The organism is Nonomuraea sp. NPDC050227 (assembly GCF_044459705.1).
Classification (GTDB): domain Bacteria; phylum Actinomycetota; class Actinomycetes; order Streptosporangiales; family Streptosporangiaceae; genus Nonomuraea.
The window spans coordinates 112,142-225,037 of record NZ_JBITJF010000006.1; the positions used below are offsets into that span (position 1 = coordinate 112,142).

Consider the following 112,896-nt stretch of genomic DNA (forward strand, 5'->3'; position numbering starts at 1 on the left):
CGTCGCGGTAGCCGCGCTGGTGTCCGGCCTGGCCGTGGCGGGGGTGGCGGTCGTGGGGCCATCCACGGCGTCGGTGTTGTCGGCCGGGGCGATCTCGGCCCTGGCCATCGCGGCGGTCGCGCTGGGCCGGTTCAGCCCCCGCCTCGGCCAGGCGAAACATTGAGGCCGGGGTAATGGGTCAGCCGTTATGCCGTCGCCGCCGCCACCACACGGGCGCGCGCGGGTAACCACCGTCGTCCAGGTCGGCCAGCCGCTCGAACACGTTGTACGACGCCTGATGCCCGCACACGACCACCGACACGAGCATGGCCAGCAGGTAGAGCGGGAGCATCGGCAGTCCGGCGCAGCAGGCCCACTGGGTGGCGTGCCGTGCTTCGTGCCGGATGAGCCGGTCGTCCAGCTCGTCCTGCCTGGTCAGGACGACGTTCCCCACCGTGAACGCGCCCGCGACGGGAAAGCGGTAGCGGTAGCCGAAGGCGAGGATGAGCCCGTCGGGGCCGGGCCGGCGGGCCGCGCCGCCGACGATCGAGATGAGGAGGCCGAGCGGGGTGGCGAGGTTCACATAGTTCACCGCCCGCCGGAACCGATAGCGCCTGTTCATGCGTCTCAGTCTTGACCAATCTTGACAAGTCGGAATAATGATCTGCGTCCTGAAATCTCCCACAAGAGCAGGATTATGAGATTCTCCATCCTGGGCGCGCTGCTCGGCGCTGTTGCACTGGCCGGAGCCGGCGGAGTCGCGATCACCCAGACATCAGCCACCGATCCCCTACGTTCCACCGATTCTCCTTCCGGCGCGCAGGTGGCGTTACCCGTCGCCGCGACCCCGACGGCGACGCCCACGGCGACGCCCTCGGTCGGGGATTACACCGCCACGACGAAGGTGGTCAAGAAGAAGGGCGTCTCGTACTTGAATGTGTCCGTCAAGTACGACGGAGCGGCCCGCTTCACCGTGAAGCAGAAGGTGTGCAGGAGCCAGTCCTGCAGGAGCGCCACCGCCCAGTTCCCCGTCACCACCGGGGCCGGGCAGACCACGAAGAAGCTGGGCAAGGGCACGTACAAGGCGAGGGGCAAGCCGGCCGTCAAGGTCAAGCCGCTCCCCTGGCCGACCCGCACCGTGACGGTCTCGCCGACCGCCACGCCGACCGCCACGGCCGCGCCGAGCGCGACGGCGACCGTGACGTCCACGGTGACCGAGCAGGCCACGGTGACCGCCACGGTGACCCAGCCGGGCCCGACCGTGACCGTGCCCGGTCCGACGGTGACCGTGCCGGGGCCGACGGAGACGGTGACGTACACCTGTCAGCCCGCCCCGCCGACGACCCCGCTTCCGCCGTCCGAACCGCCGACCGCCACGCCGTCGCCCTCGGTCTCGGAATCCCCGGAAGTCCCGGACGCCCCGGCCCAGGCCCCCGCCCCACCGGCGAGCGACACCCCGACCCCCACCCCGACTCCGACTCCGACTCCGACCGCGACGGACATCCCGACCGACACCCCCACCGGCGCCCCGACCGACGTCCCCACGGACGTCCCGACGGACATCCCGACGTGCGCGCCGCCCACGGATCTCCCCTCCGAGACCCCGACCCCGACCCCGACCCCGACCGCGACCTCCACGGACACCGGCACCCCCACCGGCACCCCCACCCCGCCGGAGCCCCCCACCCAGTAACCCCCGACCGACACAACGCATGATTCAGGCCAGGCCCCAGCGCCTGGCCTGAATCATGTCCTTCTGCCCCACAACCCACCGCAACGGCCCTCTCACATCCGGGACGCCGCACCACCGCTGAACCAGCCCGCCAACCCCGTAGGGACGCCGCGCCACCGCTCCCATCCCTCCGGCTCGTGACCGGGTACGCCCCGGGTCGGTCAGTGCGGGGCGTTTGTGGGGTGGGGTGGTGGGGTGGGGGTCAGCAGGCGGGTGAGGGTTTCGGTCAGCCAGCGTTCGTAGGCGTCGGCGTCCCAGCTCAGCATCTCCCGCCCCAGCAGGTACGTCTCCGCGTGCACCAGGACGGCGGTGGTGTCGGTCAGCCAGTCGAGATCGTGCCCGCCCGCCAGAAGCCCGTCGGCGGCCATCTTGTCCCAGAAGGCGCGCATGTTCGCGCGGGTGGCCTCGCGCCCGGCCCGGGTGGCGGCGGCCAGGTCCGGCTCGGTGGGAGCGGCCTGCAGGGCGACGGCCAGCAGGTCGCCGGCGCGTTCGGCCATCTGGCGGCTGCCCCCGGCCAGGGCGGCGATGCGCTCCTCGGCGGTGGGGGCGGTGCCGGCGCGGACGTACCAGTCGCGGCCGGTGATGTCGACGGCGGCCCCGTCACCGGCGAAGGCGACGTCGACGCAGCGTTTGAGCAGCGCGGCCTTGGTGCCGAAGCGCAGGTAGACGGTACGGTCCCCGACCTGGGCGGACTGGGCGACGGCGGTCAGGGTGGTGGCCGCGTAACCGTTGCGGAGGAACAGCTCGGTGGCGGCGGTCAGGATCTTCTCCTCGGTGGCGGCGATGCGGGCGGCGCGCAGATCACGCTTGACGGGCTCCGACATAAAATGCAGTATAACTGCATCGATGCAGTGCAACTGCAAGGAGGGGATTGCCGTGTCGCACCTCCCGCGCCTGGACGGCGTGCACCACCTCAAGCTCCCGGTCACCGACCTGGACCGTTCCCTGGCCTGGTACCGCTCCCGGTTCGGGTACGAGATCGACATCGAGTTCGTCGAGGAGGGCGTGCCGATGGGCTACGCGCTCGCCCATCCGGCCGGCGGTCCCGTACTGGCGCTGCGGCTGGACCCGGACCGGGCCAGGGCCGCCGCGGGCTTCGACTACTTCGCCATCGGCGTCCCGGACAAGCAGGCCATCGAGGAACTGGCCGCTCACCTGACCACGCTCGGCGACAGCCACGCCGGCGTGCACGAGGCGACCATCGGCTGGATCCTGCCCGGCCTGCACGACCCGGACGGCCACGAGATCCGCTTCTACACCACGCAGCCGCTTCCGCCGCGCGAGCGGGCCGTCCCCACCGCCGCCGACGCGGACGAGGAGCGTCGCAGCAGCGGCACCCGTCCGGCCGAGACCTCCTGAGGAGCGCGCCATGACCGTGGTCCGCAACCAGGACGGCCGGCTGGAGGTCTTCGCCCGCGGCCAGGACACCCGCCTGTGGCACAGCTGGCAGCGGCACGAGGGCGGCTGGTCGCAGTGGGAACCGCTCGCGGACGGAGGGCTGGAGAACGACTGGCACCGCCCGCTGGGCACCTTCCCCACCGTCGGGCAGAACCACGACGGCAGGCTGGAGACGATCGTGATCGCCTCGGACGGCCGCAGCCCCGTGCACTCCTGGCAGCACGAGCCCAACGGCGACTGGGCCAAGTGGCAGAGCCTCGAAGGCTGGTCGGTACGCGCCCTGGGCCCGGGCTTCCGCGAGTTCTGAACCCGGCCGGTCACCTCACAGAGCGGGACCGAGCGGCGCTGCGGGCGGAACGCCGCCCGGCCCTTCCTTGAGCTCGACGAAGATCGCATGCGACTCGGTGTCGCCGATGTTCCGCCCCGCGTGCTCCTGCGCGCCGACCCACCGCGCCTGCCCCGCCTCCAGGTCCAGCTCGACCTCTCGCGCGCCCGAGGTGAGGCGGCGGCTGAAGGACGACAACGTGACCATCACGCTGTCGGGATGGCCGTGCGGGCTGGTCGAGTCGCCGGGCCGGTCGCGGTAGCGCAGCACCCTGACCCGTTCGTTCTCGAAGATCACCGTGTACAGACCGGGGTTCGTGACCACTGGATCGGCGCTCATGGACTGGTCGAGGCCGCCCGCCGCCTGCTGACCGCCGCGCACCCGCGGATCGAGCAGACCTCCCTGCTCCCCCCGGACCCGCCCGCCGACCCCGTGGCGCGCCTGGACCTGGTGATGACCGCCTTCACCCGGCTCACCCTCGACTGGGAACCACAGCTGCGCGCCTCGCTGCGCCTGTCCCTGCGACCGGGCGCCGAACAGCCGCACCTGCGCGGCGGCCGGGCCATCGGCTGGATCGAGGACGCCCTCGCCCCGCTCCGCGACACCCACCCCGGCCTGGACCTCCACCACCTGGCGGTGGCCATCCGCGCTGCGACCGGCATCGAGTCGCTGGTCTGGCTCACCGACATCGCCGGATACCCCCGGCAACAGGCGGTCGAGACCATGTGCTCGTCGGCGCGGGCGCTCCTGGTCGCCGCCCTCGACCGGCACGACCGCCGCACCGGGCAGGCGTAGCCGCGGCGTCAGAGGTTCTTGTAGCGGCCGTCGTGGTAAAGCAGCGGCGAGCCGTCCGCGGGGGTGCCGAGGGCCGTCACCCGGCCGAGCACGATGGAGTGGTCGCCGCCGTCGTACACCGCGGTCGTGGCGACCTCGACCGTGGCCAGGGCGCCGGTGAACAGGGCCACTCCCGACTCCCCGCGATGGTGCTCCCACCGGGCCAGTTGCCCGTTCAGCGGACGGCCGCGGTGGGCAAAGAAGCGGGAGGCGTCCTCCATCGAGGCGTGCAGCACCGACACGCCCCACACCCCGGCCTCGATCACGGCGTCGTGGAAACGGGCCACCTTCTCGGCGCAGAAGAGCACGAGCAGGGGGTCGAGCGACACCGACGTGAAGGAGTTGACGGTCATCGCGTGGTCCACACCGCCGAGCCGGGTCGTGACGATCGCGACTCCCGTGGCGAAGCGGCCGACGACCTTACGGTAGTTTCCCGGGTCCACATGCCGCTCTATGGAATGCACGACGTTACTTTATGCCTCTACGTCGGATTCTTTGGAGGTGGGTATCCCCGCAACAACCACGAACCCCCACCGGATGAGGGCGAGCACAGGAACGCCACCACGAGAGCCAGCAATCCGCCATACAGGTAGACGTACCCCGCCGCACCCTGAGAGATCACCAGATCTCCGGCACTGAGTTCGAGCGTGAACGGCATCGTCACCAGCAGCCAGCCGAGCCCGACCGCGAACGCGGCGAGCTTCGTCCGCATGAGCCTGGCCGCCCCCAGCGGAAGGAGGAACAGCGCGAGCACCCACCCGATCGCCACCCACGGAACGGCGCCCAGCTGGTCGAGCGCGTGCGTGAACCCGCCGACGACGCCGAGCACGACACCCAGCACGAACAGCATGCCGTACGCCGCCCCGCCCAGCGCCGACTCCGCCTGGCTGCGATGTTCCATGGGGAACGAGGTTAGTGGATGCCCGCGAAGAGATCGTTCTCGCGGTTGTGCGGCTCGCCGAGCCCACCGGCGTCGACCGGCGGCCCGGGCACCGGCCGGCCGGGCACGCCGATGGCCAGGACGAAGTGCTCCACGCCGAGCACCTCCTGCCCGATGTTGTTGGACAGGGCGTACCAGGGGCCGTCGACGGTGATCTGGGTGGCGTGGGCGCGCATGGCCTCCCGCTTGTTGCCGACCCAGGGGCGGGCGTCGATCTCGGTGGTGATGTCCTCGTCGGGGCTGCCGAAGGGGATGTCGTCGACGTCCTCGACGAGGAAGCCGGTGCCGGAGCCGGGCAGCGCCTCGGCCGTGCGCCGCATGACGGACCTGGGCACGGCCGTGTGGTAGAACTTCGCGATCTGCCACGGCTCGTCCTGGCGCGGGGCGGGCCGGCCGCCCGGGACGTAGTCGGGCTTGGCGGCCAGCTCGAAGGCGCGGCGGGCCACCCGGTGGGCCTGGATGTGGTCGGGATGGCCGTAGAAGCCGTTGGCGTCGTAGGTCACCAGGACCTGCGGGCGCACCTCGCGGATGACCTTGACCAGCTCGCCGGCCGCCTCGTCGAGGTCGGCCTGCCAGAAGGCGTTGGGACGGTCGTTGGTCGCGACGCCCATCATGCCGGAGTCGCGCCAGCGTCCGGGCGAGCCGAGGAAGCGGTGGTCCTCGACGCCGAGCGCCTGGCAGGCCGCCGCCAGCTCCCCGATCCGGTACGGCCCGAGCAGGTCGTCGCGGTCGGCCGCCAGGTGGGCGAGGTCGGCGGGGATGACCTCCCCCTCCTCCCCCAGCGTGCAGGTCACCAGCGTGACGTGGGCGCCTTCCGCGACGTATTTGGCCATGGTCGCGCCGGTGCCGATCGACTCGTCGTCCGGATGGGCGTGCACGAGCAGGAGGCGGCGATCAGTCATAGTCATGAGCGTAACAATGGCTGGATACTGGCAGGATTGAGCCCATGAGTGAGAGCTTCCCGCGACTGTCGGCACGGACCCGCCGGTTCACCCTGGGAGTGCCCAGGGGGTTCACGATCTCCCCCGACGGCGGACGAGTGGTCTTCCTGCGGACGAGATCCGGCACCGACCCGGTCACCTGCCTGTGGGAGCTCGACACCGAAACCCACGTCGAACGCCTGGTGGTCGATCCCCGCACCCTCCACGCCGACGACGAGAACCTGCCGCCGGAGGAGCGTGCGCGGCGCGAGCGCAGCCGTGAGGCGGCCGGCGGCGTGGTGGCCTACGGCGCCGACGCCGCGCTGACCAGGGCGGCCTTCGCCCTGTCCGGCGCGCTCTACGTCGTCGAGCTGGCGAGCGGCGAGACCCGCAGGCTGGAGACGCCGGGCGCGGTCATCGACCCCCGGCTGTCCCCCGACGGGCGGCAGGTCGCCTACGTCACCGGCGGCGCCCTGCACGTCCAGGACCTCGACTCGGGGCGCGGCGAGGTGCTCGCCACGCCGGAGTCACCGACCGTCACCTACGGCCTGGCCGAGTTCATCGCCGCCGAGGAGATGGACCGGATGCGCGGCTACTGGTGGTCGCCGTCGGGCGACGCGCTGCTGGTCGAGCGGGCCGACGAGGAGCCGGTCGACACCTGGTACATCGCCGACCCGGCCAACCCGTCCCGCCCGGCCGTCGCCCAGCGTTACCCTGCGGCCGGCACGCCCAACGCCCGCACCGAGCTGTTCGTGCTCGGGCTCGACGGCTCGCGGGTGGCGGTGCCGTTCGAGGAGGAGTACCTCACGACGGCCGCCTGGGACGACCACGCGCTGTCGATCGTGACGATGACGCGCGACCAGAAGACGCTGCGGCTGTTCTCCGTCGACCCGGCGACCGGCGTGTCCACGCTGGTCCGCGAGGACACCGACCCGGCCTGGGTGGACATCGTGACCGGCGTGCCGGCGCACCTCGACGACGGCTCGCTGGTGTGGGTGGCCACGTCGGAGGGCGGCCACCGGCTGTTCGTCGGCGACCGCGCGGTCACGCCGCCCACCCTCCAGGTCCGGTCGGTGCTCGACGTCGACCACGACAGCGTGTTGTTCAGCGCCAGCGGCGGCGACCCGACCGACATCCACCTGTGGACCTGGGACGGCCACTCGCTGCTGCCGGTCTCGACCCGTTCCGGGGTGTTCTCGGGGCGGATGTCCGGCGGCGTCGGCGTGTTGTCGGAGCAGAGCCTCGACGCCGAGGGCGTCTCGACCACGGTGGTGCGGCGCGACGGCATGGCGGTCCCGATCCCGTCGTACGCCGAGCGTCCGGGGCTCGACCTGCGGGTGTCGCTGGGGCGTTCGGGCCGCCGGGAGCTGGCCACGGCCGTGGTGCTGCCGTCCTGGTACGAGCAGGGCTCGGGCCGGCTGCCGGTCCTGATGGACCCGTACGGCGGCCCGCACGCCCAGCGGGTGCTCAACCGGCGCGGCGCGTTCCTGGAGAGCCAGTGGTTCGCCGAGCAGGGCTTCGCCGTGATCGTGGCCGACGGCCGCGGCACGCCGGGCCGCGGTCCGGCGTTCGAGCGGGCGGTGCTGGGCGACCTGGCGACCCCGGCGCTGGAGGACCAGATCGACGCCCTGCAGGGCGTGGCCGAGCAGTACCCCGACGACCTCGACCTGTCGAGGGTGGCCATCCGCGGCTGGTCGTTCGGCGGCTTCCTGGCCGCGCTCGCCGTGCTGCGGCGTCCCGACGTCTTCCACGCGGCGGTGGCCGGCGCGCCGGTGACCGACTGGCGGCTGTACGACACCTGCTACACCGAGCGCTACCTGGGCCACCCCGACGAGCAGCCCGAGGTCTACGACAACTCCTCGCTGTTCGCCGACGCGCCCAAGCTCGAACGCCCGCTGCTCCTCGTCCACGGCCTGGCCGACGACAACGTGGTGGCCGCCCACACGCTGCGCCTGTCCTCGGCGCTGCTGGCGGCCGGCCGCCAGCACAGCGTGCTGCCGCTGTCGGGCGTGACGCACATGACGCCCCAGGAGGTCGTGGCCGAGAACCTGCTCCTGCTCCAGGTCGACTTCCTGAAGAAGTCGCTGGGCTAGGTGGTCCGCAGGGCGTCGAGCAGTCTCGACGCCCCCAGGCCGATCAGCACGACCAGCCCCATGACCAGCAGGAACACCCACAGAGGGGCGCCGAGGTAGGCGAGCAGGCCCTGCGCCACGGCCAGGATCAGCACGCCGAGCACGGTGCCCGTCACGCCGGCGCGCTCGCCGTACGGGCTGGTGCCGCCCAGCAGGACGGCGGCGAGCGCGAACACGGTGCTGTAGAGCCCCTGGTCGCCCGGGGGCGCCGCCCCGAGGCGCAGGAGCAGCGCGATGCCGCCCGCGGCGGCGAGCATGCTCGACCCGGCGAGGCCGAGCACCGCGCCGGGCCATCCGGCGCCGAGTTCCTTGCGCACCTCCTGCCGGTTCCACAGCAGGCCGCCGGCGATCGAGACGACCGCGAACACGGCGAACCCGAGCGGGCCGGGATAGAGCGCGGCGGTCTCCAGCGGGATCGTCCCGTCGCCGAGCAGCGCGACGGCCACGGCCTCGCACACGACGGCGGCCCCGAGCGTGACGGCCCAGGCCGGGGCCGTCAGCAGCATCGTGAACGCGCTCATGGCGGCCCCCAGGAGCCCGGCGAGCACGAGCGCGAGCAGCATCGCCAGCGGCAGCGGCACCCCGGCGCCCGCCGTGGACGCCACGAAGGCGGCGCTCGCGGCCGCCACCGCGCCCACGGCGAGATTGGGCGTGCCGGTGCGCAGCGACAGGCCGAACCCCATGACGATCAGGCCGAGCTGCCCGGCGTGGGCGAGGATGTCGAGCAGGCGGTCACTGACCGTAGTGATCAGGACGAGTGCCAGGCCCAGCAGGGCGAGGAGTCCGAGCACGCCTTCCCAGGCGCGCTGCCAGGTGCTCACTCCGACGATGCTGACAGCGCCGGACGATCATCGCAACCCCGGCAGGCGCTACCGCGGCGCCGCCCGCTCCAGCAGCTCCTGCAGCACGGACTGCTCGTCGGGCGTGAGCGCGGCCAGCGGCGAGCCCTCGGTCAGCAGGCCCAGCAGGCGCTCCCGCAGGCCGGCGCCCTCCTGGGTGAGCACCAGCAGCTTGGCCCGGCGGTCGCTGGGATGGGGGCGGCGCTCCACCACCCCCTGCTGCTCCAGCCGGTCGATGACGAACGTGGCGTTGGAGGGCTCGCACCCCATGCGCCCCGCCAGGTCGCTCATGGTCATCGGGCCGGTCAGCTCGCGCAGCGCCACCGCCTGGGCGGTGGTGAGGTCGAGCGCGGCCGCGCGTTCCCTGACGTGCCCCTCGATCTGCCTGGCGAGCGCGCCCACCAGGCCGCAGAGGTTCCGCTCGGCCGCGGCCCGCGCTTCGGCTTCGGACGTTGTCATACCGCAAAACTACCTCAAGCTTGGATGTTTGCAACTTGAAAGGTTCTAGCTATAAGTTTCTGCCATGAGCACTTCTGAGAGCCTTCGTCTGCGCCGCCCGTCCACCCTCCGGTCGTTGCGGGTCGGCGATCTCAAGGTCACGTTCGTGCCCGACGGGAGCGTGCGGCTCAAGCCGTACGGCTGGCTGCCGGGCACGACCGAGCGCGACTGGGCCGAGAACGCCGACCACCTGGACGAGACCGGCAACCTCGTGGCCGGCATCGGCGGCCTGCTGGTGGAGGCGGGCGAGCGGGCCCTGCTGATCGACGCGGGCGTGGGCCCGGTGCACCAGCCGGACGACCCGGCCGACCCGCTGATCGGCGAGCTGCGCGGCGGCGACCTGCTGGACAACCTCGCCCGGCTGGGCCGCCGTCCCGAGGACGTCGAGGCGGTGGCCTTCACCCACCTGCACATCGACCACATCGGCTGGGCCTGGCACCCGGCCGCCGGCGGGCCCGCGTTCCCGGCCGCCGAGTACCTGTTCGCCGAGCCCGAATGGACCGAGCGCCACCGGACGCTCGACTTCGGCACGCCGGCGGAGGCCCTGACGACCATGGCCCCCCGGGTCAGGACGTTCGGCGACGGCGAGGAGATCTTCCCCGGCGTGCGGGCCACGTTCGCGCCCGGCCACACCGCCGGGCACACCGCCTACACGATCACCTCGGGCGGACAGCGGCTGCTGGCCTTCGGCGACGCCCTGCACTCCCCCGTGCAGGTGCGCCGTCCCGAGTGGCCGGCCGGCTCCGACCTGGACCGCGTGGAGTCGACCGTGCACCGGCGGCGGCTGGTCGAGGAGCTGCTGCGGCCGGACACGATCGGCTTCGGCATCCACTTCGCCGACGTGGTCTTCGGCCGCGCGCGGGACACGGCCGAAGGGCCGGTCTGGGAGCCCGTGGCCTAGGGGGTGGCGGCGGGGGTGCCGTGCCAGCTCGCCCACAGGGCCGCGTACGAGCCGCCCTCGGCGACCAGCTCCTCGTGCGGGCCCAGCTCGGTGATCCGGCCGTCCTCCACGACGGCCACCCGGTCGGCGTCGTGCGCGGTGTAGAGCCGGTGGGCGATGGCGATCACCGTACGGCCCTCCAGGACGGCGGCCAGCGAGCGTTCCAGGTGGCGCGCGGCCCGCGGGTCGATCAGCGAGGTGGCCTCGTCGAGCACCAGCGTGTGCGGGTCGGCCAGGACCAGCCGGGCCAGCGCGAGCTGCTGGGCCTGCGCGGGCGGCACGGCGGCGCCGCCGGACCCGACCTCGGTCTCCAGCCCCTCGGGCAGCGTCCGCACCCAGTCGAGCGCGTCGACGGCGGCCAGCGCCGCGCGCACCGCCGCGTCGTCCGCGCCGGGGCGGGCGATCAGCAGGTTGTCGCGGACGGTGCCCTTGAAGACGTGGTGCTCCTGGGTGACCAGCGCGACGTGCCCGCGCAGGTCGTCGAGCGGCAGGTCGACCAGCGGCACGCCGCCCACGCTCACCTCGCCGGTGCGCGGCCCGTGGATGCCGGCCAGCAGCCGCCCGAGCGTGGACTTGCCGGCCCCCGACGGGCCGACCATGGCCAGCCGCTCGCCCGGTTCGACGGTCAGCGACACGCCGTGCAGCACGTCGCGGCCCTCGCGGTAGGCGTACCTGACGTCGTCGGCCCGCAGCAGCTCGCCGGCCGGGCGGGCCGCGGACGGCTCGCGGTCGTCGGGTACGTTGGCCACGCCGAGCAGCCGGGCCATGGCGGCGCCGCCCACCTGGAGCTCGTCGATCCACATGAGGAACCGGTCGAGCGGGTCGATGAGCTGCTGGGCGTAGACCAGGGCGGCGGTGACCTGCTGGACCGTCACCCAGTCGTTGGTGTAGAACAGGCCGCCGACCAGGAGCGTGGAGACCACCGGGATCACGTAGCCGAGCTCGACCGCGGGGAACCAGAGGGTCCGCAGGCCCAGGGTGTAGCGCTCGGCGGCGTAGGAGCGGCTGATGTCGCCGTCGGTGCGCGCGCGCCGGCGTTCCTGGAGACCGAGCGCCTCCACGGCCCTTGCGCCCTCGACCGTCTCGGCCAGGCCCTCGGTCATGTCGGCGTACGCGGCGTTCTCGCGCAGGTAGCCGTCGCGCGCCCGCTTGAGGTACCAGCGGGTGGCGAACCAGATCAGCGGGCCGGCGACCAGCATCGGCAGCATGAGCTGCGGGCTGACCAGCACCAGCGCGCCCATGGTGATCACGAACGTGACCAGCGCGATGAGCGTCTCCGGCACGGCGTGCCGGACGGTCCTGGACAACGAGTCGACGTCGCGGGAGGTACGGGTGATCAGGTCGCCGGCGCCTGCCCGCTCGACCGTGGACAGCGGCAGGCCGAGCACCCGGTCGACGAACTCCTCCCGCAGCTCGGCCAGCACCTTCTCGCCCAGCCTGGCCGAGGCGAGCACGGCGAAGCGGACCAGCAGGCCCTGGAGGAACAGGAACGCGCCGATGACGACGGCCACGAGCAGCCCGTCGACCTCGCCGCCGTCCTGGACGGTCTGGACCAGGCTGCCGAGCTGCCACGGCACGACGAGCCCGGCGACGGCGGCCAGGCCGTGCAGGGCCAGGGCGACGGTGAGCTGCCGCGGGTACTTCAGCGTCAGCCTGCGCGCGTAGGCGCGCACCTGTTTCCGGTCGGCGACCGGCAGGATCTCGCGGGCCACGGTCAGCCCTCCCCTCGGGTCACGGTCGCGGCGTACTCGGGGGACGCGTCCAGCAGGTGCCGGTGTGTCCCCTCGGCCAGCACCCGGCCGCCGGCCACGTAGACCACGTGGTCGGCCCGGTCGAGCACCAGCGGGCTGGTCGTGCAGATCATGGTGGTGCGGCCGGCGCGCGCCTTGGCCAGCCGCTCGGCGATGCGGGCCTCGCTGTGGGCGTCGACGGCGCTGGTGGGCTCGACCAGGATGAGCACCTCGGGGTCGGCGACCAGGGCCCGCGCCAGGCGCAGCCGCTGCTGCTGGCCGCCGGAGAACTCGCGCCCGGCCTCGGACACCTGGGCGTCGAGGCCGTCGGGCAGCGCCTCGACGATGTCCTCGGCGCAGGCGGCGTGCAGGGCGGCGCGCACGTCTTCGTCGGTGGCCGCGTCGCGGACGTCGAGCTCGTTCCTGAGCCTGCCGGTGAACAGGCGGGCGTCGTTGCCGGCGACCAGGATGCGCGCGCGGATCTCGGCCATGGGCAGCGAGGCCAGCTCGACGGCGCCGAAGGTGACGTCGCCGGGCGCGTACCGGCCGAGGCGGTCGGCGATGGCGGCGGCCTCCTCGGGCGCGTCGGCCGCGACGGCGGTGAGCATGCCGGGCTGGAGGGTGACGCCGCTGTAGCAGTCGCGCAGCACGCCGCCGCCGCTGGTCTCGGTGCCGCCGGCGACCTCGGGCTCGATGGCCAGGATGCGGATGACGCGGCGGGCCGCGACGTGGCCCTTGGTGAGCTTGTCAGCGGCCTCGGTCAAGGTGCGCAGCGGGCCGATGAGGAAGGCGGCGTAGCCGTAGAGCGCGACGAGGTCGCCGGTGCTGATCTCGCCGCCGACCGCGAACGTGGCGCCGATGCCGGTGACGACCGCGATGAGCAGGCCGGGCAGCAGGATCTGGGCGCCTTCGAGCAGCGACTCGACCCGGGCCACGCCCACCCCGGCGTGCCGCACGCGCTGGGACTCCTCGCCGTAGCGGCCGGCGAACACCTGCTCGCCGCCGATGCCGCGGAGCACCCGCAGGCCGGCCACGATGTCGGCGGCCCTGGTGGACAGGTCGCCGGTCAGCTCGCGCTGCCGCTTCTGCCGCCGGTGCAGCGGCTTGAGCAGCGGCGAGACGGCGAGCGCCATGAGCGGCACGCCGAACAGCACGAGCAGCCCGAGCGGGACCGAGGTCGTCAGCAGGATCACGGTGACCGCGACGATGGCCACCACGGACCCGGTGCCGCGCAGCAGGATGTCCATGGAGCTGCCGATGTGGGCGATGTCGGAGTTGCCGACGCTGACGACCTCGCCGGTCGAGACCTTCTTGGGCAGCGTCGCCCCGAGCCTGGCGGCCTGCCGCGCGGTCAGCTGGACGGTGCGGTAGGCGGCCGACAACCAGTTGAACACCGCCATCCGGTGCCGCATGATCCCGGTGAACGCCTGCAGCAGCCCCAGCCCGAGCAGGATCGACGCCCAGGTCAGCAGCGCCCGGGTGTCCTTGGCGGTGACCGCGTCGATGCCCTTGCCGAGCACCGCGGGCACGAGCGCCTGCACCAGCCACCACAGGGTGGCGAAGCCGATGCCGGCGAGCAGGGCACGCGCCTGACGCCGCGCGTTCCACCACAGGTAGCGGAGCGGGCTGCGGATGTCGGGCAGGCCGGGATCGGCCTCAGGAAGGGAGCGCATGGTCTGACAAGGTTGACAAGCCGGCGCCCGGCCCGGCAAACGGTTTTTCGCCTGGCTAACGATCGGGCACGTGCCGGAACGTGCGCACGGTGTAGATCAACGTGACCAGGGCGGTCAGCGCGAGCAGCAGGTAGCCCACGGTGTACGACCCGGACGCGCCGTAGACGGCCCCCATCACCAGCGGCGGGAAGTACCCGCCGAGCCCGCCGGCCGCGCCCACGAGCCCCGTCACCGTCCCCACCTTCGACGCCTCGACGAGCTCGGCGACCAGGGCGAAGACACCGCCCGTGCCGAGCCCGAGGAAGAAGGCGATGAGCACGAAGCAGGCTCCGGCGGGCACCTCGGCGGGCGGCCGGAACGACAGCGCGACCGCCATCACGACCGTCCCGGCCAGCGAGATGAGCAGCACCCTGACCGGCCCGATCCGGTCGGACAACGTGCCGCCGATCGGCCGGGCGGCGACGGCGGCGATCGAGAACCCGGCCGTCCGCAGCCCGGCGCCCGTCTGGGCGAAGTGGTAGACGTTCTGGAGCAGGGTAGGCAGGTACGTCGAGAACGCCACGAAGCCGCCGAAGGTGACGGCGTACAGGAAGGCGCACTGCCAGGTGGCCCTGAGCTTCGTGGCCTCGCGCATCCTGGGCAGGGCCGGGGCGGTGGCGGGCGACCAGGCGGGCGAGTCGCGGCTGCCGCCGATCATGATCACGCCCATCAGGGCGAGCACCGCGGCCATGAGCAGGTGGGTCGCGAACCGGCCGAACTCCTCCACCAGGCGGGGGGTGAAGAACGCCGACAGCGCGGTCCCGCCCATGCCGGCGCCGAACACGCCGGTGGCGAACCCTCTGCGGGTGGGCTCGTACCAGGCGTTGACGAACGGGATGCCGATGGCGAACGACGTGCCGGGGATGCCCAGCAGGAACCCCCAGAACAGCAGCCACCCGTACGACTCGGACCAGCCCACGAACAGGACGGGCACGATCGACACGAAACAGATGACCGCGAACATGCGCCGCCCGCCGAGCCGGTCGGCCAGCACGCCCACCGGGATGCGGCCGAGCGAGCCGACCAGCACCGGGATCGCGACCAGCAGCGAGGTCTGTGTCGCGGACAGGTGCAGCTGCCTGCTGTAACTGCCCGACAGGGGACCGATGAGGTTCCAGGCCCAGAACGTCACGGCGAAGGCCGCCGTGGCCAGCGCCAGGTTCCGCACCTGACCTTTACGAAGCGCAGACATACACCCTGTGTAACAGAGGGTCACCTTCTGTGATGAAGTGGGGGTATGAGCGCCGAGGATCTCCTGCTGAAGACCGGTCGGTTCCTCCGCAGATCGGCCACCAGTGGTGACCTGCGGACTCTCTACCTGAAAGGCGGCACGGAAGGCGACGCGTTCTACCGGGACCGGTGGAGTCACGACAAGGTGGTGCGCTCGACGCACGGCGTGAACTGCACGGGTTCGTGCTCGTGGAAGGTGTTCGTCAAGGACGGCATCATCACCTGGGAGACGCAGGAGACCGACTACCCGGGCGTGGGTCCCGACCGGCCGGAGTACGAGCCGCGCGGCTGCCCGCGCGGGGCGGCCTTCTCCTGGTACACCTACTCGCCGACCCGGATCCGCTACCCGTACGCGCGGGGCGTGCTGGTCCGGCTCTACCTGGAGGCGCGGGAGCGGCTGGGCGACCCGGTGGCCGCCTGGGCCGAGGTCACCACCGATCCGGAGAAGCGGGCGAGCTACCAGGGGGCGCGCGGCCGGGGCGGGCTCGTCCGGGTGACCTGGGACCTGGCCGTCGAGATGATCGCCGCGGCGCACGTGCACACCATCCAGGCGTACGGGCCGGACCGGGTCGCGGGGTTCTCGCCCATCCCGGCGATGTCGATGGTCTCGCACGCCGTCGGCTCCCGGTTCGTGTCGCTGATCGGCGGCACGATGCTCTCCTTCTACGACTGGTACGCCGACCTGCCGGTGGCCTCGCCGCAGGTGTTCGGCGACCAGACCGACGTCCCGGAGTCGGCCGACTGGTGGGACGCCGCGTACCTGGTGATGTGGGGCTCCAACGTCCCGGTCACCCGCACGCCGGACGCCCACTGGATGGCCGAGGCTCGCTACCGGGGCCAGAAGGTCGTGGTGGTCTCGCCCGACTACAGCGACGCGGCCAAGTTCGCCGACGAGTTCCTGAGCGTGCGTCCCGGCACGGACGGCGCCCTGGCCATGGCCATGGGCCACGTGCTGCTGAAGGAGTTCTTCGTCGACCGGGAGGTGCCCTACTTCACCGACTACGTCAAGCGCTGCACCGACCTGCCCTTCCTGGTCACGCTGCGCGAGCACGAGGACGCGTACGTGCCGGACAAGTTCCTCACGGCCAAGGACCTGGGCTCGGCGGAGGAGGCGGCCGAGTGGAAGACCGTGCTCATGGCCGGGTCCGGCGAGCCGGTGGTCCCGAACGGCTCGGTCGGCTTCCGCTGGACCGACTCGGGCGAGGGCCGCTGGAACCTCGACCTGGACGTCGACCCGAAGCTCACCCTGTACGGCGGCGAGTCGGCCCAGCTCCTGCTGCCGCGCTTCGACGGCGAGGGCTCCCTGCGCCGCGGCGTGCCGGTCGCCCGCGTCGGCGGACGGCTGGTGACCACGGTGTTCGACCTGCTGCTCGCCCAGTACGGCGTCCCCAGGCCCGGCCTGCCGGGGATCTGGCCCGGCGGGTACGACGACGCGGCCGAGCCGTACACGCCGGGCTGGCAGGAGCCGGTCACCGGCGTCCCGGCCGAGCGGGTGGTCAAGATCACCCGTGAGTTCGCCAGGACGGCCGAGACCACCCGCGGCCGATGCATGATCATCATGGGCGCGGGCGCCACCCAGTGGTTCCACGGCGACACCATCTACCGGGCTTTTCTGTCGCTGCTGCTGCTGACCGGCTGCCAGGGGCGCAACGGCGGCGGCTGGGCCCATTACGTCGGCCAGGAGAAGTGCCGTCCGCAGAGCGGCTGGGCGGTGCTGGCCGGCGCGCTCGACTGGTCGCGCCCGCCGCGGCAGGCGCCCGGCACGCCGTACTGGTACCTGCACACCGACCAGTGGCGTTACGACCGGTTCGACGCGGGCGCGCTGACCTCGCCGCTCGGGCCCGGCGCGTTCCGCGGCAGGCACACGGCCGACCTGGTGGCCGAGGCCGTGCGCAACGGCTGGATGCCCATGTCGCCCGCCTTCGACCGCAACCCGCTGGAGCTGGGCGAGCACGAGGACCCTGTGGCGTACACGCTGGAGGAGCTGCGGCGGGGCAGGCTCCGGCACGCCGCCGAGGACCCCGACGACCCGGCCAACTGGCCGCGGGTGCTGACCCTGTGGCGGTCGAACCTGCTCGGCTCGTCGGCCAAGGGCAACGAGTACTTCCTGCACCACCTGCTCGGCGCCACGTCCAACCTGGAGCAGCCCGACCCCGAGGCACCGAGGGGCAAGCTGGACCTGCTGCTCACGCTCGACTTCCGGATGACGTCCTCGACGGTCTACTCCGACATCGTGCTGCCCGCCGCCACCTGGTACGAGAAGTACGACCTGTCCTCGACGGACATGCACCCGTTCGTGCACGCGTTCAACCCGGCCATCTCGCCGCCCTGGGAGACCAGGACGGACTTCGCCGCCTTCCACGCCATCGCCAGGGCCTTCAGCGCGCTGGCCAAGGAGCGGCTGGGGGTGCGCAAGGACGTCGTGGTGGTCCCGTACCAGCACGACACGCCGGGCGAGACCGGGCAGCCGGGCGGGCGCGCGCCCGGCGCGCCGGAGCCGACGCTGAAGGTGGTCGAGCGCGACTACGGCGCGGTCGCGGAGCAGCTGGCCGCGCTCGGCCCGCTCACCGAGCGGCTCGGCCTCCAGGTCAAGGGCGTGACCTTCATGCCGGACGAGGAGGTCGCCTGGCTCGGCCAGCGCTGCGGCCTGGTGCCGCGCGGCGTGGCCAAGGGCCGCCCCGAGCTGGACACCGACGCCAAGGCGTGCGAGACGATCCTCGCGCTGTCCGGGGTGAGCAACGGCAGGCTGGCCGCCCAGGGCTTCCGCCAGCTCGCCCGGCGCACCGGCCGCAGCTTCGACGACCTGATCGACGAGGGCCACCGCATCGTCTTCGCCGACACCCAGGCCCGGCCCACGCACGTCGCGGCCAGCCCCGAGTGGTCGGGCAAGGAGGCGCACGACCGCCGCTACTCGCCGTTCACGATCAACGTCGAGAACGGCAAGCCCTGGCACACGCTCACCGGCCGCATGCACTTCTTCCTCGACCACGACTGGATGCACGAGTACGGCGAGGCCCTGCCGGTCTACCGCCCGCCGCTGGACATGGCCGAGCTCTTCGGCGAGAGCGCCACCCTGCGCTACCTGACCCCGCACTCCAAGTGGTCGATCCACTCCGAGTACCAGGACAACCTGCTCATGTTGTCGCTGTCGCGCGGCGGCCCGACCATCTGGATGTCCACCGAGGACGCGACCCGGCTCGGCATCGCCGACAACGACTGGATCGAGGCGGTCAACCGCAACGGCGTCGTGGTGGCCAGGGCCATCGTGTCCCACCGCATGCCGCAGGGCACGGTCTACATGTTCCACGCCCAGGACCGCCTGATCGACGTGCCGAAGACGGAGGAGACCGGCCGCCGCGGCGGCATCCACAACGCGCTGACCAGGGTGCTGATCAAGCCCACGCACATGATCGGCGGCTACGCCCAGCTCTCGTACGCCTTCAACTACCTCGGCCCCACGGGCAACCAGCGGGACGAGGTCACCACCATTCGCCGCAGGTCGCAGGAGGTGCGCTACTGATGAAGATCATGGCTCAGATCGCCATGGTGATGAACCTGGACAAGTGCATCGGCTGTCACACCTGTTCCGTCACCTGCAAACAGACCTGGACCAACCGTCCCGGCGTCGAGTACGTCTGGTTCAACAACGTCGAGACCCGCCCCGGCCAGGGCTACCCCCGCCGGTACGAGGACCAGGAACGCTGGCGGGGCGGCTGGAAGCTCGACCGCAGGGGCCGGCTGACACTCCGCGCCGGAGGCCGGTTCCGCAAGCTGGCCAACATCTTCGCCAACCCGCTCATGCCCTCCATCCAGGACTACTACGAGCCCTGGACCTACGACTACGAGAACCTGACCCGGGCCCCGCTGTCCGACGACGTCCCGGTGGCGCCGCCGCGGTCGCTGATCAGCAACGAGCCCATGAAGATCCGCTGGAGCGCGAACTGGGACGACAACCTGGGCGGCGACCCGTCCCCCGACCCGGTGCTGGGGAAGCTGTCGGAGCAGGTCAGGCTGGAGTTCGAGCAGGCGTACATGTTCTACCTGCCGCGCATCTGCGAGCACTGCCTGAACCCGTCCTGCGTGGCCTCCTGCCCGTCGGGGGCCATGTACAAGCGGGCCGAGGACGGGATCGTCCTGGTGGACCAGGACAGTTGCCGGGGCTGGCGGATGTGCGTGACGGGGTGCCCGTACAAGAAGGTGTACTTCAACCACCGGACCGGCAAGGCCGAGAAGTGCACGTTCTGCTACCCGCGGGTCGAGGTGGGGCTGCCGACGGTGTGCTCGGAGACCTGCGTGGGCCGCCTGCGCTACCTCGGGGTGCTGCTCTACGACGCCGACCGGGTGAGCCAGGCCGCCTCGGTGGCGGACGAGCGGGACCTGTACGAGGCCCAGCTCGGCGTCTTCGTCGACCCCGACGACCCGGCGGTGGCCGCGTCGGGGCTGCCCGCCGACTGGATCGAGGCGGCCCGCAGGTCCCCGGTCTACGACCTGATCATGAAATATCGCATAGCGCTCCCCCTGCACCCGGAGTACCGGACGTTGCCGATGGTCTGGTACGTCCCGCCGCTCTCCCCCGTCGTGGACGCCCTGGCGAACACCGGGCACGACGGCGAGGACGCGGACAACCTGTTCGCCGCCATCGAGTCGCTGCGCATCCCCGTGGAGTACCTGGCCGAGCTGTTCACCGCGGGCGATCCCGTCCCGGTGACGGCCGCGCTGCGCCGTCTGGCCGCGATGCGCTCGTACATGCGAGGCGTCAACCTGGGGCAGGAGCCGGTCCTGCCGGACACCGGCCTGACCGAGGACGACATCAGGTCCATGTACCGCCTGCTGGCCCTGGCCAAGTACGAGGAGCGGTACGTGATCCCGACCGCGTACGGCAACGTGCCCGGCGTGGTCGAGGAGGCCGGCTGCAGCCTCGACTACTACGGCGGCCCCGGCATGCAGGCCCCCTTCGGGGAGGCGTCGGGCAAGCCGCTGCCGGTCTCCGTCGAGTCCTTCCACGGCCTCAGGGACCGCCAGACCAGCGACGAGATCACCCACGACCGGGTGAACCTCCTCAACTGGGACGGCCGGGGCATCCCCGCAGGACTCTTCCCGCCGAAAAAGGGAAAATCATGAACAAGGCCGTGATCTGGCAGGCCGCCGCGCACCTGCTCGCCTACCCCGACGAACGTTTCCACCGCCGCCTGCCGCTGATCAGGGAGGCCGCCGAGCCGCACTTCGCGGCGTTCCTGGCGCGGATCGCTGACATGGACGCGGGCGACCTGGCCGCGCACTACGTCGACACGTTCGACCTGCACCGGCACTGCTGCCTCTACCTGACCTACTACACCGACGGCGACACCCGCCGCCGCGGGGCGTCCCTGGCCGCGCTCAAGCAGCGTTACCGCGTGGCCGGCTGGGAGCTGATGGACGACGAGCTGCCCGACTTCCTGCCGGTCGTGCTGGAGTTCGCGGCGCTCGACCCGTCCGGGGCGGCGCTGCTGCGGGAGCACCGCGTCGGCCTCGATCTGCTGCTGTCCGCCCTGACCGAGCTGGGCTCGCCGTACGCGGAGGTGATCGGGGTGGTGTGCGCGGCCCTGCCGTCGCCCACGGCCGCCGAACGCGCCGCGGCGCACCGCCTGGCCGCCGGAGGGCCGCCCGCCGAGACCGTGGGAGGGTACCGGTGAGCTGGGGCGAGAGCATGTTGTGGGTGGTCGCGCCGTACGTCACCCTGGTGATCTTCATCGGCGGCCTGATCTGGCGGTACCGGTACGACAAGTTCGGCTGGACCACCCGGTCGTCCCAGCTCTACGAGAGCCCGCTGCTGCGCGTGGCCAGCCCGGTGTTCCACTACGGCCTGATCTTCGTGATCATCGGGCACGTGACCGGCCTGCTCGTCCCGCTCTCCTGGACGGACGCGATCGGCGTGTCGAACGAGGCGTACCACGCCAACGCCCTGATCTGGGGCGGCCTGGCCGGGCTGGCCACGCTGGTGGCGCTGGCCCTGCTGGTCTACCGCCGCCGCACGAACGGGCCCGTCTTCCTGGCCACGACGAAGAACGACAAGACCATGTACGTCGTGCTCGCCGCGTCGATCGTCGCGGGCGTGGTGACGACGGTGGCAGGCTTCGTGCCGAGCGAGGTGAGCTACCGGACGACGGTCGCCCCCTGGTTCCGCGGCGTCTTCGTGCTCAACCCGGACGCCACCGCGATGGGGCACGCGAGCATCCTTTACAAGGTGCACACCGTGATCGGGATGGCGTTGTTCGTGCTTTTCCCGTTCAGCCGCCTCGTGCACGCCCTTTCGGCGCCGATCACCTATTTGTTCCGCCCTTACATCGTGTATCGGGCCCGGTCCCGATAGCGCGCCGCGCCGCCCGGAACGGGGGCCGGTGCGTCAGAATCGTTGGCTGTGGAGCACGGGTACACCAACAGCACGGTCGGCGACGGCGCTCTGGTCGTCAAGTGTTACCAGGGCCCGGAGGCCGCCTTCAGGCTGGGCACGGAGAGCAGATACCTGCGCCGGCTGCGCGGCCGGCTGCCGGTGCCGCGCGTGCACCAGATCACCGCCACCAGCCTGACCACCCGCTTCGTGGCCGGCGCCCACGGCCAGGACCTGCTGGACGAGGGCCGCGCCGCCGAGGTGCTGGCCGAGTGCGGCCGGGTCCTGGCCCGCATCCACCGCCTCGGCATCGTGCACGGCGACTACGGGCCCCAGAACCTGCTGTTCGACCCCGCCACGTTCGAGACCACCGCGATCCTCGACTGGGAGTGGGCCCATCCGGGCCGGCCGGTGGAGGACCTCGCCTGGTGCGAGTGGATCGTCCGCAGCCACCACCCCGAGCACGTCCCCCTGCTGCCGCGCTTCTTCGACGCCTACGGCGGCCCGGTGCCGTCCTGGGCCGAGCGGCAGGCGTCGATGGTGGCGCGCTGCCGCGACCTGCTGGAGTTCTGCGGCCGGTGGGAGCCGGGCGGGGGCGGCGAGAAGTTGTGGCGCGAACGCCTCGACCGCACCGCCGCCTGGAGCGCCTGACGCGTCCCGCGGTGCCCGAGCCCCGGGAGCGAGGCCCGGACGTCCTGACGGGGATCAGCCGCAGTGGCTCCAGCCGCTGGTCCACACGTACGGCGACTCGTCCCAGGCGCCGCCCCACTTGACGCAGGTGTCCACGGCCGACAGGATCACCGGCCCGGCGTACGACTTGAACTCACCGGCGTCGGTCTTGGTCGCGCCGCCCTGCACGCTCAGCGTCGCCCGCATCCACCGCGTGTACGGCGTCTTGTTGACCGTCACCACGCAGTTCTTGCCGGTGCCGGAGTTGTAGGACAGGTAGATCGTGCCCAGCGCCGTGCTGCCGGACTTGAACGGGTGCGAGTCGATGACGCGGAACCCGGACCCGCACACGCCGGCCGGGTCCACGGCGGCGACGGCGGCCTGTGCGGGCAGGGCGGCGGCCAGACCGCAGGCGAGCACGCCCGCGGCGAAGAGCGTCTTGGTGATCGTGCGCATGTTCATCCTTACTGTCGCTCTTGAACGCCCGTCAGCTTCGCGCAGCGAGTGATCAAGAAAGCGAACAGCAGGCGAACAACACACAAATGCGATTTCGGCTCCCCCGTAATCCACGGCCCTCCGGCTCGTCCCGGGGGCGACCGCGCAGGTGCGGCGGGGTCATCCCAGCGCCGCGGCGAGCCGCGTGATCTCCGCCACAGCGGCGCCGAGACCGAGCGGGTCTCCTGCGACATGCGCCCTGCTTTGGGGGAGGATCCCACCATGGTGTCGGTATTGCAGAATGTCGCGATCGACTGCGCGGATCCGTACGAGCTCGCCCGGTTCTGGAGCGAGGTGACCGGCTGTCCCGTCCACCCGGAGGACCGTCCGGGTGACGAGGAGACGCGGGTGATGCTGAAGGAGGGCCCGATCCTGCACTTCAACAAGGTGCCGGAGCCGAAGGCGGCCAAGAACCGGCTGCATCTGTGCCTGCGTCCCGACTCCACGCGCGACGAGGAGGTCGAGCGCCTGGTGCGCCGGGGCGCCACCCTGATCGCCGACCTGCGCGAGCCGGACGGCACCGGCTGGGCGGTGCTCGCCGACCCCGAGGGCAACGAGTTCTGCGTCCTGCGCAGCGCCGCGGAGCGCGCCGGGACGGCCCCGCACCCCTGAGCCGTCCCGCGTGACCGCGCACCCGCACGACCCGTCTCAGGGCCGTGCGGGCCTCAGCCCTTGATGGAGATGAGCTGCCGCAGGTGCGCCACGACCTCCACCAGGTCCCGCTGCGCGGCCATCACCGACTCCAGGTCCTTGTACGCCCCCGGGATCTCGTCGATCACCCCGGGATCCTTGCGGCATTCGACCCCGAACGTCTGCTCCTCCAGGTCCTTGACCGTGAACGTCTTCTTGGCCTTGGTCCTGCTCATCTTCCGGCCGGCCCCGTGCGAGGCCGAGTTGAACGCCCGCGGGTTCCCCAGCCCCTTCACGATGTACGTGCCGGTGGCCATCGAGCCCGGGATGATGCCCAGGTCCCCGCTGCCCGCCCGGATCGCCCCCTTACGGGTGACGAGCACGTCCACCCCGTCGTAGCGCTCCTCGGCCACGTAGTTGTGGTGGCAGGAGATGGGCTGGTCGAAGCCGATGCCCGGCAGGTGACGGCGCAGGACGTCGCAGACCAGGCCCATCATCAGCGCCCGGTTGCGGCGCGCGTAGTCCTGGGCCCAGTACAGGTCGCGGCGGTAGGCGTCCATCTCCGGGGTGTGGCCGAGGAACACCGCCAGGTCCCGGTCCACCAGGCCCTGGTTGTGGGAGAGGCGGCGGGCCACCCCGATGTGGTGCTCGGCCAGTTCCTTGCCGATGTTGCGCGACCCCGAGTGCAGGACCACCCACACCCAGCCCTCGTCGTCGGCGCACACCTCCAGGAAGTGGTTGCCGCCGCCGAGCGTGCCCATCTGCGCCTCGGCCCGCTCGCGGCGGGCGTGGACGGCCGGGGCCAGGTCGTCGAACTCGCGCCAGAACTCCGCCCACCCGGCCGTCCGCATCCCGTGCACCTTGCCGGGATCGACGGGCCGCTTGTGGTGCTGGAAGCCGACGGGGACCGCCTGCTCCAGCTTCCCCCGCAGGTAGGCCAGGTTGTCGGGAAGCTGCGAGGCCTTGTACGACGTCTTCACGGCCGTCATCCCGCAGCCGATGTCCACCCCGACGGCCGCCGGCGACACCGCGTCCTTCATCGCGATGACCGACCCGACCGTCGCCCCCTTGCCGTGGTGCACGTCGGGCATGACGGCGACGCCATGGACCCACGGCAGGTTGGCCACGTTCCGCAACTGCTGCATCGCCTGCGGTTCCACCGTCTCCGGCTCCGCCCACATCCGCAGCGGATGCCTGGTCCCGCTCACCTCGTTGTACGCCATGTCGCCTCCTCCCGGCCGCCTTCATGAACACGATCTATCTGGCCAGACACGACATACCCCCTGCAACCAATTTAGTACGGCCCCCGCCCCCGAAGATCTTGGCAAGCCCGGTCCGGGTCCGCGCTCCATTGGCTATGGTGACCGTGGTGTGCCGACATACACCCTGTATGCGCGCACCCGGGAGATATACCGTTGAGAACGGCCCGACCCCTCCAACCGATCGTGGCCGGGCAGCAGCTCGCCGTCGCGGAGAAAACGGGGCGCACATGATCGCCGTCGCCGGCCAGCCGGACGAGCATCCGCTGGTCCACCAGGCGCTCGTCTACTCCACCGACGCCGGCTTCCTGGCCGCGGCCGTGCCCTTCTGCCGCGACGGGCTGGCCGCGCGGGACAGGGTGCTCGTGGTGACCACGGCCGCCAACATCGGCCTGCTCGCGCGGGCCCTCGGCGGCGACGCGGGCGAGGTCGAGTTCGTCGAGGCCGGCGGCTGGTACGACGCCCCGGGCCGCACCCTGGCCGCCTACGGCCGCTACCTCGACGCCCATCCCCGCGTCAGGGTGATCGGCGAGCCCGTCTGGCACGGCCGCACCCCGGTCGAGGAGGCCGAGTGGACCCGGTACGAGTCGGTGCTCAACGCCGCGTTCGCCGCCCGCGCGGCCTGGATGGTCTGCGCCTTCGACGCGCGCGCGGTCCCGGACCGGGTCGTCGGCGGCGCCCGCCGGACCCATCCGGGGCTGCTGACCGGTGACGGCCCCCGTGCCAGCACCGACTACGTCGAGCCCGAGTCCTTCAGCCACGCCTCCGACCACGACCCGCTGCCGCCTCCGCCGCCCGGGGCCGCCGACCTGCGCTTCGACGGCGACCTGCACCGCGTGCGCCGGCACGTGCGGGCGACCGCCGAACGACTCGGCCTGTCCCGCGCCCTGACCGACCGCCTGCTGCTGACCGTCAACGAGGTCGCCGCCAACGCCGTCGAGCACGGCGGCGGGCACGGCGACCTCGCGATCTGGACCGACGGGAACGCCGTCGTGTGCGACGTGACCGACCCGGGCAAGCTGACGGCCGTCCTGCCCGGTTACCTGCCGCCCGCCCCGACCGCCCTGCGCGGGCACGGCCTGTGGGTGGTGCGCCAGCTCTGCGACCTGCTCCAGGTGCGTGCCGAGCCGGCCGGGACCCGCTTCCGCCTGCACCTGCTGCGCGACTGACGGCGCGGACCGCCGCAGGGCTCAGCGCTTGGGGCCGGCGTCCGTCCAGCCGGCCTCCAGCACGGCCTCGGAGCTCGACACCGTGCCCGGTTCGAAGCTCTTCCACAGGCCGCGCGGCTCGACCACGACGCTCTCGGTGCCCAGCGCCCGCCCGGTGGCCTCGTCGAAGATCAGGCGGCTCTCCCGCACGCCGGTGCGCTCGTCGCTCTGCTGGATGGCCGCGGCCGTGCCGGTACGCCCCTCGGCGTCGGTGACGTTCTCGATGACCTTGACGGAGTCGAGCCCGGCCAGCATGCGGAAGGCGGCGCCGCGCACCTGCGGCGTCACCGGCATGGAGACGATCAGCCCGACGCTGACCGTGAACAGCCAGGTGTCGGCGGACATCTCCACGCTGGACGACTCGGTGGAATGCCCGTCGTAGGAGTCGAGCAGCCACTTCTTCAGCTTCGCCGGCTCGTCCGGCAGGCCGCGCAGGTCCTTCATCGTGACGTTGCGGCCGAGCCAGAACACCTTGTCGCCGTCGACCAGGGGGCTGTGCGAGGTCGTGGCCTTGTCCGGGGAGGTCCGCAGGGTCAGCGGGGCCACCTTCTTCATCGGCACGACCACCTCGATCCCGGCGGGCGAGCCCGCCTGCTCCCAGGCCAGCCGGTCGGCCTCGCTCGCGGGCAGCGCGCCGAGCCGGCGGGTGCGGCTCCACTGCTCGCCGCCGGTCGCGCGCGGCGTCCACTCCTCGTCGCGCTGCCGGTCCAGCACCAGGTACCCGCCCTTGACGGCGGGGTAGGCGTGCCTGCTCACCGTCACGGTGTACCACCAGTCGCCGGTACGGTCGGGCTGCCGGTCGGCCTTCTCCGCGGCGGCCAGCAGCACCTCCCTGGCCGACAGCGTGACCTTGCGCGGCGTCGCCGACGCGCTCTGCCCGGCCAGCGGAGCCTGCTTCCCGGGCGTCGGAGCCGCGTTCCCCGCCACCACGACGGCCACCGCGGTCGCCCCCGCCGCCAGGGCCGCGAGCCCCCACACCGGCCGTACGGCCGTGCGCCGGCGCCGGGACCCGCGCGGCCCGGACATGGCGTGCGCGAGCTCGGCGGCCCTGGTGTGCTCGTCCACCGGCCGGTCGCCGAGGTGCGCGGGCCGCGCGGCCCGGAGTTCGTCCATCGGGTTCATGACCACTCCTCGCTGAGGTTGCGCACATAGGGACGGGACGGTTCGGCGGACTCCATGGCGCGCGTGAGCCGCTTGCGGGCCCGGTGCAGCCGGACGCGGAAGGCCGCCGACGAGCAGCCGACGACCCGGGCGCCCTCCTTGGGCGACAACCCGTGCCAGGCGACCAGCATGAGCACCTCCCGGTCGTCCTCGTGCAGCTCGGCCAGCGCCCGCAGCACGCCCATGCGCTCGGTCACCTGCTCGGCCACGTCCGGGCGGCCGTCCTCGGTCCACGAGCTCAGCTCGGCGGCCAGCGCGTCCCTGCGCGCCTGCGAGCGGGCGTCGTCGCGCAGGAGGTTGCGCGCCACGCCGAGCAGCCACGGCAGCGGCGGCTCCGGCACGTCGTCCAGCCGCCGCCAGGCGATGGCGAACGTCTCGCTCACCACCTCGTCGGCCACCTGCCGGCCCGCGCGACTGACCGCGTAGGCCCACACCCGTTGTCGGCATTCGTCGTACATGCCGGTGAAACGGTGGGAATCATCCGTCACCGCGCAGCCCCTTCGTCCCTGATGCGTTCTTCTGACACCGGGAAGTGGTGGGAACGTCCGTGTTGTTACAGCTCGCCGGAAAAAGCAGAAGCCCCGCCTCCGGTGGCGTTCCGGGACGGGGCCTGCTCGACCTGGCCTACTTGGCGTTGGCCTTGAGGTAGTCGCTGTTCATCTGGGCAATGGTGTCCAGCGGGATGCCCTTGGGGCAGACCGCCGTGCACTCGCCGGTGTTCGTGCAGCCGCCGAAGCCCTCGGCGTCCATCTGGTCCACCATGGCCTTCGCGCGGGTCAGGCGCTCGGGCTGGCCCTGGGGCAGCAGGCTGAGGTGGGTGATCTTGGCGGCGGTGAACAGGGAGGCCGAGCCGTTCGGGCAGGCGGCCACGCAGGCGCCGCAGCCGATGCAGGTCGCGGCGTCGAACGCGGCGTCGGCGTCCTCCTTGCGCACCGGGACGCTGTGCGCGTCCGGGGCCGAGCCGGCCGGGACCGAGACGAAGCCGCCCGCCTGGATGATGCGGTCGAACGCGCTGCGGTCCACGACCAGGTCCTTGACCACCGGGAACGGCGCGGCGCGCCACGGCTCGATGGTGATCTCGGCGCCGTCCTCGAAGTGGCGCATGTGCAGCTGGCAGGTCGTCGTGGCGCGCTGCTCGCCGTGCGCCACGCCGTTGATGACCATGCCGCACATGCCGCAGATGCCCTCGCGGCAGTCGTGGTCGAAGGCGATCGGGTCGTCGCCCTCCAGGATCAGCCGTTCGTTCAGCACGTCCAGCATCTCCAGGAACGACATGTCCGGGGACACGTCCTCCACCCGGTACGTCACCATGCGCCCGGCGTCCGAGGGGGCGCTCTGACGCCAGACCTTGAGGGTCAGGTTCACTTGTAGCTCCGCTGGGTCATCTTGACGTACTCGTACTCGAGCGGTTCCTTGTGCAGCACCGTCTCGCCGGAGGGCGTGCGCTCCCAGGCCGAGACGTGCGCGAAGTGCTCGTCGTCGCGCAGGGCCTCGCCGTCGGGGTCCTGCGACTCGGCGCGGAAGTGGCCGCCGCAGGACTCGGTGCGGACGAGGGCGTCCAGGCACATGAGCTCGGCCAGGTCGAAGAAGTCGGCGACGCGGCCGGCCTTCTCCAGGACCTGGTTCAGCTCCTCGGCGGTGCCGGACACCTTGACGTTCTTCCAGAACTCCTCGCGCAGCTCGGGGATGCGCTCCAGGGCCTTGCGCAGCGACTCCTCGGTGCGCTCCATGCCGCAGTAGTCCCACATGAGCTTGCCCAGCTCGCGGTGGAAGGAGTCGGGGGTGCGGGTGCCGTTCACCGACATCAGGCGGTCGATCCGGGTCCGGACCTTGATCTCCGCCTCGGCCACGGCCTCCTCGTCCACCTCGCCGTACGGGCCGTTGGCCAGGTAGTCGCCGATCGTGGTGGGCAGCACGAAGTACCCGTCGGCCAGGCCCTGCATCAGCGCCGAGGCGCCGAGCCGGTTCGCGCCGTGGTCGGAGAAGTTGGCCTCGCCGATCACGAACAGGCCGGGGATCGTGGACTGCAGGTCGTAGTCCACCCACAGGCCGCCCATCGTGTAGTGGACGGCGGGGTAGATGCGCATCGGCACGTCGTACGGGTTCTCGCCGGTGATGCGCTCGTACATCTCGAAGAGGTTGCCGTACTTCTTCTCCACGGCGTCGCGGCCGAGCCGGCCGATGGCGTCGCGGAAGTCGAGGTAGACGCCCAGCCCGCCGGGGCCGACGCCGCGACCCTCGTCGCAGACGTTCTTGGCGGCCCGGGAGGCGATGTCACGCGGGACGAGGTTGCCGAAGGCCGGGTAGATGCGCTCCAGGTAGTAGTCGCGCTCCTCCTCCGGGATGTCGCCGGGGGCCCGGTCGTCGTCCTTGCGCAGCGGCACCCACACGCGGCCGTCGTTGCGCAGCGACTCCGACATCAGCGTCAGCTTCGACTGGTACTCGCCGGAGACCGGGATGCAGGTCGGGTGGATCTGCGTGTAGCACGGGTTGGCGAAGTACGCCCCGCGCTCGTGCGCCCGCCAGATGGCCGTCGTGTTGCAGCCCTTGGCGTTCGTGGACAGGAAGAACACGTTGCCGTAACCGCCGGTGGCCAGCACCACGGCGTCGGCCAGGTGCCGCTCGATCTCGCCAGTCACCATGTCGCGCACGATGACGCCGCGCGCCCGGCCGTCGGAGACGATCAGGTCGAGCATCTCGTGGCGGGTGTGCATCTCCACGGTCCCGGCCGCGATCTGCCGCTCCAGCGCCTGGTAGGCGCCCAGCAGGAGCTGCTGGCCCGTCTGGCCGCGGGCGTAGAACGTGCGGGAGACCTGGGCGCCGCCGAACGAGCGGGTGTCCAGCAGGCCGCCGTACTCGCGGGCGAACGGCACGCCCTGGGCCACGGCCTGGTCGATGATGTTCACCGACACCTGGGCCAGGCGGTAGACGTTCGACTCGCGGGCGCGGAAGTCGCCGCCCTTGACGGTGTCGTAGAAGAGCCGGTAGATCGAGTCGCCGTCGCCGCGGTAGTTCTTGGCGGCGTTGATGCCGCCCTGGGCGGCGATGGAGTGGGCGCGCCGGGGCGTGTCCTGGTAGCAGAACGACTTGACGTTGTAGCCCAGCTCGCCCAGGGTCGCCGCGGCCGAGCCGCCCGCCAGTCCGGTGCCGACGACGATCACGTTGAGCTTGCGCTTGTTGGCCGGGTTGACCAGCTTGGCGCTGAACTTCCGCTTCTCCCACCGCTCCTCGATGGGACCGGCGGGCGCCTTGGTGTCCCGGATCTCCGAGCCTTCGGTGTACTTCACTTCACAACTCCGAACGTGATGGCGAGGGGCGGGGCCAGGAAGCCGACGACCAGGACCGCCGAGACGAGGGCGGCCGTCAGGCGCAGGCCGCGGTAGCGGCTGCGGTTGGCCCAGCCCAGCGTCTGGAAGGCGCTCCAGATGCCGTGCCGCAGGTGCAGGCCGACCATGACGACGGCCACGAGGTAGATGAGGGTCACCCACCAGCGGGACGGGTCGAAGCCGGCGACCATGCGCTCGGCGGGCTCGGAGTCGAAGCCCTTGGGGTTGACGACGCCGAAGGTCAGGTCGAGCAGGTGCCAGATCACGAACAGCAGGATCGTCAGGCCGCCGAACCGCATGATGTGCGTGGCGTAGCCGTTGGCCTGCGACTTCTTGGCCACGTACTTGACCGGACGGGCCTTGGCCGCCTTGCGCGCCAGCGAGATCGCGGCCCACATGTGCAGCACGACCGAGACGACGAGCCCGATCTCCAGGATCGTCAGCACCGTCCGGTACGGCGCGATGGGCTCAAGGAGCGTGCGCAGGGCGACGGCGTACTCGTTGAACGAGTCCTTGCCGAGGAAGATCTTCAGGTTGCCCAGCATGTGCAGGACGAGGAAGGACACCATCACGGCGCCCGTGACGGCCATGACGACTTTCTTGCCGTTCGACGAGCTCAGGAACCGGCTCGGCTTCTTGGACGTCGGTGCGGGCGAGGCACCCTTGGGGGCGTTAACAGGCGCGGTGGCGGCGCCGCGCTCTATCGTGGCAGTCACGTTTGAACGCTAGGTATCCAGCAATGATCCGTCCAAGTCATCGCGGATCTGGTTTCCATAGCTTCCGGCTATGATGCTTGGTTTATACGGTCGGCATAAGGAAAAATGCTCGGCCGGTGCGAGGAAAATCACATGCAGTTGCAGCAGCTGGCCTACTTCGTCGCGGTCGCGGAGACCAGGCACTTCACCCAGGCGGCCGAGCGCATGCGGGTCGCCCAGCCCTCGCTCAGCAAGCAGATCAAGGCTCTGGAGCACGACCTCGGCGCCCCGCTGTTCTCCCGCGCGCGCGGCAACGTCACGCTGACGGCCGCGGGCGAGGCGCTGCTGCCGCTGGCCCGCCGGATGCTGGCCGACGCCGACACCGCCCGGCAGGAGGTGGCCGAGCTGGCCGGGCTGCGCCGGGGCCGGGTGCGGCTGGGGGCCACGCCGTCGTTGTGCGCGGGCCTGCTGGCCGACGCGCTGGCGCGCTTCCACCGGGCCTACCCGGGGGTGGAGCTGCTGGTGGAGGAGGGCGGCTCGCGTGACCTGGTCAGGGCGCTGGCCAGGGGGCAGCTCGACCTGTCGCTGATCATCATGCCGCTGCAGAGCGACGACCCGTCCCTGGTGACCGAGGAGATCCTGCGGGAGAACCTGGTGGTGGTCTCGCCCTCGCACGAGCGGGCGCGGGGGCCGTACCTGCGGATCGAGGACCTGCGCGGCCGGCAGATGGTGATGTTCCGGCGCGGTTACGACCTGCGCGAGGCCACCCTCACCGCCTGCCGCCAGGCCGGGTTCGAGCCCCGGTTCTCGGTGCAGGGCGGCGAGATGGACGCGGTGCTGCGGTTCGTGGAGGCGGGGCTCGGCGTGGCGGTGGTGCCGTCGATGGTGCTCGACGGGCGGCCGGGCCTGTCCGGCACGCCGCTGGCCCCGCCCGGCCTGAGCCGGACGATCGCCCTGGCCCACCGCAAGGACGTCGAGCCCACCAGGGCGGCGCAGGCGTTCCGGGAGACCCTGCTCGCCTTCGTGGTCGAGGCCGGACAGGAAGGCACGCTTCCGCAAGGGGTCGAGCTCATCGCAGAATGAGCAGCAACAGCCCGACTCCCCCGGGAAGGCATTGTGTGACGGCAAACCTCAACGAGCCGCTGACACTGCTCCTCATCGAGGACGACGACGGCGACGCCTTCCTCGTCGAAGAACTGCTCAACCAGGCCGAGGCGCCACCGACGATCTTCTGGGCGCGCAGCCTCCAGGAGGCCAAGGCCAAGCTCGACCCGACGATCCAGTGCGTTCTCGTCGACCTCACCCTGCCCGACGCCAGCAGGCTGGAGGCGCTGGAGGAGGTGCTGGCGCTGGCGCCGCACGCGGCCGTCCTGGTCCTCACCGGCCTCAGGGACGTGCACGTCGGCGTGGCCGCCGTCCAGGCGGGCGCCCAGGACTACCTGGTCAAGCAGGACATCGACGCCCGCCTGCTGGCCAGGTCGATCAGGTACGCCATGGAGCGCAAGCGCGCCGACCTGGCCCAGCTCAGGCTGTTCGAGGCCGAGCTGACCGCCAAGGAGAACGCCCGCCTCGAGAGCGGCCTGCTGCCCGTGCCCCTGCTGCGCACCGAGGCGATCACGCACCAGATCCGTTACCTGCCGGGCAACCAGGGAACCCTGCTGGGCGGCGACTTCCTCGACATGGTCCAGACCGCCGACGGCGCGGTGCACGTCGTGGTGGGCGACGTCTGCGGCCACGGGCCCGACGAGGCCGCGCTCGGCGTGGCGCTGCGCATCGCCTGGCGCACGCTGGTGCTGGCCGGGCAGACCGACGACACGCTGCTGCGCACGATGGACGCCCTCCTGCGCGCCGAGCGCAAGGCGCCCGAGATCTTCACCACGCTCTGCATGGCCACCTTCACGCCCGACCTGCGCCGGGCCCGGATGCGCGTGGTCGGGCACCCGCCGCCGGTGCTGGTCCGCGACGGCGTGCCCGCGGTGCTGGCCGGCACGCCCTCGGGGCCGCCGCTCGGCATCTTCCCCGACGCCGAGTGGACGGTCATCGACGTGCCCCTGGGCGAGGACTGGTCGATCATGCTCTACACCGACGGCCTGATCGAGGCGGCCGTCGGCGGGCAGAAGGAGCTGCTCGGCGTGGAGGGCCTGGTCGGGCTGGTGCGCGAGCACGGCGTGATCGACCTCGACCGGCTGATCAGGCACGCCGGCACGCTCAGCGACGATCTCGCGGTGGTCTTGGTGTCGAGGAGGAAGGCATGAGCATCCACCCGCTGCCGCCGCCGAAGGCGCCGACCGGGCTCGGCAGGCTGCCGGCGGCCCGCTGGTTCCTGGCCATCGGCGTGCTGGCGGGGTTCGCGTTCGCGACCGGCGTGGTGGTCACCATGTCGATGATCGCGCACGCGCGGGCCCTGGGGCCGAGGCCGGAGATCGCCGCCCAGCTCGACCGGCTCAACGTGGCGCTGATCGTGCTGTTCGCGGTGCTGCTGGCGGGCGGGGCGGGCCTGGCGTTCGTGATCAGGTACGCCGTGCTCAAGCCCATCGACCAGCTCACCGAGCAGGTCCGCACGGTCGCCGCCGGCGACTTCGACCACCGGCTCGGCGTCGACCGGCCGGCCGAGCTGAGCGAGCTGTCCAGCCACGTCGACTCCATGCGCCGCCGCATCGTCTCGGCCTGGCGCGGGGCCGCCGACCAGGCCGACGAGCTGCGCAGGTCCAACGGCGAGCTGGAGCAGTTCGCCTACGTCGCCAGCCACGACCTGCAGGAGCCGCTGCGCAAGGTCGCCAGCTTCACCCAGATGCTGGAGCAGCGGTACGGCCCGCAGCTCGACGACCGCGCCCGCCAGTACATCCACTACGCGGTCGACGGCGCCAAGCGCATGCAGCTCCTGATCAACGACCTGCTCGACTTCTCCCGGGTGGGCCGGGTGAGCGGCGAGCGGGTGCCGACCGACCCCGGCCAGGCCCTGGACCGGGCCCTGGAGAACCTGTCGGCCACGATCGAGGACACCGGCGCCACCGTCACCCGCGACGACCTGCCCGTGGTCGAGGGCAACCGGATGCAGCTCACGCAGCTCTTCCAGAACCTCGTCGAGAACGCGATCAAGTTCCGCTCCGAGGACCCGCCGCGCGTGCGCCTGACGGCCGAGCGGAAGGGCGACATGTGGGAGTTCAGCTGCTCCGACAACGGCATCGGCGTCGACCCCAAGTACGCCGACCGCATCTTCCTGATCTTCCAGCGGCTCCACCCCCGGGACGTGTACCCCGGCACCGGCATCGGCCTGGCGCTCTGCCGGAAGATCGTCGAGTACCACGGCGGGCAGCTCTGGCTCGACGCTGAACCGGCCGATCAGGGCACGACGTTCCGCTGGACGCTGCCGGCGGCGGGAGGCGACGCATGACGGACTGGCGCCCGATCGACGTGCTCCTCGTGGAGGACGACCAGGGGGACATCCTGCTCACCAGGGAGGCGTTCGACCTCAACAAGGTGCGCAACCGGCTCAACGTGGTCAACGACGGCGAGCAGGCGATGGCGTACCTGCGGCGGGAGGGCGCCTACGCCGGCGCGCCGCGGCCCGACCTGATCCTGCTCGACCTCAACCTGCCCCGGATGAACGGCCTGGAGGTGCTGAGCGAGGTCAAGGCCGACGCCGCCCTGCGGACGATCCCCGTGGTGATCCTGACGACCTCGGAGGCGGAGGAGGACATCCTGCACAGCTACCGGCTGCACGCCAACGCCTATGTCGCGAAGCCGGTGGATTTCGAGCAATTTATCCGTGTTGTCCGGCAAATAGATGATTTTTTCGTGACCGTTGTGAAGCTGCCGGCCCCCGGCCCGCGGCCCTGACGCGTATACGTGACAGGAATCACAGTGGGTCATCGAAAAAGTGAGTGACCCCGCTCACAAAATCGTATGCGGTCGTCGTAACGTATCCCCCACCAATACGCGCCCAGAGCGGTACCGCACCCGCCGTACGCGCGCCCAGTGAAACGACCCGGACCCCCCTGTGTGCAGGGTCCGCGGGAGGTGGAGAGGTCCGCGATGACCCAGACGACGCCCGAAGCCCCGCTCAGAAGGCAACGTGCCCAGGTGAGGGTGCGCACGCTGCGCACCGACAGGTGGTGGCTGGTCCCGCTGCTGACCTTCCTCGGGCTCAGCTCGTTCCTCGTCTACGGCGTGTGGGCGATCATCGACGGCAGTTATTTCGTCGATCCGTACATCGCCCCGTTCGCCTCGCCCTGTCTGACCACGGCGTGCCCCGAGGGCGCGCGGCTGTTCGGGTGGGCGCCGATCGGCGACTGGTTCACCCTGCCGCCGGGGCTGCTCATCCTCGGCCTGCCGGGCGGGTTCCGGCTCACGTGTTACTACTACCGCAAGTCGTACTACCGGTCGTTCTGGCTGTCGCCGGCCGCGTGCGCCGTCCAGGAGCCGCACGGCAAGTACACCGGTGAGACCCGGTTCCCGCTGATCCTGCAGAACATCCACCGGTACTTCTTCTACGCGGCCATCGTGATCGGCCTCGTGCTGGCCTACGACGCCGTCCTGGCGCTGGTGCACAAGCCGCAGGGCCTCGGCACCTGGATCCTGGTCGTCAACGCCGTGCTGATCAACACGTACACGTTGTCGTGCCACTCCTGCAGGCACATCACCGCGGGCAGGCTCAACCACTTCTCCCGTCACCCGCTGCGCTACAAGGCCTGGACGTTCGTCTCCAAGCTCAACGCCAAGCACCAGCAGCTCGCCTGGGCCTCGATGTTCTCGGTCATGATCGCCGACTTCTACGTCCGCATGGTCGCCAAGGGCGTCATCGCCTTCCCGTTCGCATAAAGGACTTCTTCCAGTGGAAATCGAGCGTCACGAATACGACGTCGTCGTCATCGGTGCGGGCGGCGCCGGGCTGCGGGCCGCCATCGAGGCCCGTCAGCAGGGCAAGCGCACGGCGATCGTCTGCAAGTCGCTGTTCGGCAAGGCCCACACCGTCATGGCCGAGGGCGGCGCGGCCGCCGCGATGGGGAACGTCAACTCCGACGACAACTGGATGGTGCACTTCCGTGACACCATGCGGGGCGGCAAGTTCCTCAACAACTGGCGCATGGCCGAGCTGCACGCCAAGGAGGCCCCCGACCGCGTCTGGGAGCTGGAGGCGTGGGGCGCGCTGTTCGACCGCACCAAGGACGGCAAGATCAGCCAGCGGAACTTCGGCGGTCACGAGTACCCGCGGCTCGCACACGTGGGCGACCGTACCGGCCTGGAGCTGATCCGCACCCTCCAGCAGCGGGTCGTCGCGCTGCAGCAGGAGGACTTCGAGACGCACGGCGACCACGAGGCCTACATCAAGGTCTTCGCCGAGTGCACGGTCACCCGCCTGCTGAAGGACGGCGACCGCATCTCCGGCGCGTTCGGCTACTGGCGCGAGACCGGCAACTTCCTGCTGTTCGACGCCCCCGCCGTGGTCCTGGCCACCGGCGGCATCGGCAAGTCGTACGTCGTCACCTCCAACTCCTGGGAGTACACCGGCGACGGCCACGCCCTGGCCCTGCTCGCCGGCGCCAACCTGATCAACATGGAGTTCATCCAGTTCCACCCCACCGGGATGGTCTGGCCGCCGTCGGTGCGCGGCATCCTCGTCACCGAGTCCGTCCGGGGCGACGGCGGCGTGCTGCGCAACTCCGAGGGCAAGCGCTTCATGTTCGACTACATCCCCGAGGTGTTCAAGGACAAGTACGCCACCACCGAGGAGGAGGGCGACCGCTGGTACACCGACCAGGCCAACAACCGGCGCCCGCCGGAGCTCCTGCCGCGTGACGAGGTGGCCCGCGCGATCAACGCCGAGGTCAAGGCGGGCCGCGGATCGCCCCAGGGCGGCGTCTTCCTCGACGTCTCCACCCGCCTGCCGGCCGAGGAGATCAAGAAGCGGCTGCCGTCGATGCACCACCAGTTCAAGGAGCTGGCCGACGTCGACATCACCGCCGAGCCCATGCAGGTGGGCCCGACCTGCCACTACATCATGGGCGGCGTCGAGGTCGACGCCGACACCGGCGCGGCGGCCGTGCCCGGCCTGTTCGCGGCGGGCGAGGTGTCCGGCGGCATGCACGGGTCCAACCGGCTGGGCGGCAACTCGCTGTCCGACCTGCTGGTGTTCGGGCGGCGCGCGGGCGCGGGCGCGGCGGCCTACGTCGACGGGCTCAAGGCCCGCCCCAAGGTCGTCCAGGAGCTCGTGGACGCGGCCCGCGAGGAGGCCCTGGCGCCCCTCCAGCGCGACGGCGAGAACCCGTACGAGGTGCACCACGAGCTCCAGCGGACGATGAACGAGCTGGTCGGCATCATCCGCAAGGCCGAGGAGGTCTCCGAGGCCATGGAGGTCGTGGAGAAGCTCAAGGAGCGGGTGCGCCAGGTCGGCGCGGCCGGCTCGCGGATCTACAACCCCGGCTGGCACCTGGCCATCGACCTGCGGAACATGGTCCTGGTCTCCGAGTGCGTGGCCCGCGCCGCCCTCCTGCGCGAGGAGAGCCGCGGCGGCCACACCCGCGACGACTTCCCCGGGATGAACCCGGAATGGCGCCGCAAGCTGCTCGTCTGCTCCACCGCGGACGGCAACGACGTCCAGGTCGTGGAGAAGGTCCAGTCGTCCATGCGCGAGGACCTGATCACCCTGTTCGACCGGGACGAGCTGAAGAAGTACCTCACCGACGAAGAGATGGCCGAGTTCGACGGGATTGCCAAATGAGTTACAAGGCGAAGTTCAAGGTCTGGCGTGGTGAGGGCGGCGAGGGCAAGCTCGAGGACTTCACGGTCGAGGTGAACGAGGGCGAGGTCGTCCTCGACATCATCCACCGGCTGCAGGCCACGCAGGCCCCCGACCTGGCGGTGCGCTGGAACTGCAAGGCCGGCAAGTGCGGCTCGTGCAGCATGGAGATCAACGGCAAGCCGCGCCTGGGCTGCATGACCCGGATGTCCACCTTCTCCGAGGACGAGACCATCACGGTCACCCCGATGCGGACCTTCCCCGTCATCAAAGACCTGGTCACCGACGTGTCCTTCAACTACCAGAAGGCCCGCGAGATCCCCTCGTTCACCCCGCCGGCGGGCGTCCGGCCCGGCGAGTACCGCATGCAGCAGGTCGACGTCGAGCGCTCGCAGGAGTTCCGCAAGTGCATCGAGTGCTTCATGTGCAACAACGTCTGCCACGTGATCCGCGACCACGAGGAGAACAAGCCGGCCTTCGCCGGTCCGCGTTTCCTCATGCGGATCGCCGAGCTGGACATGCACCCGTACGACGTGGCCGACCGGCAGGAGGCCGCCCAGGAGGAGCACGGGCTCGGCTACTGCAACATCACCAAGTGCTGCACCGAGGTCTGCCCCGAGCACATCAAGATCACTGACAACGCGCTGATCCCGATGAAGGAGCGCGTGGCCGACCGCAAGTACGACCCGCTGGTCTGGCTGGGCAACAAGATCTTCAAGCGCGCCAAGTAGGCGGAGAAAGCGGAAGCGGGGGCCGGACGGATCCGGCCCCCGCTTCCGCTTTGTGCTACTTGCGGCCCCAGCGCTTCTTCCGGTGCTTGGGGTCCTGCATCTCCTTGGTGGCGCCCTCCGGGGGCTGCGGCGGCAACGGCTGGACGACCGTCGCGGCGTCCCCCTCCGGCGGCAGGTACGGCGGCGGCCGGTAGCCCTCCGGCGGCTCCGGCTGCTCGCCCTGCGGTCGCACCGGCGGTCGGGGCTGCACCGGCTGCTTCGGCTCGAACAGGGACGGGCCCTGCTGCCAGGGCTCGGAGTCGCCGCTCTCGGCCGCCGCCGCCGGGGCGAGCGGGAACTCGCGCTCGTCCTCGTACGGCTTCCCGCCGCCCGGGGGGATCTCGGCGGGCGGCTGCTCGGCCGGGATCAGCGGCTCGAACGGGTCACGGTAGTCCTGGGCGGGCTGCGGCGGCTCGTTGTAGGAGTCGAACTCGTCCGGGTGCAGCACGACGGGCTCGGGCGCGGTCGCCGGCATGGTGGCGGGCATGTTGGCGGGCACGGTCGGCGCCGGCTCGGGCGGGTAGCCGCCCTGGGGCCCGTACGGGTCGTGGTAGGCCGGGTCGTGGTGGGCCGGGCCGTAACCGGGCTGACCGGCCGGGTAGGTCTGGATCGGGACGAAGCTGATGATCGGCGCGTACGCCGTGCCTCCCGGGTAGCCGGGGGCGGGGAAGGACGCCGTGGCGTAACCGGGTCCGGCGGGGTAGCCGGGCGGGGGCGCGTCCGGGCGGCCCATCGGGGAGGCCATCGGGGGGCCCGCCTTGCGCACGGCCGCCGCGTGGGCCATGCGGCGCAGCCGTCCCTCGAAGATGAGCACCGCGAACAGCGCGAGCAGGACCAGCACCAGCGCGGGGATGCTGAGCTTCTGCGTCAGCGACTTCTGGTCGAACTCCGGCGCGGCCGCGCGCACCTCGAGCTGGACCGAGTCCGTGGTCGGGGCGGTGTCGGCCGTCAGCGGGGCGGTCGTGGTGGGCGAGTCCGTCGGCGCGACGGACGGCATCTCGACGGACGGCTCCGTCGTCTGCTCCGTGGGCAGCGGACCGGCCGTGGTCTGCGCGGTGGGCAGGGGCGCCAGCGGCTGCTGCGTCGTCTCCTGGACGGGCGGGGGCGTGGGGGCCGTAGTGGTCTTGGGCGGCTTCGGGGCCTTCGTGGTCTTCGTCGGGCTCGCGGTGACGGTGTGCGTGATCGTCGTCTCCGGAGCCTCCTCCGGCGTGGGCGTGCCCAACGTCGTCGTGACCGTGACCGTGGTCTGCGGATCACAGGTCTGGCCCGCGTCGCACGGCTCCACCGCCGGGTCGAACGCCGCGCGGCTGACCGAGGCGCTCGCGCTCTGACCGACGAAGGGGGCCACGCCGACGCCCGTGAGCCCGAGCGCTAGGACGATCGCGGACACGGCCGTCGCTCGCGTGCGTGCCACCGGAGCCCTCCGCATAGTCCCGGAACCATGGTCAAGGGAATACTAGTCGGGTCAAAGCAACAGTAAAGACGGAATTACCATACGTTTCGCGGCTTATGGCGGCGTTTTGCTCGCGTAACCAGCCACAAGGCCCCCAGCAGGACGCCGATCGCCCCGATGACCAGCGAGAAGCCGCGCGGCCCGTCCAGCGGGCTGGTGTACGCGACCGGACGAACCGGTTTCCGCGCCTCCACCACCTGCACCGGCCAAGGCGCCCCGGCCCCCGACTCCGGCGCCAGACTCACCGCCCCGCCGCCGGGAACCACTCCCCCTTGCACCCCGCCACCGACGCCCCCCTGCGCCACACCCCCGGCGACACCACCCGGGGCCATGCCCCCGGCGACACCCCCGGGCACCATGCCCCCGGCCACGCCTCCCGGCGCCACACCCCCGGCAACGCTCCCCGGCGCCACGCCTCCGGTCACACTCCCCGGTGGCATACCGCCGGGCAGGCTCTGATGGGTCATCCCCGGCACCCCACCCTGCGCCAGCCCTGCCGCGCCGGACAGCCCTCCGTGCGCCGCACCACCTGGCAGGCGCCCCGTGAGTCCGCTGGACAGGCTGCCCGCCGCGCCGCCAGGCAGGCTGCCCGCCGTCAGGCCGCCGGGGAGGCCGTTTCGTGCCGTCCCCCGGGCGCCGGTGGGCGCCCGGCCGGTCGTTCCAGGGGCGAGGCCCTGGCCCACGCCTCCCGCACGCGGGAACGCCCCCAGGGTTCCGCCCGCGCCTCCCTGCCGCGGCGCCCGCGCCACGCCCCCGCCGCCGACGCGCGGAAGCGCCCCTCGGGCTCCACCGGTGATCGGCAACCCTGCGGCCCCTCCAGGGAGGCCGCCCCTTCCCGCCGTCGTACCGGCCCCTCCGGGGAGGCCACCCTTTCCCGCCGTCGTACCGGTCAGGCTGGGGAGGCCGCCTCGCGTCGTTCCGCCCGCCCCCGGCGCCAGCCCGGCGACGCCTCCGCCCGTCCCCGTGAGGAGCCCGGCAGCCCCCGCCTGCTGCCCCTGTCCACCTGCCACCTGCCGGCCCGGCCGCCTCCGCTTGTGGGGGGCCGTGGCCGGAACGGGCACCGCCTGACCGCTGATCGTGGCGGTCTCGCGCGGCATCTCCTCGGCGACCTGCATGGACGTGGTCCTGTTGATGGTGGTCAGCCCACCGGAGGGCGTCCGCATCCTGGCCACCGCCGCGAGCACCACCTCCTTGGCCCCCTCGGGCGCCTGGAAGGTCACGTCCAACGCCCGCTCCCCGAAGATCGGCCCAAGGGCGCAGACCCGCGCGCCGGGCAGCGTACCGCCATCGGAAGCCGAGCCCTCCACGCCGGCCAGCGCCCGCGCGGCCAGCACCCCGGCCGCCTGCCGCCCCCCACCGACCTGCCCCCCACCCGGCCCACCCTCAGCCGGAAACACCCCTCGACCAGCCTCGGCCTGAGACATCCCCTGACCACCCTCGGCTCGAGACATCCCACGACCACCCTCAGCCCGAGACGCCCCCTGGCCACCCTCGGCCCGCGGCACACCCCAATCGCCCTCAACCCGGGACATCCCCCGACCGCCCTCAACCCGAGGAACGCCCCGACCGCCCTCAGCTCGGGACATCTCGCGACCGTCCTCAGCCCGCGACACTCCCCGACCGTCCTCGGCCCGCGACACTCCCCGACCGCCCGCAGCCCACGGCGCGCCTTGACCGGCTTCAGCCCACGGCGCGCCCTGTCCTGCCTCCGCGCGCGGCGCCCTCTGACCGTCCTCGGCGTGCGGCATCCCCTGAGCCGCGCCATCCGGCGGCATCCACTGACCGGCCTCCGCGCGGGTCAGGCGCCGGCCCGGCGCCGGCCGCCACGCCTCCGGGCCATCCGGGCCCTCCGGTTCCTCCCGGAACGCCCCGGCATCCGGATCCGTCGCACCGCCGGCGCTCCACGGCCCCGATACGGGATCCCCTCCGGATGCCGGAACCCCACCAAAAGCCTCGGAACCCTCGGCCCCCTCAACCCCACCGGCCGACAGCCGGGAAGCACCGGAGGGCGACGGGCACGCCAACCCCGACAACGCCGCCGCCGGACTGGTCGCCACCGCGACCCTGGCCCCCTTGCCCATCCCGTTGAGCCGGACCCTGAAACGCTGGACGTCACCCGTCCTGATCCACTGGCCCACACCCTCGGGGCCGCTCACGCGTTCGAGCACGAGCGTCACCCCCGCCGCCGCCACGGGGACGGAGGGCAACGCCACCAGGATCAGCGCTCCAGAAAGGATCCAGCCACGCCGCATCACTCCACTCCCCCACTGCGACAAATCACGTGTAGTAATCGTTATGTCACAGAGAGAGACGGTCTAATCCTGCTGAAGCAGACTCTCCACGGTCTTCATGATCGGCAGGTCGGCGCCCAGCCACTCCACGTCGTAGTACTCCCCCGGCCCCAGCCAGCGAAGAGCCAGGTGCTCACGGGCCTCGGGCGTGCCGGAGGTGAGCGTGGCCAGCCAGACGCGCAGGACGTACCCGTCCGACAGCGCCCAGTCCTCGCCCACGCGCGCGCCCACCGCGATCTCCACGCCGAGCTCCTCGCGGCACTCCCGGACCAGCGCGGCCACCTCGCTCTCCCCCGGGTCCACCTTGCCGCCGGGGAACTCCCAGCCCCCGGCCAGCGCGGCCGGCGCGGCGCGCTGCGCGGCCAGCACCCTGCCGCCGGGGGCGACGATCACCGCCGCGACCACGATCGTGCTCATGCGTTCGTCATCCTCATAGTGCGGGATTCTGCAGCTTCTTGAGCTGGTCGAGCACATCGGGGTTCTGCAGGGGACGGGTGAAGCCCACCTTGTTGTCGCGCGCCTGGTAGCTCGTGACCTTGATCGGCCCGCAGAGCGTGCACCGGGCCTCCAGCATCTTGCCCTTCGACACGACCAGCCCGACATGACCCGGATTGTCGGCCGACGTGCCCGGACCGGCGTTGAAGAACACCAGGTCACCGGGCTCCTCCTCGCCCGCTGACACCTTCACCCCGAACGGCCACTGCGTGAACGTGGTGCGCGGGATGCTCAGCCCGGCGGCCCGGTAGGCCGCGTAGATGATGCCCGAGCAGTCGAACGCGTCCGGCCCGGTGCCGCCCCACAGGTACGGCTTTCCGCGCTGCGCCAGCGCGAACTGCAGGATCTTGGCCACGACGTCGCTGGGCGCGGCCGCCACCAGGGGGTCGTCGCACTCCTCGGCGGCCTGCGGCGGCACCTCCACCTCGCCCGACTTGGCGTACTTCCTGGCGATCTCCTCGACCTGGTCGACGTACCACCAGGCGCGGTTGTAGGTGAACAGGGCCCGCCGGACGTTCTCGGGAGCGCCGTTGCGCTTGAGCATCTTGGCGGCCCCGAGGATGGCGTCGGCGGGGTTGTAGACGTCGCCCACGCCGTCGCCGTCGCCGTCGGAGGCGTACCCGTTGAACGTCGAGGAGATCGGGATCTGCGCCTTGCCGCCCCAGGTCGAGATCAGGAACTGCATCGGGCCGGCCGCGCCCGCGTAGTTGGTGCCGCTCTTGACGCCGGGCAGGTCGGAACGGCCGTGATCGGTCTCGCGCTTGCCCACGGCGGCCAGGATGGTCCACTGGACGCCGATCTTCTTGCCCCACTTCTTGTACAGGTCGAGGTAGTCGCCCGGGATGTCGGCGGCGCCCGAGTCGGACACCTCCTGCACCTGGGTGCCGCCCTCGCAGTCGACCGAGCCCTCGCCGCCGCCGTTCAGGAAGGACGGCATCGTGACCAGCAGCATCGGCGAGATGATGATCGCGGCCAGCAGCAGGATCCCGGCGAGACCGAGAAGCAGCGCCAGGCGGGTTCGGGAGGACTTCACCGCTAGCTGTCCCCGTCCTGGCCCTCGGTGGCGGGCAGCACGTCGAAGATCCGCCAGTCGGCGCCGAGCTGGCTCACCGTGACCGCCAGGTCCTCGACGTCCTGCCGGTTGCCGCTCTTCGCGGTGACCTGCCTGGTCTCGGTCACGACGAACACGATGGAGGTCTTCTCGATCTGCCTGATCTCCTTCAGCCTGGCCGTGGCCTGGGAGACGATCTGGTCGTCGCGGTTCTGCTGGACGGTGCCCGCCGAGGTGAGCGTCCGGGCGAGGATGTTGCCCAGCTCGGCGGTGGTGAACGTCTTGACCCTCGTGGCGTACGCCGCCGGGTCCTCGTCGTACCTGAAGGTGCCGTAGACGGCGGTGAAGCGCTCGGCGAGGTCCGCCGCCGCGGCCAGCTGCTCCTTCTTCATCGGCAGGTACGAGTAGACGTCGAACGGCGCGGCGCTGGCCGTGGCCAGCGGCTTGCTCGCCGCCGTGGGCGCAGACGCGGACGTCGTGCCCGTGGCCGGGGCCTGCTCGGGCGGATCGTCCGAGCTCGGCCACATCGTGAGGTAGACGCCGACCGCGGCGATGACCACGACGATGGCGGCGAAGGCCAGCCCGCGCTTGTCACCGGACTGAGCCATGGTCAGTCCTTGCCGCGGTTGGGCTTGAGCCAGAAGGGCACCGACGGATCGTCACCCGAACCGCCGTTGCCGCTGCCGCGCAGCCACAGCGGCGGCGCCTCGGACGAGCGGGACGACGGCTCGTCCGAGCCGAAGATCCTCGACCCCGACGACGCGCCGGACGGCCGGGACCCGGCCCCTGCGGACCTGGACCCGCCACCGTTCCTGGACCCGCCGCCGTTCCCGGATCCACCGCTCCCGGATCCACCGTTCCTGGATCCGCCGCCGCCGAACAGCCCGCCGCCGGAGCCACGCGACCCCGAGGACGGCGAGCCACCCGACCCGCCGGACCCGCCGAACCGGGAGCCCCGCGAGCCGCCCGACGACCCGTTGCGCGAGCCGCCGGAACCACCACCGCGCGAGGCCCATCCGCCGCCCGACCGCCCGCCGAACCAGCCACCGCCGCCACTGCTGGAACCGCCGCCGGAACCACCGCCGGAGGTCGTGGCTCCGGCGGCCATGCCCCCGGAGGCGGTGCCGCCCGCCGCCGCGCCACCGGAGCCGCCGCGGGCGCCGCCGGCCGTCGCGGGGCGCGTCCGGCCGGCCTGGCCGCCGAGGTTGAGCGGGGGCGCGGTGCCCCTGCGGGGTTCGAGCGGGGGCCGGGCCCCCGCCTTGCCGCCGTGCTGGTCGGTGTCGAGCGGCGCGGCCGCCACCGGCATCCGGGTGCCGGCCGAGACGCCCTCGCCCTCCTCGCCGCGCATCCGCGCCTGGGCGACCGCGGCGCCGGCCGCCGCGCCCGCGCCGCTGCCGGCCGCCGCCGCCCTGATGAGCGGCTCGGCCTTGCGCAGGCCCCACCGGCCGAGCTTGGCCCCGGCGACCGGCGGCAACACGTTCGCGGCCCGCTCCAGGACGGGCGAGCTCGCGGCGTCGCCGAGCATGCGGGTGGTGACCGTGTGGCCGCTCAAGGACGCGAACAGGTGCTGGAACGGACGCCGGTAGAAGAACACCGCGATCGTCAGCAGAGCCATGAACAGCACCTGGAGCCCCCAGGGCATGGCCGTGGAGATGATCAGCGCGTACCCGTAGACCAGGACGCTGAGCACGAGCGTCAGCACCGCCTGCCTGAGCAACGTGCCGACGAGCATCTCCACCCACCGCATGGCGATGATGCGCCCGCTGCCCGGATGCACGCCGACCAGCAGGAACACCGGCCCGAGTATCAGCAGCAGCAGGAAGCCCACCTTGAGCACCAGCAGCGAGACCGCCACCAGGAAGATCAGCAGCCCGGCTACCACCGCCGCGATGAGCGCGCCGACGGCCACGCCGAGCCTGCTCGACCAGTCGCGGCCGGAGAAGACGGTGTAGCGGGAGTCGTTCTTGAGCAGCTCGGCGACCTTGGCGTACTCGGCCTGGTGGGCGGCGATGTCGGGGGCGGGCTGGCCGGCCACGGCGGGGGCGATCGACTGGGTCTCCAGCATCTTGCGCCCGAAGTCGCGCACGATCGGCTGCTGCGGGTCGGCGGTGCCGAACATGCCCACCAGCCACGGCTTGCAGACCAGCGTGGACCACAGGGCGTCGGCGTTCTGGTCGACGCCGGCCGTGCCGACCTGGCCGTATCCGCCCGGTTTGACCTGCGGGTTCGTCTGGCCGGGTGGCGGCAGGCAGGACGCGCCGCCGGCGCCCGGCAGGCCCGAGAAGGCGGAGTTGACCACTTCGCCCGTCTTGTCGGTCACGACCTTGCCGAGCCCGGTGAAGTCGCCAGGCCTGCTGAAGAACCACACGGCCACGGTGACCGCGAGGACCATCCAGATCACGCCTTCGGCGGTGGTGGTGGCCCGCTTGCGGATCAGGCCGTACCAGGCGAGCCAGATCGCGCCGAGGATCACGATCGGCCGCAGGAACGGCCAGTACATGGCCTCGGACAGGTTCTGGACGATGTCGTCGACGACGTCCTTGATCGACTGGAGCGGTCCTTCCGTCGCGGCCGCCTGGTACGTCGTGATCGTCAGCCGGTCGATGGCCTTGGCCGCGGTGAAGACGCCGTTGGCCCACATGTTGCCGAGCACGGCGACGTAGTCGGAGCAGCCGAGCCCGTGGGTCTGCCAGAACTGGCCGGCCATGCCGAACTGGCCGTAGTTCGTCGTCGGGGCCTGGACGCCGCCCGCGGGAGGCGGCGGCTGGATCATGCCGTCGGTGCCGCCGCCGATCATCTCGGGGTTGAGCGGCCCCGACAGGTCACAGGGCGCCGCGGCGACGGGCGTGGAGAGACCGCCCACCACCAACGGAACCACGAGGACGGCACTCACGAGCGCGAGCGCCAGCGCCAGTCGTCGGGATAGTCGGATCTTCATGACCGTACCTCCTGCGCCCTGCCCACGCCCCCTCGAAGATCATCATGCCCGCCACCGTCTGGTTTGTCGTGTGTCGGGTTCGTGTCGAGCCAGCGGAGCAGTTCTTCGGAGATCAGGTCTACTCCGATGCGCCCGGCTCTGCCATCCAGATCACGGAATACGCATTCGCCGTTGCCCAGCGAGCGCAGCACGGCCTTGTGCTCCTCCGACGGCTCCACGCCGAGCAGCGACATGACGTGGTCCACCTCCACCCTTTCGGTGGAACGGAACGCGAACACCGAGGACAGACAGTTGGTCACCTGCTCGTTCAGCAGGTCTCCGGCGTTCTGGGAGACCAGGACGAGCGCGGTGTTCCTGGACCGGCCCATGCGGCTGACCTCGGGGACCAGCTTGGCGCCCTCCGGCGTGGAGGTGATCGCCCACGCCTCGTCCAGGAAGATCGCCTTGGGGGCCCGCCGGTCGAGGCCGTTCATCAGCCTGCGGGCGAACTGCGAGACCAGGTAGAGCAGGGCCACCGACAGCCGCTGCTCGTAGGAGTAGTCGTCCCTGGTCGTGGCGACGTCGGGCAGCGTCAGGCCGCCCAGGGTGAACACGGTGGTCCAGCCCTCGCTGTCGATCTGGTCGCCGCCCGAGGGGTCGAAGCAGAGCCTGGCCAGGTGCATCTCCGACATGGAACGCAGCACCGCGCCCAGGTTCTTGGAGGCCGGGTCGTCGGCCTGCTCCAGGTAGTCGACCACCTTGCCCAGCGACGGGTCGGGGCCGTTGGAGACTGCGGCCACGGCCTGGATCATGGCCGACTCGCGCTCCTCCGACATGCGGGGCAGCAGCAGCCGCAGCGTCTCGGTCGCCATGGTCTTCTTCGCCGCGATGTCGTCGCCGAACGAGAACGGGTCGAGCAGCCCCGGCGCGGCCGAGCCCAGCGGGATCACCCTGGCCTTGCGCCCGCGCTTCTCCAGGAGCTGGACCAGCGACTCGGCGTCGCCCTTCGGGTCGATCACCGCGACCGTGACCCCGCGCAGCGCCATCTGGTAGATCATCAGCAGCGCGAGCGTGGTCTTGCCGCCGCCCGGCTCGCCGGTGATCGCGATGGCGGTCGGCCGGTTGCGGCTCGCGGCCAGCAGCGGGTCGAAGTGCACGATGCTGCGCGCCCTGCCGACCGTCTCCCCGATGTACGGCCCGAGCCAGCCCTCGCTGCCGTCGTCGAGCCGGTCGCCGAGGTCGACGGTGGCCGTGGCCATGCCGCCCGCGATCGTCCGCAGCGGCTGACGCTGGGCGTAGGCGTTGACGCGCACCTTCTCGCCCGGCAGCGTCTCGCAGAACAGCGAGAACTGGTCGCCGGTCGAGTTCACCACGTCGATGCCCATGTCGCGGTAGTGCTCGACGACCGCCTCGACCCGCTGCACGCAGATGTCCTCCGTGGGGGCCGAGACGATCAGGCGGTGCCAGCCGTACACGAAGGGCAGTCGTTCCTTGGTGATGCCGTGTTCGAGCATGCGGGCCGCGTCGATCTGCTCGGCCAGCGCGATCGGCGCCTCGGCGCCCGCCTCGCGGATGTGGTGGTCCATGTCGCGGGCGTGGGCCAGCTTGCGCGCGACGTCCTTCGACGCCTTGACCGGCGGGATCAGCCGCATCCTGGACGAGATCTCCACCGGGAAGGGCAGCTGGTCGGCGAAGTGCATCCACGGCTCGCCGTCGGGGAACGGCATGAGGTCGGGGAAGCGGGCGAACGACAGGTGGGCCACGTACGAGTCGCCCTGCGGCTGCACGATCCGCAGCAGCGACCTGCCGTTGTGGATCTCGCCCTCGACCAGCGACTCGATCTCGCCCTTGCCCCAGCGCCGCTTCGGGCTGGCCGAGGGCGGCGGGTCGCCGACCGCTCCGGCGGCGGCGTGCTGGAACAGCCAGGCCACCTCGACGGACGTGGCGTGCCTGGCGTACAGGGCGCTGGAGGCCAGGGCCCGGCCCAGCCGTTCGGCCGACTCCGTCCAGCGGCCGATCTCGCTGTCCGGGACGTGGTCGTCCTCCATGCCGAGCGCCTTCTCGGTCTTCTGGTAGAAGCCGAGGAGCTGGGCGAGCACGCCGCTGCCGAGCTGCTTGCCGCGCGGCCCGAGGCGGACGCCCAGGTAGACCTCCTTCGACCAGAAGTCCTTCGCCCAGACGTGCCGGTACATCTCCTCCAGGTAGTCGCGCCAGCCCGGCCCCTCGTCGGAGGTGGCGTTGAGCGCCATCGCCCACTCGGCCGCCGGGTAGGTGCGGTGCGCGACCCGCAGGTGGACCTCGGCGTCGGGCATCCTGATCGCGGCCAGCGCGATCGTGACGTTGGTGGCCAGCGCCTCGCGCTCCTCCGGCGTGACGAACTCGTAGCTGACCGTCGGAAGCCGAAAGTACGCCCACGCGCAGGTGTCCGTGAGCAGGATGCGGTCGTCGAAGTAGCGGACCGCGAGACGCTGGTGTGCTCGGGACGCCCTGCTCATGCCGCCCCCTCGGCGCATGAACGGGCCAGACCTGCTCGCATGTTCACTTAACGCTCACCGATTCTCGTGCCCGGGGGGTCACTCGCCAACTCCTCTTCGCTCGGTCGGACGGCCTGTCCGTGTGCCTGTACCGCGAAGCCTGCAACCACGACGCCGGCGAGGGCGAGGTAGGCCCGCCGTCCGGCCGCGCGCAACTGACCGGGGTCGACGATCTCCGCGCCGCCGGGCGCCAGGCCGTCCTCCCACGGGACCCTGACGATGGCCCGGCATCTGCCTCTGGCCACCGCCTCCGCCTGCTCGACGTCGGCCATCGACCGCCTGCTCACGCCGTTGACGACCATCACCGCCCGCCTGCGCAGCTCGCCGCAGCCGTGCCCGTCGAGCCATTCGTACGTCATCGCCACCGCCTCGGCCGCCTCCTCGCTCGCCGGGACCACCAGCACGAGCTGGTCGGCGTACGGCAGGATGCGGGCCGCGAGCGCGGCGGCCGGGTCGATGACCGACAGCTTGTAGTGGCGGTCGAGCAGGCGCATCGACTCGCCCAGTCGGTGGTCGGAGAAGAAGCTGCGGTCGGCGAGCCGCTGCTCGGCGCCCGCGTCGGTGTCGGCCGAGATCACCTCAAGGCCGGAGGCGGTGCGGGTGGTGAAGCCCCGCATCGTCAGGTAGCCGCTGACCTGGTCGAGGCCGGACAGCAGCGACGTGAGGGTCTCCGGCGTCTCGGGCTCGATCCTGCTGGTCAGCGTGGTGCCGCCGGTGTTGGCGTCGACGGCGACGATCCGGTCGTCGCGGTAGGTGGCGAAGGTGTGGCCGAGCATGAGCGCCGTCGTGGACTGGCCCGCGCCGCCGGTGCAGCCGAGCACCACGATCCGCCTGCTGCCGCCGAACACGGCCCTGGCCCTGGCCTCGTCGATCTCGGACCCGTCGGTGCGTACGCCGCCTCCGCCCACCACGACCTGGGCGATCCGGCGCCATCCGCCGGAGTCCCGGCCCACCACGGACTCGACCCTGCGCACCCGTCCTTCGGCGGGCCTGCCGCCTTCACCGGGCCTGGGAACCGGCACAGGCGCCACGAGCCCGCCCGCCCTGTCCCCTGGCAGTCCGCCGGCCCCTGGCAGTCCGCCGGCCCCTGGCAGTCCGCCGACGCCGTCCCCTGGCCGACCGCCGGCCCTGTCACCTGGCGGGCCGCCGGCGGGCCGCCGCCGCGCCGCCACGTCCCGCCCGGGCTCGCCGTACGCCTCGGAAGGCTTGGCCTGCTCGTCCGGTACGCCCCCATCGCCCTCGGACCGATCGGCCGGCACCTCCGTACGTCCGCCCCCAGCCCCTTCGACGACCGCGCCCACGTCGGCAGACACCGCTACGGCAGCCCCCTGCTCGCTGGCGGCATCCTCACCCTCGGAAGCAGTCTGCCTCTCGGCACCGGCCCTCCGGTCGGGAGTGCCCTGCCCAGCGGGGACATCCTCCTCGCCGGTGACAACCGGCCCGGAGGACACGCGCCCTTCGCCGGAGACCGGCCGCTCGGCAACATCCTCGATACCAACGGAAGCTTCGCTACCAGCGGAGGCTTCGCTCCCAGCGCGGGCTTCGCTACCAGCGCGGGCTTCGCTACGGGCCGAGGCTTTGCCGCCAGAGGGCGTTTCGCTGCGGGGGGAGGCTTCCCTGTGGGCCGAGGCTTCGCTGCGAACGGGCACTTCGCTGCCGGAGAGGGCTTCCCTGCGGGCCGAGGCTTCGCCCCGGGCGGGCTCTTCGGCGGGGGCTGAGACCTCGGCGGAGGCTTCGGTGGGAGCCTCGTGCGTGGTCTCGAAGGACCGTTCGACGTCGGGCGCGTCGGGGCTCGGAGCGTCTGTGCCGGTGACGGGAGCGGTCTCCTCGACGAAGGCGCCTTCGCCTGTCGACTCGTCCTCGCCCGTCGGGACATCTGCGCTGGTCCGAGTCCCCTCGCCCGAATGCGCGCTTTCTTCCACATGCGCGCCCTCGCCCACATGCCCGGCTTCGGCTGCCGGTGAGTTGTCGGCGGGAGGGTGGGGGGTGAGGATCTGGTCTTCGAGGCGGAGGGGTGGGCCGGAGAGGGGCTTGGCGTCGGGGTCGACCGGGGGCCAGGAACGCTGGGCGCCCAGGATCACCGTCCCGGGCGCGACCCGCGGCGGCTGCCCCTTCCTGTGCTGGTCGCGGGCGATCGTGTTCTCGTCCTCGCGGCCCACGCCTTCGGGACGGCCGGCGACGCCCTGGCGGCGCTCGTCCGTGCTCTCACGACGTCCGGTGACGTCGTCGCGGCGCTCTGCGACGCCGCGCTCGCCTTCCGCGCGACCCGCCGCCTCACCGGGCGCGTCGGCGGTGGCGGCGAGCCGGCGCAGCCGCCGCAGGGCCTCTGTGTCGATCGGCTTGCCGGCCACGGGCCTGAGCCCCTCCGCCGACCGGATCGGCACGACGGCCCCACGACCACTCTGTACCTCACCCGCACCGGCGTCCGTACGCTCGCCCGACGCCCTGCTCGTGGAGCCCCTGGGCGCGCTCGGCTGCGCCGCCTCCGAGACGTCCCGCTCCTCGGGAACGGCGGCCTCGGGAACGGCGGCCTCGGAACCCACGGCCTCGTGGCCGGGCGCGTCGCGTTCGGATCGGCGGTCGGGGGCGGCGCGGCGGGGGCGGGCCGGGAGGGCGCCGCCGGTGAGCTCGCGGCTGGCCAGCTCTCCGGCGGCGACGTCGTGCTCGACCGGCGGCAGCGCCGGTCCGTTCTCATCTCCCGGGACCAGGACCAGCGGCACGTCCCGGCCGAAGGCAGGGGCGGGACGGCGGGCCTGCGGCGCCAGCGCGGGCGCGATGCCCCGCCTGGTTCGCGACCCCCACCCGGTACGCGCCTCCGCCACCGGCGCCTGCTGGGCGGCCGCCGCCGCGGCGGCCACGGCCGGACGGACCTGGCGCGGACCCGTGATCCGCTGCCCCTCACGCTTGCGCTGCGGCTGGCGGGACTTGCGCGCCGCCTTGGCCTTGACCCGCACCGGAGTGGTACGCCAGATGCGCCCCGAGAACGTGACCGCCTCGGGCTCGGAGGTGGGCGCGAGCCGGTACCAGGCCTTGGGCTGGCCCAGGTAGCGCAGCTGGGACTCCAGAAGCTCGGTGAGCCGCTTGCCCTCGATGACGGGACGCGTGGACAACCACGTCACGATCCCCGGCGGGACCAGGAACAACACGTGCCACGGCATGGCCACCGGCACGCCCACCAGGATCAGCAGGAGCGACCACGGCACGAACACCCCGACGAACACGCCGATCCAGACGATGGGGAGCGGCATCGGGAGGCGAAGGTCGTAGAGCTTGTAGAGCCGCTTCTCGATGCGCCAGATGTTCGTATACGTGGGCAGGTCCACGCAGTCCTCCTCTCCACCCGCTCGTACATGACCGCCCTGGAGCGGTCTCAACCCTTTACTTGATGCCGAGAGCGCCCGCGATCGCCTTCGCCGTCACCTCGATGATGTTGGGCACGTAGAAGATCACTCCGATGGCCACAGCCAGGATGAGGAACTGGACGAAACGCGTGATCTCGCGGGTGAAGAGGAAGAAGAGCGCGACCACGGAGACGACTACCAGGAACAACGGGGCAAAGAAGGCACGCAGGAAGTTGGCGAGCCCTCCGGTGTCAATGCCGGTCGGCGACGGCGACGGCGACATTTCGATCAAGGTGAGCACTACGGTCTTCAACGTCACTTCTTGTCCTCCCGGGGGGTACCGAACAACAGCGCGGTCGTGCGTCTATCCAACGGCCCGACCAGCGCCGCGGATGTCGGCGACGTACCACTTGTCGCCCTGCTTCTCCACGGTGAGGCGGTAGGCCTGCTCCAGCCGCCCGCCGACGGCGGCCGGGTCGGTGGCGCTCGGCGTGGCCGGAGCGTCGCCGTTGGGCACGATCCACACCACGACCGCCTGGATCTCTCGGGTGGCACCCCCCACAGGCACCACGATGTCCTTCAGCTCCGCGAAGGTGAAGGCGCTGCCGAAGCTCGGCAGGGTCTTCCCTGCGGCCACGTAGCGCTGCAGCCCGGCGGTGTCGCCGGAGGCGTAGTCCTTGAAGAAGCCCTCCAGTTGCGGCTTGAGCTCGGCCGCCGCCGCGTCGTCGGTCTCCGGCTTCGCGAGCTGCGGCAGGTCGGCCGGGGCCGGCGCGGGAAGGATCGCCGGACGGCCCGCGATGACGAACCGCCTGCCGTTGTCGTCGCCGGAGTAGTAGATCGGGACCGACAGCATGAGCCGGCGCGGCCCGGACTGGAAGGCCACGCTGACCACGGCGTTCTGGGCGTCGGTCGCCTCGATGTCGTACGGCTGGATCGCGACGGCGGCCATCTTGCCGAAGCCGTCCCACCACATCTGCGCGTCCATGCCCTCGGCCAGGAACGCGGCGAGCTTCCTGGTGCGGCTGGCCGCGTCTTCCGGGCTGAAATTCAGATAGACCCCCGCGAACTGGGCGGCGAAAGCCATGCCCTGGTCAGCGGGGAATCCCTTGTGCGCCACGGCGGCGCCATTCGTCGTCGTAGGCTCTTGCTGGGTAAACCGCTCAAATGGGGCACGAATCCCATTCACCACGATAACCACAATAAGCGCCCAGAGAATGATGCGGCCGGCCCAGACCAGCCACCGTCCGCCGCCACCGGACCAGCCGCCCCGACGCGGCCTGCGCGAGGGCGGCGCGTCGAAGTCAGCCATGTCCGGGCGCGCGGAAAGCTCGGGCTCGCCAGCGATCCGAGGATCGTGCTGGACGGTAGACCTACGAGCCATCACGCCTCCGCTCGCGCCGATCCCCCCGGTTGGCGCGGTGTCGTCCGTTGCCGATCCCCATCATCCGCGGTGAAGTAGTCACCCTATCCGGTCCCGCCATTCTTCCAGGAAAGCCACGCCCATGCTGCAGGCATGACCGCCCTGACGGCAAACCGGATCCGTATGGCAGACGTCAGCGCCGGTTCCCGTCACTTACTGGCGGAATCACCATTTGACCAGGCCAGACGCCCATTTCCGCCTAGCGCGGCAGACATGGATTCCTGTCCAAAACAGGCATAGATGCTCACGACCTGCGCATTGGGCATGAGAGGAGGACAGAGGGTGTTATGCACCACTTCTGGGGGTACGACAGTCTCGGCTCAGGCGGGCTCGGGGTCCTGGCTCGTGCGTGCCCGGCGACGGCTGTGCAGGTCGACGACCGTGGGCGACACCGCGCGCTCCAGCGACCCCCGCAGGTCGGCGAGCATCGAGGCGGCGTCCCGCTCCCGCATGCGGCTGGCCAGCTCGTTGCGCTCGTCGACCTTCCTGCGCAGGTACGCCTCACGGTTGACGCGCAGCCCGTACATAAGCTCGACCCTGATCAGGGCCAGCTCCTCCTCCAGGCTGATGCCCGCGAGGGTGGGCGCCGGACGTCGTTTCCGGATGATGCGTCGGATCATGAGGGCCTCCCGAGTCAGCGTGAACGCCGTGACGATTCGACGCGTAGGGACCCAAAGTGGTTGACGCGTCAGTTGTCCCGGAATCACATAATCCCGGAGGGGCCTGCGCGTTCGTCATCCGGACGATGGGCTTTCGACGGCGATCCGCCGGTAACCTAGCGTAGCGAAAGTTAGCCCACCGTGATTGGACTGATGTGATGCGTCGCCTCGCCGCCGCCCTCCTGCCCGCCGCCGCGCTCGCCGCGTTCGCCCTCTGCGCGCCCTCCCCGGCCACCGCCGCGCCCTCCTGGGTCACCGACAGCGAGTGCACCGAGGCGGGCGGCAAGGTCTCCCCCGTCGGCCGCGGCAAGGCCGTGTGCCAGGGCGGCACGTACGCGAACGAGATGATCCACTTCGACAAGAAGCCCGCCGGCAACGGCGGCGGGGGCCCGCTCAGCGGGGGCGGCGGCCCGCTCAGCGGCGGCCCCGCGGCCCTGCTCGGCGGGCTGCTCGGATAGCACCGGGCCGGCGGATCAGACGTTGAAGCGGAACTCCACCACGTCGCCGTCGCGCATGACGTAGTCCTTGCCCTCGATGCGGGCCTTGCCCGCGGACCGGGCGCTGGCGATGGAGCCCACTTCGACGAGGTCGTCGAAGGAGACCACCTCGGCCTTGATGAAGCCGCGCTGGAAGTCGGTGTGGATCACGCCGGCCGCCTCGGGCGCCGTGGCGCCCTTGCGGATCGTCCAGGCCCTGGTCTCCTTCGGGCCGGCGGTCAGGTAGGTCTGCAGGCCCAGCGTCTCGAAGCCGACCCGGGCGAGCTGACGCAGGCCCGACTCCTCCTGGCCGACCGACTGGAGCAGCTCCAGGGCCTCCTCCTCGTCGAGCTCGACCAGCTCGGACTCGATCTTGGCGTCGAGGAAGACGGCCTCGGCCGGCGCGACGATGGCCGACAGCTGCTCCTTGAGCGCGGTGTCGGTCAGCTCGTCGGCGTCGAGGTTGAAGACGTAGAGGAAGGGCTTGGCGGTGAGCAGGTGGAGCTCGCGCAGCTCCTCCCGGTCGAGGCCGCTCTCGAAGATGGTCCTGCCGGTCTCCAGGACGGCCAGCGCGGCCTCGGCGGCCTCCAGCGCCGCCTTCTTGTCCTTGTTGTTGCGCGCCTCCTTCTGCAGGCGCGGCACGGCCTTCTCGACCGTCTGCAGGTCGGCCATGATCAGCTCGGTGTTGATGGTCTCGATGTCCCGCTTGGGGGAGATCTCGCCGTCTACGTGCGTGACGTCGGGGTCGCCGAAGACGCGGATGACCTGGCAGATCGCGTCGGTGTCGCGGATGTTGGCGAGGAACTGGTTGCCCCTGCCCTGCCCCTCCGAGGCGCCCTTGACCAGGCCCGCGATGTCGACGAACTCCACCTTGGCGGGCAGGATGCGGGCCGAGCCGAAGATCTCGGCCAGCTTGGGCAGGCGGTCGTCGGGCACGCCCACGATCCCCACGTTGGGCTCGATGGTGGCGAACGGATAGTTCGCGGCGAGTGCGTTGCCGGTCTTGGTCAACGCGTTGAAAAGCGTGGACTTACCGACGTTGGGCAGGCCGACGATGCCGATGGAAAGGCTCACGGACAGCGAGTTTACTTGCTGAGCAGGTGCAGGCAGGTCACCGGACGGTAGGTCCCGGGCGCCGCCCGCAGGTAGCGCTGGACGCCGGCCGGGCAGGCCGCGGGCGTGCTCTCGAAGGAGACGACGCGGGCCCAGGCCGCCGCCGAGTCGCAGGCGGCCCTGGTCACGGCCGACCTGGCGACGACGTCGGCGGGCGGTCTGGCCACGCACGCGCCCTCGGCGAGCACCTGACCGCCGGGGCCCAGGCAGACGACGTTCGCTCCGCTTTCGAGCGTGTCGAGGGTGGTCGAGGGGCATTCGTCGGCGGTCGAGGCGATCGCGATGGATCTGCCGTACCAGCCGGCGCCCGCGCACGGGCGTTCCCGTCCGTCGAGGGCCACGCAGTCGCCGGGCCTGAGCAGGCCGCCGCCACCGCCGGGCACGCCGGCGTGCGGGGCCAGGAAGGACCGCACGCAGGCCGTGCGGCCCAGGCCGATGCGCAGCACGTCGTCGGTGTCGTCGGGGCAGTCGGCGGGCCGCGGCGGGTCGTGGGCGATGGCCAGCACCTCGAAGTCGCCGCCGTTGCAGGGGATCAGCGCGTAGCGGTCGGTGACGCAGGCGCCGGGCGTCCAGCGCAGGGTCGGACGGGTGGCCGCCGGCCCCTCGGCCCCGGGACCGGTGATCACGGCTCCGGCCAGGGCGATCAGGGCGACCGACACCGCGGACACGGCGACGGCGAGCCTCGTACCGGTAGCCATCCCAATACTGTGCGTGACGGATCAGTCGGCGCACAAGCGGATTCCGCAAGCGTGTCGGGAAGATCCAGACGCGATGTGCTGCAATCATCGTTGGAGTGGATGTCGTCTCGCTGCTCATCGGACTCGCCCTCGGACTCCTCGTCGGCTTCCTGGTCGCCAGGACCCGCGCGGCGGTGCGGGTGGCCGAGGCCGACGCGCGGGCCAGGTCGGCCGCCGAGAAGCTGGTCTACGTCGAGGAGCAGCTCGCCGAACGGTTCCAGGCCCTGTCCACGCGCGCCCTCGACGTCAACAACGTGCGTTTCCTCGAACTGGCCGAGACCCGGCTGTCGGCCAGCCGCGCCGAGGCCGCCGGCGATCTCGACCAGCGCAGGCAGGCCGTCGAGCACCTGGTCGAGCCGCTGAAGGACGCGCTCGCGCGGGTCGAGTCGCAGCTTCGCGACACCGAGGCCGGGCAGCGGGCGGCGCGGGCGGAGCTGGCCAAGCAGATGGAGTTCGTGCAGCAGAGCAACGAGCAGCTGCGCTCGCAGACGACCGCGCTGGTCAGGGCCCTGCAGCGGCCCGAGGCGCGCGGGCGGTGGGGCGAGCTGCAACTGCGCCGGGTGGCCGAGATCGCCGGGATGCAGCGCCACTGCGACTTCGAGGAGCAGGTCGTCGAGGGCGCGATGCGTCCCGACATGGTGATCAGGCTGGCCGGCGGCAAGAACATCGTGGTCGACTCCAAGGTCTCGCTCGCGGCCTACCTGGAGGCGGCCGAGGCGGGCGACGAGTCGCTGGCCACCGTCCGGCTCGACGCGCACGCCAGGCACGTGCGCGAGCACGTCGACCGGCTGGCGGCCAAGGCGTACTGGCAGGGGTTCAACCCCACGCCGGAGTTCGTGGTGCTGTTCATCCCGGGCGAGGCGTTCCTCGCGCCCGCGCTCGAACGCGACTCCGCGCTGCTGGAGTACGCCATGGCGCGGCGGGTGCACATCGCCACCCCGACGACGCTGATCACGATGCTGCGCACCGCCCACTACGCCTGGCAGCAGGCCGCGCTGAGCGAGAACGCGCGGGCGGTGTTCGAGCTGGGCAAGGAGCTGTACGAGCGGCTGTCGTCCCTCGGCAGGAACGTGGAGTCGCTGGGCAAGGCGCTGACGCGGGCGGTGGAGGCGTACAACAAGTCGGTCGGTTCGCTTGAAAGCCGCGTCCTGGTCACCGCACGCAAACTCCACGATCTGGGCGTCGTGGACGGCGACCTGGACGCCCCGGACATGCTCGAAGGGCTGCCGAGACCCCTGGCCTCGCCCGAACTGCTCGAAACCACGTCTCTGATTTCGCACTCGAACGGTAAGTTGGCAGGCGGGTCGCCGTAAACGGGGGTGGGACAGTGGCAGAGAAGGGCAGGCGTTCTGGCGTCAGGCTGACCGCTCGCGGCGCCATCGCGCTCACCTTGGTCGCCACCCTGGCGGGCTATGTCCTGACCGCGGTGCTCGGCCTGTCCTACCTGGTGGGGGCCGCGTTCGTGGTGTCGAGCCTGCTCGGCGTGCTCCTGGTCAACAAGCGCGAGCTGCTGTCGCTGGTGGTCACGCCGCCGCTGGTGTTCTTCTGCGCGACGCTCTTCGTCGAGCTCGGGCGCGCGTTCGGCTCGGTGTCGATCATGCAGTCGCTGGCCCTCGGCCTGTACGGCTCGCTGACCCGCGGCGCCCCCTGGCTGTTCGCCGGCTCGGCGGTCGTGCTGGCCGTCGCCTGGCGGCGCGGCCTGCGCGACAACGTGCGGGAGCTGCGCGAGGAGCTGAAGGCGGGCGCGGAGATGCCGCGCCCGCGCCAGCCGTTCGTGCCCGAGCCGGAGGGCTACTTCGAGCCCAAGGTCTACGGCACCCCGCGCGGCGACGACTAGCCGGCGCGAAGGTCCTTGCGCAGCTCGTGCGGGAGCGCGAAGCGCATGCTCTCCGGCACCGACTCGACCTCGCGCACGTCGCCGAAGCCGTGTCCGGCCAGCCGCGCGAGCACCTCGTCGACCAGCTCCTCCGGCACCGACGCGCCGCTGGTCACGCCGACCGTGGTGACGCCGTCGAGCCATTCGTCCTGGATGAAGCCGGCGTTGTCCACCAGGTACGCGGCCTCGGCGCCGTAGTCCTTGGCCACCTCGACCAGGCGCTTGGAGTTGGACGAGTTCTCCGACCCGACCACGATCACGAGCTGGGCCTCGGCGGCGATCTCCTTCACCGCGACCTGCCGGTTCTGGGTGGCGTAGCAGATGTCGTCGCTCGGCGGGTCGATCAGGGTGGGGAAGCGCTCCTTGAGGCGGGCGACCGTCTCGGTGGTCTCGTCGACCGACAGGGTGGTCTGCGACAGCCACACGAGCTTGTCGGGGTCCTTCACCTGGACCTTCTCGACCGAGTCGAGGCCGTCGACGAGCTGGATGTGGTCGGGGGCCTCGCCCGAGGTGCCCTCGACCTCTTCGTGGCCTTCGTGCCCGATGAGCAGGATGTCGTAGTCCTGGGCGGCGAACCGCTTGGCCTCGTTGTGCACCTTGGTGACCAGCGGGCAGGTGGCGTCGATGGTGCGCAGGCCCCGCTGCCTGGCCTCCTCGTGCACGGCCGGCGAGACGCCGTGGGCCGAGAACACCACGATCTCGCCCTCGGGCACCTCCTCGGTCTCCTCGACGAAGATGGCGCCCCTGGCCTCCAGCGTCTTGACGACGTGGGTGTTGTGCACGATCTGCTTGCGGACGTAGACCGGCGCGCCGTACTGCTCCAAAGCCTTCTCGACCGCTACCACGGCTCGATCGACTCCGGCACAGTAGCCGCGCGGCTTGGCTACGAGTACTCGGCGGGAAGTGGGGGTCTGGGGCTCCATACTTCTTATGCTACGTGGAGCGGCCATCAGGGCTGCGCGTGCGTGGTCGCCCGCCGTTTGCCAGACTGGCCGTCCAATACAGACCTCCCAGGGAGACGTCATGTCCCTCAGCGACGTGATACGCAACATCGCCAGAACCGTTACCAACAAGGACGAACTCAAGGAGAAGGCCAAGGATCTGCCGCTGCTCGTCGTCCAGACCACGCTCAGCGCGGCCGGGCAGGCGCTGCTGGTGGTGGACCGGGTGAAGAACTCCATCAAGGGGCTCGGCACGAAGGAGGAGCAGGAGGAGGAGCAGGAGTCCCGTCCCTCCGCCGCCGCGCAGGTCGCCGCTCCCCCGGCCGAGGAGGAGAAGCCGGCGCGCAAGGAGCCGGTCATCTTCACGCCGCGCCCGGAGGCCGCGCCCAACGGGTCGGCCAAGAGCAAGCCGGACCCGGTCATCTTCGCCCCCGCGGGCAAGACCGCCGCCAAGCCGGAGACCGAGCCCAAGCCGGAGACCGAGGCGAAGACGACGACCGAGCCCAAGCCGTCGACCGGCTCCAAGGCGACGTCCGAGCCCGAGCCGGAAGCCGCCGCCGAGACGGAGGCCCCGGCGAAGGCCGACGCGCCTGCCAAGGCCGAGGTCAAGGCGGAGGTGGAGGCGCCCGCAGAGGCCGAGGTCAAGGCCAATGCGCCGACGGAGGCCGAGCCCGCCGCGAAGCCCGCCAGGGCCGCCAAGGCCACGAAGACCGCCAAGAGCACGAAGGCCGCGACCACCACGACCGCCAAGCCGGCCAAGCCCGCGAAGGCGACGAAGGCCGCCAAGGCCGCCGCCGAGCCCGCCGCCGTCACCGAGGTCACCGAGGAGCCCGCGGCCGCCGCCGCGCCCCAGGACGGCGTGCTCAAGGCCGCCGCGGAGGCCGTCACCGAGCCGGTCGCCCCCGTGGCGGAGCCCAAGGTCGTCCCGGACGACCTGGCCGAGCCGCTGCCCGGCTACTCCGAGCTGACCGTGGCCTCGCTGCGGGCCAGGATGCGCGGCAAGTCCGCCGAGCAGATCGGCGACTACCTCGCCTACGAGCGCGCCACCCAGGCCCGCGACGAGGTCGTCCGCATGTTCGAGAACCGGCTGGCCAAGCTGCAGACCGGGGAGTAGTCGTAGCGAACCCGTAGTCTTCCGCCATGACCTCGAAGACCACACCCGAGTCTCCCCTGCCGATCCGCACGGTCCTGCAGATGGTGGGCGGCTGGATCGGCAGACTCGGCACGGTGTGGGTCGAGGGCCAGATCACCGATCTGAGCGCGCGCGGCGGCACGGTGTTCCTGACCCTGCGTGACCCGGTGGCCAACGTCTCGGCCCGGGTCACGGCTCCGCGCGGCGTCTACGAGGCCGCCGAGCCGCGTCCCTCCGACGGCGCGCGGGTCGTGGTGCACGTCAAGCCGGACTTCTGGGTCAACAAGGGCTCGTTCGCCTTCACGGCGATGGAGATCCGGCCGGTCGGCGTGGGCGAACTGCTGGCCAGGCTGGAGCGGCTGCGCCGGCTGCTGGCCACCGAGGGGCTGTTCAACGCCGACAGGAAGCGGCGGCTGCCGTTCCTGCCGGGCACGATCGGGCTCGTCTGCGGGCGCGACTCGGCCGCCGAGCGCGACGTGCTGGAGAACGCCCGCCGCCGCTGGCCGGCCGTGCGGTTCAAGGTGGAGGAGGTGGCCGTCCAGGGGCCGTACGCGGTCGGGGAGGTCACCGAGGCGCTGCGCAAGCTCGACGCCGACCCCGAGGTCGAGGTGATCGTGGTGGCCCGCGGCGGCGGTTCGCTGGAGGACCTGCTGCCCTTCTCCGACGAGACGCTCGTGCGCGCGGTGGCCGCCTGCCGCACCCCCGTGGTCAGCGCGATCGGCCACGAGCAGGACAGCCCGCTGCTCGACCTGGTGGCCGACGTACGCGCCTCCACGCCCACCGACGCCGCCAAGAAGGTCGTCCCCGACGTGGGCGAGCAGCTCGCGCTGATCCGTCAGCTGCGCGACCGCGGGCGGCGGGTGCTCAACGGCTGGCTCGACCGCGAGATGTCCTGGCTGACGTCGGTGCGCTCGCGGCCGTCGCTGGCCGATCCGGTGCGCGAGCTCGAACGCCGGGCCGAGCAGGTCGACGCGCTGCGGGAGCGGGCCAGGCGGTCGCTGACCGGCTCGCTCGACCGGGCCGCCGACGACCTCACGCACCTGCGGGCCCGCCTGGTCGCGTTGTCGCCCGCGGCCACGCTGGAGCGCGGCTACGCGATCGTGCAACATCCGTCGGGCGAGGTCGTGCGCCTGGCCAAGGACGTGCCGCCGGGCTCCCCGCTGACGATCAGGCTGAGCGACGACCGGCTCACGGTCCGTACGGAGGACTAGGGCGCCCGCACGACGGCGGCGGCCAGGTCCGCGAGGCCGGCCTTGACGTCCTCCACCGTCATGCCGCGCTCCTCCCGCTGGAACTTGATCAGCCAGGCGGTGACCGGCGCGAGCAGCGCGTCGGCCAGGTAGTCGGCGTGGGCCCCCGGCCGGGCCGCGGCGAGCAGGCTAGCCAGATGCACCTGATGCACCTTGTACGGCCCGCTGTAGCGCACCTTGCCCGGCCCGTTCTCCAGCAGCAGGAACAGGTCCTGCTGCTCGACGATGCGATCGACCAGCGCGTGCAGGAACGCCGTGACCCGCTCGGCCGGCGGCGCGCCGGGCCCGAGCGGCGGCGGGCCGCTCAGGAACGCCGCCTGGAAGCGCCGCTCCCGCTCGTCGATCAGCGCGAGGACGAGCCCCGCGCGGTCGCCGAAGCGCCGGTAGACGGTGCCCACCCCGACGCAGGCGGCCTTGGCCACCTCGTCGAGCGAGAGCTCGTCGGCGCCGCGCTCGGCGATCATCGCGGCGGCCACCTCGATGATCTTCCGGCGGTTGCGCGCGGCGTCGGCCCGCTCGGGCTGGGCCTGCCCGACGACGGGCAGCAGGGGACGTGCGCACACGCCTGGAGCATAACCCCCTTGTGAACGGAGAGCTCTCCGGTATTCTCCGAATCGGAGAACTCTCCGATTATGAGGAGCTGAGGATGACCAACTCGTTCAACCAGCAGGTCATTGACGAATTCCGGGCCAACGAGGGCCGGGTGGGCGGCCCGTTCGAGGGCGCGTCGCTGGTGCTGCTCACCACGACGGGCGCCAAGAGCGGCAAGCCGACGACCACGCCGGTGATGTACCTGGCCGACGGCGACCGCTACGTGATCATCGCCTCCAACGCGGGCGCCGACAACCACCCGGCCTGGTACCACAACCTGCGCGCCAACCCCGCGGCGACCGCCGAGGTCGGCACCGAGACGTTCGAGGTGAAGGCGGAGTTCGTCGAGGGCGACGAGCGCGACCGGCTCTACGCCCGCATGGTCGAGATCGCCCCCGGCTTCGCGGAGTACGAGGCCAAGACCAGCCGCCGCATCCCCGTGGTGGCGCTCAACCGCACCGCCTCCTGACGGATCAGAAGGGGGCGTCGTCGGCGCCCGGCTCCGAGCGCCTCGCCATGGCGGCGGCGAGCTTGACCCGGGCGCCCTGCAGCCACTCCTCGCAGACGGCCGCGAGCCGCTCGCCGCGCTCCCAGAGCTCGATCGACTGCTCCAGGGTGAGCCCGCCCGTCTCCAGGCGGCGCACCACCTCGGTCAGCTCCTCGCGGGCCTGCTCGTACGAAGGTGTCTTCTCGTCTGCCACGGCCACCACCCTAGACGCCGCCGCGCCCGGCCAGGGTCATCCCTTGGCGCGCTGCTGCAGGAGCCCGGCCAGCTCGGTCAGCTCGGGCCAGTCGGCCGTGCCGGTGATGACGAGGGTGACGTCGGGGAGCACCCGCACGAGCGAGCGCTGGTTCTTGTCCTCGCGGAAACGCCTCTCCCACGTCACCCCGCCCACCTGCTGGCTGCCGGACGGCTTGGCGATGCCGGTCATGCGGTTGGCGAACTCGGCGGCCGGCTTCTCGTCGCTCTGGGCGAACATGGCGTGCTGCCGCTCGGCGGTGGCGTAGCCCAGGTAGAGCACCTGAGCGCCGTTCTCGCCCTTGGCGATCCTGTTGCTGTTGGGCACCCAGCCCGCCGGGTCCTTCTGCGGGGACCACACCTGGTAGGGCACGTCGTGCCCGAAGTTGGCGACGGTGATGGAGTAGTCGAGCCGCGGGATGTGCTCCTCACGGCTCTGCGGGGCGACGAGCATGAAGAGCCCCACGCCCGCCAGGCACACGAAGAGGGCTACCGCGTAGCCGTAGAAACTTTGGCTGAACCGTCGCACACTTGGCGAGGTTACCCGCTGGAGGGCGCGGTCGCCGAAGCGGCGGGCCTGATCTGGCCGATGATCGCCAGCACGTCGTCGACCATCGCGCGGTCGCCGGAGAAGACGATCTCGCTGACGGCCGCGGCCAGGGCGCCGGTGACCACGACGACGAGCGCGGGCTCGTCCTCGAACAGGGCGGCGTTGCGCTGGGCCCACGTGCGCAGCCGGTCGCGCATGACCACCTCGAAGCCGGGCGGGCCGTCGCCGCGCAGGAACAGGGCGGCCAGCTCGCGTTCCTCCAGGCAGCCTTCGAGGTAGGCGCGGGCGGCGTCGATGAACACCCGCATGGGGTCGCCCTCGGCGGCGGCGCGGGCCGTACGGGCGGCCTGCTTGGTGCGCTGGGCCTGGCGGGCCTGCCATTCCTCCCACAACGTGAGGTAGAGGTCGGCCTTGCCGGAGAAATGGTGGTAGAGGCTGCCCACGCTGGCGTCGGCCCTGGCGACGACGTCCGTCACGCCGGCCTCGGCGAACCCCTTGGAGACGAAGACCTCCCGCGCGGCGGCCAGCAGCGAGCTCCGCGTCGCAGCCCCCCGCTCGGACGTGCGAGGCTGGGTCACCGCGTGTTCCACTTCGCTCATTCGATCTCCTCCACGGCGGGGGCGCATGTCCATGGTGGAGGCGAGATCTCCTACGCGCACGCGATATGGCGCAAAATCCGGTCTCCGTCATGCGGGGCACCCATATAGATATCCCTTTTCGCCGGTCCCTGACCATCGCGTGGCGGCCCTTGTGCAGAGAGCTGAGCCGGACTGGGCAGATTATCCCCCTCTGACCGGGAATAGACCGGCAACTACGATCGAGAGAGTTCTCAACGAGGAGGCTCATCATGTCCGATCAGACGTCGGTACCGGCAGCGCTCGCGACGGGCGAGCACGCCCCCGACCGCAACCTGGCGATGGAGCTGGTACGCGTGACGGAGGCGGCCGCCATGGCCGCGGCCCGCTGGGTGGGCCGCGGCGACAAGAACGGCGCCGACGGCGCGGCGGTCAACGCCATGCGCCAGCTGATCAACACGGTGTCGATGAACGGCGTGGTGGTCATCGGGGAGGGCGAGAAGGACCACGCCCCGATGTTGTACAACGGCGAGCGCGTCGGCGACGGCAGCGGCCCCGACTGCGACGTGGCGGTGGACCCGATCGACGGGACCAGGCTGACGGCGCTCGGCATGCCGGACGCGGTGTCGGTGATCGCGGTGAGCGAGCGCGGCTCGATGTACGACCCGTCCGCGGTGTTCTACATGGAGAAGCTGGTCACCGGGCCGGAGGCGGCCGACGTGGTGAACATCGAGGCGTCGGTGGCCGACAACATCAACGCCGTGGCCAGGGCCAAGCACTGCTCGCCGTCCGACGTCACGGTGGTCGTGCTGGACCGGCCGCGGCACGAGAAGCTGGTCAAGGAGATCAGGGAGACGGGCGCGCGGATCAAGTTCATCGTCGACGGCGACGTGGCCGGCGCGATCATGGCGGCCCGCGCGGGCACCGGCATCGACCTGATGCTGGGCATCGGCGGCACGCCCGAGGGCATCGTGGCCGCGTGCGCGCTGAAGTGCCTGGGCGGCGTGATCCAGGGCCGGCTGTGGCCGCGCGACGACGCCGAGCGCGCCAAGGCCGTCGACGCCGGGCACGACCTCAGCCAGGTGCTCACCACGAACGACCTGGTCAGGTCGGACGACGTGTTCTTCGCCGCGACCGGCATCACCCAGGGCGAGCTGATGCAGGGCGTGCGGTTCAGGTCGGGCGCGGCGGTGACCAGCTCGCTGGTGATGCGCGGCCGGTCGGGGACCATCAGGAAGATCGAGAGCGAGCACCAGCTCTGGAAGCTGCGCGCCTACAGCGCGATCAACTTCGACACGGCCGGCTGACCCGCCTCAGCGGCGGCGTCTGCGCCTGGGCGGTTCCTTGATCTTGATGTCGCCGGCGAAGTTCGTGGTGCGCACCTCGACCACGGGCCCGCCGGGCTCGACCGGCTGCCTGGTCAGGCGGACGGTCTCCCCCTTGGCGACCCTGATCACCTCAAGGTCCTCCGGCACGTGGATCTCCAGGCCGCCGAAGACCAGGGTGGCGTTGATGACGATCCGGCTGTTCTGCAGGATCGCGTCGCGGAAGTCCAGCTTGGTCGTGCCGAACATGGCCGTGACGTCGAGCTCGGCGGGCACCACCCAGCGCCCGCCGCGCTGCTCCTTCTTGAAGATGGCCGACACCGGCCGGCCGTCGAGGTTCAGCGGCTGCTCCTCGGCCGGGAGCAGGTCGGCGGTGAGCCCGGCGAGGTCGCCGAGCGTGCGCGCGGAGTAGACGACGCCGAGCCGCTCCTCCAGTTCGACGAGGTCGAGCCGGCCGTCGGCGTGGGCGTCCTGGAGCACCTGCGCGATGCGTTCTCGGTCGGCGTCGGAGGCGCGCAGCTCGTGCGGCTGCGGCAGGCCGGGCGCGGCCGGTGCGCGCCGGGACGTCACGAACTCCTCAGCAAGCCGCTCTCCGACTTCCTGCAGCTTCGGCAACCACGATCCCGCGCGTTCGTTCACACTTCTGACGATATCCGGCGGCCCGGGTATTCGCTCGCCCAAGAGCGGACCAACAGGGCGCACATCGGCGAATCCGCCCGAGCAACGCGCCGATCTCCCGACCTGGCTCTCCGTTCGCCTCGGCGTGCCGGTGACCGTGCGCCGGAATCGTCCGGTCGGCGTGCCGATGCCTGTACGCCGGAATCGTCCGGCGTTCCCCGCCGTTGATCCACGCGACAGGCTTCTGACCGCTGATCCCGGGAGGCGGGCGTGCACCAACCGGCGCGATGGGGGCTCGGTGCGGCGGGAGTGGGCATCGCCGTGATCGCGGGCCTGGATCTGACCAGCCTCGACGAGACGAACCCGTTCAGGCGCACGATCAGCGAGCACGGCCTCGGCCCCGAAGGGTGGATCTTCGGGCTCGCCGTGGGGCTGCTCGCGGCCGGGTCGGCGGCCATCGGCGTCTCGCTGGCGCGCAAGCGGCTGGCCGGGGCGGTCGGCACGGTCGCGCTCATGGCCTGGAGCGTGGGGCTGCTGCTGACGGCGTCGTTCCAGAAGCACGACTGGGCGGTCGGGCCGAGCACGAGCGGCAGCATCCACCGGGTCGGCAGTTTCGTGGCCTTCCTCAGCCTGCCGCTCGCCGCGCTGGTCATCGCCCGGCCCTGGCGGCAGCGGGAACGCCGCAGGTCGGCGATGGTGGCGTTCGGGCTGGGGGTGTGCTCGGCGCTGTGGGTCGTGGGCATCGGCGCGGCGGTGCTGATCGGCGCCCGCCACGGGCTGCCGTGGTACCGCGTCATGCCCCTCGGCCTGGTCGAACGGGGGCTGGCGGTGACCGAGGTGGCCGCGTTGCTGGCCCTCGGGGTGTGGGCGGCCGGACGGCTGGCGGAGGCCGAGCCCGTGCGGGCGGTCAGGCGGGTCGTAGAGCGGCGATGAGGTCCTCCACGTAACCGCGGAAGACGGCCGCCATGTCCACCTGGCCGGGGTCGATCAGCCACTGGGTCTGCAGGCCGTCCATCATCGCGATCAGGCGGTCGGCGTGGGCCTCGGCGTCGAGGCCGGCCCGGAACTCGCCGCGCTCGACGCCGGCGCGCAGCGCGGCGGCCACGTCGGCGCGCAGCCGCCGGTAGCGCCGCCTGGCCCACTCGTGGCCGGGGTGACCGGGGGTCACCGCCTCGCCGCTGATCACCGAGAAGAGCTGGACGAGGCCCGGCACCCGCGCGTTGTGGTCGACGACGTCGGCCAGGGCGCGCAGCGCGGCGGCGCCGCCGTCGTGGCCGTCGTGCCCTGGCCCGAACCTGCGCCGGTCGAGCTCGTCGCGGTAGTCGAGCACCGCGACGAGCAGACGCTCTTTGCTCCTGAAGTGGTGGAGCAGCCCGGCCTGGGAGAGCTCGACCCGCTCGGCGATGCGGGCCAGCGAGGCGCCCCGGTAGCCGTGCTCGGCGAACTCCAGCAGCGCGACCGCCAGGATGCGCTCCTTGCGCGCCTCGCCGGTCGCGTAGCCCCGTCTCACCCAGGCACCCTATCCGCCGGATCCGACCCTGGCGTACGGCCCTGAGCAGCCGCTAACCTGACTCCGCCTCACGTTTGATTCCCCCCCGATCAGGAGGCCGTCGTGCCGTCCCCGCGTGATCGTCAGGCCCGTACCGCCACGTACGTCGTGTACGGCGTGCAGGGCCTCTCCTTCGCCACCCTGCTCGTCCAGGTGGCCAGCCTCCAGGCCGAGCTGGAGCTCACCGACGGGGCGCTCACGCTCCTGCTGCTGATCGTGCCCGTCTTCGCCGGCGTGGGCAGCGTCGGCGCGGGCACGTTCGCCGCCCGGTACGGCAGCAAGCTGCTCCTGCGGGTCGCGCAGCCCGCGGTGGCGCTCGCCGTGGTGCTCACCGGCCTCGCGCCCTCGGTGCCGCTGGCCGTGCCCGCGCTGCTGCTGTTCGGCCTGGCGGTCGGCGCGGTGGACGCGGGCATGAACATGCAGGGCGTGGCCGTCGAACGCCGGTACGGCACCGCCGTGCTGAACGGCTTCCACAGCGTGTGGAGCGTCCTCAGCCTGGCCGGGGCCCTGTGGGCGGTGTTCGCGGCCGGCCGGGTCTCGCTGGCGGTCACCATGGCGATCCCCATGGTCCTGGCGGTGGCCGGGTCGATCTACGCCGGGCCGAAGCTGTGCACGATCGCCGAGGAGAAGGTCGAGAACGTCGTCGAGGCCGCGACCGGCAAGTTTCCCTGGCGGCCGATCATCCCGCTCTGCCTGGCGATGGGCTTCCTCTACATCGGCGACGCGGCGGTGTCGAACTTCGCGACCGTCTTCATGGGCAAGGCCCTGCTGGCCCAGGACAGCGTGGCGAAGCTGGCCTACAGCGTCTACCAGGGCGCGACGCTGGCCGTGCGGCTCGCCGGCGACGTAGCGGTCCGCCGCTACGGCCCGGCCGCCATCGTCCGGCTCGGCGGCGCGCTGGCCACGCTGGGCTTCCTCGGCGTCGTGGTGGCCCCGAACCAGCCGCTGGCGATCGTCGCGTTCGGGCTGACCGGGCTGGGGTTGTCGGTCGTCGCGCCGCAGTCGTTCTCGGCGGCGGGCAAGCTGGACCCGGCGGGTACCGGGGTGGCCATCGCCCGGGTGAACCTCTTCAACTACGTGGGCTTCATCGTGGGAGCCGCGCTGATCGGCGGCATCGCCGACGCCACGGACTGGCGGGTGGCGTTCGTCGCGCCGCTGCTGCTGGCCGGCGTGATCATCGCGCTCGCGCCGGGCTTCGCGCCCCGGCGGGCCGCCGCGCAGGCGTGATCCGCGAGCCTCCTCAGCCGCGCACCTCGGCCACCTGGACGGGACGCGCTTCGCGCAGCGACAGGTCGGCGGCCTCGGCGACGTACAGGGCGGCCAGGGCGTCCTCGACCGAGCACAGGCCCTCGCCGCCGCGCAGAAAGGCGTCGATCTCGGCCGCGTAGGCGGGGCCGAACCTGGCGACGAAGTCGGGCCAGGGCGGGCCGGGCGGCTGCAGGCCCTCGGCGCTGCGCAGCGGGGCGCGCGGCCCGAGCCCGGCCACCTGGGTGCCCTTCGTGCCGGCCAGCTCCATGCGCACGTCGTAGCCGGCGCCGTTGTAGCGGGAGCCCTGGAGGGTGGCCAGCGTGCCGTCGTCGAGGGTGAGCAGCGCGGCGCTGTTGTCCACGTCGCCGGCCTCCTTGAAGAACGCCGCCCCCCGGTTCGCGCCGGCGGCGTGGACGGAGACGACCTCGCGCCCGGTCACCCAGCGCAGGGCGTCGAAGTCGTGGACGTGGCAGTCGCGGAAGAGGCCGCCGGACAGCGGGACGTACCCGGCGGGCGGCGGCGCGGGATCGGCCGTCACCAGGTGGACGCGGTGCAGCTCGCCCAGCTCGCCGGCCCGCAGCGCCGCGCGGGCGGCCTGGTAGCCGGGGTCGAACCTGCGCTGGAACCCGATGCACACCCGCCGGCCCGCGCTCGCCTCCAGCACCTTGACCGTCTCGGCGACCGTGCCCGCCACCGGCTTCTCGCACAGGACGGGAACGCCCCGCTCGCACGCCCTGATCAGCAGCTCGGCGTGCGTGCTCGTCGGCGTGGCGATGACCACGGCGTCGGCCTCGAACGGGTCCCCCGGCCTGCCGTACGGCGAGGTCCTGACCGGGTCGGCCACGATCAGCTCGTCGACCAGGGGGTGCGCGGCCAGGTTCGCCGCGTGGAACGCGCCGATCCGGCCCAGGCCCAGCAGTCCCACCCGCATGCCGCCTCCAGTGCCACTTTCCGCCTCAGTCCTTGATATGTCCGGACATGCGGACTTTCAAGCCTTGTACGGCCTCCGCCGCCTGATGCACCGGCAGCCGGGCGAACCCGACCACGACCGCCGGCGGGCCGGGCGAGAACCGCATCGGCGCGACCGGCTCGGCGGCCAGGCCGACCTCCTCGGCCGCGCGGACGACCCGCAGCTCGTCCCAGCCGTCCGGCAGGTCGAGGTAGACGTGCAGCCCGGCCTGGATGCCCCGGACGCGGATCTCCGGCAGCTCATCGGCCAGCGCCCTGACCAGGGCGTCCCGGCGGCGGCGGTACTCCCTGCGCATGCGCCGCAGGTGTTTGTCGTAGCCGCCGGTGCGCAGGAAGTGGGCCAGCGCGTACTGCTCGATGACCGGGGAGCCCAGGTCGAGCTCGCTCCGGGCGCGGCGGATCGCCTCGGCCAGGTGGGCGGGCGCGGCGACCCAGCCGAGCCGCAGGCCGGGCGCGAGCGACTTGCTGACGCTGCCGGTCAGGATCACCCGGTCGGGGGCCAGCCCCTGGAGGCAGCCGACCGGGTCGCGGTCGTAGCGGAACTCGGCGTCGTAGTCGTCCTCCAGGATCGTGCGGTCGCCCGCGCAGGCCCATTCCATGAGCGCGGCCCGCCTGGCCGGGGAGAGCACGACGCCCGTCGGGTACTGGTGTGCGGGCGTGACCAGCGCCGCCTCGCCCTCCATGGCGCCGGTGACCAGGCCCTCGCAGCCCACGGGCACCGGCACCAGGCGGGCCCCGGCCCGTTCCAGCAGCGGGACCTGGCGGCGGCTGGTGGGGTCCTCGACGATCAGGCGCAGGCCGCCGCGCCGGGCCAGGACGTGCAGCGCCAGGCTCAGCCCCTGCGCCACGCCGCCCACGACGACCAGATTGTCGGGATGGACGTCGGCCGCCCTGACCCGCCGCAGGTAACCGGCCAGCTCCTCGCGCAGCTCCGGGACGCCGCCAGGGTCGCCGTAGTCGAGCGCGTCGGACGGCACGGTGGCCAGCACGTGCCGGACGGCCGCCGACCACCGCTCCCGGGGAAAGTGCCCCAAGTCGGGGGACGTGGCCCGGTGCCCCTGGTACGGCCCGCAGGCGCCGCCGTCGGCCACCGGCCACGGACGGGCGGACCGGACGGCGCCCAGCGGGGCCACCTCCGTCCCGGCCCCCACCCGCGAGACCAGGAACCCCTCGGCCACCAGCTGCTCGTACGCCTCCACCACCACGCCCCTGGAGACCTGGAGGTCGGCGGCGAGGTCGCGGGTGGCGGGCAGGCGGGTGCCGGGCACGAGCCGCCCGAGGCGCACGCCCTCGCGCAGCTCGGCCGCGATCTGCCCAGCGATCCCTCCCGCATCCCGATTGATCTGGATGTGCAGGTCGGCCATATTGGTCCTGTCATATAGCGGCCTATTGGACTGTTTGCCCGAACCATTGTCTCCCTACGATCCTGCACATGAGAAACGGAATCGCCGGAGCCGCCACCGCCATGTTCCTGGTGGGCACCCTGGCCGGAGTGTCCGGCCTGATCGGCTCCTATCCCGTGTACGGCGGCCAGGCCGTGCGCTATCTCGCCGCGGCGGTCATCCTGCTGGTCGTCACCAGGGCGCTCGGCCTGCGGTTCGTCCGGCTGACCGGGCGGGAGACCCTGTACCTGGGCGGGCTCACCCTGCTCGGGCTGGTGGTCTTCAACATCTGCGTCGTCGAGTCCACCCGGGCCTCGGGGCCGGCGCTGGTGGGCACCGTCCTCGGCACCGTGCCGCTGGCGCTGGCGCTGGCCGGCGGGCGTCCGGCGCCGCGGCTGCTGGTGGGGGCGTCGGTGGTGGTGGCCGGCGCGACGCTGGCGACCGGGCTGGGCAGCGGGAACCCGACCGGCCTGCTGTGGGCGCTCGGGGCATTGGCAGGCGAGGTGAGCTTCTCCATGCTGGCCATCCCCCTGCTGCCGAAGCTGGGGGCGATCCGGGTGTCGGCGTACTCGACGGCGCTGGCCGTGCCCATGCTGGCCGTGGTCGGCCTGGTCCAGGAGGGCTCGGCCATGTTCAGGACGCCGACCGCGGCCGAGACGCTGGGCTTCGTGTACCTGGCGGTCGTGGTCACGGTCGTGGCCTTCTTCCTCTGGTACACCTCGCTGCCCAGGCTCGGCCCCGGGACGGCCGGGCTGTTCGCCGGGCTCATCCCGGTCGGCGCGATCGTGACGGGGCTCGCGCTCGGCATCGCGACGCCGAGCGTCTACGACCTGGCGGGGGCCGGTCTGGTGATCGTCGGCATCCTGGTGGGGCTCACCGCGCGGCGCTCGCCGGAGCCCGTGCCGGCCCCGGGATGACCACCTGACGGGGGGCGTACCCTCTATGGACATGGACTTCGACTACACCGATCTGCTTCCCCTGGGCGCCGATGAGACCGAGTACCGGCTGATCACGTCGGAGGGGGTGCGGAAGGTCGAAGCGGCCGGGCGTACGTTCCTGGAGGTCGACCCCGAGGCCCTGCGGCTGCTCACCGAGACCGCGGTCCACGACATCTCCCACTTCCTGCGCACGTCGCACCTGGCGCAGCTGCGCAAGATCGTCGATGACCCCGAGTCCAGCGGGAACGACCGGTTCGTCGCCCTCGACCTGCTGAAGAACGCCTCGATCTCGGCCGGCGGCGTGCTGCCGATGTGCCAGGACACCGGCACCGCCATCGTCATGGGCAAGCGCGGCCGCCACGTGCTGACCGACGGCCGCGACGCCGAGCACATCTCGAAGGGCGTGTACGACGCCTACACCAAGCTCAACCTGCGCTACTCCCAGATGGCCCCGCTGACCATGTGGGAGGAGAAGAACACCGGCAGCAACCTGCCCGCCCAGATCGAGCTCTACGCCGAGGACCCCCACGGCCACGCCGACGAGTACAAGCTGCTGTTCATGGCCAAGGGCGGCGGCTCGGCCAACAAGTCGTTCCTCTACCAGGAGACCAAGGCGGTGCTCAACGAGAAGCGCATGCTGGCCTTCCTGGAGGAGAAGATCCGCTCGCTGGGCACCGCGGCCTGCCCGCCGTACCACCTGGCCGTGGTGGTGGGCGGCACCTCCGCCGAGTTCGCGCTCAAGACCGCCAAGTACGCCAGCGCCCGCTACCTCGACTCCATCCCCACCGAGGGCTCGCCCTCCGGGCACGGCTTCCGCGACCTGGAGCTGGAGGCCAAGGTCTTCGAGCTGACGCAGAAGCTCGGCATCGGCGCCCAGTTCGGCGGCAAGTACTTCTGCCACGACGTGCGCGTGATCCGCCTGCCCCGGCACGGCGCGTCCTGCCCGGTGGCCATCGCGGTGTCGTGCTCGGCCGACCGCCAGGCGCTGGCCAAGATCACGGCCGAGGGCGTGTTCCTGGAGAAGCTGGAGACCGACCCGGCCCGCTTCCTGCCGGAGACCACCGACGAGCACCTGTCCGACGACGTCGTCCGCATCGACCTCAACCGGCCGATGCCGGAGATCCTGGCCGAGCTGACGAAGTACCCCGTCAAGACGCGGCTCTCCCTCACCGGCCCGCTCGTCGTCGCCCGCGACATCGCGCACGCCAAGATCGCCGAGCTGCTCGACGACGGCGGCGAGATGCCGCAGTACCTCAAGGACCACGCGGTCTACTACGCCGGCCCGGCCAAGACCCCCGAGGGCTACGCCTCCGGCTCGTTCGGCCCCACCACGGCCGGCCGCATGGACTCCTACGTCGAGCGCTTCCAGGCGGCGGGCGGCTCGATGGTCATGCTGGCCAAGGGCAACAGGTCCCGGCAGGTCACCGAGGCGTGCCAGAAGTTCGGCGGCTTCTACCTGGGCTCCATCGGCGGCCCGGCGGCCCGGCTGGCCCAGGACTGCATCAGGAAGGTGGAGGTGCTCGAATACCCCGAGCTGGGCATGGAGGCGGTGTGGAAGATCGAGGTCGAGGACTTCCCCGCCTTCATCGTCGTCGACGACAAGGGTGAGGACTTCTTCACCGACCGCACCGGGCCGGTGCTGAGCATCGGGCGCAGGTAGGGCCCGAGCGCGTCGAAGGGTGCCGGGCGGCGGTCGAAGCCCCTCGGCACCGGACGACGGGGGGTTGCCCCCGGGCGTCTCAGGCCGCGACGGCGGCTCGGTGGGGGGCGACGACGCTGCCGTCAGGCAGGAGCAGACCCGTGTCCTCGAACAGCACCACGCCGTTGCAGAGGAGGCTCCAGCCCTGGTCGGGGTGGGCCGAGATCACGTGCGAACGCTCACGGTCGGGCGAGTCCGCACTGGGGCATACGGGAAAGTGACTGCACATCATCGCGCACCTCTCAGATGGCGCTCCTGCTTCCTGATGTTCAAAAGGGCAACTGTCGCCCCGACGGCGTGCGAAGGTCCAGGGTGGCGCCGACCGGCTTCCTCGGCCGGCGGCGAACCTGTGTCTGGCGCATCTCCATCACGTCCTTCAACTTCTGTCGTCAGTGGTGGAACGTCGGCGTCCTACCCAGTCTCAGGGCCGGCACCGACAGTTTCAGCTGCTCGCGGGTTCTCGCCTGGTCTCATGTCCTAACCATGCCCCCGTCCCCTTTCGGCACCCTTACATCTTGCTGACGGCGTGCCGTGGTTCCTGTCAATCAGCCTGCCGTACGCGGGAAAGTGCCCTACTAGGCATCATGCACATTTATCGGGGAGAGAGGTGTGCCGAGCGTCACAGTCGCTCTGACGTGCGGTAATACAACAAAGCGCGCATCCCGGGCAGGAATGCGCGCTGTGTCGATGTGTCAGGCGGCGTAGGACGGGTAACCGTAGCCGACGACCTGCGAGGTCGGCCGGACGCGCTCCTCGACCTTGCCGTTGCCGGTGTTGCCCTCGATCGTGGAGATCGTGCCGTCGCCGTTGTCCTTGACGACGAAGCCGACGTGCTGGATGTCGCTCAGGCTCTTGCTGCCGCTCCAGGAGAAGAAGACGACGGCGCCCGGCCTGGCCTCGGTGCCCCAGCGGTCGTTGGCGGCGAACCACTTGGCGTGGGTCACGGTGTAGGCGTCCCAGCCGACCTGCGGGCGGGCGCCGGTCTGCTCGCCGACCCAGGAGACGAACATCGAGCACCAGGCGGCGTTCAGGTAGTCCTGGCGGCTGCCGCCGTCGCGGGCGACGGTCTCGCCGGCGCGCTGCGAGTCGGCGTACCACTTCTGGAACTTGGTGCCGCCGCCGTTGGCGTCCTCGGAGGTGCCGACCTGGGCGCGGGCGGTGGCCAGCACCTGGGCGGCGGTGACGTTCACCCGGCCCTGGGCCGAACCCTGCGCGGCCGACCGCTGCGCGGCGGTCTGGGCGTCGGTCCGGTGCGCGGTCGCGGCGCTGACGGCGGCAGTGGTGCCCAGCGCGGTCACGGCGATGGTCGCGCCGAGAGCGAGCTTGGCGATATGGGACGTGGTCATCATGGCGTGCTTGGCCATCGGGGGGTGCTCCTTTGCTCACCGTCCGCGCATGAGGCACGGCGGGTCACAGGTGTGAATCCTGCGATGGGTGATGACGACAGATCTGCGGGGGCGCCTCGACACGGCTGCCCTGCCGTCGCGTACAAACAGGTACAACAGCGCCCTGACCTGGGTAATTCCCACCCCAAGAAATCCCCACAGGACGCCTGTGCGCGGACGGCTCATGCCGTCCGCGCACAAACTGGACCCAACTGACTCTCGCCACGATGCCAAGGCGAGACCTAGGTCGCAAGTCTGATGCACTTGCGAACTAGTTGCAATAGTGTCCTCCAGAGATCTACTTCGAGAGGACGGACCCATGGGGGACTACACCCTTCCCGACATGCCGTACGACTACGGCGCGCTGGAGCCCGCCATCACCGGCGAGATCCTGGAGCTGCACCACGCCAAGCACCACGCGGCCTACGTCAAGGGCGCCAACGACACGCTCGACCGCCTGGCCGAGGCCCGCGACGGCGGCGACTTCACCGGCCTGGTGGGCCTGGAGAAGACCTTCGCCTTCAACCTGTCCGGCCACGTCCTGCACTCGATCTTCTGGGAGAACCTCTCCCCCGACGGCGGCGACCGTCCCGACGGCGCGCTCAGGGCCGCCATCGACGAGCATTTCGGCACGTTCGAGGCGTTCCAGAAGCAGCTCACCACGGCCACGGCGTCGGTCCAGGGCTCCGGGTGGGGCGTGCTGGCCTGGGAGCCGCTGAGCCGCCGGCTGGTGGTCGAGCAGATCTACGACCACCACGGCAACGTCGGAATGAACACCACGCCGCTTCTCGTGTTCGACGCGTGGGAGCACGCTTACTATCTGCAGTACCGCAACGTGCGCCCGGACTACGTCGAGAAACTGTGGGGCCTCGTCAACTGGGCAGATGTGGCCCGGAGGTTCGCTGACGTAACGAGTCAGGCGGGTTGACTTAAGTTCGCAACAATTTATCGGCCCCGCCTCTACTGGTCGGTTTACACAAATAGGTAAGCTGCCTGGCATGCGTGCGCCCTCCGGTTACCTTCTCGCCGCGCGCTATCGGCTTGTGGAGCCGGTTGGTCGCGGCGGCATGGGCACCGTTTGGCGGGCGCATGACGAGTTGCTCGACCGCGACGTGGCGGTGAAGGAAGTACGGCTGCCCACCGTCCTCGACGAGGAGCTGCGCGCGGAGTTGTGCGCCCGCACCGAGCGCGAGGGCAGGGCGACCGCGATGGTGGCCCATCCGTCGGTCATCACCGTCTTCGACGTCGTGACCGAGGACGACCGTCCCTGGATCGTGATGGAGCTGCTCCGGGCCAAGTCCCTGGAGCAGCTCATCCAGGAGCACGGACCGCTCCATCCGCGCCGGGCCGCCGAGATCGGCCGGCAGATCCTCGGCGCGCTGCGGGCCGTCCACGCCAAGGGCATCCTCCACCGCGACGTGAAGCCCAGCAACGTCCTGGTGACCGAGGACCGCGCCGTGCTCACCGACTTCGGCCTGGCCGCGCTCGAAGGCGACGTCTCCATCACCCAGGCCGGCATCGTGCTCGGCTCGGCCGGTTACATCGCCCCCGAACGGGTTCTCGGCTCCAAGGCCAGCCCCGCGGGCGATCTGTGGTCGCTCGGCGCGACCCTCTACACCGCCGTCGAGGGCCGGGGGCTGCACGGCCGCCGTACGGCCGCCGCCGCGCTGGCCGCGCTGACCAGCGGCGAGCCGATCCCGATGAGCAAGGCGGGCCCGCTGGCGCCCGTGCTCGACGCGCTGCTCAGGATCGATCCACAGACCCGGCTCGACTCCGTGCGGGCCTCGCTCATGCTGGCCCGGGTGGCCGCGGGCGGCTCGGCGGAGGAGCCGCTGGCCCCGCGCCGGCCCGTACGCCCGGTTCCCGTGGTCACCTCACCCCCTTTCGCGCGCAGGCCCGCGCACCGCGGGCTGCACAGGGCGGAGGCCACCGCCGCCGCGCTGTCGGTCCCGCCGCCGCGCCAGGAGCGCAGGCCGGGTGAGGGCGTCCACCGCAAGCGGGTCGAACCACGTCCAAGTCCGTCCACTTATGTCCGTTTCAAGGCTGCGGTGATAAAGTTGTTCCTTCCTCGGCGGTTCTGGCCAAGAGAACTTCGCAAGCGAGGGTAAAGCACTTCCCAAGCGAGAATCGATATCTTCTTCTCATGCCGGAACAGCAGACACGCCTGCTCGCGGAGCGCTACGAGCTCATCGCCCCGCTCGGCCGGGGCACGATGGGGACCGTGTGGCGCGCCCGCGACCGCGCGCTCGGGCGCGAGGTGGCGGTCAAAGAGATCCGCCAGGACCAGGGGCTCACCGAGGACCAGCGGGCCGAGCTACGCGAGCGCATGGTCCGCGAGGGCCGCATCGCCTCGCGGATCAACCACCCGTCCGTCGCCGCCATCCACGACGTGCTCATCCAGGACGACAGCCCCTGGATCATCATGGAGCTCATCGAGGCGCGCTCCCTGGAGCAGGTGATCGAGGAGGAGGGCCCGCTGCCGCCGCGGCTCGTGGCCGAGATCGGCGTCGACCTGCTCGGCGCGCTGCGCGCCGCGCACTCCCAGGGCATCACGCATCGCGACGTCAAGCCGGGCAACGTGCTCATCACCGAGAGCGGCCGCGTGGTCCTGACGGACTTCGGCATCGCCAAGGCCGAGGGCGACTCGCGGCTCACCAAGACGGGCATGGTGATCGGCTCGCCCGGTTACACGGCCCCGGAACGCGCCAGGGGCGAGTACACCGGGCCCGAGTCCGACATCTGGTCGCTGGGGGCGACGCTGTACTTCGCGGTCGAGGGGCGGCCGGCGTACGAGCGGGCCACGATCGCCGAGACGCTGGCGGCGCTGCTCAGCGAGAGCGCCGACCCGCCCACGCAGGCCGGTCGGCTGCGGCCGGTGCTGAACGGGCTGCTCAACAAGGACTACCGGCAGCGGCTCAGCGCCGCCAAGGCGGAGACCCTCATGCGGATGGTCGCCGACACGCCCACGAGCGAGATGCCGGCGCTCACGGCGGAAGCCCTGATGGCCCAGGAGGCCGCGTTGCCCGACCCCTTCACCGACTCCGGCCCACGGCGTCCCGCCGGCCCTCAGGGGCGCCCTTCAGGGCCGCAGGAGCCCGCCCGTAGCCCGCTGGGGGCGCCGACGATGCCCCAGAGCACCGCACCGGGCCGGCCGCCGCAGGCCGCGCGCCCGGCGCAGCCGCCGCAGACGGGTGACGCCGGCGACGAGGGCGGCTTCGACCCCGACCGGACCGTCAGCGTCATGCGTCCCAAGGGGCCGTTCCCGCCGGGGCCCGAGCAGGGCGGCGACCGTTCGCCGCAGCCCCCCGACGACGAGGGGACCGTCACGACCAGGCACATCGCCACGCCGCGGAGCGGCTCCCCCGGCCAGCAGGTCTACCCCCCGGCGCAGCAACCGCCGCACGCCGCGCGGCAGCAGGGCCCGGCACAGCAGGGTCCGGGGCAGCAGGGTCCTGGACAGCAGGGTCCGGGGGGCCCGCAGCAGGGCGGCCCGGTGCCGGGCGGGCCCGGGCAGAGCCGGCCCGGGCAGCCGGTGCCGCCCGCCGCCGGCCCGCACCAGGGCCAGGGCCTCGGGACCGACCTGTTCGCCATCGCAGGGCCGCCCGAGAAGCCGCAGGCGGGCAACCGCAACGGCATGCTCGTGCTGATGGCCGTGGCGGCGGCCGCCGCGGTCGTGATCGCCGTCCTCATCGTGGCGCTCATCTCCAGCTGAGCGAGCCCGTCTTCGGTACGACGGCCCGTCCCCGCCCGGGGCGGGCCGGCCCCGGACTGATCGCCCGGCCGTGGGACAGACTGGAGTCATGAGCGAGTTCAGAATCGAACATGACTCGATGGGCGAGGTCCGGGTGCCGGCGGGAGCGCGGTGGCGGGCCCAGACCCAGCGGGCGGTGGAGAACTTCCCGGTCTCGGGACGGCCGCTCGAACCGTCCCACATCGCCGCGCTCGGCCTGATCAAGGCGGTCGCCGCCGAGGTCAACGGCGAGCTGGGCGTGATCGACAAGGATCTGGCCGAGGCCGTCGCGCAGGCCGCCGCGGACGTCGCCGACAACGAGCACGACGCCCACTTCCCCATCGACGTCTTCCAGACCGGCTCGGGCACCTCGTCCAACATGAACGCCAACGAGGTGATCGCGACGCTGGCCGAGGAGCGGCTGGGACGGCCGGTGCACCCCAACGACCACGTGAACGCCTCCCAGTCGTCCAACGACGTCTTCCCGACCTCGATCCACGTGGCGGCCGCGATCGAGGTGACCTTCCACCTGCTGCCCTCGCTCGCCCACCTGGCCGAGACGCTGCACGCCAAGGAGGCCGAGTTCGCGCAGGTGGTCAAGTCGGGCCGGACCCACCTGATGGACGCCACGCCGGTGACCCTCGGGCAGGAGTTCGGCGGGTACGCCGCCCAGATCGACCACGGCGGCACCCGCGTGCGCACGGCGCTGAACCACGTACTGGAGCTGCCCCTGGGCGGGACGGCGGTCGGCACGGGCATCAACACGCCGCCCGGCTTCGCGCAGCGGGCGATCGCGAAGCTGGCCGAGGCGACCGGCATCCCCTTCCGCGAGGCCGCCGACCACTTCGAGGCCCAGGGCGCCCAGGACTCCATCGTGGAGCTGTCCGGGCAGCTCAAGGTGGTGGCCGTGTCGCTCAACAAGATCGCGAACGACCTGCGCTGGATGGGCTCGGGCCCGCGCGCCGGGCTCGGCGAGATCAACCTGCCGGACCTCCAGCCGGGCTCGTCCATCATGCCGGGCAAGGTCAACCCGGTGATCCCGGAGGCCACGGCCATGGTCGCGGCGCAGGTCATCGGCAACGACGCGGCGATCACCTTCGCCGGGGCCTCGGGCAGCTTCGAGCTGAACGTGCAGCTCCCGGTCATCGCCCGCAACATCCTGGAGTCGATCAGGCTGCTGGCGAACGTGTCCAGGCTGCTGGCCGACCGCTGCGTGGCCGGCATCACGGCCAACGTCGAGCGCCTGCGCGAGTACGCCGAGTCCTCCCCCTCGATCGCCACCCCGCTCAACCGGCACGTCGGCTACGAGGAGGCGGCCAAGATAGCCAAGCAGGCGCTGGCCGAGCGCAGGACCATCAGGGAGGTCGTCGTCGAGCGCGGCCACGTCGCCGACGGCACGCTGACCGAGGAGCAGCTCGACGCCGCCCTCGACGTGCTGTCCATGACCCGGCCGCCGACGGAGGGGTGATCCACACAGGTCGGCTCGGATCTATGTCGGCCGCACCCATGCGTCCCGGCGCGGCGAGCGCCTAGGGTTCGGAGTATGGCGAAGGAGCTGACTGGGCGGACCGCGCTGGTGACGGGGGCTGGGGGCGGCATCGGCGCCGCCTGCGCCCGGCGACTGGCCGCCGCGGGGGCCAAGGTCCTGGTGGTCGACAGGCAGGGCGAGGCGGCCGGGAAGGTGGCCGCGGAGGTCGGCGGGGTCGCGGTGGTGGCCGATCTGAGCGATCCGGCCTTCGCGGCGTCGCTGCCCGACGAGCCGGTGGACATCGTGGTGAACAACGCCGGGTTCCAGCACGTGGCGCCGGTCGAGGACTTCCCGCCGGAGGTGTTCTCCGCCATGATGCGGGTGATGGTGGAGGCGCCGTTCCTGATCGCGCGGCGGGTGCTGCCCGGCATGTACGCCCGGGGGTGGGGACGGTTCGTGAACATGTCGTCGGTGCACGGGTTGCGGGCCTCGCCGTACAAGTCGGCGTACACGACGGCCAAGCACGCGCTGGAGGGGTTCTCCAAGGTCGTCGCGCTGGAGGGGGCGGCCCACGGGGTGACGTCCAACTGCGTGTGCCCGGCGTACGTGCGCACCGCGCTGGTCGAGGCGCAGATCGACGACCAGGCCCGGGTGCACGGCATCGGCAGCGACGAGGTCGTCGAGAACATCATGCTCCAGCCGGCCGCGATCAAGCGGCTGATCGAGCCCGAGGAGGTCGCCGAACTGGTCGCCTACCTCTGCGGCCCGCACGGCTCCTTCATCACCGGCACCTCCCTCCCGGTAGACGGCGGCTGGACGGCCCATTAGTGAGCACCCACTTCCTTGAGTTGCTGGCGCGGGAGGCGTCGGCGGTCGAGTTCGAGGGGCCGATCGTGGAGGCCAGGGCGCAGGGCGCCGATCCGGCCACGATCGAGGAGCTGGAGCAGGCCAAGGTCGAGGCGCTGAAGGTCAGGGCGCTGCTCAGGCGGCGGGCCAGGCGCGAGGCCGAGCTGTCGGCGCTCTACGACACCGCCGGCGACCTGGCCGCGCTGCGCGACCTCGACGCCGTGCTCGAAGCCATCGTCCACCGGGCCAGGCAGTTGCTCGCGACCGACATCGCGTACATGACGTTGCACGACCCCGAGCAGGGCGACACGTACATGCGGGTCACCGACGGGTCGATCTCGGCCAAGTTCCGGGCGCTCAGGCTGGCCATGGGCGCCGGGCTGGGCGGGCTGGTCGCGCAGACGGCCACCCCGTACGCGACCGCCGACTACTTCGCCGACGCCAGGTTCCGGCACAAGGGTCACATCGACGAGGCCGTCAAGGAGGAGGGCCTGGTCGCGATCCTGGGGGTGCCGCTGCGCCTGGGCCAGCGGGTGATCGGCGTGCTGATGGCGGCCAACCGCAGCGCCAGGCCCTTCCACCAGGAGGAGGTCTCGCTGCTGGCGAGCCTGGCCGCGCACGCCGCCGTCGCCATCGACAACGCCCGGCTGCTCCAGGAGACCAGGAACGCCCTGGAGGAGCTCTCCCAGGCCCACCGCACCGCCAGGGCGCACGGCGAGGCCGTCGAGCGGGCCGCGCTGGCCCACGACCGGATGACCTCGCTGGTGCTGCGCGGCGGCGGCATCGAGGACGTCGCCGCCGTGGTGACCGAGGTGCTCGGCGGGTCGCTGGCCGTGCTCGACGACCTGGGCCGGCCGATCACCGGCGACGTGGGCGAGCTGGACGCGGGGGTGTTCGAGGCGGCGCAGGCGTCCAGGGCGCTGGGGCGTACCGTGCGCAGGGGCGACCAGCTGATCGCGTCGGTGGACGTCGGCGGCGAGCCGTTGTGCACGCTTGTCCTGCGCAGCGACGACGCCGACGAGCGCATCCTGGAGCGGGCGGCGCTGGTGTGCGCGCTGCTGCTGCTGTTCAGGCGGAGCGTGGCCGAGGCCGAGGGCCGGGTCAGGGGCGAGCTGCTGGAGGACCTGATCTCGCGGCCGGACTCGCCGGGCCTGGCCGACCGGGCCCGGCGGCTCGGCGTGGACCTGCGCGCGCCGCACGTCGTGGTGGTGGCCAGGCACGGCGGCCAGCGGGAGCGGGCGGCGTTCTGGGCCTCCTCGCACGCCACGGTCCGGCACGGGCTGGCGGCGGGGCGCGGCGACGAGGTGGTGCTGCTGCTGCCGGGCGTGGACGCGGGCGGTCTGGCCCAGCGGGTGGCGGCCGAGCTGAGCGCGTCCCTGCACAGCCCGGCGACGGCGGGCGCCTCCCCCGCCCGCCTCCCCGAAGCCTCACCCGGCGGCCCGCCGGGCGGCTCGGCGGGCGGCTCGGCGGGCGGCTCGGCGGGCGCGCCGGCAGGCGGCTCAGGAGGCGGCGCGACCAGCGGATCGGCGGGCGGATCGGCGGGCGCGCGGGACGTCGCGGAGGCGTACCAGGAGGCGCGGCGGTGCGCCGAGGCGCTGCTCGCGCTCGGCCGGGCCGGCGACGGCGCGAGCCCCGCCGAGCTGGGCTTCGTCGGGCTGCTCGTGGGCGACGGCCGCGACGTGCGCGGCTTCGTCGGCCGCGTGGTCGGCGCGGTGATCGACTACGACGCCCGCCGCGGCACCGCGCTCACCGACACCCTGTCGGCCTACTTCGGCACGGGCGGCTCACCCTCCCGTACGGCCGAGGCCATGCACATCCACGTCAACACCGTCACCCAGCGCCTCGACCGGATCGGCAAGCTGCTCGGCGACGGCTGGCTGGAGCCCGAGCGCGCGCTGGAGATCCAGCTCGCCCTCCGCCTGCACCGGCTCGGCCACACATCCTCCCGGCAGACTGTGGGTCCTGGCCCCATATAAGTGACGCCGGTCACTCTTTACCGTGACCGGCATGGCCACTTCCATCAAGAGGATCGTCGCCGCGAGCCTGATCGGCACCACCATCGAGTGGTACGACTTCTTCCTGTACGGCTCGGCAGCCGCTCTCGTGTTCAACAAACTCTTCTTCCCCGAGTCCGATCCGCTGACCGGCACGCTGCTGTCGTTCCTCACCTACGCCGTCGGATTCGTCGCCCGCCCGCTCGGCGGCCTGGTCTTCGGCCACTTCGGCGACCGGGTGGGCCGCAAGACCCTGCTGGTGGTCAGCCTGCTGATGATGGGCGCCGCCACGTTCCTGATCGGCTGCCTGCCGACGTACGCCACGCTCGGCTCGTCGGCGGCGCTGCTGCTGACCGCGCTGCGGCTCGTGCAGGGCTTCGCGCTCGGCGGCGAGTGGGGCGGCGCGGTGCTGATCGTGTCCGAGCACGGCGACACGAAGCGCCGCGGGTTCTGGGCCTCCTGGCCGCAGGCGGGCGCGCCCGGCGGGAACCTGCTGGCCACGGGCGTGCTGGCGGTGCTGGCCGCCTGGCAGTCCGACGAGGCGTTCCTGTCGTGGGGCTGGCGGATCCCGTTCCTGCTGTCGGGGGTGCTGGTGATGGTCGGGCTGTGGATCCGGCTGACGATCAGCGAGTCGCCGGTGTTCCAGCAGGCCGAGCCGGAGCCGACCGCGCCGATCGTGGGCGTCCTGCGGCACCACTGGAAGGACGTGCTCACCGCCATCGGCGCCCGGCTGGCCGAGAACATCTCGTTCTACCTGCTGACGGTGTTCGTCATCACGTACGCGAAGAACGCCAAGATCGACAACTCGACGGTGCTGACCGCGGTGCTGGTCGCCTCGGCGATCCACTTCGTCACGATCCCGATGTGGGGCGCGTTGTCGGACCGGGTCGGCCGCCGTCCGATCTACCTGGCCGGGGCCGCCGGGATCGGCGTGTGGATCTTCGCCTTCTTCCCGCTGGTGGACACCGGCAACTTCCTGGCGATCACCCTCGCGGTCACCGTCGGCCTGCTCTTCCACGGCATGATGTACGGCCCGCAGGCGGCCTTCTTCTCCGAGCTGTTCGGCACCAGGACGCGCTACACCGGCGTGTCGATCGGCGCCCAGCTCTCGGCGATCGTGGCCGGCGCGCTGGCCCCGCTGATCGCGGTGGCGCTGCTCAAGAGCTACTCCAGCAGCGTGCCCATCTCGGTCTACCTTGGCCTGGCGGCGGTGCTCACGCTGGTCGCCGTCTACACCGCCCGCGAGACCCAGGGACGCGACCTGGCCGAGAGGATCCACGCGCGATGAAGGTCACCACCCCCCGCCTCACGCAGCACGTCCTGACCGTCGAGGGCCGGACGTCCGGCGAGCCCGTGCTGTTCGTGCACGGCAACGTCTCCTCCGGCGCCTTCTGGCGCGACAGCATGGCAGCGCTGCCCGCCCGCTACCGCCCGCTCGCCCCCGACCTGCGCGGCTTCGGCGACACCGACCCCGAGCCGGTGGACGCCACCAGGGGCCTGCGCGACTGGTCCGACGACCTGGCCGAGCTGGTCGAGGCCCTCGGGCTCGACGGCGTGCACCTGGTCGGCTGGAGCCTCGGCGGCGGCGTCGTCCTGCAGCTCCTGCGCGACCGTCCGGAGCTGGTCAGGAGCGTCACGCTGGTCAACCCGATCTCCCCGTACGGCTTCGGCGGCACCGAGGGCCCGGACGGCACGCTCACCCACCCCGACGGCGCGGGATCGGGCGCCGGCGCGGCGAACCCGGACTTCGTGGCCCGGCTCAAGGCGGGCGACATGTCGGATGAATCTCCCACGTCCCCCCGCAACGTGCTCCGCACCGGCTACGTCAAGCACCCGCGGATCCCCGACGAGGACTTCTACCTGCGGTCCATGCTCACCACCCGCGTGGGCGAGACCAACTACCCGGGCGACGCCGCCGGCTCCCCCGCCTGGCCCGGCGTGGCCCCCGGCAAGCACGGCGTGCTCAACGCGTGCGCCCCCACCCACTTCCGCCTGGACGACCTGCACGAGATCGGCCCCAGGCCGCCCGTCCTGTGGATCAGGGGCGCCGACGACGTGATCGTCTCCGACACCTCGCTGTTCGACCTGGCCCACCTGGGCGCGATCGGCGTCGTGCCCGGCTCCCCCGGCACCCCGGCCCAGCCGATGGTGACCCAGACCAGGGCGGTGCTCGACCGCTACGGCCGCTACCGCGAGGTCGTGCTGGACGACTGCGGCCACAGCCCCCACCTGGAGCGGCCCGCCGAGTTCGGCCGCCTGCTGGCCGAGCACCTGGAGGAGGTCTGATGCTCGTCGCCCTCACCCTGGTCGCGAGCCTGCTCACCGCCCCCGCCGCGGGCGAGCTGACCGTGCCCGGCGCGGAGAAGCTGATCAGCGCCACCCTCGACGACCTGACCACGGCCGGCACCACGCTCACCGGCCACACCGACCCGGCCGACTGGGCCGGCCTGCACTCCAAGGCCACCGTCAACCCGACCGGCGTGCCCGGCATCCAGCTCGACGGCTACTTCCCCGACACCTCCACCGGCAACGCCACGCACGGCTGGAACCACGACTCCCAGTTCGTGATCAGGCTGCCCGACCGGTGGAACGGCGGCCTGGTCGTCAGCGGCACCCCGGGCAACCGGGAGCAGTACGCCAACGACTACACGATCTCCGACTGGGTGCTGTCCAAGGGCTACGCGTTCGCCGCCACCGACAAGGGCAACGTGGGCGTCACCTTCCACGAGGACGGCCGCCGCCCCGGCGACGCCATCGCCGAGTGGAACGAGCGCGTCACCCAGCTCGCCGTGGCCGCCAGGTCCGTGGTCAGGCAGCGGTACGGCCGCCCGCCGGCCCGTACGTTCATGGCCGGGCTGTCCAACGGCGGCTACCTGGTCAGGTGGCAGCTGGAGAACCGCGGCTGGCTCTACGACGGCGGCGTGGACTGGGAGGGCACGCTCTTCCGGGTCAAGGGCGACAACCTGCTGAACTTCCTGCCGCCCGCGCTGAAGGCGTACCCGGACGAGGCGGGCGTGCGGGCGGCCGGGTTCGCGCCGGGGTCGGAGTTCCTGTGGCCCTTCCACCGGCAGTACTACTGGGAGCTCACCCAGCAGCTCTACCAGAAGGAGCTGGACCCGTCCTACGCGGGCGCGGCGGCCGACTACGACTACGACGCGCGCCGGCCGTACGCCGCGATGGCCAGGATCGGGCTGACCGGCAGGATCACCAAGCCGCTGATCACGATCCACGGGACGCTCGACTCGCTGCTGCCGATCTCCCGCGACTCCGACGTCTACGCCAGGATGGTCGGCCCGCACCGCCCGTTCCGCTACCACCGGATCGAGGGCGGCAACCACCTCGACAGCCTCGTCGACGTCTATCCCGACCGGCTCAGGCCCATGCTCCCGGCCTTCAGGGACGCCTTCCAGGAGCTGGAGGGCTGGGTCACTCCTTGAGGTAGCGATGCCTGCCCGCGCGCGCCCAGCGCACGATGTGCCGCGCCCCGGGCAGGCGCCTGCCGAGGCGGTGGAGCGCGGTGTCCCGGCCCATGGGCGAGCGCCGCTGGGGGTCCACCGCGACGGCCGGGCGCGTCTCGACCCGGCCGCGGCGCACCTGGAGGCCGAACCGCAGCCCGATCTCCTCGTCGGACGAGCGCAGCGACGACAGCCAGGCGCCCGGCCCGAGCTGCTCCTCGCTCGGCATGTGCCGCCTGACCGGGATCTTGGCGACGAGCTGGCCGGCGAGCTTGCCCGGCACCCCGGCCTCGACCAGCGCGGGCGCGCACACCTCGCGTTCCCGGCGGCCGGTGCTGCGCAGCACCAGCTCCAGGGGCGGCCCGCCGCTCGGCGGCACGTACGGGACCGGCAGCACGACGTAGACGTGGCCGTCGAGCTGGCGGACGGTCACCCCCGGCGACACCAGCGCGATCGACTCCGAGAACGAGCGCGGCTCGACCGCCAGGCCCAGCTCCCCCTTGTCCGACCAGCACGGCACCACCAGCCGCATCCTGGGCCGCTGGGCCAGCACGCCCAGGCAGTTGAGCGGCCCCTCGGCCCGGCCGACCCGGCTCCTGGCCTGGTTGGCGCCGCTGAACATGCGGACGTGCACCTCCCACTGCCCGGGGCTGAGCGGCTGGCCCATCGCGGCGCTGGTCACGTCCAGGCGGACCTCGCCCCTGATCTGCACGCGGACCCGGCGGCGGCCGTCGGGGAGACGTTCGACGTGCTGGGTGACCGGCAGGAAGTGCACCACGCCGGTCTTGCTGTGCCGGACGTAGACGTCGATGCGGGCCCGCTCGACGTCGGCGGTGATGTCGGTGACGTCGTCGGACAGCAGCTTGGTGTCGGCCGAGCGCGGCGGGATCCAGTGCAGGCGCTCGCCGTCCACGCGGTAGCGGTCGGGCAGGCCGTCGCCGGACATGACCTCCACGGTCAGGCCGAGCACCAGGATGTGGGCGTCCCAGCGCATCTCGGTGAGCTCGGCGCGCAGGCCCGCGCGCCGGGTGGAGTTGGCGAACATGACGATCTGGTCCAGGCGTCCGCTCCGGACGAACGCGGCCACCGCCCGTAGCTGGACGGGCAGGTAGCGGTCGATCCGCTCGGGGAAACGCTCGCCGATGAGCTCCTGGACGACCCGGAAGTGCATGCCCCGGTCCACGGAGGAGTCGGCGAACCTGGCGGTCAGCAGCGGCCTGAGCACGGCCGAGCGGAACCAGTAGGCGTACATGCGGTCGCGCTGGCGGCCGGCGCCGACGTAGGTGTCGATGTCGGTGAGCAGCGTGCTCAGCCCGGCCACGATCACCCGGGGGTCCTCCTCGGGCGCCTCGGGCCGCGGCCCGAGCTGGCAGCAGACCTCCTCGGCCAGGACGGCGATCACCTTGGCCGCGAGGTAGGCCCGCATCACGAACGCCTGCTCGGCCAGCCGGCCGCCGGGCATCCCGAAGCCCAGCTCGTGCTCCTCCAGGAAGGCCCGGCGGTAGAGCTGCTGCGGGACGAGCAGCGTCATCAGGCGCTCGCGCAGGATGTCGGCGCGGGCGCTGCTGCGCTCGAACGCCACCATCGGCGGCCCGTATTCGCGGGCCAGCCGCCCGATCAGCACGTCGGCGTCGGTCTCGACCGCGCGCTCGTGCATGCGGGCCAGCGCGTCGCGGGCCAGCCGGTCGGTCTGGTCGAGGAAGTAGACGTAATCGCCCTCCGCCGCGGCCACGCCCATGTTGCGGCCGCGAGAGGGCGATCCGGTGTGCGGCAGGTGCAGCACGCGGACGTTCTCGCGGAGACCGGCGATGGTGTCCAGCCGTTCCCCGATGCCGTCCGTGGACCCGTCGTCCACGAAGATCACTTCGTAGTCGGCGGCGGGCAACGTCTGCTCCAGCGCGGAGCGGATGCACGCGTCCGCGGTGTCACCCGGGTTGTGGACATTGACGATCACACTGACCTTCACACCCATGCGGCCAGCGTGCGCCGCTCATACACGATCGGGTGAGACGGCTTGCCGATTACAGAAGAAGAGTTTGACCTGTCAGTACCAACCTGTGGACTGCGAGTGCCCCCACGCGCCACAGGGCGTGCCGTAACGGCCCTTGATGTAGCCGAGGCCCCACGCGATCTGGGTGGCCGCATTGGTCTGCCAGTCGCCGCCCGCGCTGGCCATCTTGCTGCCGGGCAGGGCCTGCGGGATGCCGTACGCGCCGGAGTAGCGGTTCATCGCCCGCTCGTTCCAGCCGCTCTCCTTCTGCCAGAGCAGCTCCAGACAGCCCCACTGGTCGGCGCCCCAGCCCTTGGCGGCGAGCATCGACTTGGCGACGGCCTTGTTGCTGCCCGGCGAGGGGTTGCTGCCCGGCGGGAAGTTGGCGGGCGGGAAGCCGCTGCCGCCCGGCGCCTTCTTCGGCACGACCCAGCTGAGCTTCTTGGCGGCGCCGCCGCGGCCCTTCTTGAGCTGGTCGGCCCGCCACGCCTGCTCGGCGGCGTTCTTCAGCGCGTCGGTCTCGGGGTCGGGGGCGAACAGGTTGCCTCCGGCGAGCGCGCCGAGCTGCTCGGCCGTGAACGGGTCGACCGGCGGCTTGTTCGCGTTGTCGACGGCGCGGTAGGCGACGTAACCGCCACCGCCCACGACCACCACCAAGGACACGACGGCGACGGCGATGCGCTTGGGGGTGAAACGCGAAGGCCGGCGGCGCGCCGAGCGAAGGTCATCCTTCGGGGGGCGCTCACTCAACTGCGGACCGGGGCTCACGATCCATGAGCTTGCCCTGTCATAGGGGGTGGTCCGCAACCGGAACGCGGGATTCGGTTGACGTTCTCTTGGCCAACCAGCAGGTAACAACCTTTTTCACGAAAAATTGTGAATTTCGTCACAGACTGATTGGCGCCTCCCTTCGAGCGCCCGCACCGAAGGGAGGCCGCTTTCAGGCTTCCGCCCCATCTTCAGGATCTGATCCGCACCCGGTCACAGTTTGATGACACAACCCGGGTATAGGGGACATGGAATAATAATGTGCGCGTGGCCGGCATCCTCCTTGTAGAAGACGATCCCTCCGTCCGCACAGCCTTGGAGCTGGCGTTGACGCGACAGGGACATTCCGTCACGTCCTATGCGACGGGCGAGGAGGCTCTGGACCACATCCGCGCCCGCCGTCCCGAGATCGCGATCCTCGACGTCATGCTGCCCGGCATCGACGGCGTCGAGGTCTGCCGCCGCATCCGCAAGCTCGACCAGCTCCCCGTCATCCTGCTCACCGCCCGCGGCGACGACCTGGACGTGGTGGTCGGCCTGGAGGCCGGCGCCGACGACTACGTGGTCAAGCCGGTCGAGCCGCGGGTGCTCGACGCCCGCATCCGGGCCATCCTGCGCAGGGCCGAGTCCGCGACCTCCGACCGCATCACCTTCGGCGACCTCGTGATCGACCGGGGGGCGCTCAAGGTGACGCTGGCCAGCAAGGAGATCCACCTGACGCCGACCGAGCTGCGGCTGCTGCTGGAGCTGGTCCGGCATCCCGGCCAGGTGCTCAACCGCCGCTACCTGCTGCGGGTCGTCTGGGACCACACGCACGTCGCCGACTCGCGGCTGGTGGACGCCTGCGTCCAGCGCGTCCGCGCCAAGATCGAGCCGAGGCCGGCCGAGCCCGTCTTCATCCACACCGTGCGCGGGTTCGGCTACCGGTTCAGCCCTCCGTGATCCCGCTGCCCACCGGGCTGCGGGCGCGCCTGGTCATCACCTTCACCCTCGTCGCGGTCACCGCGTCGACGCTGGTCGCCACCATCGGCTTCGAGCTGGCCAAGACCGCGCTCGTGACCAGGGCCGAGACCACCTCCCTCGACCTGGTGACCCGCGAGCTCGGCCGGATCACCTTCCCCGTGGGCAAGCTCAGGCCGGGCGAGGCGGCGCCGTCCATGAAGGAGCTCGACCAGGTCGTCCGCACGCTGTCCAGCCCCGGTCGCAGCGTCCTGGTCGAGTACGGCAACCTGCTGTCCGCCGACGGCCCGATGACCATGAAGGACGTCCCCAACGAGCTGTACGGCCGGGCCAAGCAGAACGTCGTCACCCAGCGCAAGGTGATCGGCAACGAGCTGTGGCTCATCGTCGGCGCCGAGGTCCACCGGTTCGAGCCCGGCGTCGCCCCCGAGGCCACCGGGCTGCGCGCGTTCGTGTTCTTCCCGCTGCACGACGAGGAGAGCCAGCTCACGACGCTGCGCAACACGCTCACCCAGGGCGGCGCGGTGATCGTGCTGATCGCGCTGGTGGTGGCGCTGCTGTCGGCCCGGCAGGTGCTGCTGCCCGTACGGCGGCTCAGCGCGGCGGCGCAGGCGCTCGGCCAGGGCCGGCTGGACACCCGCCTGCCGGTGCACGGCCAGGACGAGCTGGCCGAGCTGACCGCAAGGTTCAACGATGCGGCGGCGGCGCTGGAGCTCAGCGTGTCGGAGCTGCGCTCTCTGGAGGCCATGTCCCGCAGGTTCGTGGCCGACGTCTCGCACGAGCTGCGCACGCCGCTCACCGCCATGACGGCCGTGGCCGACATGCTCTCGGAGGAGGCCGGCCGGCTGCCCGACGCGCCCGCGGAGGCCGTGCGGCTGGTGCTGCGCGAGATCGGGCGCCTGCGTGAGCTGGTCGAGCACCTGATCGAGGTCAGCAGGTTCGACGCCGGCACCGCGACGCTCAACGTCGAGCCCGTGAACGTCGCCGACGCCATCCTGGACTGCCTGGAGGTGCGCGGCTGGAGCGACGAGGTGGACGTGACCGCCTCCCAGGGCCTGACCGTCAATCTCGACCCGAGGAGGTTCGACGTCATCGTGGCCAACCTGGTCGGCAACGCGCTCAAGCACGGCCTGCCCCCGGTGGAGGTCACCGCGCGCGGCACCGAGAACGGCCTGGAGGTGAAGGTGCGCGACCACGGCAAGGGCATCCCCGCCGAGGCGCTGCCGCACGTCTTCGACCGGTTCTTCAAGGCGGGCGCGGGCCGGGCCCGCAGCCAGGGCAGCGGCCTCGGCCTGGCCATCGCCCGCGCCAACGTGCACCTGCACGGCGGCACGATCTCCGTACGCGCCCAGCAGCCGGGCACCCTGTTCACGGTCTGGCTGCCGCACCGATGAAGGCACCGACGACCGCACCGATGATCGCGCGCCGGGTCCTCGTCGCCGCCACGGCCCTGCTGGCAGTGGCGGCCTGCGGCATCTCGCCGACCGACGTCCAGACCAAGGGCGCCGCGCCCACCATCAAGCTCCCGCCGCCCTCGAAGACCATCTACCTGATCAGGAACAAGCAGCTCACGCTCGAACCCGCCGACGTCGAGAGCGGCACCGTGGGCAGCCTGCTCGGCGCCCTCTTCGCCGCCTCCGACCAGCCACTCGGCGACCGCACGACCGAGCTGCACGGCCTGGAGTACGTCGGCATGAAGGACTCGCTCGACCCCGTGCAGCGCGACGAGATGCAGCTCCCGCGCACCTCCACGCTGACCGTGTACTTCAAGGGCGACCGGCCGCTGAGCAGGCTCGGCAAGGCCCAGATCGTCTGCACCGCGCAGCAGGACTTCGCGTTCGAGCAGGTGAAGATCGTCCGGGAGAACGACGGCCGCCCCGCCAAGGCGGAGGGGCGGCCGTACACCTGCCGCGAGCTCAGGTGAGCCCGCCGCGGCTCACATCGTGATGTCCTCCAGCATCTCCGTCACCAGGGCGGCGATCGGCGAACGCTCGGACCTGGTGAGCGTGACGTGCGCGAAGAGCGGGTGGCCCTTCAGCTTCTCCACCACCGCCACCACGCCGTCGTGCCGGCCGACCCGCAGGTTGTCGCGCTGGGCGACGTCGTGCGTGAGCACCACCCGGGAGTTGGCGCCGATCCGGCTCAGCACCGTGAGCAGCACCCCGCGCTCCAGCGACTGGGCCTCGTCCACGATCACGAACGCGTCGTGCAGCGACCGGCCGCGGATGTGCGTCAGCGGGAGCACCTCCAGCATGCCCCGGTCGAGCACCTCCTCGATCACCTCGGGCGAGGTGATCGCGCCGAGCGTGTCGTAGACCGCCTGCGCCCACGGGCCCATCTTCTCGCCCTCGGTGCCCGGCAGGTAGCCGAGCTCCTGGCCGCCGACGGCGTACAGGGGACGGAAGACGACCACCTTGCGGTGCTGGCGGCGCTCCAGGACCGCCTCCAGGCCCGCGCAGAGCGCCAGCGCCGACTTGCCGGTGCCGGCCCGGCCGCCCAGCGAGACGATGCCGATCTCCGGGTCCATCAGCAGGTCCAGCGCGATGCGCTGCTCGGCCGAGCGGCCGTGCAGGCCGAAGACCTCGCGGTCGCCGCGGACCAGGCGGACGGACTTGTCCGGCGCCACCCTGCCGAGCGCCGATCCCTTGGCCGACAGCAGCCGCAGGCCGGTGTGCGCGGGCAGTTGCCTGCCCTCCTCCAGGTCGGCCACGCCCTTGTCGAAGAGGGTCTCGACGTCCTCGGCCGTCACCTGCAGCTCGGCCATCCCGGTCCAGCCGGACTCGACCACCAGCTCGGCGCGGTACTCCTCGGCCGCCAGGCCGATCGAGGCCGCCTTGACCCGCATGGGCAGGTCTTTGGAGACCAGCACGACGTCGCAGCCCTCGGCCGCGAGCGAGCGCGCGACGGTCAGGATGCGCGTGTCGTTGTCGCCCAGGCGGAACCCGACGGGCAGGATGGACGGATCGCTGTGGTTGAGCTCAACCCTGATCGTTCCATCCCCTGTCGGCATCGGCTCGTCGAGCCTGCCGTGCTGAACCCGCAGGTCGTCGAGGTAGCGCAGGGCCTTCCTCGCGAAGTAGCCGAGCTCGGGATGGTGCCGCTTACCTTCCAGCTCCGTGATGACCACGATGGGAAGGACGACGTCGTGCTCGGCGAAGCGCGTCAATGCCGCCGGGTCGGCCAGCAGGACCGAGGTGTCGAGCACGTACGTGCGCTTGGCCGGCTGGTGAGTAGGGTTGCTCGAGGACACTGCCACACGTTCTCCCCCGGGCGCCCATAGGTGCGGGCACCCTGCAGACGAGGTGGGAACCGGACCGGACCCGCGTCCCCGACCGCAACCTGCCGGCGGAGCCGGACTCCGGCCCCCCTCAGCAGATGTCGGTGCAAAGGCGGGCCCTCTCCGGGATGCCCGGCCTGTGGCCGGACACTTTCAACGTTACGTCCTGGATACCCGAATGTCGCATCAAGAACCGTAACGCCGGTGTCTCGCAGCGTAATCGCGCAGCGCCCGCAGGAAATCGACCCTGCGGAAGTCCGGCCAGTAAGCCTCGTGGAAGTAGAACTCGGAGTGAGCGCTCTGCCACAACATGAATCCGGACAGACGCTGCTCGCCCGACGTACGGATGAGGAGGTCCGGGTCGGGTTGGCCGCGAGTGTAGAGATGCTCCGCGATGTGTTCGACATCGAGGACCTCCACGAGGTCCTCGATGCTGGCGCCCTTACTCGCATGCTCCTGGAGGAGTGAGCGCACCGCATCGGCAATCTCACGTCTTCCTCCATACCCAACTGCAACGTTCACAATCAGGCCCGGACGGTGTGATGACGCTTCTTTTGCATTTTTCAGGACATTGGCCGTGCGGTCGGGGAGGAGGTCGAGCGCGCCCACCGGGCTGATCCGCCAGCCCTCGTCCACGAGCTCCTGGACCACGTCCTCGATGATGCGCAGCAGCGGCTCCAGCTCCTCGCGCGGCCGGTTGAGGTTGTCGTTGGACAACATCCAGACGGTGACGACCTCGACGCCCGTCTCCCGGCACCAGCCGAGCAGCTCCGAGATCTTGTCCGCGCCCTTGCGGTGGCCGGTCGCCACGTCGCGCATGCCCATGGCGCGCGCCCAGCGGCGGTTGCCGTCGATGATGACCCCGACATGCCGGGGAACGCTGTCCTTGGACAGCTTGGTCTCCAGCCTGTGTTCGTACAGCCGGTAGACCAGGTCGCGCAGGCCCACGGAGTGCCTCCCCAGCGGTGCTGTGCCTTTGGTCGAATGACCCAACAGGCAATTATCACCGCGTTTCGCCCGTGCCTGCTCCCCCAATGGGATTCCTGGCGAGATCTCTTCCACCGAGACACCCCTCGGCTTCATGGACCAGTTCGCGGACGAACTCGGACAACTCCGCCGACGTCAGGACGGCCCTCATGCCCACGCCGGAGGCCCCCCACGCCTCGACGTAGGCCCTGCGGGTCAGCCGCCACTGCCCCGGCGCGGGCTGCCAGATGGGGATGGTGCGCAGCTGGCAGCGCAACTCGCCGCCGCCCACCAGCCCCGAGCGGGTGCGGTAGCGGAAGGAGAACAGCTCGCTCTCCGGCTCCTCGTCGGGGAAGCGGTCGTCGGGGTCGTTCCACCGCCGGGCCGCCCCCCTTCCCTGCCGCGCCTCGTCGACCCCGCGCGCCAGGCGCGCGAGCAGCCAGCCGCACCGCTCCCCCACGCTGCCGTACGGCGTGCCGTCGCGATGGAGCTCAAGGGTGATCTCGTACGGCGTGCCGACGGTGTCCGTGCACGCCACCGGCGTGACGGTCAGGTACGATCCATCGACACAGCGTAGTCCCCCCACGCCCTTCCCCGTTTCCGGCCCCAAGTCAGCTAAACCCGTAGAAACCCCTGGCTGTCTCTCCGAGCACCAGGTCCCGGTCGGTTCCGCCGAGCAGCGCGCCGGTGACCTCCCAGACCGTCCGGTAGTCGGCCGCCTGCAGGGCCACCGGCCAGTCGCTGCCGGCCATCAGCCGGTCCGGGCCGAACAGCTCGACGGCGTGCTCCACGTACGGCCGCAGGTCCTCCACCGTCCAGTTCCGGTGGTCGGCCTCGGTGACCAGGCCGGAGACCTTGGCGTACACGTTGGGGAAGCGGGAGGCGCGGGCCAGCCCGCCGGCCCACGGCTCCCACTCGTGGTCCCTGATGCGCGGCTTGGACAGATGGTCGATGACGATCTTCAGGGACGGGTGCCGCCCGGCCAGCGTGACCACGTGGTCGAGGTGCCTGGGCAGCAGCGAGACCACGTCGAACGTCAGCCCGGCCGCCGCGAGCAGGCCCAGCGACTCCAGCACCTCGTCACGGACCAGCCAGTCGGGGTCGGGCTCGTCGTGGATCAGGTGCCGGACGCCGCGGAACTTCGGATGGGCGGCGTACCGGGCGATCGCCTCGGCGGCCTCGTCCGGGCGTAGCAGCGGGATCCATCCGACCACCGCGCCGACGAACTCGTGGGCGTCGGCCAGGGCCAGCAGGGCGTCGGTCTCGGCACAGGAGTCGGCGGCCTGCACCAGCACCGTCCGGTCCACACCGGCCCGCGCCAGCTCAGGGGCAAGGTCGTGCGGCGCGTACGTCCGGTGGAGCACGCCCGCCTCGGGGGTGAGCCAGGGGTAGTCGCCGGTTTCGAGGTCCCAGAAATGCTGGTGCGCATCGACAATCACCCCCCAAACCTAGGATGTCTCGATATTTCAGAGCAAGGGGTGCCAGCCGTGCTGACGCCAGCCCGGCGGCTGGTGCCACTCGGTCCAGCCGAAGCCGGTGCCGCCGTCGTCGGACTCCAGCTCGCACAGCGCCCTCGGGAACTCGGCCACCGCCCCGTCGGGCGAGACCAGCGTCACGGGGGCGAACGCGACCGGCCGCACGGTCACCGCGCGGCCCGGGAAGCTCAGCCGCGTCCGCGCCGGGCGGTCGCCGTCGAACCGGGTGCCGGCCGCGAAGCCGTCCGCGTGCTCGATCCCGCCGCCGGGCGGCACCGTGAACGCCGGCCACGGCAGCGGCATGCCCAGGTTGACCTGCGTGCCGTGCAGGTGGGTGCCGTCGGAGAGGCGGCCGCTGCTCCACGTCCAGGACAGCGACCACCAGTCCCTGACGCCCCAGCTGTGGTCGCGCTCGCCGTGGCCGTGGAAGGGACGGCCGTCGACCGTCCCGGTCACCTCGCAGGGGACCTCGTAGCGGGGGGTGAGCTGGTAGCCGTACACGCCGCCGCGGGTGTGCCATTCGAGGTCGAGTGACAGGCCGGGGGCGGCCAGGCGCAGCCGCGCGGTGCGCAGGGGGTCGGTCGCGGCCAGGTCGGCCTCGTAGGCGTCGGCGGAGATCGTCAGGCCGGTCGGCGGGGCCTCGTGGTCGGTGATCTCCACCAGGCCGCCGCCGCGCCGGACGAGCCGGGCCCAGAACCAGGTGCGCTTCCAGTTGGGGTAGAGCCCGATGCGGACGTATCCGCCCAGTTCGCCGTCGTCGGCGACGAAGTCGAGGTAGTAGGACTCGTTCCACAGCGGGTCGTCGCCCGGCTGGTGGAGTTGCTCGTCCTGCTCGCCGAGGGGCCAGTCGCCCATGTTGACGATGCGCATGCCGTACCGCCTCCCAAGCGCTTGCTACGGGCAAGCCTAGCGGCGATCACGGCGGAACACGAAGAGCAGGCGAGCCCACCCGCGCGGCCTCGCGGCCGGCATGAGGCCGCGGGCGCGCAGCCAGGCGGCGAAGTCGTCGGCGTCGGCCCGGTAGCCGGGCGGCGGGACGGCACGGGCCGCCGCGTAGGCGGCGAACTCCGCGGCCAGGGCGGGCCCGGCGGCACGGGCGGCGTCCGGGCGGAGCCTGGCCACCACGCCGCGCCGTTTGGCGAGCAGCGCGGACGCCTGCACGCGCAGCCGCCCGGCGTCGAAGCCCGCCGGCGGATCCGCCCCGGCCACCAGGCACGCGACGACCCGCCCCTGCGCCTCCGCCAGCCGCGCCCGCGCCCCGTCACTCACCGCGCCCGCCCACGGTCTGCTCCACTGACTGCTCCACTGAGGACATGGCGGCTCGGATGCGGGTCAGCTCGCCGGCGAGCGCGGCGTCGCCCGGGTAGTCGTCGTCCCACTCCAGCAGCACCCCGGGCGGCCTGGTCCGGGCGCACAGCTCGGTCAGCAGGCCGAGGACGGCCGGCGGCACGGCGGCGGTGTGCGTGTCGTGCCAGATCCCGTGGTGCTCGTGCCCGCCGGCCACGTGCACGTACGCCAGGTGCTCCAGCGGCAGCGCGTCCAGCGCGGCCACGGCCGACAGCCCGAGGTTGACCTGGGCGGCGTACAGGTTGGCGACGTCCACCAGCAGCCCCACCCCGGTACGCTCCACGACCTCGGCCAGGAAGCGGGCCTCGGTCAGCTCGTCGTCCGGCCAGCCGAAGATCGCCGCCACGTTCTCCAGGGCCAGCGGCACGGGCAGCGCCTCCTGGGCCAGCCGCACGTTCTCCACGACGATCTCCAGCGACTCCCGCGTCCGCGGCACCGGAAGCAGGTGCCCCGCCTCCACGCCGCCCCCGCGGACGAACGCCAGGTGCTCGCTGACCAGCGGCGAGTCCAGGGCCCGCGCGCAGGCCGCGAGATGGGCGAGCCGGGCCGGGTCCGGCGGCTCGGCGCCGCCGACGCCGAGCGAGACGCCGTGCGGGATCACCGGCACGCCCCTGGACCGCAGCACGCGCAGCGACTCGGGCAGGTCATCGGGGTCGATGTTCTCGGCCACCACCTCGACGAACCCGACGCCCGCCATCCGCTCGATCGTCAGGTCGAGCTCCGGCCGCCACCCGATGCCCACCCCAAGGTCCGGCAGGTCCGGCAGGTCCGGCATGTCAGCTCCCCCCGCCGCCGCAGCCGCCCCCGCAGCCGCCGCCGCAGCCGCTCCCGCCGCCGCATCCCGCCGTGCCGCAACCGCCCGCGCCGGCGCTGTGCGACTGGTCGCCGCCGCGCCGCCGCCTGGGGGCGACCGTACGGGCCGGGGAGCCGTCGAGCGCGAGGACGAGGTTGGCGTCGTTCAGCTCGCCGAGGCCGTACAGCGCGACGGCCACCGGGCCGCTGGACGTGCCCGGCGGGTGGTCCAGCTTGGCCCGGTCGAGCGCGGCCTGCCCGGAAGCGGTGAGATCGGTGGGGAACGTGCGCCGGTGTCCGGCGATGGCGCTCGGCGCGCCCACGACCGTCCCGGCCAGGACGCCGAGCGCGGCCAGGGGAAGCGGCGACGTGCCCTCGACGGCCACCGACAGCGCCTCCACGGCCGCCCCGGCGAGCGCCAGCACCGCCAGCACCCGTAACCGGACGATCAGCCGGTCCACCTGGGTGAAGGAGCCGGTGGGGTGAACCGCGCCGATCCTGCCCAGCCGGTACCTGAGGGCGTCCAGGGTCTCGCCCTGGCTCACGCGCTCCCTGATCGTGCTCGCCCACGCGCCGGGGTTGCGCTCGACCTCGTCCAGGACGGCGTCCTCGACCGGCTCGCCGGTGCTCCGGGCGCCGGCCACCCGGTGCACCCGTCCGTCGCGGGACACGCGTACGGCCCCTGACGCCGCCAGCAGCCCGACGGCGGTGTCGGCGACGCGCCTGGATCCGCCGGCCAGGAAGGCCAGCTCGTAGGGGCCGAGATCGTGCGGCCGGGGCTCGACGGCGGCCCCCCGGATAGCGGCGTGCTCGCGCCGGACCGCCAGAACAGTGACCCCGGCCGCCACGGCCAGCGCCACCGCGAGGATGAGAAGGAACAGATCCATACGCCCTCCCCTCGTGCGGCCTGTCGGGCCGCGTACCGAGAAGACGTATAAGCAAGGCATAAAGGTTCCGGGCGATCAGAACGCCCCCGCGCGGTGCGGCGGCCAGCACCGCCGCACCGCGCGCGCCCGCTCAGCCGAGCCGGTCGAGCAGGGCGTCGTACTCGTCCCACAGTTCCTTCGGCAGGTGGTCGCCGAACTTCTCGAAGTGAGCCGGGATCAGGGCCGCCTCCTCGCGCCACACGTCGCGGTCGACCGACAGCAGCGTGCGCAGGTCCTCCTCGGACAGGTCGAGGCCGTCGGTGTCGAGCTCGGCGGGCAGCAGGCCGATCGCCGTCGGGTTCGCCTTGGCCTCGCCGTTGAGGCGGTCGACGATCCACTTGAGCACGCGGCTGTTCTCGCCGAAGCCGGGCCAGATGAACTTGCCCTCGTCGTTCTTCCTGAACCAGTTGACGTAGTAGATGCGCGGCAGCTTCGCGCCCTCGACCCGGCCGATGTCGAGCCAGTGGCCGAAGTAGTCGCCCATGTTGTAGCCGCAGAACGGCAGCATGGCGAACGGGTCGTAGCGCAGCTCGCCCACCTTGCCCTCGGCCGCGGCGGTCTTCTCGGAGGCGACGTTGGCTCCGAGAAAGACGCCGTGCTCCCAGCTCAGCGACTCCGTGACCAGAGGCACGGCGGTGGCGCGGCGGCCGCCGAAGAGAATCGCCGAGATGGGCACGCCCTTGGGGTCCTGCCACTCCGGTGCGATGGTCGGGCACTGGGAGGCGGGTGTGGTGAAGCGGGCGTTCGGGTGGGCGGCGGGCTCGTCGCTGTCGGGCGTCCAGGAGCGGCCCTTCCAGTCGGTCAGGTGCGCCGGGGGCTCCTCGGTGAGCCCCTCCCACCACACGTCCCCGTCGTCGGTCAGGGCGACGTTGGTGAAGATGCTGTTGCCCCAGAGGGTCTTGATGGCGTTGGCGTTGGTCACCTGGCCGGTGCCGGGCGCGACGCCGAAGAAGCCGGCCTCCGGGTTGATGGCGTACAGGCGGCCGTCGTCGCCGAAGCGCATCCAGGCGATGTCGTCGCCGATCGTCTCGACCTTCCAGCCCGGGATCGTGGGCTGGAGCATGGCCAGGTTCGTCTTGCCGCAGGCGCTCGGGAAGGCGGCGGCGACGTAACGGGTCTCGCCGTCGGGCGGCGTGAGCTTGAGGATGAGCATGTGCTCGGCCAGCCAGCCCTCGTCGCGGGCCATGACGCTGGCGATGCGCAGCGCGTAGCACTTCTTCCCGAGCAGCGCGTTGCCACCGTAGCCCGAGCCGTAGGACCAGATCTCGCGGGTCTCGGGGAAGTGGCTGATGTACTTGGTGGAGCTGCACGGCCAGGCCACGTCGGACTGGCCCTGCCGCAGCGGGGCGCCGACGGAGTGGACGGCCTTGACGAAGCCGCCGCGCTGCTCGATCAGGCGCAGCGCCCGGTCGCCCATGCGCGTCATGATCCGCATCGACACGGCCACGTACGCGGAGTCGGTGATCTCGACGCCGAGCTGCGAGATCTCGCCGCCGAGCGGGCCCATGCAGAACGGGACGACGTACATCGTGCGGCCGCGCATGCAGCCCGCGAAGAGCTCGGAGAAGGTCTGGCGCATCTGCGCTGGAGCGATCCAGTTGTTGGTCGGGCCCGCGTCCTCCTCGCGCTCCGAGCAGATGTAGGTACGGTCCTCCACCCGCGCCACGTCGCTGGGATCGGACTTGGCGTAGAAGCTGTTCGGGCGCGCGGCGAGCCGGGTGAGCGTGCCCTGCTCGACGAGGAGGTTGGTCAGGCGCGTCCACTCCTCCTCCGAGCCGTCGCACCACTCGATCCGGTCGGGCTGGGTCAGGGCTGCGATCTCGTTCACCCACGCGACCAATTCGCGATTGCTCGTCGGCGCGGGCACTTCCACGGAAACGGACACGACTGCGACTCCTCCACTCTCTCAGGGCCCAGTCATCATTAACGACGAAGGCGCATGAAAGCCAATTGGCATAGACCTGTTGGCGCGACCGTCGCCGCAGGCAGCGGCCCTGACGATCCGGGGAGCCTACCCAGGACTCGGAGTTTTAAAAGAGGAATTTCGCGGGGTTGGTCCAGGCCAATTCACGTGGTCTAAACCAATTACCGCAGTGGTTTAGTCCAATTTCCCGAGCCGTTTCCGCCGGTGTTCTCAGGAATTGACGTCGGGGCCCGCGTTGCGCACTCTGTCGACGTGCTGGAGGGCGTCGCGCAGCTCGGCCAGCCAGGTGTCGGTGTTCTTGCCGACCAGGCGCACGCACCAGGCGAGCGCGTCGCTGCGGCTCCTGGCCACCCCGGCGGCGACCAGTGTGTCGAGCACCTGACGCTCCGACTGACGCAGACGCGTCATCACGGGCACGGAGAGTGTGGTGAACATCACAGTCTCGCCCCCGCACCGCACGCCCCAGGAGACCTTCTGGCGGAACCGGCGCTCCGCCTCGCGGGCGATCTCGATCCGCCGCTCGCGGGTCTCCTCGCGGAACCGGCGGGCCAGCCCCTCGATGAGGGCGAGCCGCTCGGCCTCGGGCGTGTCGGCGGGCGGGTCGGGCAGCGTGCCGAGCACCGCGATCTCCTCGCGGTCACGGACGATCTCGGGGGCCCCGGTGAACCACCCCTCGGGGAGCCGGCCGGTGAACCAGCCGCGGACCTGCGCGCTCATATCGTCTGTTGACATGTAATCACGATTACACAGTTGCGCGGGAAATGCACGAGCCGAACCGCGGATCGTACGAAGGTTCGTTCAGCGGACGCGGGCGGCCGCGACGGGGCTGACCCGGACGACGCCGGCCAGGTTCCGCGTGCTCAACGGGGAGATCTTGACGACGTCCCCGGTGCGCGGCGCCTGCAGCACCTTCCCGTTGCCCCAGTAGATCGCCACGTGCGAGATGTAACCCGGATTCGTCGGGTCGTTGCGCCAGAAGATCAGGTCGCCCGGTTGCGCCTGCGCCAGCGGCACCTGCGGCCCGGCCACCCACTGCTGGTGGGTCACCCGCGGCATCCGCACGCCCGCCTGCCCGTACGCCCACTGCACCAGCCCCGAGCAGTCGAACGTGTCGGGCCCCTCGGCCCCCCACACGTACGGCCGGCCCAGCTTGGACACCGCGGCCTTCAGCGCCGCCGTGAGCTGTTCCACGGTCATGAACGACCCGGACGGCCAGTTCTTCGGGGTGTCGGCCCTGGGCCGCGGCTGGACGGGGTTGACGGTGGCCACCTGCGTGCCCTTGGGCATCGCGGCCAGGATGGCCCGGCGCAGCGCGTCGGAGTTCGCGCCCGGGGCGCTGACGATGAGCGCGTTGTCACGCGGGAGGCGCAGCCTGCGCCCGGTCTCCTTGGACACGACCGCGTCGACCGCGCCGAACCCGGTGGTGGCGTACGCGCCGATGCGCAGCGGCCCGGCCGGCCCGCTCACGCGGCTGTGCAGCGCGAGGCCGCCGTCGTTGCCCAGCACGAACGAGACCGCCACGTCGCCGGAGGCCACGTTCTGCCACAGGGCGTCCGACGACGCCGTCACCTTGGGGGTGTAGGCCCGGAACGTGGACGGGTTCACCGCGAGCGTCTGCACCCGCTTGCCGTCGAGCGAGATGGAGGCCGCGTCGGCCAGCTCAAGGGCCCGTACGCCGCGCAGCCCGGCGACCTTGCGCAGCAGCTCGTCGGTGAACGGCTTGCGGGTGAGCACGAAGAGGTTGGGCTTGCGCAGCTTGCCCAGCGGAGCCACGGACTGGTCGGCACGGGACTGGGCCATGAGCGTCTGCTTCGGCACCGGCCGCGCCCGCACCACCTCGACCGGCGCCTGCTCCTCCCCCGTCTGGACCAGCACCAGCACGTCGGTGGTGAGCACGGCCACCAGCATCACCACGATGAAGGGGATGAGCCTGGATAAGTCTCGCCGTTTCCGCGTCTTCACCAGGAAGCTGAGGTCCTGCGCGATTCCCGGCGAACGCGAAAACGCCGCCGGGCCGACGTGGGCCCGGCGGTCAGGATCTGCGGGGGTCAGTTGCCGATGTACGGCACAGCCTCGAGGATCTCGACGGTGTTCTGGCGGCCGTTGGGCATCGAGTACGTCGCCTTCTCACCGATCTTCTTGCCGTTGATCGCCGAACCGAGCGGCGACTTGGGCGAGTAGACGTCGATCGGCGCTCCGCTCTCCTCGCGGGAGGCGAGCAGGAAGGTGACCTCGTCGTCGTCGCCGACGAACCGGATCGTCACGGTCATGCCGGGGCCGACCACGCCCTCGGTCTTGGGGGCCTCTCCCACCTTGGCGTTGTCGAGGATCTGGCGGAGGTGGAAGATCCGGGCCTCCATCTTGCCCTGCTCGTCCTTGGCGGCGTGGTAGCCGCCGTTCTCCTTCAGGTCGCCCTCCTCACGGGCGGCCTCGATCTTCTTGGCGATGTCGACGCGCCCGGGGCCAGAGAGATATTCGTACTCCGCCTTCAGGCGGTCGTACGCCTCCTGCGTCAGCCATGTGACGTTCTCATCGCGAGAGTCGGCCACGGGTTCTCCTTGCTTGCCTAGGGGGCCCTGAGATCACTTGAGGATGTGGACGGTCGAATTGCGAAAGGCTAACAACTCAGCCGTCCGGACGCTTCCCCAAATGTCTCACTATACGAGATTGCAGTACTGGATGTGGACGGAAGTGGCCTCACCACTGGTGTCGAGGCTCTCCTTGAGCTGCTTACTACCCTCACCAGCCGGGATTCTTACTTCCTTGCTGCCGACTTCCGCGTGGTAGACGTCCAGTGCCCTGATCCGGCAGACGGCCACTCTATCGTCGGGCTTGTACACCTCGAAGGTGATCTCCGCGCGCCCGGGCGCGTCGATGCTGAACGAGACGACCTGCGCCGGGGCCTCCGAGCCGCCGCCGGCCGTCATCGACCACATCACCCATCCCCAGCCGCCCGCGACGATGGCCACCAGCACGCCGATCACGACATGCACGACCAGCCGGCCGCCTCTCTTCGGACGGTCGGGGAAATCGTCGGGTGTGCCGAGAACGGGTCCGTTCCCGACATCTTCGGTGACCATGGCGGAATCTCCCTGCACTCCCTGAGCGTTATCCGAGACAATTGTCGCCCGCGGGGGGCGTGCCCTCGCGACCGCCCAGCAGAAACTAACCTCTCTGGACGAGTGACCGGTCCTCCACCGAGGAGACCCTGTGAGGAGAACGCGCCCGTGAGTGCACCCCTGAGGTTGATGGCAGTCCACGCCCACCCCGACGACGAGTCGAGCAAGGGCGCCGCCACGATGGCGCGTTACGTGCGCGAAGGCGTGGAAGTGCTGGTCTGTACCCTCACGGGCGGTGAGCGGGGTTCCGTGCTCAACCCGAAGATGGACCGGCCCGAGATCGTGGCCAACATCGGCGAGGTGCGCAGGGCGGAGATGGAGCGGGCCCGCGAGATCCTCGGGGTCCAGCAGCGTTTCATGGGCTTTGTCGACTCCGGCCTGCCGGAGAGCGAGGAGGAGGAGCTGCCCGAGGGCTGCTTCGCGCTGCAGAAGCTTGAGGACGCCTCGGCCCCGCTGGTGGCCGCCGTGCGCGAGTTCCGCCCGCACGTGATCATCACGTACGACGACGACGGCGGCTACCCGCACCCCGACCACATCATGACCAACAAGGTCTCCGTCGAGGCGTTCGAGGCGGCCGGCGACCCCGACCGCTACCCCGGCACCGGCGACCCGTGGCAGCCGATGAAGCTCTACTACCAGATGGGCTTCACCAAGGAGCGCTTCGAGGCGCTGCACGAGGCCATGACCGAGCGCGGCCTCGGCTCCCCGTACTCCGACTGGATCTCCCGCTGGGAGGACCGGCCGGCCAAGTGGCCGGTCACGACGCGGGTGCCGTGCGGCGAATACTTCCAGATCCGCGACGAGGCGCTGCTCGCGCACGCCACCCAGGTCGACCCCGACGGCTTCTGGTTCGTCTGCCCGCGCGAGCTGCAGCAGGAGATCTGGCCGACCGAGGACTACCACCTGGCGCGCTCGCTCGTCGACACCGAGCTGCCCGAGGACGACCTGTTCGCCGGCATCCACGCCGAGGACGTCTCACCCGCCTGCCACTGACCGGACCACGGCATACGGGTGGCAGACTGAAGGTGTGACAGTTCTCGCAGCTGGTGATGTCAGTCCGGGTCTGCTCGGCTTCACCGTCGTCGCCCTCATCGGGCTGGCCCTCTACATCCTCATCAAGTCGATGAACAAGCAGATGTCGAAGATCCAGGTTCCGCACGAGGGCGACACGGACAAGAAAGCCGAATAGATGCCGATCGAAGTAGTCGACAACTCGACGGAGTGCCGCTTCGAGGTCCTCGTCGACGGCAAGGTCGCCGGGTTCGCCGACTATCGACTGCTGCCCACGAAAGTCGTCTTCACGCACACCGAGGTGCTGCCCGCCTACGAGGGCCAGGGCCTGGCGAGCAGGCTCGTGGAGTACGCGCTGCGCACGAGCGTCGACACCGGGCTGCGCATCGTGCCGCTGTGCCCGTACGTGGCCCGCTACATCGAGCGTCACCCCGAGTTCAAGGAGTACAGCGACCCGTCAGTCGCGGGGTGACCAGGCGCGTTCCAGGGCCTTGGGCAGGCCCCACCAGCCGAGCGGGGTCAGCACCTCGTCGGCGTCCACGATGCCCAGGTAGGTCCACAGGCTGACCACCGAGGCGAACAGGCCCTCGGTGGCGTCGAGGTCGTCGTCGTCCTGCTCGCCCGACTCGATGTCGTCGGACTCGGCGATGAGCCTGGCCAGGCGTTCCGGCGAGGCCAGCACCCCGGGCCCCATGCGGGCCAGCGCCGCCACCGCGGCCAGCCAGTCGGCGTGCTGGATCGCGCACAGGTTGGCCAGGGCGGTGTCCTCGTGGCCGAGCTCCCCCTCCAGGTCGGCGAACTCCTCCGGCACGTCGTCGGCCTCGGACAGGTCGGAGATCGGCCCGGCCACGCCCGCCGCCACCGCCAGCCACAACTCCCGGTCGTCGTCCGGCATCGGCCGGTCGTCCAACCCGGCGCAGGCGCGCAGCACGTTCGCGGGGTAGCCGGGCAGGTCCAGCAGCACGCGCAGGCGCGCGGCGGCCAGCTCCAGCTCGACCAGCGGCAGCTCGGGCGCCTTGGGCAGCTCGCCGACGATGCGGCGCAGCTCCGACAGCGCGAACGCCTCCTCCTCGTCGAGGGCGGCGAACAGCTCCTCGTCCTGCTCGTCGCTGACCGCGAAGCCGGGCACCCGGCCGTCGGGCAGCGGCGTGGCCAGCCAGTGCTCCTGGAGCTCCTCGTACGCCCGGCGGGCGGCGTGGTCGCCCTGGGCCAGCGCGTCCGGGTCGATCTCCCCGGCGGCGACGCGCTCCTCCAGGAAGGAGACCATGCGCCCGAACATCTCGGCCGCGACCGGGCCGCGCTCGTCCTCCTCGGGCCAGACGAAGTAGCTGGGCGTCATGAGGATCGGCTCGGTGCCGGTGGACTCGACCCAGCGCTGCACGTCGCCGACGGTGGCCACGCCCGCCTCGATGGAGCTCAGCGTGGCCTTGGCGGAGTCCCAGAACGGCTGCGAGAGCGGGTTGCCCGCCGCCACCATGGCCCGCCGCAGATCGGGCAGCGCCACCAGCGCCACGCCCGAGGGCACGGCCAGCAGCGCGCGGGCGACGTCCCTGCGCGTGACGGCGGCGGGCGGGCGGCCGGCGTGGGCGCAGACGTAGTCGATGTCCACGCCCGTAACCTACGCCGTCCGCCCCGCCCGAGTCAGCCGCGGGGGTGGCGGGCCTGCCCCGGGGGCGCGGTTTAGGGTGAGCGAGGGAGGTCCTGATGAACCGGTTGAACGACGCCACGAGCCCTTACCTGCTGCAGCACGCGGGCAATCCCGTCGACTGGCACCCGTGGGGCGACGAGGCGTTCGCCGAGGCCCGGCGCCGGGACGTGCCGCTGCTGATCAGCGTGGGCTACTCGGCGTGCCACTGGTGCCACGTGATGGCCCACGAGAGCTTCGAGGACGCCGACACGGCCGCCCTCATGAACGAGCACTTCGTCAACGTCAAGGTCGACCGCGAGGAGCGGCCCGACGTCGACGCCGTCTACATGACCGCCACCCAGGCCATGACCCAGCAGGGCGGCTGGCCGATGACGGTGTTCGCCACGCCCGACGGCCATCCGTTCTACTGCGGCACGTACTTCCCGCGTCCCCACTTCCGGCGGCTGCTGGCCGAGATCCACCGGGTGTGGACCGGCGACCGGGAGTCGGTGCTGGCGCAGGGCGCCAAGGTGGTCGAGGCGCTCAACCAGAACACCGCGTTCCCGCGCGGCGCCACTCCGGAGGCGCAGACGCTGGAGCGGGCCGTCGCCAACCTGCGCGAGTCGTTCGACCCGGTCAACGGCGGCTTCGGCGGCGCGCCGAAGTTCCCGCCGTCGATGGTCCTGGAGTTCCTGCTGCGCTCCGGCGAGCGCGAGATGAGCGGCCGGACGCTCGAAGCCATGGCCCGCGGCGGCATCTACGACCAGCTCGGCGGCGGTTTCGCGCGGTACAGCGTCGACGCCGAGTGGGTGGTCCCGCACTTCGAGAAGATGCTCTACGACAACGCCCTGCTGCTGCGGGTGTACACCCACTGGTGGAAGGCGGGCGGCGGCGACCTGGCCCGCCGGGTGGCGCTGGAGACGGCCGGCTGGATGCTGCGCGAGCTGCGCACGCCCGAGGGCGGCCTCGCCTCGGCCCTCGACGCCGACAGCGAGGGCGTGGAGGGCAAGTTCTACGTCTGGACGCCCGAGGAGCTGCGCGAGGTCCTGGGGGACGACGACGGCCGCTGGGCCACCGGCCTGTTCGACGTCACCGGCACGTTCGAGCACGGCACGTCGGTGCTCCAGCTCCCGCGCGACCCCGAGGACCCGGTGCGGTACGCCGGCGTGCGCGGCAGGCTGCTGGCGGCCAGGGAGCTGCGGGTGCGGCCGGGCCGCGACGACAAGGTCGTGGCCTCCTGGAACGGCCTGGCCGTCGCGGCGCTCGCGGAGGCCGGCGTGGTGTTCGAGCGTCCCGACCTGGTCGAGGCCGCCACGGCGGCGGCCGAGCTGCTCGCGGACGTGCACACGAGCGGCGGGCGGCTGCTGCGCACCTCCCGCGACGGGCGCGCGGGCGCCAACGCGGGCGTGCTGGAGGACTACGCGAACGTGGCCGAGGGGCTGATCTCCCTCTACGGCGTGACCGGCGCGACGAGATGGCTTCGGCTGGCCGGGACGCTGCTCGACACGGTCCTCGACCGCTTCTCCGACGGCTCCGGCGGCTTCTACGACACCGCTGACGACGCCGAACGGCTGTTCCAGCGTCCACAGGACCCCACCGACAACGCCACGCCCTCCGGCCAGTACGCGGCCGCGGGGGCCCTGCTGTCCTACGGCGCGCTGACCGGCTCGGCCCGGCACCGGGAGGCCGCCGCGGCCGCGCTCGCCACGGTGTCGGTGCTGGCCGACCGGCACGCCAGGTTCGCCGGCTGGGGGCTGGCCGTGGCCCGCGCGGCGCTCGACGGCCCCGTGGAGGTGGCGGTCGTCGGCAGCCCCGCCGACCCGCGTACGGCCGCCCTGCACCGGGAGGCGCTGCTGGCCGACGTGCCGGGCCTGGTGGTCGCGCCCGGCGACGGCGAGGCCGGCGGCGAGCCGTTCCCCGCGCTGCTGGAGGGGCGCGGCCCCGTCGACGGCGCGCCGGCCGCCTACGTGTGCAGGGGGTTCGCCTGCCGGCTGCCGGTCACCACGGTGGAGGAGCTGCGGGCCGAGCTAGCCGGTGCCTGACGGCCGGCCGAGGTTGTCTCGCTGGGTGTCGCGGCTCTCGTCCGGGGGCCCCAGAGGCTGGTCGGAGGGCGCCGTGGGCGCGTCCTGGGGGCGTTCGTCCTGCCGGTCGCGGCCGGTCCTGCCGTTGTCGCCGGAGCCGTCGTCGGTGGGCGCCTCGGTGACCGTCGGGTCGCCGAACGGCTGCTGATCGGTGGGGCCGGAGTCGGGGTTGCCCCACTCGTTCTGGTCGGCGGGCGGCGTCGACTGCTGGTCGCGGACGTCGCGGCCGCGGTCGGGCGGCGAGTAGGAGGACTCGTAGCCGTACTGGGAGGGCTCGGGGAACTCCTCGACGGGCTCGCCGGCCATGGCCTCGGTCATGAACGCCCGCCAGATCTGCGCCGGGAGCTGGCCGCCGAACTGCGTGCCGTAGCCGGGGATGGTGACGGTCTCGTCGTCGCTGCGGAACATGTTCACGGCGACGGCGAGCTGCGGGACGAACCCGTTGAACCAGACGTTCTTGGAGTCGTCGGTGGTGCCGGTCTTGCCGGCCACCGGACGGTCGTAGAGGCGCGCGGCGGTGCCGGTGCCGTACTTGACGACCTGCTGCATCGCGTAGACGGTGTCGGCGGCGGCCTGCTCCCCCACCACCTTCGTGGCGACGGGCTTGACCGTCTTCTTCTCGCCCTTGCCGTCGGTGACCGACTTCACCACGTGGGCCTCCATGTGCACGCCCTTGTTGGCGAAGGTGGAGAAGCCCGAGGCGTTCTGGACGGCGCTGACCGAGGACACGCCGAGCGGGAAGGTCGCGTACGCCTGCTGCCCCTGCAACTGCTCCTTGGGGATGCCCGCGGCCTCGGCGACCTCCGCGACCTTGTTCAGGCCGACCTTCTGGCCGAGGTCGACGAAGGCCGTGTTGACGGAGTTCTGGGTGGCGCTGACCAGGTTGATCTGGCCGTAGGAGCGGCCGCTGTCGTTGGGGATGGGCTTGTCGGCCGAGGCCACGCGCAGCGGCGAGTTGCCGTCGACCCTGGTGGACAGGTCGAAGCCGTTGTCGAGCGCGGCGGCCAGCGTGTACGGCTTGAACGTCGACCCCGCCATCCGCTTGGCCGAGAACGCGTTGTCGTAGTCGCCGACCTGGTCGTGGCGGCCGCCGTAGAAGGCGACGACCTCGCCGGTGGCCGGATCGACGGCGGCCAGCCCGGTGCGCACCTTCTTCGGCGTCGAGGCCGGGAGCACGTCCTTGACCGCCTGCTCGGCCGCCGTCATGAGCTTCTTGTCGAACGTCGTGACGATCTTCAGGCCGCCGCTGTTGATGGTCTCGTCGGAGTAGCCGCGCCGGTTGAGCTCGGCGGTGACCTGGTCGAGCATGTACTGGCCCTGGCCCTTGAGCTCGAACGGCTTCTTGGGCGCCTTGAGCACCGGGAAACGCTCGGCGGCGGCCTGCTGGCGCGACAGCGCGCCCGTCTGGCCCATGGCGTTGATCACGGCCTGCCAGCGGGAGCGGGCCGCGTCGAGGTCGGCGCCCTCGGGGTCGGCGAACCGGCTGGGCTGCTGGATGACCGCCGCCAGGTACGCGCCCTCGGCGACGGTGAGCTTGTCGACGTCCTTGCCGAAGTAGGCGCGCGCGGCCGACTGGACGCCGTTGGCGCCGCGGCCGAAGTAGATCGTGTTGAGGTACTGCTCCAGGACCCAGTCCTTCGACTTGGACTGGTCGACCTTCATCGCGATGAGGATCTCTTTGAACTTGCGGGTGACCGAGCGCTCCTGGCTGAGGCCGCTGTAGTAGTTGCGCACGAGCTGCTGGGTGATCGTGGAGCCGCCCTGGAGCTGCTGCCCGGTGACGGTGGACCAGACGGCCCGCGCGGTGCCCTTGAGCGAGACGCCGCCGTCGTTGTAGAACGAGCGGTTCTCGGCGGCGATGACCGCGTCGCGCACGTGCTTGGGCACCTTGGCCAGCTCGACGTTCCGGCGGTCGACGCCCTGCCGGGCGAGCACCGTCCTGCCGTCGCGGTAATAGATCACCGAGCCTTCGGCGGTGGCCGATTTCTGCGTGCTGTCGGGAATGGGAGTCATCGCCCACGCAATGGCGAAAAGACCGGCAAGCACGGCGATTCCGGCGCCGAAAGAGATCAACACTATTCGGAGTACGCGCCGTTTCCGCATGCCTTTTCCACCACCGCCCCGCATCCGAGACCCCCCTCTGAGACACCCTCGCCCAACCCCCGCAAGCTGGGCGAATGTCAAGGGTAAACGATCGATAACGGTGCCTCGTCCCTAAGCGATGGTACGTCTAGCGCCCGCCGCGGCGCGGAACATCGGCGACCAAAGGCAGCACTCGGTAAGGAACCGGGGTGTCGAGTGCGATGATCGAAGAAGTCCTGAGCACCCCCTGAACATCCACGATTTGGTCGATGACCCGTTGCAGATCGGCATTCGTCCGCGCGACCACCCGGCACAGCAGGTCCGCGCCGCCGGTGATGGTGTGCACCTCCAGCACCTCGGGGATGTGGGCCAGCCGGTGGGCGACCGGGTCGTGCCCGGAGACCTGCCTGATCTCCATGGTGACGAACGCCGTCACGTCGTAGCCGAGCGCCACGGGCGACACGTCGGGCCCGAACCCGGTGATCACACCCCTGGCCACCAGCCGGTCGAGCCTGGCCTGGACGGTGCCGCGGGCGACGCCGAGGCGGCGTGAGCACTCCAGCACGCCCAGCCGGGGCTCGGCGGTCAGCAGCGAGATCAGCCGGGCGTCCAGTTCGTCGATCGTCATGCTGTACAAGTTCTCCGACTCTGACCCGAGATGGGTGGACAGATTGTGCACTCGTTCAAGTAACTGTTGCACAACTCGTCCAGCTAAATCGAGAGTTAGGGGTATGACTGATGTCTTTCCGGTTAACGGCATGGACGCCGTGGTGTTCGCCGTGGGCAACGCCCGGCAGGCCGCCCACTACTACTCGACCGCTTTCGGCATGCGACTGGTGGCCTACCGCGGGCCGGAGAACGGCAGCCGCGACGAAGTCGCCTACGTCCTGACCTCGGGCAGCGCCACCTTCGAGTTCAGGGCCTCGATCCGGCCCGGCACGGACATGGCCAGGCACGTCGCCGAGCACGGTGACGGCGTGATCGACCTGGCCATCCAGGTGCCCGACGTGGAGGCCGGGTACGCCTACGCGGTCGCCCACGGGGCCACCGGCCTGGTGGAGCCGTACACGCTGGAGGACGAGCACGGCAAGGTGGTGCTCGCGGCCATCGCCACCTACGGCGAGACCCGGCACACGCTCGTGGACAGGTCCAACTACGGGGGCGCGTACCTGCCCGGTTACGTGCCGGCCGAGCCGCTCGTCGCGCCGCCCGCGACGAAGACCGGACGCCTGTTCCAGGCGGTCGACCACTGCGTCGGCAACGTCGAGCTCGGCAA

The 112,896-nt window shown here is 71.6% G+C and carries 108 protein-coding genes (2 of these 108 only partly in view); 49 read left to right on the forward strand and 59 right to left on the reverse strand.

From position 1 onward, the window contains the following. Nucleotides 1-163, forward strand: the final stretch of a protein-coding gene (locus ACIBK9_RS24020; RefSeq protein WP_397161212.1) for a hypothetical protein. The gene continues 689 nt to the left of window position 1, outside the view; 163 of the gene's 852 nt are visible here — the last part of the coding sequence; its start codon lies off the left edge, out of view; its stop codon occupies nt 161-163. 15 nt (nt 164-178) lie between these two features. On the opposite strand, the gene ACIBK9_RS24025 is transcribed toward ACIBK9_RS24020, so the two are convergent. Continuing rightward, nucleotides 179-601: a hypothetical protein gene (locus ACIBK9_RS24025; protein ID WP_358294402.1), complete on the reverse strand. Its 423-nt coding sequence runs from the start codon at nt 599-601 to the stop codon at nt 179-181. A gap of 75 nt (nt 602-676) precedes the next feature. Here ACIBK9_RS24025 and ACIBK9_RS24030 point away from each other — a divergent pair, with 75 nt between their 5' ends. Further along, nucleotides 677-1,672 carry a hypothetical protein gene (locus ACIBK9_RS24030; RefSeq protein WP_397161214.1) on the forward strand — a complete coding sequence of 332 codons (996 nt, stop codon included), beginning with the start codon at nt 677-679 and terminating at the stop codon, nt 1,670-1,672. A gap of 200 nt (nt 1,673-1,872) precedes the next feature. On the opposite strand, the gene ACIBK9_RS24035 is transcribed toward ACIBK9_RS24030, so the two are convergent. Beyond that, a complete protein-coding gene (locus tag ACIBK9_RS24035; RefSeq protein WP_397161216.1) occupies nt 1,873-2,535 on the reverse strand; it encodes a TetR/AcrR family transcriptional regulator in 663 nt (220 codons plus the stop codon). Between the two features lie 52 nt (nt 2,536-2,587). Here ACIBK9_RS24035 and ACIBK9_RS24040 point away from each other — a divergent pair, with 52 nt between their 5' ends. Continuing rightward, entirely contained in the window at nt 2,588-3,070 is a 483-nt protein-coding gene (locus ACIBK9_RS24040) for a VOC family protein (protein ID WP_397161218.1), read from the forward strand. Between the two features lie 10 nt (nt 3,071-3,080). Further along, nucleotides 3,081-3,416 carry a hypothetical protein gene (locus tag ACIBK9_RS24045; RefSeq protein ID WP_397161220.1) on the forward strand — a complete coding sequence of 112 codons (336 nt, stop codon included), beginning with the start codon at nt 3,081-3,083 and terminating at the stop codon, nt 3,414-3,416. A gap of 15 nt (nt 3,417-3,431) precedes the next feature. On the opposite strand, the gene ACIBK9_RS24050 is transcribed toward ACIBK9_RS24045, so the two are convergent. Beyond that, a complete protein-coding gene (locus ACIBK9_RS24050) occupies nt 3,432-3,815 on the reverse strand; it encodes a hypothetical protein (RefSeq protein WP_397161222.1) in 384 nt (127 codons plus the stop codon). 51 nt (nt 3,816-3,866) lie between these two features. On the opposite strand from ACIBK9_RS24050, the gene ACIBK9_RS24055 reads away from it, so the two are divergent. Then, complete coding sequence (locus tag ACIBK9_RS24055; protein ID WP_397161224.1) at nt 3,867-4,229, forward strand: hypothetical protein; 363 nt, start codon at nt 3,867-3,869, stop codon at nt 4,227-4,229. A gap of 8 nt (nt 4,230-4,237) precedes the next feature. On the opposite strand, the gene ACIBK9_RS24060 is transcribed toward ACIBK9_RS24055, so the two are convergent. From ACIBK9_RS24060 to mshB, 3 genes are read right to left on the reverse strand one after another with little or no spacing between them, the layout of a single operon-like run. Next, the gene (locus ACIBK9_RS24060; protein WP_397161226.1) at nt 4,238-4,732 is read right to left on the reverse strand and encodes a flavin reductase family protein; all 495 of its coding nucleotides are present in this window, start codon (nt 4,730-4,732) and stop codon (nt 4,238-4,240) included. A 17-nt stretch (nt 4,733-4,749) separates the two neighbouring features. Then, nucleotides 4,750-5,169 (reverse strand): DUF6113 family protein, encoded by a 420-nt coding sequence (locus tag ACIBK9_RS24065; RefSeq protein WP_358294410.1) that lies wholly within the window; start codon nt 5,167-5,169, stop codon nt 4,750-4,752. A gap of 11 nt (nt 5,170-5,180) precedes the next feature. Next, nucleotides 5,181-6,110: an N-acetyl-1-D-myo-inositol-2-amino-2-deoxy-alpha-D-glucopyranoside deacetylase gene (mshB, locus tag ACIBK9_RS24070; RefSeq protein ID WP_352325601.1), complete on the reverse strand. Its 930-nt coding sequence runs from the start codon at nt 6,108-6,110 to the stop codon at nt 5,181-5,183. A 44-nt stretch (nt 6,111-6,154) separates the two neighbouring features. Here mshB and ACIBK9_RS24075 point away from each other — a divergent pair, with 44 nt between their 5' ends. Continuing rightward, complete coding sequence (locus ACIBK9_RS24075; protein ID WP_397161229.1) at nt 6,155-8,221, forward strand: DPP IV N-terminal domain-containing protein; 2,067 nt, start codon at nt 6,155-6,157, stop codon at nt 8,219-8,221. Here ACIBK9_RS24075 and ACIBK9_RS24080 read toward each other — a convergent pair. Both ACIBK9_RS24080 and ACIBK9_RS24085 read right to left on the reverse strand, forming a co-directional pair. Next, nucleotides 8,218-9,081 (reverse strand): hypothetical protein, encoded by an 864-nt coding sequence (locus ACIBK9_RS24080; RefSeq protein ID WP_397161231.1) that lies wholly within the window; start codon nt 9,079-9,081, stop codon nt 8,218-8,220. The genes ACIBK9_RS24075 and ACIBK9_RS24080 overlap by 4 nt on opposite strands. A gap of 48 nt (nt 9,082-9,129) precedes the next feature. Further along, on the reverse strand, nt 9,130-9,558 hold the full coding sequence (locus ACIBK9_RS24085; RefSeq protein WP_397161233.1) for a MarR family winged helix-turn-helix transcriptional regulator: 429 nt from the start codon (nt 9,556-9,558) through the stop codon (nt 9,130-9,132). A gap of 64 nt (nt 9,559-9,622) precedes the next feature. On the opposite strand from ACIBK9_RS24085, the gene ACIBK9_RS24090 reads away from it, so the two are divergent. Further along, complete coding sequence (locus ACIBK9_RS24090; RefSeq protein ID WP_397161235.1) at nt 9,623-10,498, forward strand: MBL fold metallo-hydrolase; 876 nt, start codon at nt 9,623-9,625, stop codon at nt 10,496-10,498. Here ACIBK9_RS24090 and ACIBK9_RS24095 read toward each other — a convergent pair. Genes ACIBK9_RS24095 through ACIBK9_RS24105 form a run of 3 tightly spaced genes read right to left on the reverse strand, consistent with a single transcriptional unit; the run spans nt 10,495 to nt 15,171 of the window. Then, complete coding sequence (locus ACIBK9_RS24095) at nt 10,495-12,249, reverse strand: ABC transporter ATP-binding protein (protein ID WP_397161237.1); 1,755 nt, start codon at nt 12,247-12,249, stop codon at nt 10,495-10,497. The two genes, ACIBK9_RS24090 and ACIBK9_RS24095, sit on opposite strands and share 4 nt — an antisense overlap. A gap of 2 nt (nt 12,250-12,251) precedes the next feature. Beyond that, on the reverse strand, nt 12,252-13,940 hold the full coding sequence (locus ACIBK9_RS24100) for an ABC transporter ATP-binding protein (protein WP_358294417.1): 1,689 nt from the start codon (nt 13,938-13,940) through the stop codon (nt 12,252-12,254). Between the two features lie 55 nt (nt 13,941-13,995). After that, nucleotides 13,996-15,171: a nitrate/nitrite transporter gene (locus tag ACIBK9_RS24105; RefSeq protein WP_397161240.1), complete on the reverse strand. Its 1,176-nt coding sequence runs from the start codon at nt 15,169-15,171 to the stop codon at nt 13,996-13,998. A gap of 45 nt (nt 15,172-15,216) precedes the next feature. Between ACIBK9_RS24105 and ACIBK9_RS24110 the strand changes: the two genes are divergently transcribed. The 5 genes from ACIBK9_RS24110 to ACIBK9_RS24130 are packed head-to-tail and all read left to right on the forward strand — an operon-like array spanning nt 15,217 to nt 22,227. Beyond that, on the forward strand, nt 15,217-18,729 hold the full coding sequence (locus ACIBK9_RS24110) for a nitrate reductase subunit alpha (RefSeq protein WP_397161242.1): 3,513 nt from the start codon (nt 15,217-15,219) through the stop codon (nt 18,727-18,729). Next, nucleotides 18,729-20,330, forward strand: a complete 1,602-nt coding sequence (narH, locus tag ACIBK9_RS24115) for a nitrate reductase subunit beta (protein WP_397161244.1) — start codon at nt 18,729-18,731, stop codon at nt 20,328-20,330. The genes ACIBK9_RS24110 and narH overlap by 1 nt, the downstream gene beginning before the upstream one ends. Next, nucleotides 20,327-20,881, forward strand: coding sequence for a nitrate reductase molybdenum cofactor assembly chaperone (gene narJ, locus ACIBK9_RS24120; RefSeq protein WP_397161246.1), 555 nt, complete (start codon nt 20,327-20,329; stop codon nt 20,879-20,881). The genes narH and narJ overlap by 4 nt, the downstream gene beginning before the upstream one ends. After that, nucleotides 20,878-21,558: a respiratory nitrate reductase subunit gamma gene (gene narI / locus ACIBK9_RS24125; RefSeq protein ID WP_387677196.1), complete on the forward strand. Its 681-nt coding sequence runs from the start codon at nt 20,878-20,880 to the stop codon at nt 21,556-21,558. Before narJ ends, narI begins: the two co-directional genes overlap by 4 nt. Nucleotides 21,559-21,606: 48 nt before the next feature. Then, complete coding sequence (locus tag ACIBK9_RS24130; RefSeq protein WP_358294423.1) at nt 21,607-22,227, forward strand: phosphotransferase; 621 nt, start codon at nt 21,607-21,609, stop codon at nt 22,225-22,227. Nucleotides 22,228-22,281: 54 nt separating this feature from the next. Here ACIBK9_RS24130 and ACIBK9_RS24135 read toward each other — a convergent pair whose 3' ends face one another. Next, nucleotides 22,282-22,701, reverse strand: coding sequence for a spore-associated protein A (locus ACIBK9_RS24135; protein ID WP_358294424.1), 420 nt, complete (start codon nt 22,699-22,701; stop codon nt 22,282-22,284). A 261-nt stretch (nt 22,702-22,962) separates the two neighbouring features. On the opposite strand from ACIBK9_RS24135, the gene ACIBK9_RS24140 reads away from it, so the two are divergent. Then, nucleotides 22,963-23,352 carry a VOC family protein gene (locus ACIBK9_RS24140; protein ID WP_358294425.1) on the forward strand — a complete coding sequence of 130 codons (390 nt, stop codon included), beginning with the start codon at nt 22,963-22,965 and terminating at the stop codon, nt 23,350-23,352. Between the two features lie 53 nt (nt 23,353-23,405). Here ACIBK9_RS24140 and ACIBK9_RS24145 read toward each other — a convergent pair whose 3' ends face one another. Beyond that, nucleotides 23,406-24,593, reverse strand: a complete 1,188-nt coding sequence (locus tag ACIBK9_RS24145) for an RtcB family protein (RefSeq protein WP_358294426.1) — start codon at nt 24,591-24,593, stop codon at nt 23,406-23,408. Nucleotides 24,594-24,859: 266 nt separating this feature from the next. On the opposite strand from ACIBK9_RS24145, the gene ACIBK9_RS24150 reads away from it, so the two are divergent. After that, nucleotides 24,860-25,798 (forward strand): anti-sigma factor RsbA family regulatory protein, encoded by a 939-nt coding sequence (locus tag ACIBK9_RS24150; RefSeq protein WP_397161249.1) that lies wholly within the window; start codon nt 24,860-24,862, stop codon nt 25,796-25,798. A 21-nt stretch (nt 25,799-25,819) separates the two neighbouring features. On the opposite strand, the gene ACIBK9_RS24155 is transcribed toward ACIBK9_RS24150, so the two are convergent. From ACIBK9_RS24155 to ACIBK9_RS24175, 5 genes are all read right to left on the reverse strand, one after another. Then, a complete protein-coding gene (locus ACIBK9_RS24155) occupies nt 25,820-26,959 on the reverse strand; it encodes a CU044_5270 family protein (protein ID WP_397161251.1) in 1,140 nt (379 codons plus the stop codon). Next, nucleotides 26,956-27,486 (reverse strand): RNA polymerase sigma factor, encoded by a 531-nt coding sequence (locus ACIBK9_RS24160; protein WP_352352915.1) that lies wholly within the window; start codon nt 27,484-27,486, stop codon nt 26,956-26,958. The genes ACIBK9_RS24155 and ACIBK9_RS24160 overlap by 4 nt, the downstream gene beginning before the upstream one ends. Nucleotides 27,487-27,622: 136 nt before the next feature. Beyond that, on the reverse strand, nt 27,623-28,363 hold the full coding sequence (locus tag ACIBK9_RS24165; protein ID WP_352352916.1) for a succinate dehydrogenase/fumarate reductase iron-sulfur subunit: 741 nt from the start codon (nt 28,361-28,363) through the stop codon (nt 27,623-27,625). Beyond that, a complete protein-coding gene (locus ACIBK9_RS24170; RefSeq protein ID WP_352352917.1) occupies nt 28,360-30,285 on the reverse strand; it encodes a fumarate reductase/succinate dehydrogenase flavoprotein subunit in 1,926 nt (641 codons plus the stop codon). Before ACIBK9_RS24170 ends, ACIBK9_RS24165 begins: the two co-directional genes overlap by 4 nt. Beyond that, complete coding sequence (locus ACIBK9_RS24175; protein WP_352324154.1) at nt 30,282-31,040, reverse strand: succinate dehydrogenase cytochrome b subunit; 759 nt, start codon at nt 31,038-31,040, stop codon at nt 30,282-30,284. The genes ACIBK9_RS24170 and ACIBK9_RS24175 overlap by 4 nt, the downstream gene beginning before the upstream one ends. 132 nt (nt 31,041-31,172) lie before the next feature. Between ACIBK9_RS24175 and ACIBK9_RS24180 the strand changes: the two genes are divergently transcribed. The 7 genes from ACIBK9_RS24180 to ACIBK9_RS24210 all read left to right on the forward strand — a co-directional run bounded on the left by ACIBK9_RS24180 (nt 31,173) and on the right by ACIBK9_RS24210 (nt 38,489). Next, nucleotides 31,173-32,102 (forward strand): LysR family transcriptional regulator, encoded by a 930-nt coding sequence (locus ACIBK9_RS24180; RefSeq protein WP_397161255.1) that lies wholly within the window; start codon nt 31,173-31,175, stop codon nt 32,100-32,102. A 35-nt stretch (nt 32,103-32,137) separates the two neighbouring features. Beyond that, nucleotides 32,138-33,274: a PP2C family protein-serine/threonine phosphatase gene (locus tag ACIBK9_RS24185; RefSeq protein ID WP_397161257.1), complete on the forward strand. Its 1,137-nt coding sequence runs from the start codon at nt 32,138-32,140 to the stop codon at nt 33,272-33,274. Beyond that, nucleotides 33,271-34,413 carry an ATP-binding protein gene (locus ACIBK9_RS24190; protein WP_397161259.1) on the forward strand — a complete coding sequence of 381 codons (1,143 nt, stop codon included), beginning with the start codon at nt 33,271-33,273 and terminating at the stop codon, nt 34,411-34,413. The genes ACIBK9_RS24185 and ACIBK9_RS24190 overlap by 4 nt, the downstream gene beginning before the upstream one ends. Continuing rightward, a complete protein-coding gene (locus tag ACIBK9_RS24195) occupies nt 34,410-34,859 on the forward strand; it encodes a response regulator (protein WP_352352922.1) in 450 nt (149 codons plus the stop codon). Before ACIBK9_RS24190 ends, ACIBK9_RS24195 begins: the two co-directional genes overlap by 4 nt. A gap of 195 nt (nt 34,860-35,054) precedes the next feature. Further along, the gene (locus tag ACIBK9_RS24200; protein WP_352324159.1) at nt 35,055-35,840 is read left to right on the forward strand and encodes a hypothetical protein; all 786 of its coding nucleotides are present in this window, start codon (nt 35,055-35,057) and stop codon (nt 35,838-35,840) included. A 13-nt stretch (nt 35,841-35,853) separates the two neighbouring features. Further along, the gene (locus ACIBK9_RS24205; RefSeq protein ID WP_397161262.1) at nt 35,854-37,740 is read left to right on the forward strand and encodes a fumarate reductase/succinate dehydrogenase flavoprotein subunit; all 1,887 of its coding nucleotides are present in this window, start codon (nt 35,854-35,856) and stop codon (nt 37,738-37,740) included. Beyond that, complete coding sequence (locus tag ACIBK9_RS24210) at nt 37,737-38,489, forward strand: succinate dehydrogenase/fumarate reductase iron-sulfur subunit (protein WP_397161264.1); 753 nt, start codon at nt 37,737-37,739, stop codon at nt 38,487-38,489. The genes ACIBK9_RS24205 and ACIBK9_RS24210 overlap by 4 nt, the downstream gene beginning before the upstream one ends. Nucleotides 38,490-38,544: 55 nt before the next feature. Here ACIBK9_RS24210 and ACIBK9_RS24215 read toward each other — a convergent pair whose 3' ends face one another. From ACIBK9_RS24215 to ACIBK9_RS24260, 10 genes are all read right to left on the reverse strand, one after another. Continuing rightward, on the reverse strand, nt 38,545-39,942 hold the full coding sequence (locus ACIBK9_RS24215) for a hypothetical protein (protein ID WP_397161266.1): 1,398 nt from the start codon (nt 39,940-39,942) through the stop codon (nt 38,545-38,547). Nucleotides 39,943-42,296: 2,354 nt separating this feature from the next. Next, nucleotides 42,297-42,689 (reverse strand): (deoxy)nucleoside triphosphate pyrophosphohydrolase, encoded by a 393-nt coding sequence (locus tag ACIBK9_RS24220; RefSeq protein ID WP_358294435.1) that lies wholly within the window; start codon nt 42,687-42,689, stop codon nt 42,297-42,299. A gap of 13 nt (nt 42,690-42,702) precedes the next feature. Beyond that, entirely contained in the window at nt 42,703-43,800 is a 1,098-nt protein-coding gene (locus tag ACIBK9_RS24225; protein ID WP_358294436.1) for a bifunctional lytic transglycosylase/C40 family peptidase, read from the reverse strand. A 2-nt stretch (nt 43,801-43,802) separates the two neighbouring features. Next, a complete protein-coding gene (locus ACIBK9_RS24230; protein WP_352352929.1) occupies nt 43,803-44,426 on the reverse strand; it encodes a hypothetical protein in 624 nt (207 codons plus the stop codon). Nucleotides 44,427-44,428: 2 nt separating this feature from the next. Further along, nucleotides 44,429-46,756 (reverse strand): type IV secretion system protein, encoded by a 2,328-nt coding sequence (locus ACIBK9_RS24235; RefSeq protein WP_397161269.1) that lies wholly within the window; start codon nt 46,754-46,756, stop codon nt 44,429-44,431. Further along, nucleotides 46,753-49,230, reverse strand: coding sequence for an ATP-binding protein (locus ACIBK9_RS24240; protein WP_397161271.1), 2,478 nt, complete (start codon nt 49,228-49,230; stop codon nt 46,753-46,755). The genes ACIBK9_RS24235 and ACIBK9_RS24240 overlap by 4 nt, the downstream gene beginning before the upstream one ends. A gap of 47 nt (nt 49,231-49,277) precedes the next feature. Beyond that, nucleotides 49,278-52,592 (reverse strand): TcpE family conjugal transfer membrane protein, encoded by a 3,315-nt coding sequence (locus ACIBK9_RS24245; protein ID WP_397161273.1) that lies wholly within the window; start codon nt 52,590-52,592, stop codon nt 49,278-49,280. Nucleotides 52,593-52,647: 55 nt separating this feature from the next. Next, nucleotides 52,648-52,893, reverse strand: a complete 246-nt coding sequence (locus ACIBK9_RS24250) for a hypothetical protein (protein WP_352325464.1) — start codon at nt 52,891-52,893, stop codon at nt 52,648-52,650. Nucleotides 52,894-52,974: 81 nt separating this feature from the next. Continuing rightward, nucleotides 52,975-53,727 carry a conjugal transfer protein gene (locus ACIBK9_RS24255; RefSeq protein WP_352352933.1) on the reverse strand — a complete coding sequence of 251 codons (753 nt, stop codon included), beginning with the start codon at nt 53,725-53,727 and terminating at the stop codon, nt 52,975-52,977. A gap of 623 nt (nt 53,728-54,350) precedes the next feature. Continuing rightward, nucleotides 54,351-54,650: a hypothetical protein gene (locus ACIBK9_RS24260; RefSeq protein WP_352352934.1), complete on the reverse strand. Its 300-nt coding sequence runs from the start codon at nt 54,648-54,650 to the stop codon at nt 54,351-54,353. Nucleotides 54,651-54,847: 197 nt separating this feature from the next. On the opposite strand from ACIBK9_RS24260, the gene ACIBK9_RS24265 reads away from it, so the two are divergent. Then, nucleotides 54,848-55,147 (forward strand): hypothetical protein, encoded by a 300-nt coding sequence (locus tag ACIBK9_RS24265; protein WP_364337782.1) that lies wholly within the window; start codon nt 54,848-54,850, stop codon nt 55,145-55,147. A 15-nt stretch (nt 55,148-55,162) separates the two neighbouring features. On the opposite strand, the gene ychF is transcribed toward ACIBK9_RS24265, so the two are convergent. Further along, a complete protein-coding gene (ychF, locus tag ACIBK9_RS24270; RefSeq protein WP_352352936.1) occupies nt 55,163-56,239 on the reverse strand; it encodes a redox-regulated ATPase YchF in 1,077 nt (358 codons plus the stop codon). An 11-nt stretch (nt 56,240-56,250) separates the two neighbouring features. After that, nucleotides 56,251-56,976, reverse strand: a complete 726-nt coding sequence (locus tag ACIBK9_RS24275; protein WP_397161277.1) for a hypothetical protein — start codon at nt 56,974-56,976, stop codon at nt 56,251-56,253. Nucleotides 56,977-57,071: 95 nt separating this feature from the next. On the opposite strand from ACIBK9_RS24275, the gene ACIBK9_RS24280 reads away from it, so the two are divergent. Together ACIBK9_RS24280 and ACIBK9_RS24285 are read left to right on the forward strand one after the other, a co-directional pair. Continuing rightward, a complete protein-coding gene (locus ACIBK9_RS24280) occupies nt 57,072-58,328 on the forward strand; it encodes a DNA recombination protein RmuC (RefSeq protein ID WP_397161279.1) in 1,257 nt (418 codons plus the stop codon). Nucleotides 58,329-58,342: 14 nt separating this feature from the next. Then, nucleotides 58,343-58,852 carry a DUF6542 domain-containing protein gene (locus ACIBK9_RS24285; RefSeq protein ID WP_358294442.1) on the forward strand — a complete coding sequence of 170 codons (510 nt, stop codon included), beginning with the start codon at nt 58,343-58,345 and terminating at the stop codon, nt 58,850-58,852. Here ACIBK9_RS24285 and ACIBK9_RS24290 read toward each other — a convergent pair. Then, entirely contained in the window at nt 58,849-59,814 is a 966-nt protein-coding gene (locus tag ACIBK9_RS24290; protein ID WP_387677138.1) for a 4-hydroxy-3-methylbut-2-enyl diphosphate reductase, read from the reverse strand. The genes ACIBK9_RS24285 and ACIBK9_RS24290 overlap by 4 nt on opposite strands. Before the next feature lie 100 nt (nt 59,815-59,914). On the opposite strand from ACIBK9_RS24290, the gene ACIBK9_RS24295 reads away from it, so the two are divergent. Both ACIBK9_RS24295 and xseA read left to right on the forward strand, forming a co-directional pair. Beyond that, nucleotides 59,915-60,946, forward strand: a complete 1,032-nt coding sequence (locus tag ACIBK9_RS24295; RefSeq protein WP_397161282.1) for a hypothetical protein — start codon at nt 59,915-59,917, stop codon at nt 60,944-60,946. A gap of 26 nt (nt 60,947-60,972) precedes the next feature. Further along, nucleotides 60,973-62,175, forward strand: a complete 1,203-nt coding sequence (gene xseA, locus ACIBK9_RS24300; RefSeq protein WP_364337777.1) for an exodeoxyribonuclease VII large subunit — start codon at nt 60,973-60,975, stop codon at nt 62,173-62,175. Here the strand turns inward: xseA and ACIBK9_RS24305 are convergent. After that, nucleotides 62,172-62,777 (reverse strand): TetR/AcrR family transcriptional regulator, encoded by a 606-nt coding sequence (locus ACIBK9_RS24305; RefSeq protein ID WP_397161284.1) that lies wholly within the window; start codon nt 62,775-62,777, stop codon nt 62,172-62,174. The genes xseA and ACIBK9_RS24305 overlap by 4 nt on opposite strands. Before the next feature lie 83 nt (nt 62,778-62,860). Between ACIBK9_RS24305 and ACIBK9_RS24310 the strand changes: the two genes are divergently transcribed. Beyond that, nucleotides 62,861-63,274 (forward strand): nitroreductase family deazaflavin-dependent oxidoreductase, encoded by a 414-nt coding sequence (locus tag ACIBK9_RS24310; protein ID WP_397161286.1) that lies wholly within the window; start codon nt 62,861-62,863, stop codon nt 63,272-63,274. A gap of 4 nt (nt 63,275-63,278) precedes the next feature. Here the strand turns inward: ACIBK9_RS24310 and ACIBK9_RS24315 are convergent, their stop codons facing one another. From ACIBK9_RS24315 to ACIBK9_RS24325, 3 genes are read right to left on the reverse strand one after another with little or no spacing between them, the layout of a single operon-like run. Then, nucleotides 63,279-63,506 (reverse strand): exodeoxyribonuclease VII small subunit, encoded by a 228-nt coding sequence (locus ACIBK9_RS24315; RefSeq protein WP_352325447.1) that lies wholly within the window; start codon nt 63,504-63,506, stop codon nt 63,279-63,281. A gap of 36 nt (nt 63,507-63,542) precedes the next feature. Then, nucleotides 63,543-64,073, reverse strand: coding sequence for a DUF4245 domain-containing protein (locus tag ACIBK9_RS24320; protein WP_358294448.1), 531 nt, complete (start codon nt 64,071-64,073; stop codon nt 63,543-63,545). A gap of 11 nt (nt 64,074-64,084) precedes the next feature. After that, a complete protein-coding gene (locus ACIBK9_RS24325) occupies nt 64,085-64,693 on the reverse strand; it encodes a TetR/AcrR family transcriptional regulator (RefSeq protein ID WP_387677121.1) in 609 nt (202 codons plus the stop codon). A gap of 248 nt (nt 64,694-64,941) precedes the next feature. On the opposite strand from ACIBK9_RS24325, the gene glpX reads away from it, so the two are divergent. After that, nucleotides 64,942-65,976: a class II fructose-bisphosphatase gene (gene glpX / locus ACIBK9_RS24330; RefSeq protein ID WP_352325444.1), complete on the forward strand. Its 1,035-nt coding sequence runs from the start codon at nt 64,942-64,944 to the stop codon at nt 65,974-65,976. 6 nt (nt 65,977-65,982) lie between these two features. Here glpX and ACIBK9_RS24335 read toward each other — a convergent pair whose 3' ends face one another. Beyond that, the gene (locus tag ACIBK9_RS24335) at nt 65,983-66,633 is read right to left on the reverse strand and encodes a DUF1707 domain-containing protein (RefSeq protein ID WP_387677115.1); all 651 of its coding nucleotides are present in this window, start codon (nt 66,631-66,633) and stop codon (nt 65,983-65,985) included. A gap of 249 nt (nt 66,634-66,882) precedes the next feature. On the opposite strand from ACIBK9_RS24335, the gene ACIBK9_RS24340 reads away from it, so the two are divergent. Next, a complete protein-coding gene (locus ACIBK9_RS24340) occupies nt 66,883-67,545 on the forward strand; it encodes a DUF998 domain-containing protein (protein WP_397161290.1) in 663 nt (220 codons plus the stop codon). On the opposite strand, the gene ACIBK9_RS24345 is transcribed toward ACIBK9_RS24340, so the two are convergent. After that, nucleotides 67,520-68,122, reverse strand: coding sequence for a TetR/AcrR family transcriptional regulator (locus ACIBK9_RS24345; protein WP_397161292.1), 603 nt, complete (start codon nt 68,120-68,122; stop codon nt 67,520-67,522). The genes ACIBK9_RS24340 and ACIBK9_RS24345 overlap by 26 nt on opposite strands. Nucleotides 68,123-68,224: 102 nt before the next feature. Here ACIBK9_RS24345 and ACIBK9_RS24350 point away from each other — a divergent pair, with 102 nt between their 5' ends. Next, nucleotides 68,225-69,388: an MFS transporter gene (locus ACIBK9_RS24350; RefSeq protein ID WP_397161294.1), complete on the forward strand. Its 1,164-nt coding sequence runs from the start codon at nt 68,225-68,227 to the stop codon at nt 69,386-69,388. Between the two features lie 13 nt (nt 69,389-69,401). Here the strand turns inward: ACIBK9_RS24350 and ACIBK9_RS24355 are convergent, their stop codons facing one another. Both ACIBK9_RS24355 and ACIBK9_RS24360 read right to left on the reverse strand, forming a co-directional pair. Then, nucleotides 69,402-70,340: a Gfo/Idh/MocA family oxidoreductase gene (locus tag ACIBK9_RS24355; RefSeq protein WP_397161296.1), complete on the reverse strand. Its 939-nt coding sequence runs from the start codon at nt 70,338-70,340 to the stop codon at nt 69,402-69,404. A gap of 25 nt (nt 70,341-70,365) precedes the next feature. After that, nucleotides 70,366-71,742, reverse strand: a complete 1,377-nt coding sequence (locus ACIBK9_RS24360) for a PLP-dependent aminotransferase family protein (RefSeq protein WP_397161298.1) — start codon at nt 71,740-71,742, stop codon at nt 70,366-70,368. Between the two features lie 68 nt (nt 71,743-71,810). Between ACIBK9_RS24360 and ACIBK9_RS24365 the strand changes: the two genes are divergently transcribed. Both ACIBK9_RS24365 and ACIBK9_RS24370 read left to right on the forward strand, forming a co-directional pair. Further along, on the forward strand, nt 71,811-72,677 hold the full coding sequence (locus ACIBK9_RS24365) for a DMT family transporter (protein ID WP_387677100.1): 867 nt from the start codon (nt 71,811-71,813) through the stop codon (nt 72,675-72,677). A 31-nt stretch (nt 72,678-72,708) separates the two neighbouring features. Then, nucleotides 72,709-74,358: a fumarate hydratase gene (locus tag ACIBK9_RS24370; RefSeq protein WP_387677097.1), complete on the forward strand. Its 1,650-nt coding sequence runs from the start codon at nt 72,709-72,711 to the stop codon at nt 74,356-74,358. 79 nt (nt 74,359-74,437) lie between these two features. Here ACIBK9_RS24370 and ACIBK9_RS24375 read toward each other — a convergent pair whose 3' ends face one another. Together ACIBK9_RS24375 and ACIBK9_RS24380 are read right to left on the reverse strand one after the other, a co-directional pair. Beyond that, nucleotides 74,438-74,626 carry a DUF5999 family protein gene (locus ACIBK9_RS24375; protein ID WP_358294619.1) on the reverse strand — a complete coding sequence of 63 codons (189 nt, stop codon included), beginning with the start codon at nt 74,624-74,626 and terminating at the stop codon, nt 74,438-74,440. 463 nt (nt 74,627-75,089) lie between these two features. Beyond that, nucleotides 75,090-75,761: a CHAP domain-containing protein gene (locus tag ACIBK9_RS24380; RefSeq protein WP_397161301.1), complete on the reverse strand. Its 672-nt coding sequence runs from the start codon at nt 75,759-75,761 to the stop codon at nt 75,090-75,092. A 340-nt stretch (nt 75,762-76,101) separates the two neighbouring features. On the opposite strand from ACIBK9_RS24380, the gene ACIBK9_RS24385 reads away from it, so the two are divergent. The 9 genes from ACIBK9_RS24385 (at nt 76,102) to ACIBK9_RS24425 (ending at nt 87,257) form a co-directional block, all read left to right on the forward strand. Next, a complete protein-coding gene (locus tag ACIBK9_RS24385; protein ID WP_358294459.1) occupies nt 76,102-76,710 on the forward strand; it encodes a superoxide dismutase in 609 nt (202 codons plus the stop codon). A gap of 70 nt (nt 76,711-76,780) precedes the next feature. After that, on the forward strand, nt 76,781-77,890 hold the full coding sequence (locus ACIBK9_RS24390) for a serine/threonine-protein kinase (RefSeq protein ID WP_387677091.1): 1,110 nt from the start codon (nt 76,781-76,783) through the stop codon (nt 77,888-77,890). 35 nt (nt 77,891-77,925) lie between these two features. Continuing rightward, nucleotides 77,926-79,494 carry a protein kinase gene (locus tag ACIBK9_RS24395; RefSeq protein ID WP_397161304.1) on the forward strand — a complete coding sequence of 523 codons (1,569 nt, stop codon included), beginning with the start codon at nt 77,926-77,928 and terminating at the stop codon, nt 79,492-79,494. An 88-nt stretch (nt 79,495-79,582) separates the two neighbouring features. Beyond that, on the forward strand, nt 79,583-80,980 hold the full coding sequence (locus tag ACIBK9_RS24400; RefSeq protein ID WP_397161306.1) for a class II fumarate hydratase: 1,398 nt from the start codon (nt 79,583-79,585) through the stop codon (nt 80,978-80,980). Between the two features lie 75 nt (nt 80,981-81,055). After that, nucleotides 81,056-81,808: a 3-hydroxybutyrate dehydrogenase gene (locus ACIBK9_RS24405; protein ID WP_397161308.1), complete on the forward strand. Its 753-nt coding sequence runs from the start codon at nt 81,056-81,058 to the stop codon at nt 81,806-81,808. Continuing rightward, nucleotides 81,808-83,802 carry a helix-turn-helix domain-containing protein gene (locus tag ACIBK9_RS24410; RefSeq protein ID WP_397161310.1) on the forward strand — a complete coding sequence of 665 codons (1,995 nt, stop codon included), beginning with the start codon at nt 81,808-81,810 and terminating at the stop codon, nt 83,800-83,802. The genes ACIBK9_RS24405 and ACIBK9_RS24410 overlap by 1 nt, the downstream gene beginning before the upstream one ends. 31 nt (nt 83,803-83,833) lie before the next feature. Beyond that, a complete protein-coding gene (locus tag ACIBK9_RS24415) occupies nt 83,834-85,108 on the forward strand; it encodes an MFS transporter (protein WP_352352960.1) in 1,275 nt (424 codons plus the stop codon). Next, a complete protein-coding gene (locus tag ACIBK9_RS24420; protein ID WP_397161312.1) occupies nt 85,105-86,106 on the forward strand; it encodes an alpha/beta fold hydrolase in 1,002 nt (333 codons plus the stop codon). Before ACIBK9_RS24415 ends, ACIBK9_RS24420 begins: the two co-directional genes overlap by 4 nt. Continuing rightward, nucleotides 86,106-87,257 carry an alpha/beta hydrolase family protein gene (locus ACIBK9_RS24425; protein WP_397161314.1) on the forward strand — a complete coding sequence of 384 codons (1,152 nt, stop codon included), beginning with the start codon at nt 86,106-86,108 and terminating at the stop codon, nt 87,255-87,257. The genes ACIBK9_RS24420 and ACIBK9_RS24425 overlap by 1 nt, the downstream gene beginning before the upstream one ends. Here the strand turns inward: ACIBK9_RS24425 and ACIBK9_RS24430 are convergent. Both ACIBK9_RS24430 and ACIBK9_RS24435 read right to left on the reverse strand, forming a co-directional pair. After that, complete coding sequence (locus ACIBK9_RS24430) at nt 87,247-89,247, reverse strand: glycosyltransferase family 2 protein (RefSeq protein ID WP_397161316.1); 2,001 nt, start codon at nt 89,245-89,247, stop codon at nt 87,247-87,249. The genes ACIBK9_RS24425 and ACIBK9_RS24430 overlap by 11 nt on opposite strands. A gap of 72 nt (nt 89,248-89,319) precedes the next feature. Next, nucleotides 89,320-89,922 carry a lytic transglycosylase domain-containing protein gene (locus ACIBK9_RS24435; RefSeq protein WP_397161703.1) on the reverse strand — a complete coding sequence of 201 codons (603 nt, stop codon included), beginning with the start codon at nt 89,920-89,922 and terminating at the stop codon, nt 89,320-89,322. A gap of 378 nt (nt 89,923-90,300) precedes the next feature. Here ACIBK9_RS24435 and ACIBK9_RS24440 point away from each other — a divergent pair, with 378 nt between their 5' ends. Genes ACIBK9_RS24440 through ACIBK9_RS24450 form a run of 3 tightly spaced genes read left to right on the forward strand, consistent with a single transcriptional unit; the run spans nt 90,301 to nt 92,917 of the window. Next, entirely contained in the window at nt 90,301-90,975 is a 675-nt protein-coding gene (locus ACIBK9_RS24440) for a response regulator transcription factor (RefSeq protein ID WP_125636689.1), read from the forward strand. Next, on the forward strand, nt 90,972-92,387 hold the full coding sequence (locus ACIBK9_RS24445) for a HAMP domain-containing sensor histidine kinase (RefSeq protein ID WP_358294469.1): 1,416 nt from the start codon (nt 90,972-90,974) through the stop codon (nt 92,385-92,387). Before ACIBK9_RS24440 ends, ACIBK9_RS24445 begins: the two co-directional genes overlap by 4 nt. Nucleotides 92,388-92,407: 20 nt before the next feature. Further along, the gene (locus ACIBK9_RS24450; RefSeq protein ID WP_397161318.1) at nt 92,408-92,917 is read left to right on the forward strand and encodes a hypothetical protein; all 510 of its coding nucleotides are present in this window, start codon (nt 92,408-92,410) and stop codon (nt 92,915-92,917) included. A 12-nt stretch (nt 92,918-92,929) separates the two neighbouring features. On the opposite strand, the gene ACIBK9_RS24455 is transcribed toward ACIBK9_RS24450, so the two are convergent. The 13 genes from ACIBK9_RS24455 to ACIBK9_RS24515 form a co-directional block, all read right to left on the reverse strand. After that, a complete protein-coding gene (locus tag ACIBK9_RS24455; RefSeq protein ID WP_352352966.1) occupies nt 92,930-94,249 on the reverse strand; it encodes a PhoH family protein in 1,320 nt (439 codons plus the stop codon). 207 nt (nt 94,250-94,456) lie between these two features. Then, nucleotides 94,457-95,218, reverse strand: coding sequence for an isoprenyl transferase (locus tag ACIBK9_RS24460; RefSeq protein WP_357974621.1), 762 nt, complete (start codon nt 95,216-95,218; stop codon nt 94,457-94,459). Between the two features lie 55 nt (nt 95,219-95,273). Next, nucleotides 95,274-95,774 carry a hypothetical protein gene (locus tag ACIBK9_RS24465; protein WP_358294473.1) on the reverse strand — a complete coding sequence of 167 codons (501 nt, stop codon included), beginning with the start codon at nt 95,772-95,774 and terminating at the stop codon, nt 95,274-95,276. Between the two features lie 73 nt (nt 95,775-95,847). Further along, nucleotides 95,848-96,675, reverse strand: coding sequence for an amidohydrolase family protein (locus tag ACIBK9_RS24470; protein ID WP_397161321.1), 828 nt, complete (start codon nt 96,673-96,675; stop codon nt 95,848-95,850). Between the two features lie 27 nt (nt 96,676-96,702). Next, nucleotides 96,703-97,581 carry a hypothetical protein gene (locus tag ACIBK9_RS24475; RefSeq protein ID WP_397161322.1) on the reverse strand — a complete coding sequence of 293 codons (879 nt, stop codon included), beginning with the start codon at nt 97,579-97,581 and terminating at the stop codon, nt 96,703-96,705. A 36-nt stretch (nt 97,582-97,617) separates the two neighbouring features. Then, entirely contained in the window at nt 97,618-97,980 is a 363-nt protein-coding gene (locus ACIBK9_RS24480; protein WP_397161323.1) for a hypothetical protein, read from the reverse strand. Beyond that, complete coding sequence (locus ACIBK9_RS24485; protein WP_397161325.1) at nt 97,973-98,833, reverse strand: DUF692 family multinuclear iron-containing protein; 861 nt, start codon at nt 98,831-98,833, stop codon at nt 97,973-97,975. Before ACIBK9_RS24485 ends, ACIBK9_RS24480 begins: the two co-directional genes overlap by 8 nt. 1 nt (nt 98,834) lies before the next feature. Continuing rightward, nucleotides 98,835-99,737, reverse strand: a complete 903-nt coding sequence (locus ACIBK9_RS24490; protein WP_397161326.1) for a TIGR04222 domain-containing membrane protein — start codon at nt 99,735-99,737, stop codon at nt 98,835-98,837. Nucleotides 99,738-99,867: 130 nt separating this feature from the next. After that, nucleotides 99,868-101,661, reverse strand: coding sequence for a phosphoenolpyruvate carboxykinase (GTP) (locus tag ACIBK9_RS24495; RefSeq protein WP_397161327.1), 1,794 nt, complete (start codon nt 101,659-101,661; stop codon nt 99,868-99,870). 249 nt (nt 101,662-101,910) lie between these two features. Further along, nucleotides 101,911-102,432: a hypothetical protein gene (locus ACIBK9_RS24500; protein WP_352352974.1), complete on the reverse strand. Its 522-nt coding sequence runs from the start codon at nt 102,430-102,432 to the stop codon at nt 101,911-101,913. A 66-nt stretch (nt 102,433-102,498) separates the two neighbouring features. Next, nucleotides 102,499-103,608 carry a C40 family peptidase gene (locus tag ACIBK9_RS24505; RefSeq protein ID WP_397161704.1) on the reverse strand — a complete coding sequence of 370 codons (1,110 nt, stop codon included), beginning with the start codon at nt 103,606-103,608 and terminating at the stop codon, nt 102,499-102,501. A gap of 140 nt (nt 103,609-103,748) precedes the next feature. Next, the gene (greA, locus tag ACIBK9_RS24510; protein ID WP_352323258.1) at nt 103,749-104,249 is read right to left on the reverse strand and encodes a transcription elongation factor GreA; all 501 of its coding nucleotides are present in this window, start codon (nt 104,247-104,249) and stop codon (nt 103,749-103,751) included. A gap of 108 nt (nt 104,250-104,357) precedes the next feature. Further along, nucleotides 104,358-104,780 carry a DUF4307 domain-containing protein gene (locus tag ACIBK9_RS24515; RefSeq protein ID WP_397161329.1) on the reverse strand — a complete coding sequence of 141 codons (423 nt, stop codon included), beginning with the start codon at nt 104,778-104,780 and terminating at the stop codon, nt 104,358-104,360. A gap of 147 nt (nt 104,781-104,927) precedes the next feature. Here ACIBK9_RS24515 and mca point away from each other — a divergent pair, with 147 nt between their 5' ends. The 3 genes from mca to ACIBK9_RS24530 are packed head-to-tail and all read left to right on the forward strand — an operon-like array spanning nt 104,928 to nt 106,302. Continuing rightward, nucleotides 104,928-105,812, forward strand: coding sequence for a mycothiol conjugate amidase Mca (gene mca, locus ACIBK9_RS24520; protein ID WP_352323256.1), 885 nt, complete (start codon nt 104,928-104,930; stop codon nt 105,810-105,812). Nucleotides 105,813-105,846: 34 nt separating this feature from the next. Further along, on the forward strand, nt 105,847-106,008 hold the full coding sequence (locus ACIBK9_RS24525; RefSeq protein WP_352323255.1) for a hypothetical protein: 162 nt from the start codon (nt 105,847-105,849) through the stop codon (nt 106,006-106,008). After that, nucleotides 106,009-106,302 carry a GNAT family N-acetyltransferase gene (locus ACIBK9_RS24530; RefSeq protein ID WP_352323254.1) on the forward strand — a complete coding sequence of 98 codons (294 nt, stop codon included), beginning with the start codon at nt 106,009-106,011 and terminating at the stop codon, nt 106,300-106,302. Here ACIBK9_RS24530 and ACIBK9_RS24535 read toward each other — a convergent pair. Continuing rightward, the gene (locus ACIBK9_RS24535) at nt 106,288-107,439 is read right to left on the reverse strand and encodes a hypothetical protein (protein WP_397161332.1); all 1,152 of its coding nucleotides are present in this window, start codon (nt 107,437-107,439) and stop codon (nt 106,288-106,290) included. The two genes, ACIBK9_RS24530 and ACIBK9_RS24535, sit on opposite strands and share 15 nt — an antisense overlap. Nucleotides 107,440-107,534: 95 nt before the next feature. On the opposite strand from ACIBK9_RS24535, the gene ACIBK9_RS24540 reads away from it, so the two are divergent. Continuing rightward, the gene (locus ACIBK9_RS24540; RefSeq protein WP_397161334.1) at nt 107,535-109,499 is read left to right on the forward strand and encodes a thioredoxin domain-containing protein; all 1,965 of its coding nucleotides are present in this window, start codon (nt 107,535-107,537) and stop codon (nt 109,497-109,499) included. Here the strand turns inward: ACIBK9_RS24540 and ACIBK9_RS24545 are convergent. Both ACIBK9_RS24545 and ACIBK9_RS24550 read right to left on the reverse strand, forming a co-directional pair. Beyond that, nucleotides 109,485-111,551: a transglycosylase domain-containing protein gene (locus ACIBK9_RS24545; RefSeq protein WP_397161336.1), complete on the reverse strand. Its 2,067-nt coding sequence runs from the start codon at nt 111,549-111,551 to the stop codon at nt 109,485-109,487. The two genes, ACIBK9_RS24540 and ACIBK9_RS24545, sit on opposite strands and share 15 nt — an antisense overlap. Before the next feature lie 217 nt (nt 111,552-111,768). Further along, nucleotides 111,769-112,248, reverse strand: coding sequence for an Lrp/AsnC family transcriptional regulator (locus ACIBK9_RS24550; RefSeq protein ID WP_352323250.1), 480 nt, complete (start codon nt 112,246-112,248; stop codon nt 111,769-111,771). A 103-nt stretch (nt 112,249-112,351) separates the two neighbouring features. Between ACIBK9_RS24550 and hppD the strand changes: the two genes are divergently transcribed. Further along, nucleotides 112,352-112,896 carry the 5' portion of a 4-hydroxyphenylpyruvate dioxygenase gene (gene hppD, locus ACIBK9_RS24555; protein ID WP_352323249.1) on the forward strand. 565 nt of this gene lie beyond the right edge of the window, so only the first 545 of its 1,110 coding nucleotides appear in the window; its start codon is at nt 112,352-112,354; its stop codon lies off the right edge, out of view.

Coding starts and splice junctions, on each gene's coding strand:
- ACIBK9_RS24025 (WP_358294402.1), bottom strand. CDS start 601: ATGAACAGGCGCTATCGGTTCCGGCGGGCGGTGAACTATGTGAACCTC.
- ACIBK9_RS24030 (WP_397161214.1), top strand. CDS start 677: ATGAGATTCTCCATCCTGGGCGCGCTGCTCGGCGCTGTTGCACTGGCC.
- ACIBK9_RS24035 (WP_397161216.1), bottom strand. CDS start 2,535: ATGTCGGAGCCCGTCAAGCGTGATCTGCGCGCCGCCCGCATCGCCGCC.
- ACIBK9_RS24045 (WP_397161220.1), top strand. CDS start 3,081: ATGACCGTGGTCCGCAACCAGGACGGCCGGCTGGAGGTCTTCGCCCGC.
- ACIBK9_RS24065 (WP_358294410.1), bottom strand. CDS start 5,169: ATGGAACATCGCAGCCAGGCGGAGTCGGCGCTGGGCGGGGCGGCGTAC.
- mshB (WP_352325601.1), bottom strand. CDS start 6,110: ATGACTGATCGCCGCCTCCTGCTCGTGCACGCCCATCCGGACGACGAG.
- ACIBK9_RS24075 (WP_397161229.1), top strand. CDS start 6,155: ATGAGTGAGAGCTTCCCGCGACTGTCGGCACGGACCCGCCGGTTCACC.
- ACIBK9_RS24085 (WP_397161233.1), bottom strand. CDS start 9,558: ATGACAACGTCCGAAGCCGAAGCGCGGGCCGCGGCCGAGCGGAACCTC.
- ACIBK9_RS24090 (WP_397161235.1), top strand. CDS start 9,623: ATGAGCACTTCTGAGAGCCTTCGTCTGCGCCGCCCGTCCACCCTCCGG.
- ACIBK9_RS24100 (WP_358294417.1), bottom strand. CDS start 13,940: ATGCGCTCCCTTCCTGAGGCCGATCCCGGCCTGCCCGACATCCGCAGC.
- ACIBK9_RS24105 (WP_397161240.1), bottom strand. CDS start 15,171: ATGTCTGCGCTTCGTAAAGGTCAGGTGCGGAACCTGGCGCTGGCCACG.
- ACIBK9_RS24110 (WP_397161242.1), top strand. CDS start 15,217: ATGAGCGCCGAGGATCTCCTGCTGAAGACCGGTCGGTTCCTCCGCAGA.
- narH (WP_397161244.1), top strand. CDS start 18,729: ATGAAGATCATGGCTCAGATCGCCATGGTGATGAACCTGGACAAGTGC.
- narJ (WP_397161246.1), top strand. CDS start 20,327: ATGAACAAGGCCGTGATCTGGCAGGCCGCCGCGCACCTGCTCGCCTAC.
- ACIBK9_RS24135 (WP_358294424.1), bottom strand. CDS start 22,701: ATGCGCACGATCACCAAGACGCTCTTCGCCGCGGGCGTGCTCGCCTGC.
- ACIBK9_RS24140 (WP_358294425.1), top strand. CDS start 22,963: ATGGTGTCGGTATTGCAGAATGTCGCGATCGACTGCGCGGATCCGTAC.
- ACIBK9_RS24145 (WP_358294426.1), bottom strand. CDS start 24,593: ATGGCGTACAACGAGGTGAGCGGGACCAGGCATCCGCTGCGGATGTGG.
- ACIBK9_RS24150 (WP_397161249.1), top strand. CDS start 24,860: ATGATCGCCGTCGCCGGCCAGCCGGACGAGCATCCGCTGGTCCACCAG.
- ACIBK9_RS24155 (WP_397161251.1), bottom strand. CDS start 26,959: ATGAACCCGATGGACGAACTCCGGGCCGCGCGGCCCGCGCACCTCGGC.
- ACIBK9_RS24180 (WP_397161255.1), top strand. CDS start 31,173: ATGCAGTTGCAGCAGCTGGCCTACTTCGTCGCGGTCGCGGAGACCAGG.
- ACIBK9_RS24190 (WP_397161259.1), top strand. CDS start 33,271: ATGAGCATCCACCCGCTGCCGCCGCCGAAGGCGCCGACCGGGCTCGGC.
- ACIBK9_RS24195 (WP_352352922.1), top strand. CDS start 34,410: ATGACGGACTGGCGCCCGATCGACGTGCTCCTCGTGGAGGACGACCAG.
- ACIBK9_RS24200 (WP_352324159.1), top strand. CDS start 35,055: ATGACCCAGACGACGCCCGAAGCCCCGCTCAGAAGGCAACGTGCCCAG.
- ACIBK9_RS24210 (WP_397161264.1), top strand. CDS start 37,737: ATGAGTTACAAGGCGAAGTTCAAGGTCTGGCGTGGTGAGGGCGGCGAG.
- ACIBK9_RS24220 (WP_358294435.1), bottom strand. CDS start 42,689: ATGAGCACGATCGTGGTCGCGGCGGTGATCGTCGCCCCCGGCGGCAGG.
- ACIBK9_RS24230 (WP_352352929.1), bottom strand. CDS start 44,426: ATGGCTCAGTCCGGTGACAAGCGCGGGCTGGCCTTCGCCGCCATCGTC.
- ACIBK9_RS24235 (WP_397161269.1), bottom strand. CDS start 46,756: ATGAAGATCCGACTATCCCGACGACTGGCGCTGGCGCTCGCGCTCGTG.
- ACIBK9_RS24240 (WP_397161271.1), bottom strand. CDS start 49,230: ATGAGCAGGGCGTCCCGAGCACACCAGCGTCTCGCGGTCCGCTACTTC.
- ACIBK9_RS24250 (WP_352325464.1), bottom strand. CDS start 52,893: ATGTCGCCGTCGCCGTCGCCGACCGGCATTGACACCGGAGGGCTCGCC.
- ACIBK9_RS24260 (WP_352352934.1), bottom strand. CDS start 54,650: ATGATCCGACGCATCATCCGGAAACGACGTCCGGCGCCCACCCTCGCG.
- ACIBK9_RS24265 (WP_364337782.1), top strand. CDS start 54,848: ATGCGTCGCCTCGCCGCCGCCCTCCTGCCCGCCGCCGCGCTCGCCGCG.
- ACIBK9_RS24275 (WP_397161277.1), bottom strand. CDS start 56,976: ATGGCTACCGGTACGAGGCTCGCCGTCGCCGTGTCCGCGGTGTCGGTC.
- ACIBK9_RS24290 (WP_387677138.1), bottom strand. CDS start 59,814: ATGGAGCCCCAGACCCCCACTTCCCGCCGAGTACTCGTAGCCAAGCCG.
- ACIBK9_RS24295 (WP_397161282.1), top strand. CDS start 59,915: ATGTCCCTCAGCGACGTGATACGCAACATCGCCAGAACCGTTACCAAC.
- xseA (WP_364337777.1), top strand. CDS start 60,973: ATGACCTCGAAGACCACACCCGAGTCTCCCCTGCCGATCCGCACGGTC.
- ACIBK9_RS24310 (WP_397161286.1), top strand. CDS start 62,861: ATGACCAACTCGTTCAACCAGCAGGTCATTGACGAATTCCGGGCCAAC.
- ACIBK9_RS24325 (WP_387677121.1), bottom strand. CDS start 64,693: ATGAGCGAAGTGGAACACGCGGTGACCCAGCCTCGCACGTCCGAGCGG.
- glpX (WP_352325444.1), top strand. CDS start 64,942: ATGTCCGATCAGACGTCGGTACCGGCAGCGCTCGCGACGGGCGAGCAC.
- ACIBK9_RS24355 (WP_397161296.1), bottom strand. CDS start 70,340: ATGCGGGTGGGACTGCTGGGCCTGGGCCGGATCGGCGCGTTCCACGCG.
- ACIBK9_RS24360 (WP_397161298.1), bottom strand. CDS start 71,742: ATGGCCGACCTGCACATCCAGATCAATCGGGATGCGGGAGGGATCGCT.
- ACIBK9_RS24365 (WP_387677100.1), top strand. CDS start 71,811: ATGAGAAACGGAATCGCCGGAGCCGCCACCGCCATGTTCCTGGTGGGC.
- ACIBK9_RS24370 (WP_387677097.1), top strand. CDS start 72,709: ATGGACTTCGACTACACCGATCTGCTTCCCCTGGGCGCCGATGAGACC.
- ACIBK9_RS24375 (WP_358294619.1), bottom strand. CDS start 74,626: ATGTGCAGTCACTTTCCCGTATGCCCCAGTGCGGACTCGCCCGACCGT.
- ACIBK9_RS24380 (WP_397161301.1), bottom strand. CDS start 75,761: ATGGCCAAGCACGCCATGATGACCACGTCCCATATCGCCAAGCTCGCT.
- ACIBK9_RS24385 (WP_358294459.1), top strand. CDS start 76,102: ATGGGGGACTACACCCTTCCCGACATGCCGTACGACTACGGCGCGCTG.
- ACIBK9_RS24390 (WP_387677091.1), top strand. CDS start 76,781: ATGCGTGCGCCCTCCGGTTACCTTCTCGCCGCGCGCTATCGGCTTGTG.
- ACIBK9_RS24395 (WP_397161304.1), top strand. CDS start 77,926: ATGCCGGAACAGCAGACACGCCTGCTCGCGGAGCGCTACGAGCTCATC.
- ACIBK9_RS24400 (WP_397161306.1), top strand. CDS start 79,583: ATGAGCGAGTTCAGAATCGAACATGACTCGATGGGCGAGGTCCGGGTG.
- ACIBK9_RS24405 (WP_397161308.1), top strand. CDS start 81,056: ATGGCGAAGGAGCTGACTGGGCGGACCGCGCTGGTGACGGGGGCTGGG.
- ACIBK9_RS24415 (WP_352352960.1), top strand. CDS start 83,834: ATGGCCACTTCCATCAAGAGGATCGTCGCCGCGAGCCTGATCGGCACC.
- ACIBK9_RS24420 (WP_397161312.1), top strand. CDS start 85,105: ATGAAGGTCACCACCCCCCGCCTCACGCAGCACGTCCTGACCGTCGAG.
- ACIBK9_RS24425 (WP_397161314.1), top strand. CDS start 86,106: ATGCTCGTCGCCCTCACCCTGGTCGCGAGCCTGCTCACCGCCCCCGCC.
- ACIBK9_RS24430 (WP_397161316.1), bottom strand. CDS start 89,247: ATGGGTGTGAAGGTCAGTGTGATCGTCAATGTCCACAACCCGGGTGAC.
- ACIBK9_RS24450 (WP_397161318.1), top strand. CDS start 92,408: ATGATCGCGCGCCGGGTCCTCGTCGCCGCCACGGCCCTGCTGGCAGTG.
- ACIBK9_RS24475 (WP_397161322.1), bottom strand. CDS start 97,581: ATGCGCATCGTCAACATGGGCGACTGGCCCCTCGGCGAGCAGGACGAG.
- ACIBK9_RS24485 (WP_397161325.1), bottom strand. CDS start 98,833: ATGCCGGACCTGCCGGACCTGCCGGACCTTGGGGTGGGCATCGGGTGG.
- ACIBK9_RS24490 (WP_397161326.1), bottom strand. CDS start 99,737: ATGGATCTGTTCCTTCTCATCCTCGCGGTGGCGCTGGCCGTGGCGGCC.
- ACIBK9_RS24500 (WP_352352974.1), bottom strand. CDS start 102,432: ATGTCAACAGACGATATGAGCGCGCAGGTCCGCGGCTGGTTCACCGGC.
- ACIBK9_RS24505 (WP_397161704.1), bottom strand. CDS start 103,608: ATGCTGGTGGCCGTGCTCACCACCGACGTGCTGGTGCTGGTCCAGACG.
- ACIBK9_RS24515 (WP_397161329.1), bottom strand. CDS start 104,780: ATGGTCACCGAAGATGTCGGGAACGGACCCGTTCTCGGCACACCCGAC.
- ACIBK9_RS24530 (WP_352323254.1), top strand. CDS start 106,009: ATGCCGATCGAAGTAGTCGACAACTCGACGGAGTGCCGCTTCGAGGTC.
- ACIBK9_RS24540 (WP_397161334.1), top strand. CDS start 107,535: ATGAACCGGTTGAACGACGCCACGAGCCCTTACCTGCTGCAGCACGCG.
- ACIBK9_RS24545 (WP_397161336.1), bottom strand. CDS start 111,551: ATGACTCCCATTCCCGACAGCACGCAGAAATCGGCCACCGCCGAAGGC.
- ACIBK9_RS24550 (WP_352323250.1), bottom strand. CDS start 112,248: ATGACGATCGACGAACTGGACGCCCGGCTGATCTCGCTGCTGACCGCC.